The sequence below is a fragment of the Streptococcus uberis genome, from assembly GCF_900475595.1.
GTDB classification, from domain to species: Bacteria; Bacillota; Bacilli; order Lactobacillales; family Streptococcaceae; genus Streptococcus; species Streptococcus uberis.
Map to the genome: position 1 here is coordinate 1,881,162 of NZ_LS483397.1, position 94,440 is coordinate 1,975,601.

The 94,440-nt window shown below is 35.1% G+C and carries 86 protein-coding genes, 3 tRNA genes, 1 pseudogene and 1 other annotated feature (1 of these 91 cut by a window edge); of the genes and pseudogenes, 25 read left to right on the top strand and 65 right to left on the bottom strand.

Annotated features, from left to right (window positions below):
- The 5 genes from DQM95_RS09545 to treP all read right to left on the bottom strand — a co-directional run.
- A protein-coding gene (locus DQM95_RS09545) for a PTS ascorbate transporter subunit IIC (RefSeq protein ID WP_015912050.1) crosses the window boundary here: on the bottom strand, positions 1–1,124 show its 5' portion. 220 nt of this gene lie to the left of the window's left edge; 1,124 of the gene's 1,344 nt are visible here — the first part of the coding sequence; its start codon is at positions 1,122–1,124; the stop codon falls past the left edge of the window.
- A gap of 12 nt (positions 1,125–1,136) precedes the next feature.
- Complete coding sequence (locus tag DQM95_RS09550) at positions 1,137–1,421, bottom strand: PTS sugar transporter subunit IIB (RefSeq protein ID WP_015912051.1); 285 nt, start codon at positions 1,419–1,421, stop codon at positions 1,137–1,139.
- A 4-nt stretch (positions 1,422–1,425) separates the two neighbouring features.
- Positions 1,426–3,468 carry a BglG family transcription antiterminator gene (locus DQM95_RS09555; protein ID WP_111686017.1) on the bottom strand — a complete coding sequence of 681 codons (2,043 nt, stop codon included), beginning with the start codon at positions 3,466–3,468 and terminating at the stop codon, positions 1,426–1,428.
- A gap of 232 nt (positions 3,469–3,700) precedes the next feature.
- Complete coding sequence (gene treC, locus DQM95_RS09560; RefSeq protein WP_037593127.1) at positions 3,701–5,332, bottom strand: alpha,alpha-phosphotrehalase; 1,632 nt, start codon at positions 5,330–5,332, stop codon at positions 3,701–3,703.
- A gap of 67 nt (positions 5,333–5,399) precedes the next feature.
- Positions 5,400–7,385, bottom strand: coding sequence for a PTS system trehalose-specific EIIBC component (gene treP / locus DQM95_RS09565; RefSeq protein ID WP_037593126.1), 1,986 nt, complete (start codon positions 7,383–7,385; stop codon positions 5,400–5,402).
- 219 nt (positions 7,386–7,604) lie between these two features.
- On the opposite strand from treP, the gene treR reads away from it, so the two are divergent.
- Entirely contained in the window at positions 7,605–8,318 is a 714-nt protein-coding gene (gene treR / locus DQM95_RS09570; protein ID WP_037593125.1) for a trehalose operon repressor, read from the top strand.
- Between the two features lie 18 nt (positions 8,319–8,336).
- On the opposite strand, the gene DQM95_RS09575 is transcribed toward treR, so the two are convergent.
- A complete protein-coding gene (locus tag DQM95_RS09575; RefSeq protein ID WP_037593124.1) occupies positions 8,337–8,663 on the bottom strand; it encodes a winged helix-turn-helix transcriptional regulator in 327 nt (108 codons plus the stop codon).
- Between the two features lie 202 nt (positions 8,664–8,865).
- Between DQM95_RS09575 and DQM95_RS09580 the strand changes: the two genes are divergently transcribed.
- Positions 8,866–9,726, top strand: a complete 861-nt coding sequence (locus tag DQM95_RS09580; protein WP_037593123.1) for a VOC family protein — start codon at positions 8,866–8,868, stop codon at positions 9,724–9,726.
- Between the two features lie 52 nt (positions 9,727–9,778).
- Complete coding sequence (gene yaaA / locus DQM95_RS09585) at positions 9,779–10,510, top strand: peroxide stress protein YaaA (protein WP_015912058.1); 732 nt, start codon at positions 9,779–9,781, stop codon at positions 10,508–10,510.
- Between the two features lie 114 nt (positions 10,511–10,624).
- On the opposite strand, the gene nrdG is transcribed toward yaaA (DQM95_RS09585), so the two are convergent.
- The 16 genes from nrdG to mutL form a co-directional block, all read right to left on the bottom strand.
- Positions 10,625–11,239: an anaerobic ribonucleoside-triphosphate reductase activating protein gene (gene nrdG / locus DQM95_RS09590; RefSeq protein ID WP_037593122.1), complete on the bottom strand. Its 615-nt coding sequence runs from the start codon at positions 11,237–11,239 to the stop codon at positions 10,625–10,627.
- Positions 11,240–11,243: 4 nt separating this feature from the next.
- Entirely contained in the window at positions 11,244–11,747 is a 504-nt protein-coding gene (locus tag DQM95_RS09595) for a GNAT family N-acetyltransferase (protein WP_015912060.1), read from the bottom strand.
- Positions 11,716–12,696 (bottom strand): Gfo/Idh/MocA family protein, encoded by a 981-nt coding sequence (locus tag DQM95_RS09600; RefSeq protein WP_037593121.1) that lies wholly within the window; start codon positions 12,694–12,696, stop codon positions 11,716–11,718. The genes DQM95_RS09595 and DQM95_RS09600 overlap by 32 nt, the downstream gene beginning before the upstream one ends.
- A gap of 25 nt (positions 12,697–12,721) precedes the next feature.
- A complete protein-coding gene (locus DQM95_RS10070; protein ID WP_170123125.1) occupies positions 12,722–12,871 on the bottom strand; it encodes a hypothetical protein in 150 nt (49 codons plus the stop codon).
- A gap of 105 nt (positions 12,872–12,976) precedes the next feature.
- Positions 12,977–15,172, bottom strand: a complete 2,196-nt coding sequence (nrdD, locus tag DQM95_RS09605; RefSeq protein WP_037593120.1) for an anaerobic ribonucleoside-triphosphate reductase — start codon at positions 15,170–15,172, stop codon at positions 12,977–12,979.
- A 100-nt stretch (positions 15,173–15,272) separates the two neighbouring features.
- Complete coding sequence (locus DQM95_RS09610) at positions 15,273–16,835, bottom strand: membrane protein (RefSeq protein ID WP_037593119.1); 1,563 nt, start codon at positions 16,833–16,835, stop codon at positions 15,273–15,275.
- 155 nt (positions 16,836–16,990) lie between these two features.
- Positions 16,991–17,296 carry a DUF1292 domain-containing protein gene (locus tag DQM95_RS09615; RefSeq protein ID WP_015912065.1) on the bottom strand — a complete coding sequence of 102 codons (306 nt, stop codon included), beginning with the start codon at positions 17,294–17,296 and terminating at the stop codon, positions 16,991–16,993.
- 10 nt (positions 17,297–17,306) lie between these two features.
- Positions 17,307–17,726: a Holliday junction resolvase RuvX gene (gene ruvX, locus DQM95_RS09620; RefSeq protein ID WP_015912066.1), complete on the bottom strand. Its 420-nt coding sequence runs from the start codon at positions 17,724–17,726 to the stop codon at positions 17,307–17,309.
- Positions 17,723–17,992 carry an IreB family regulatory phosphoprotein gene (locus DQM95_RS09625; protein WP_003083367.1) on the bottom strand — a complete coding sequence of 90 codons (270 nt, stop codon included), beginning with the start codon at positions 17,990–17,992 and terminating at the stop codon, positions 17,723–17,725. Before DQM95_RS09625 ends, ruvX begins: the two co-directional genes overlap by 4 nt.
- Before the next feature lie 115 nt (positions 17,993–18,107).
- Positions 18,108–18,506, bottom strand: coding sequence for a transcriptional regulator Spx (gene spx / locus DQM95_RS09630; RefSeq protein WP_015912067.1), 399 nt, complete (start codon positions 18,504–18,506; stop codon positions 18,108–18,110).
- Between the two features lie 316 nt (positions 18,507–18,822).
- Positions 18,823–19,962, bottom strand: a complete 1,140-nt coding sequence (gene recA, locus DQM95_RS09635; RefSeq protein ID WP_015912068.1) for a recombinase RecA — start codon at positions 19,960–19,962, stop codon at positions 18,823–18,825.
- An 81-nt stretch (positions 19,963–20,043) separates the two neighbouring features.
- A complete protein-coding gene (locus DQM95_RS09640) occupies positions 20,044–21,315 on the bottom strand; it encodes a competence/damage-inducible protein A (protein WP_037593113.1) in 1,272 nt (423 codons plus the stop codon).
- A 90-nt stretch (positions 21,316–21,405) separates the two neighbouring features.
- Positions 21,406–21,960: a DNA-3-methyladenine glycosylase I gene (locus DQM95_RS09645; RefSeq protein WP_037593111.1), complete on the bottom strand. Its 555-nt coding sequence runs from the start codon at positions 21,958–21,960 to the stop codon at positions 21,406–21,408.
- 4 nt (positions 21,961–21,964) lie between these two features.
- A complete protein-coding gene (gene ruvA, locus DQM95_RS09650; protein ID WP_037593109.1) occupies positions 21,965–22,558 on the bottom strand; it encodes a Holliday junction branch migration protein RuvA in 594 nt (197 codons plus the stop codon).
- 1 nt (position 22,559) lies between these two features.
- Positions 22,560–23,783 (bottom strand): MDR family MFS transporter, encoded by a 1,224-nt coding sequence (locus DQM95_RS09655; RefSeq protein WP_111686018.1) that lies wholly within the window; start codon positions 23,781–23,783, stop codon positions 22,560–22,562.
- Between the two features lie 9 nt (positions 23,784–23,792).
- Positions 23,793–25,775: a DNA mismatch repair endonuclease MutL gene (gene mutL, locus DQM95_RS09660; protein ID WP_111686019.1), complete on the bottom strand. Its 1,983-nt coding sequence runs from the start codon at positions 25,773–25,775 to the stop codon at positions 23,793–23,795.
- Between the two features lie 217 nt (positions 25,776–25,992).
- Between mutL and DQM95_RS09665 the strand changes: the two genes are divergently transcribed.
- Positions 25,993–26,502, top strand: coding sequence for a hypothetical protein (locus tag DQM95_RS09665; RefSeq protein ID WP_037593107.1), 510 nt, complete (start codon positions 25,993–25,995; stop codon positions 26,500–26,502).
- A gap of 227 nt (positions 26,503–26,729) precedes the next feature.
- Positions 26,730–27,590: a staphylokinase domain-containing protein gene (locus DQM95_RS09670; protein WP_037593105.1), complete on the top strand. Its 861-nt coding sequence runs from the start codon at positions 26,730–26,732 to the stop codon at positions 27,588–27,590.
- Positions 27,591–27,679: 89 nt separating this feature from the next.
- Here the strand turns inward: DQM95_RS09670 and mutS are convergent, their stop codons facing one another.
- The 3 genes from mutS to argR are packed head-to-tail and all read right to left on the bottom strand — an operon-like array spanning position 27,680 to position 30,997.
- Positions 27,680–30,223: a DNA mismatch repair protein MutS gene (gene mutS, locus DQM95_RS09675; protein ID WP_015912076.1), complete on the bottom strand. Its 2,544-nt coding sequence runs from the start codon at positions 30,221–30,223 to the stop codon at positions 27,680–27,682.
- The gene (locus DQM95_RS09680) at positions 30,210–30,563 is read right to left on the bottom strand and encodes a YlbF family regulator (protein WP_037593101.1); all 354 of its coding nucleotides are present in this window, start codon (positions 30,561–30,563) and stop codon (positions 30,210–30,212) included. Before DQM95_RS09680 ends, mutS begins: the two co-directional genes overlap by 14 nt.
- Positions 30,560–30,997, bottom strand: coding sequence for an arginine repressor (argR, locus tag DQM95_RS09685; RefSeq protein ID WP_015912078.1), 438 nt, complete (start codon positions 30,995–30,997; stop codon positions 30,560–30,562). The genes DQM95_RS09680 and argR overlap by 4 nt, the downstream gene beginning before the upstream one ends.
- Positions 30,998–31,280: 283 nt before the next feature.
- Here argR and argS point away from each other — a divergent pair, with 283 nt between their 5' ends.
- Positions 31,281–32,969 (top strand): arginine--tRNA ligase, encoded by a 1,689-nt coding sequence (argS, locus tag DQM95_RS09690; RefSeq protein WP_046389743.1) that lies wholly within the window; start codon positions 31,281–31,283, stop codon positions 32,967–32,969.
- Positions 32,970–33,013: 44 nt separating this feature from the next.
- Here argS and DQM95_RS09695 read toward each other — a convergent pair whose 3' ends face one another.
- From DQM95_RS09695 to hisS, 5 genes are all read right to left on the bottom strand, one after another.
- Entirely contained in the window at positions 33,014–33,892 is an 879-nt protein-coding gene (locus DQM95_RS09695) for a YitT family protein (RefSeq protein ID WP_037593099.1), read from the bottom strand.
- Between the two features lie 46 nt (positions 33,893–33,938).
- Positions 33,939–34,823 carry a YitT family protein gene (locus DQM95_RS09700; protein WP_037593097.1) on the bottom strand — a complete coding sequence of 295 codons (885 nt, stop codon included), beginning with the start codon at positions 34,821–34,823 and terminating at the stop codon, positions 33,939–33,941.
- A 14-nt stretch (positions 34,824–34,837) separates the two neighbouring features.
- Complete coding sequence (locus tag DQM95_RS09705; RefSeq protein ID WP_015912082.1) at positions 34,838–35,779, bottom strand: YitT family protein; 942 nt, start codon at positions 35,777–35,779, stop codon at positions 34,838–34,840.
- The gene (aspS, locus tag DQM95_RS09710) at positions 35,772–37,520 is read right to left on the bottom strand and encodes an aspartate--tRNA ligase (protein ID WP_037593096.1); all 1,749 of its coding nucleotides are present in this window, start codon (positions 37,518–37,520) and stop codon (positions 35,772–35,774) included. Before aspS ends, DQM95_RS09705 begins: the two co-directional genes overlap by 8 nt.
- Positions 37,521–37,741: 221 nt before the next feature.
- A complete protein-coding gene (hisS, locus tag DQM95_RS09715) occupies positions 37,742–39,019 on the bottom strand; it encodes a histidine--tRNA ligase (RefSeq protein WP_037593093.1) in 1,278 nt (425 codons plus the stop codon).
- A 256-nt stretch (positions 39,020–39,275) separates the two neighbouring features.
- Here hisS and rpmF point away from each other — a divergent pair, with 256 nt between their 5' ends.
- The 3 genes from rpmF (at position 39,276) to DQM95_RS09735 (ending at position 40,416) form a co-directional block, all read left to right on the top strand.
- Entirely contained in the window at positions 39,276–39,458 is a 183-nt protein-coding gene (rpmF, locus tag DQM95_RS09720; protein ID WP_003085054.1) for a 50S ribosomal protein L32, read from the top strand.
- Positions 39,459–39,473: 15 nt separating this feature from the next.
- Positions 39,474–39,623 carry a 50S ribosomal protein L33 gene (rpmG, locus tag DQM95_RS09725; RefSeq protein WP_002982147.1) on the top strand — a complete coding sequence of 50 codons (150 nt, stop codon included), beginning with the start codon at positions 39,474–39,476 and terminating at the stop codon, positions 39,621–39,623.
- A 298-nt stretch (positions 39,624–39,921) separates the two neighbouring features.
- The gene (locus tag DQM95_RS09735; protein WP_015912085.1) at positions 39,922–40,416 is read left to right on the top strand and encodes an NAD(+) diphosphatase; all 495 of its coding nucleotides are present in this window, start codon (positions 39,922–39,924) and stop codon (positions 40,414–40,416) included.
- A gap of 30 nt (positions 40,417–40,446) precedes the next feature.
- Here DQM95_RS09735 and DQM95_RS09740 read toward each other — a convergent pair.
- A pseudogene (locus tag DQM95_RS09740) lies at positions 40,447–40,998 on the bottom strand (helix-turn-helix domain-containing protein); the annotation flags it as partial.
- Positions 40,999–41,211: 213 nt separating this feature from the next.
- On the opposite strand from DQM95_RS09740, the gene DQM95_RS09745 reads away from it, so the two are divergent.
- Complete coding sequence (locus DQM95_RS09745) at positions 41,212–42,054, top strand: DUF368 domain-containing protein (RefSeq protein ID WP_037593090.1); 843 nt, start codon at positions 41,212–41,214, stop codon at positions 42,052–42,054.
- Between the two features lie 29 nt (positions 42,055–42,083).
- Here DQM95_RS09745 and DQM95_RS09750 read toward each other — a convergent pair whose 3' ends face one another.
- The 11 genes from DQM95_RS09750 to DQM95_RS09800 all read right to left on the bottom strand — a co-directional run bounded on the left by DQM95_RS09750 (position 42,084) and on the right by DQM95_RS09800 (position 55,629).
- Positions 42,084–44,285 (bottom strand): helix-turn-helix domain-containing protein, encoded by a 2,202-nt coding sequence (locus tag DQM95_RS09750; RefSeq protein ID WP_046389748.1) that lies wholly within the window; start codon positions 44,283–44,285, stop codon positions 42,084–42,086.
- Positions 44,286–44,397: 112 nt separating this feature from the next.
- Positions 44,398–45,972: an acyl CoA:acetate/3-ketoacid CoA transferase gene (locus DQM95_RS09755; RefSeq protein ID WP_015912088.1), complete on the bottom strand. Its 1,575-nt coding sequence runs from the start codon at positions 45,970–45,972 to the stop codon at positions 44,398–44,400.
- 26 nt (positions 45,973–45,998) lie between these two features.
- Positions 45,999–47,537, bottom strand: a complete 1,539-nt coding sequence (gene fadD / locus DQM95_RS09760) for a long-chain-fatty-acid--CoA ligase FadD (RefSeq protein ID WP_037593087.1) — start codon at positions 47,535–47,537, stop codon at positions 45,999–46,001.
- A gap of 48 nt (positions 47,538–47,585) precedes the next feature.
- Positions 47,586–49,634, bottom strand: coding sequence for a 3-hydroxyacyl-CoA dehydrogenase/enoyl-CoA hydratase family protein (locus DQM95_RS09765; protein WP_037593085.1), 2,049 nt, complete (start codon positions 49,632–49,634; stop codon positions 47,586–47,588).
- A gap of 23 nt (positions 49,635–49,657) precedes the next feature.
- On the bottom strand, positions 49,658–50,908 hold the full coding sequence (locus DQM95_RS09770) for a thiolase family protein (protein WP_015912091.1): 1,251 nt from the start codon (positions 50,906–50,908) through the stop codon (positions 49,658–49,660).
- Positions 50,909–50,987: 79 nt separating this feature from the next.
- Positions 50,988–52,205: an acyl-CoA dehydrogenase family protein gene (locus DQM95_RS09775; protein WP_015912092.1), complete on the bottom strand. Its 1,218-nt coding sequence runs from the start codon at positions 52,203–52,205 to the stop codon at positions 50,988–50,990.
- 40 nt (positions 52,206–52,245) lie between these two features.
- A complete protein-coding gene (locus DQM95_RS09780; protein WP_015912093.1) occupies positions 52,246–53,109 on the bottom strand; it encodes a 3-hydroxyacyl-CoA dehydrogenase family protein in 864 nt (287 codons plus the stop codon).
- A gap of 149 nt (positions 53,110–53,258) precedes the next feature.
- Complete coding sequence (locus DQM95_RS09785) at positions 53,259–53,600, bottom strand: thioredoxin family protein (RefSeq protein WP_037593082.1); 342 nt, start codon at positions 53,598–53,600, stop codon at positions 53,259–53,261.
- 11 nt (positions 53,601–53,611) lie between these two features.
- Positions 53,612–54,607 carry a permease gene (locus DQM95_RS09790; protein ID WP_425532782.1) on the bottom strand — a complete coding sequence of 332 codons (996 nt, stop codon included), beginning with the start codon at positions 54,605–54,607 and terminating at the stop codon, positions 53,612–53,614.
- Between the two features lie 49 nt (positions 54,608–54,656).
- Positions 54,657–54,926 carry an ArsR/SmtB family transcription factor gene (locus tag DQM95_RS09795; protein WP_046388408.1) on the bottom strand — a complete coding sequence of 90 codons (270 nt, stop codon included), beginning with the start codon at positions 54,924–54,926 and terminating at the stop codon, positions 54,657–54,659.
- A gap of 91 nt (positions 54,927–55,017) precedes the next feature.
- A complete protein-coding gene (locus tag DQM95_RS09800; protein ID WP_037593166.1) occupies positions 55,018–55,629 on the bottom strand; it encodes an NUDIX hydrolase in 612 nt (203 codons plus the stop codon).
- Between the two features lie 196 nt (positions 55,630–55,825).
- Here DQM95_RS09800 and DQM95_RS09805 point away from each other — a divergent pair, with 196 nt between their 5' ends.
- The 3 genes from DQM95_RS09805 to DQM95_RS09815 are packed head-to-tail and all read left to right on the top strand — an operon-like array spanning position 55,826 to position 57,628.
- The gene (locus DQM95_RS09805) at positions 55,826–56,152 is read left to right on the top strand and encodes a PadR family transcriptional regulator (protein WP_015912097.1); all 327 of its coding nucleotides are present in this window, start codon (positions 55,826–55,828) and stop codon (positions 56,150–56,152) included.
- Positions 56,139–56,723 carry a DUF1700 domain-containing protein gene (locus tag DQM95_RS09810; protein WP_037593078.1) on the top strand — a complete coding sequence of 195 codons (585 nt, stop codon included), beginning with the start codon at positions 56,139–56,141 and terminating at the stop codon, positions 56,721–56,723. Before DQM95_RS09805 ends, DQM95_RS09810 begins: the two co-directional genes overlap by 14 nt.
- Positions 56,720–57,628, top strand: coding sequence for a DUF4097 family beta strand repeat-containing protein (locus tag DQM95_RS09815; protein WP_037593077.1), 909 nt, complete (start codon positions 56,720–56,722; stop codon positions 57,626–57,628). Before DQM95_RS09810 ends, DQM95_RS09815 begins: the two co-directional genes overlap by 4 nt.
- Positions 57,629–57,665: 37 nt before the next feature.
- Here the strand turns inward: DQM95_RS09815 and DQM95_RS09820 are convergent, their stop codons facing one another.
- Together DQM95_RS09820 and DQM95_RS09825 are read right to left on the bottom strand one after the other, a co-directional pair.
- Positions 57,666–58,022 (bottom strand): DUF1304 domain-containing protein, encoded by a 357-nt coding sequence (locus tag DQM95_RS09820; RefSeq protein ID WP_037593075.1) that lies wholly within the window; start codon positions 58,020–58,022, stop codon positions 57,666–57,668.
- Positions 58,023–58,030: 8 nt separating this feature from the next.
- Positions 58,031–60,310, bottom strand: coding sequence for a YhgE/Pip domain-containing protein (locus tag DQM95_RS09825; protein ID WP_111686021.1), 2,280 nt, complete (start codon positions 60,308–60,310; stop codon positions 58,031–58,033).
- 131 nt (positions 60,311–60,441) lie between these two features.
- Between DQM95_RS09825 and DQM95_RS09830 the strand changes: the two genes are divergently transcribed.
- Positions 60,442–60,981, top strand: a complete 540-nt coding sequence (locus tag DQM95_RS09830) for a TetR/AcrR family transcriptional regulator (RefSeq protein WP_015912102.1) — start codon at positions 60,442–60,444, stop codon at positions 60,979–60,981.
- Positions 60,982–61,333: 352 nt separating this feature from the next.
- Here DQM95_RS09830 and rpsD read toward each other — a convergent pair whose 3' ends face one another.
- The 7 genes from rpsD to mnmA all read right to left on the bottom strand — a co-directional run bounded on the left by rpsD (position 61,334) and on the right by mnmA (position 69,833).
- Positions 61,334–61,945: a 30S ribosomal protein S4 gene (gene rpsD / locus DQM95_RS09840; protein WP_015912126.1), complete on the bottom strand. Its 612-nt coding sequence runs from the start codon at positions 61,943–61,945 to the stop codon at positions 61,334–61,336.
- 320 nt (positions 61,946–62,265) lie between these two features.
- Complete coding sequence (locus DQM95_RS09845; RefSeq protein ID WP_015912127.1) at positions 62,266–62,538, bottom strand: Veg family protein; 273 nt, start codon at positions 62,536–62,538, stop codon at positions 62,266–62,268.
- Between the two features lie 11 nt (positions 62,539–62,549).
- Positions 62,550–63,911, bottom strand: a complete 1,362-nt coding sequence (gene dnaB, locus DQM95_RS09850; RefSeq protein WP_015912128.1) for a replicative DNA helicase — start codon at positions 63,909–63,911, stop codon at positions 62,550–62,552.
- A 34-nt stretch (positions 63,912–63,945) separates the two neighbouring features.
- On the bottom strand, positions 63,946–64,398 hold the full coding sequence (gene rplI / locus DQM95_RS09855) for a 50S ribosomal protein L9 (protein ID WP_037593065.1): 453 nt from the start codon (positions 64,396–64,398) through the stop codon (positions 63,946–63,948).
- Positions 64,398–66,368: a DHH family phosphoesterase gene (locus DQM95_RS09860; protein ID WP_015912130.1), complete on the bottom strand. Its 1,971-nt coding sequence runs from the start codon at positions 66,366–66,368 to the stop codon at positions 64,398–64,400. The genes rplI and DQM95_RS09860 overlap by 1 nt, the downstream gene beginning before the upstream one ends.
- Positions 66,369–66,455: 87 nt before the next feature.
- Positions 66,456–68,357, bottom strand: coding sequence for a tRNA uridine-5-carboxymethylaminomethyl(34) synthesis enzyme MnmG (mnmG, locus tag DQM95_RS09865; RefSeq protein WP_037593063.1), 1,902 nt, complete (start codon positions 68,355–68,357; stop codon positions 66,456–66,458).
- A 354-nt stretch (positions 68,358–68,711) separates the two neighbouring features.
- Positions 68,712–69,833: a tRNA 2-thiouridine(34) synthase MnmA gene (gene mnmA / locus DQM95_RS09870; protein WP_037593061.1), complete on the bottom strand. Its 1,122-nt coding sequence runs from the start codon at positions 69,831–69,833 to the stop codon at positions 68,712–68,714.
- A 206-nt stretch (positions 69,834–70,039) separates the two neighbouring features.
- On the opposite strand from mnmA, the gene sdaAB reads away from it, so the two are divergent.
- The 3 genes from sdaAB to DQM95_RS09885 are packed head-to-tail and all read left to right on the top strand — an operon-like array spanning position 70,040 to position 72,245.
- Positions 70,040–70,711 carry an L-serine ammonia-lyase, iron-sulfur-dependent subunit beta gene (gene sdaAB, locus DQM95_RS09875; protein ID WP_037593164.1) on the top strand — a complete coding sequence of 224 codons (672 nt, stop codon included), beginning with the start codon at positions 70,040–70,042 and terminating at the stop codon, positions 70,709–70,711.
- A gap of 11 nt (positions 70,712–70,722) precedes the next feature.
- Positions 70,723–71,595, top strand: coding sequence for an L-serine ammonia-lyase, iron-sulfur-dependent, subunit alpha (gene sdaAA / locus DQM95_RS09880; RefSeq protein WP_037593059.1), 873 nt, complete (start codon positions 70,723–70,725; stop codon positions 71,593–71,595).
- Positions 71,596–71,600: 5 nt separating this feature from the next.
- Positions 71,601–72,245 (top strand): HAD hydrolase-like protein, encoded by a 645-nt coding sequence (locus DQM95_RS09885; protein ID WP_037593058.1) that lies wholly within the window; start codon positions 71,601–71,603, stop codon positions 72,243–72,245.
- 12 nt (positions 72,246–72,257) lie between these two features.
- On the opposite strand, the gene DQM95_RS09890 is transcribed toward DQM95_RS09885, so the two are convergent.
- From DQM95_RS09890 to yfmF, 8 genes are all read right to left on the bottom strand, one after another.
- Positions 72,258–72,908: a transglycosylase SLT domain-containing protein gene (locus DQM95_RS09890; protein WP_015912136.1), complete on the bottom strand. Its 651-nt coding sequence runs from the start codon at positions 72,906–72,908 to the stop codon at positions 72,258–72,260.
- A gap of 144 nt (positions 72,909–73,052) precedes the next feature.
- A complete protein-coding gene (locus tag DQM95_RS09895) occupies positions 73,053–73,859 on the bottom strand; it encodes an energy-coupling factor transporter transmembrane component T family protein (RefSeq protein WP_015912137.1) in 807 nt (268 codons plus the stop codon).
- Entirely contained in the window at positions 73,852–74,694 is an 843-nt protein-coding gene (locus DQM95_RS09900) for an energy-coupling factor ABC transporter ATP-binding protein (RefSeq protein ID WP_015912138.1), read from the bottom strand. Before DQM95_RS09900 ends, DQM95_RS09895 begins: the two co-directional genes overlap by 8 nt.
- The gene (locus DQM95_RS09905) at positions 74,670–75,509 is read right to left on the bottom strand and encodes an energy-coupling factor ABC transporter ATP-binding protein (protein WP_015912139.1); all 840 of its coding nucleotides are present in this window, start codon (positions 75,507–75,509) and stop codon (positions 74,670–74,672) included. The genes DQM95_RS09900 and DQM95_RS09905 overlap by 25 nt, the downstream gene beginning before the upstream one ends.
- A 2-nt stretch (positions 75,510–75,511) precedes the next feature.
- Positions 75,512–76,054, bottom strand: coding sequence for a CDP-diacylglycerol--glycerol-3-phosphate 3-phosphatidyltransferase (gene pgsA, locus DQM95_RS09910; protein ID WP_015912140.1), 543 nt, complete (start codon positions 76,052–76,054; stop codon positions 75,512–75,514).
- Between the two features lie 9 nt (positions 76,055–76,063).
- Positions 76,064–77,107, bottom strand: coding sequence for a helix-turn-helix domain-containing protein (locus DQM95_RS09915; protein ID WP_037593056.1), 1,044 nt, complete (start codon positions 77,105–77,107; stop codon positions 76,064–76,066).
- 50 nt (positions 77,108–77,157) lie between these two features.
- Positions 77,158–78,441, bottom strand: a complete 1,284-nt coding sequence (gene yfmH, locus DQM95_RS09920) for an EF-P 5-aminopentanol modification-associated protein YfmH (protein WP_037593054.1) — start codon at positions 78,439–78,441, stop codon at positions 77,158–77,160.
- Positions 78,438–79,685 carry an EF-P 5-aminopentanol modification-associated protein YfmF gene (yfmF, locus tag DQM95_RS09925; protein WP_037593051.1) on the bottom strand — a complete coding sequence of 416 codons (1,248 nt, stop codon included), beginning with the start codon at positions 79,683–79,685 and terminating at the stop codon, positions 78,438–78,440. Before yfmF ends, yfmH begins: the two co-directional genes overlap by 4 nt.
- A 375-nt stretch (positions 79,686–80,060) precedes the next feature.
- On the opposite strand from yfmF, the gene yaaA (DQM95_RS09930) reads away from it, so the two are divergent.
- Entirely contained in the window at positions 80,061–80,450 is a 390-nt protein-coding gene (gene yaaA, locus DQM95_RS09930) for a S4 domain-containing protein YaaA (RefSeq protein WP_037593049.1), read from the top strand.
- A gap of 2 nt (positions 80,451–80,452) precedes the next feature.
- Positions 80,453–81,547, top strand: a complete 1,095-nt coding sequence (gene recF / locus DQM95_RS09935; protein WP_037593047.1) for a DNA replication/repair protein RecF — start codon at positions 80,453–80,455, stop codon at positions 81,545–81,547.
- 11 nt (positions 81,548–81,558) lie between these two features.
- Here the strand turns inward: recF and DQM95_RS09940 are convergent, their stop codons facing one another.
- From DQM95_RS09940 to trpS, 3 genes are all read right to left on the bottom strand, one after another.
- A complete protein-coding gene (locus tag DQM95_RS09940; RefSeq protein WP_015912146.1) occupies positions 81,559–82,422 on the bottom strand; it encodes a GRP family sugar transporter in 864 nt (287 codons plus the stop codon).
- Between the two features lie 187 nt (positions 82,423–82,609).
- Positions 82,610–84,091 (bottom strand): IMP dehydrogenase, encoded by a 1,482-nt coding sequence (guaB, locus tag DQM95_RS09945; RefSeq protein ID WP_015912147.1) that lies wholly within the window; start codon positions 84,089–84,091, stop codon positions 82,610–82,612.
- Between the two features lie 240 nt (positions 84,092–84,331).
- On the bottom strand, positions 84,332–85,354 hold the full coding sequence (gene trpS, locus DQM95_RS09950) for a tryptophan--tRNA ligase (RefSeq protein WP_037593046.1): 1,023 nt from the start codon (positions 85,352–85,354) through the stop codon (positions 84,332–84,334).
- Positions 85,355–85,395: 41 nt separating this feature from the next.
- Positions 85,396–85,626, bottom strand: a binding site (T-box leader).
- A 124-nt stretch (positions 85,627–85,750) separates the two neighbouring features.
- Here trpS and DQM95_RS09955 point away from each other — a divergent pair.
- From DQM95_RS09955 to DQM95_RS09965, 3 genes are all read left to right on the top strand, one after another.
- Entirely contained in the window at positions 85,751–86,623 is an 873-nt protein-coding gene (locus tag DQM95_RS09955; protein WP_046388416.1) for a YitT family protein, read from the top strand.
- Between the two features lie 78 nt (positions 86,624–86,701).
- Positions 86,702–88,321: an ATP-binding cassette domain-containing protein gene (locus DQM95_RS09960; protein ID WP_015912150.1), complete on the top strand. Its 1,620-nt coding sequence runs from the start codon at positions 86,702–86,704 to the stop codon at positions 88,319–88,321.
- Positions 88,322–88,379: 58 nt separating this feature from the next.
- The gene (locus tag DQM95_RS09965) at positions 88,380–90,950 is read left to right on the top strand and encodes a YfhO family protein (RefSeq protein WP_037593163.1); all 2,571 of its coding nucleotides are present in this window, start codon (positions 88,380–88,382) and stop codon (positions 90,948–90,950) included.
- A 27-nt stretch (positions 90,951–90,977) separates the two neighbouring features.
- On the opposite strand, the gene DQM95_RS09970 is transcribed toward DQM95_RS09965, so the two are convergent.
- Both DQM95_RS09970 and DQM95_RS09975 read right to left on the bottom strand, forming a co-directional pair.
- A tRNA-Asn gene (locus tag DQM95_RS09970) sits at positions 90,978–91,051 on the bottom strand.
- A gap of 36 nt (positions 91,052–91,087) precedes the next feature.
- A tRNA-Glu gene (locus DQM95_RS09975) sits at positions 91,088–91,159 on the bottom strand.
- 199 nt (positions 91,160–91,358) lie between these two features.
- Between DQM95_RS09975 and DQM95_RS09980 the strand changes: the two genes are divergently transcribed.
- Positions 91,359–91,432: transfer RNA gene (locus DQM95_RS09980), tRNA-Arg, on the top strand.
- Between the two features lie 52 nt (positions 91,433–91,484).
- On the opposite strand, the gene rlmH is transcribed toward DQM95_RS09980, so the two are convergent.
- Positions 91,485–91,964, bottom strand: a complete 480-nt coding sequence (gene rlmH, locus DQM95_RS09985) for a 23S rRNA (pseudouridine(1915)-N(3))-methyltransferase RlmH (protein ID WP_037593045.1) — start codon at positions 91,962–91,964, stop codon at positions 91,485–91,487.
- A 185-nt stretch (positions 91,965–92,149) separates the two neighbouring features.
- On the opposite strand from rlmH, the gene DQM95_RS09990 reads away from it, so the two are divergent.
- Both DQM95_RS09990 and DQM95_RS09995 read left to right on the top strand, forming a co-directional pair.
- On the top strand, positions 92,150–93,352 hold the full coding sequence (locus DQM95_RS09990; RefSeq protein WP_238989846.1) for a S1C family serine protease: 1,203 nt from the start codon (positions 92,150–92,152) through the stop codon (positions 93,350–93,352).
- Between the two features lie 77 nt (positions 93,353–93,429).
- Positions 93,430–94,206: a ParB/RepB/Spo0J family partition protein gene (locus tag DQM95_RS09995; RefSeq protein WP_015912154.1), complete on the top strand. Its 777-nt coding sequence runs from the start codon at positions 93,430–93,432 to the stop codon at positions 94,204–94,206.
- The last annotated feature ends 234 nt before the right edge of the window (positions 94,207–94,440 follow it).

Sequence of the window (94,440 nt, forward strand, 5' to 3'; positions counted from 1 at the left end):
ACACCTTGCATAAAGGCACCCACTGTAGCACCTTTAACGCCACCAGAAGCATTTCCGATAACACCAGCTGTAGCACCACAGAAGAAGTGAGGGACAACACCTGGAAGAATAACTGTTGTTCCCGTTAAGATCATAATAGCCATACTCACCAAGCCACCCGCAAAACTTGAAATGAAACCAATAAGAACAGCATTAGGGGCATATGGATAGACAATTGGACAATCCAAGGCTGGTTTTGAATTTGGAACCAATTTTTCAGAAATACCTTTGAAAGCAGGAACAATTTCACCTAAAATGAGACGAACACCTGCAAGAATAACGAATACACCAGCTGCAAATTGACCAGCTAATTGCAAAGCAAATACAAGTCCATCTGTTCCATTACTCAACTCCTTAGCAATCCAAGCAGGACCAGCAAAAATAGCTACGATCAAGTAGATAATTGTCATTGAAATCGTAATACTAACAGTACTATCTCTTAAGAACGCTAAACTCTTTGGAAAATGGATATCTTCTGTTGATTTAGATTTATCACCAACTAGATTACCAACAAAACCACTTAAAAAATAACCTAGAGAACTAAAATGTCCTAAGGCAACCTTATCATTGCCCGTTAATTGAATCATGTATTTTTGGACAAAAGCTGGGGATACACTCATAATAATCCCTAATGCTAACCCTCCAAAAATAATTAAGGAGATTGATGTGAAGCCTGACACTGTCATAATCACAGCAATCATACATGCCATATAAAGCGTATGATGACCTGTTAAGAAAATGTATTTAAATTTTGTGAAGCGTGCAATCAAAATATTGAAAATCATCCCTGCAAACATGATGAGAGCTGTCGCTGAACCATATTTCGTGAGTGCTACCGCTACAATTGCCTCATTATTTGGCACAACACCTGATAAATGAAAAGCATGTTCAAACATGGTTCCAAATGGGTTTAAAGAACTTTGAATAATACCAGCACCACCTGATACAACTAGGAAACCAACAAAGGTTTTAATACCACCTTTTACAATTTCTGGCAGAGCTTTTTTCTGTAAAAGCAGACCAATAATAGCAATAAGTGCTACTAAAATGGCTGGTGTACTAGCGATATCAACTAAAAATTTCATTCTTTTATCCTCCTAGATAAGCCCTTTTTCTTGGCAAATACTTGTTACTAAAGCCCTTAATTCATCCATATCAATAATGCTGTTCAAAATGCGAACATCACCAAGATGGCCAGCCGAATCCTCCAAGTCACGACCTACAATCCAAACATCTGCCGCAGATGGATCAGCCCCACCCAAATCATAATGTTCCACCTCAACGGAATCAACACCTAACTCTTTTAAAATGGATTCAATATTCATTTGAACCATGAAACTAGATCCTAAACCTGATCCACATGCTGTACCAATTCTTAACATATTCCTATGCCTCCTGTTTAATAATTTCTTTAATATCTTGATAAGAACGAGATGCAATTAATGCATTGACATTTTCCTTATCCCTTAAAATAGTCGTTAAATGAGATAAAGCTTTGAGATGGGTCTCATTGTCAATTGCCGCAATGCAAATGAGTAAGTAAATTTCTTGCTTGGGATCGTCAAGCAAATAAACTGGGTTTTCTAAAACCAACATGCTCATACCAACGGACTGAACACCATCCTCAGGCCTAGCGTGAGGAATGGCAATACCACTTCCTAGGTTTATAAAAGGTCCAAATTCTTCAACTTTAGAAATCATTGCTTCTGGATAAGTCGACAAAATTTGTTCGCTATCCAGCAAAGGCTGAGCAGATAACCGAATAGCATCTTTCCAATTCAACCTTTGCGAAGAAACCCGGTAGGTCTTTTCTGTAATAAATTCATGTAACAAGGGACGATTATCCTTTCTTTTTTGATTTTGTCTTAAAAATGATCGCAAAGCAAAGCGTAGTTCTTTTTCATTAGAAACCGTAGCATATTGTGAAATCACTTTAACCAGTTGTTCAATTTCCAAATCCTGGGACATTTCCGGAAAATCCTGATGAACCAGCTCCATCAATTGATAAGATTGGTCATCTGTCATCGTCATTGAGACAAGGTAAGACGGTTTTTTACTTGTCATAGCAACAGTGGAAAAAATCATATCATAACAACTATCCGACATGGTTTTTAATTGGTCAATCCTTGATATCCCTCTAAAGGTGATATTAGGAAATAAAAGACGTAAATTTTCCTTAATGATAAGCGAGGAACTAAGACCATTTGGACAGATAATCACAGCCGTGTAGGCTTTTTTCTGACTATCTGAACCCGCTTTTTTCAAATAACCACCAAAATGCAAAACAAAGTAAGCCACTTCACTATCTGGTAAGGCAAAGCCCAAAGTATCCGACAAGGGTTGCAAAGACTCTTTCACCAAAGCAAATAAATCACTATAATTTTTCTTGATACGTTCCGTATAGGTGTTGTCATTCGGTAATCCATACCTCAAACGGTAGTATGCCGGAATCAGATGCCTCTGCACATTTTCTGTTAACTCTTCCCTATTTTTAAACTGCAAAATTGAAATCTCTTGCATATTATCAATAATGGCCTCAGTTAAAGAATGGAAAAAAGCATTAGTGAACTCCCCTTCTCCCTCAAAGCAAGCCGCTAATAAAAGCGAAAAGTAGCCACAGTCCTGTGCACTTAAAGTAATTTTTTGACCCATTTGCTGTTCAATACTTGTCACCAAAAGTGTGGTCAAATCCATCAACTGTTCGGAAATTGCCAAAGGCTCTTCAAACACATGTTGAACATCTCTTTGATAACGACAGATAATGAAAATGATACTATAGAGACACTCGGCCAAACGATCAATAATTGGCGTCATGTGAAAGGTGTGATAATAATCCTTGGCGCGCTGAGCGATATCCTCATATGAAACAGGATATGACCATGCTGTTAGCACATAATCTAGTGCCCATAGACCAAACGAAGACTTTAATAAAGAACTGATAACGGCAATAGCCATTCTATGTTTTGACAGCTCATCTCCAACCAGACAATAACCTTTTGTCCTCGTATATCGTAGTTCGAGATTATAATCAGTCATCATATCCCGCAAGGCCTTAATATCAGCTAAAGTTGTATTTTTACTAACCTTTAAAAAGTCCTGATAATGATTATTTGAGACAAAATCTCTACGACAAAAGGTATAAAGATAAATCAAATGCACACGATCATTCTGAGGAAGGTAAACCTGGCTTTGATTTAAGATATCCACTATCTTCGATGTATCCCTCCGAACATCCAGAGGGATACGGTAACCACTATGTGACTTTATCAAAGCACCATAACCATTAGTTGTTAGAAAATGATTGATGGTTTCAATGCATTCTTTGATTTCCTTAAGTGAAAATTTTGTTTTTAGTGTTAATTCATATAATGATAAATCCGGATTTATCATTAAGGTCACTAAAACAACTACCGCTTTATTATCGACCATTCTATTTCCTTTCTATAAACCATTCTACCGAAAACGGTTACACGAAACTAGTCCTATTTGAGCACAATTTTATTGTCAATAATCACTTCTCACCTTGTGCTTATCTTTCAAAAAGCTAGTAAGGTTCTAAGTACTAACTCCTTTAGTCTATCAAAGTTTTTATAAGATGACTTTTGAATACAAAAAAAAGACTTTAGAAAATCTCTAAAGTCTTTAAGTTTTTAACAGCCCTCTACTTTACCAAAATAGCTAGAGTCTGATAGGCTTTTAAAACAACAGAATCCCCAATAATATCTTGATCAAGATCATAGTTACTGATTAACACCTCACCCTGACGATAGTCAATTGGGAGCTGGACACTTGCTTCTTGAGGGTAAAAATTATTCAAGACCAGTAATTTTTGCCCATTACGTGTTCTTTCAAAGGCATAAACACGTTTACTATCTTTTAGGGCAGCCTTATAGTCACCTTCAGCAATAATAGGAAGCTCTTTGCGCAACTGAATGAGTTTTTGATAGAATGGGAAAATCTTACCATTTTTTTCAGCTTCCACATTGATCTTAGAATAGGATTTTCCAACTTTCAACCATGGTGTTCCTTGCGTAAAACCAGCATGTTCACTTGCATCCCATTGCATTGGTGTACGGGAATTGTCCCGTGACTTAGCCTTAATAATGTTAAAGGCTTCTTCTGGCGATTTACCTTGATCCAATAACATGCGATAAGCATTCAAACTTTCGACATCCACATAGTCATCCATGCTATCATAATCTGGATCGATCATACCAATTTCTTCTCCCATGTAAATGTAAGGAGTTCCGCGTGAAAGATGAATAGAAGCCGCTAGCATAGTAGCTCCCTCATTTCGGAAGTTTTCAACATCCACAAATCGATTCAAAGCACGTGGTTGATCATGATTATTGTAGAAAAGAGCATTCCAACCATTTCCTTCACTCATACCTTCACCCCAGGAATGGAAGAGATCTCGTAAAGAAATAAAATCAAAATCCATGATGGTCCATTTTTGCCCATCTTGATAGTCAACTTTCAAATGATGGAAGTTAAAAGCCATTGATAGTTCTTCACGCTCTGGCGCAGTATAAAGAATACAATTTTCAATAGTCGTTGCTGACATTTCACCAACTGTCATGAAGGAATCATCCTGACCAAAGCTTGCTTGGTTCATCATTTTCAAATAGTCATGCGTAATTGGCTTATCTGTATAGGCAGGTTTGCCATCATTAATAGCACAATTTTCCAAAACCTCATCTTTCCCAATTAAATTGATAACATCAAAACGGAAACCTTTAACGCCTTTATCACGCCAGAAGTTAACCACCTTAAATAATTCTTCCCGGACATTAGGATTACGCCAGTTTAAATCGGCTTGGGTAACATCAAACAAATGCAAATAGTATTTACCAGTGTCACCAAATGGTGCCCAAGCATTCCCACCGAATTTTGAAACCCAGTCTGTAGGTTCATCTCTTAAAATAAAGAAATCTAGATAATATGGATCTCCAGCTAAAGCTTTTTGGAACCATTCATGCTCAGTTGAACAGTGATTTAAAACCATGTCCAACATGAAATCAATACCATTATCCTGCCCAACTTGAATCATTTCTTCAAAGTCTGCCATGGTCCCAAAATCAGGATTTACAGCAGTATAGTCAGAGACGTCATAACCATTATCTCTTTGAGGACTTGGATAAAATGGATTCAACCAAACCATATCAATACCAAGTTCTTTTAAATAAGGGATTTTTTCTATAATACCACGAAGATCTCCAACACCATTTCCAGTAGTATCTTTGTAAGATTTAGGATAAATCTGGTAAACTACTTTACGTTTATCAATAGTCATAACATTTCCTTCCTATAAATAGATTCAGGAACTGAAAGTCAGTTCCTGAAGTTACTATAACATCACATTATTTTTTACGGGCAACCATCATCTCTTGATTGCGCGTGATTGGACGAGGCAAGTCACCATTTATTTCAATGTCAAAGGCATCTTGGTTAGTTACAATAACCGGAGTCTCTGTTGGATAACCAGCTTCAGCAATAGCATCCATATCAAATGAGATTAATGTATCCCCAGCTTTTACATGATCACCTTGATTAACATGTGCAGTAAATCCTTTACCTTCAAGGTTAACAGTATCCATTCCAATGTGCATTAAGATTTCCACACCTTCAGCTGAAACCAGTCCAATAGCATGTTTCGTAGGGAATAAGACGGAAACTTGACCATCAATAGGTGATACTAACTCACCCTCAGTAGGTTGAATAAGGACACCTTGTCCCATAACACCTTGCGCAAAAACGGGATCAACAGCTTGACTTAAGGCTTTAACTTCTCCTGTTAAAGGACTTATCATAGCAACTGTTTGACCTTTTTCAGTTACTGCTTCTGAAGCAACCGCTGCTACTGGGGCAGCTGGACTTGTATCTGCTAAACGATCTGCTCTAGCTTCATCTTCAGCTTTAGTCATGATATTTGATTTACGGAAGAAGAAGGTCATAAACATTGGTACTGCAATAGCTACTGCCATACAGATAAAGAATGGAATCATTGATTTAACATTGATAGCCATGAATCCTGGTAAGCCACCAACACCAATTGAGTTAGCTTGTACATTCAAAGTTGTTGCTAAGAGTCCAGCAAGACCTGAACCAATCATACCTGCTACAAATGGATAAACATATTTTAAGTTAACCCCGAATAGAGCTGGTTCTGTTACCCCAAGGTATGCAGAAATGGTAGCTGCAACTGAAACTTCTGCTTCACGTTCATCGTGACGATTCATGAGGTAGTAGGCAAAAACAGCAGAACCTTGAGCAATATTAGAAAGGGCAATCATTGGCCACAAACCAGTTGTATGTGTTGCTGTATCAGCAATCAATTGCGTATCAATAGCATTTGTCATATGGTGTAAACCAGTAATAACAAGTGGCGCATATAGAGCACCAAAGATAGCACCAAACAACCATTTAACAGGACCAGTTAAACCAGCAAGTACAACGAAGGAAATGCCTTTACCAATAGTCCATCCTAAAGGACCTAAAACAGTATGAGCTAAAATAATAGCCGGAACTAAAGATAAAAAGGGAACAAAGATCATTGAAATCACTTCTGGAATACGTTTACGCCAGAAAATTTCTAAATAAGAAAGTGACAAACCAGCAAGTAAAGCAGGAATAACTTGGGCTTGATAACCAATCTTATTGATTGTAAATGAACCAAAATCCCAAACCCAGTTTTTGGCAATTTCAGATGCTGGAGTAGATGCTACTGCATAGGCATTTAACAACTGTGGAGATACCAAACAGATACCTAATACTATACCAAGAATCTGTGTTGTACCCATTTTACGAGTTACGGACCAAGTAATACCAACTGGTAAGAAGTGGAAAATAGCTTCACCTGGTAACCACAAGAAACCATCTACACCAGCCCAGAATTTAGATACTTCAACAACTGTCTTACCATCTAAAAAGCCCCATGGCACACTGTCAATCAAGTTACGGAAACCTAAAATAAGACCCCCGACAATAATTGCAGGAATGATTGGTGTGAAAATTTCTGCCAACATTGTCATTACACGTTGGAAAACATTTTGATTGCTTTTAGCAGCTGATTTAGCAGCTTCTTTTGAAACGCCTTCCACACCAGAAACAGCTGTAAAATCATTGTAAAAGATTGGTACATCATTTCCAATAATAACTTGGAATTGACCAGCGTTTGTAAAAGTACCTTTTACAGCTGAAATCTTTTCAATTTCTTTGACATTAGCTTTACTATTGTCGTTCAAAACAAAACGCATGCGTGTTGCACAGTGTGTAACAGCCTTAATGTTTTCTTTTCCACCAATAGCGGAAAGAAGAACTTTAGCATCATTTTCAAATTTTCCCATTTGAATTCCCCTAATTCCTTATTCCTCCAATTACTTTCATTCTAGGAAGTAATTAAAATTAATTTTTGCAAATTCTAAAAAAGAATTTAACTTACAAATTAATTGTAATCGATTCCAAATTTGTAGGCAAGTTGTTTGTCTCAAAATATAGATTTTTTTTCATTTTTATGCTATCTTGTATGTAGAAAAAAAGACAAGTTAGAAAGAGATTTTATTTGAATGAAGAAATATGAACAAATTTATAAAGATTTAGAATCTAAAATCGCCAAAGAAATCTACAAAATTGACGACTTCTTACCCACAGAAATGGCCTTAAGTGAAGAGTACCAGGCTAGTCGTGACACTATTCGAAAAGCCCTCACTCTCCTAACAAAATCCGGACTGGTCAAAAAACGACAAGGACGGGGTACACAAGTTATCAAGCATCATCAAATTCTTTTCCCAATTTCAGAACTGACCAGTTACCAAGAACTCGTTACTTTTTTTAATATGGATTCCAAAACGAACGTGATTGCCATCGATAAATTAATTGTGGATAATGATACCTCAAAATTAACAGGTTTTCAGGTTAATGACATTATTTGGAGGGTCACACGACAAAGAGTTGTCGATGGTGTCGCATCCGTCCTAGACATCGATTATCTCAGTAAAAAACTAATCCCTACAATAACTCGTGAAATTGCTGAACACTCCTTGTATCACTATCTCGAAAAAGATCTTCATCTAGACATTGACTTTGCACTGAAAGAAGTAACCATTGATCAAGTTAACGAGAAAGATAAAATACTTCTAGACTTAGGATCAGATAAACATGTTGTCTCTGTCAAATCCAAGGTTTATCTCTCAACTAATGAACAATTTCAATTTACTGAAAGTCGTCATAAACTGGAAAAATTCAAATTTGTAGATTTTGCACGAAGAAAACCAAAATAACCCTAACTGATGTCAGGGTTATTTTTTTAAATGTGTTTCTTGATAAGTTTGTCCCCAATCCAACATAGCATTGATAACTGGCTCAAGACTTAACCCAGTCTCTGTCAAAGAATATTCAACCCGGGGTGGAACTTCTGCATAAACTTGGCGGTTAACCAAACCATGAGCTTCCATATCACGGAGCTGGCTTGTTAAAACTTTTTGACTAACTTTCCCAATTGAAGCCTTTAACTGTCCAAACCTCATTGTGCCTTTTAAAAGATCTCTCAAAATTAAGATTTTCCATTTATCTCCTATTAATGATAAGGTTGTTTCAACAGGGCATTCTTCATGTGATGCTTTCATATCATATCACCTTCTTCTTAGTATCTTTTAGAAACTTACTAACTATTATATCTCAAACAAATTTTTCAAGCAAGGACTTCTAAAAACCCTATTACTTCACATTAGTTTCTTTTAAGTAACTAACTTACAAAATAGTGCCTACTTTTCAAAAAGAAACTAAGCGTATATGATATCTTTAAGACTTAATAATGAGGTATTTAAAATGACATATGCATATCATTCAAACATAAGACTAGGCTTGGTATCATTAATGGTCAATCAATTGGATAAAATGACAGATTTTTATACAAAGACGATTGGCTTTTCAATACTAAATCAAACAAATCACAAAACCGTACTGACTACAGATGGACAAACCGCATTTTTAGAACTCGTTCAAAGTCAATCACCACGTCAAATCACTTATGGACTCTATCACACAGCAATTTTAGTACCAAATCGATATGATTTGGGTTTAGCTTTACATCATCTCATAAGCAATGGTGTCCCATTAGAAGGAGCTGCTGATCATGGTTATAGTGAAGCCATTTACTTAAGTGACCCTGAAGGCAACGGTATTGAAATTTACCGTGATAAAGAGACAAGTTATTGGGATATTCGCGAAGATGGTCGCATCATTGGGGTGACAGAACCAATGGATGCTCAAAGTATGTTAGATAGCTTATCTGAGATTCCCGCTCATTTCAAACTTTCAGAAAAAACCATACTTGGTCATCTCCATCTCAGTGTCAAAGATGCTTTAAGCTCTTCACAACTTTATCAAAAAGTTTTCGATATGGGTGATAAAATGACTATACCAACAGCAAGCTGGATTGCATCTGGACAATATCATCATCATTTAGCTTTTAACCATTGGGCAGGACCAAACTTAAAAGCACATCCTGTTGGTATTCCTGGACTTAATTTCATAACCATTGAATTCTCCGATTCTATCTTATTTGCTGCTAGTTTAAAGAAAGCAATCCTATATGGTTTACCAATTGTAGAAAAATCTGAAAATCAGTTCACTCTCCAAGATAGTGATGGTATCGTAACAAAGGTAATTCTAGTCTCAAAAGCTTAATCCCTTAGGTCCTTCCTTGACAGAAGGACTTTTTCTTTATTACAATAAAACTATGTTAATCTATCTCATTCCGACAGCAAAAGAAATGTCGCAAAATCACACTAGATTTCCAGCTACTTTTCCAAAGAAAAGTTATCCTATTCTGGATGTTTTAGCCAACTTATCTGTGAAAGACCTATCAAAAGCCTATCGAATCTCCGAGGATGCCAGTCAGAAAGAATGGTTGCGAATTCAAGCTCTTTATAATCATACCGCTCCAACCTATCCTGCATATAAGCTCTTCAACGGTCTCATGTATCGATATCTAAAGCGTGATTCTTTATCTCCTAAAGAAGAAGATTACTTGAAAAACCACGTTTATATCACTTCAGCACTTTATGGTATCATTCCTGCTAGTTTTCCAATTGCTGAGCACCGCCTCGATTTTCAAACTAAAATAAAAATAGGTCAACAATCACTCAAGCATTTTTGGCGTGAAGACTACAATCAATTTATCGATGCGAATCAAACCTATGTTTCACTGCTATCCAGTGAATTTGAAGATGTCTTTTCCACAGACCAACGTCAAATGTGGATAAGTACCCAATTTTTGGAAGAAAAAAATGGTCTCTTGAAGTCTCATTCCACGATTTCTAAAAAGGCTCGTGGAGCCTTCTTAACAGCCTGTATAGCGAAACAATGTCAAAGTATATCTGACCTGAAAACCCTTGATTTTATTGGATTTTCCTTTAGTCCAGAATTATCTACCAATCACAAATTTGTCTATATCAAAAAAGAGGCCTAGAAGCCTCTTCTTTTTATTATACACAATAACTTTCACTTATCAACAACTTGTGGATAACTTTGAGGATAAGTCATTAAAATAGTGACTTATCCCTTTCTAATAAGTCAACAATAGTTAGAGAAGGTCCTCACGATTGACTTGTTCAAAAGTCTCATTTCCATCATTTAACTTTTCCCAAATCACAACTTGCTCCTCTTTTAAGGATTTTTGAACGTCAATAATACGCTGGTTGGAGGACCCCCGAAATTGCAACATGAGATTTTTTTTAGTGATATCAAACCGACCATCCACAAGAATATCAATCAGAGATAACATTTCCAATTTATCCTCAGTTTCTTGCATTAACTCCTCCCAGGTATAGCCTGTCCAAGACCAAATATCTTTATCCGGAAGCTCTCGGCGAATTTTTTTAATCAGTGGTAATAAAATACCAGTATTCAAAAATGGCTCTCCACCTAAAAGCGTTAACCCCTGAACATAAGGCTTAGCCAAATCAGACATGATTTGGTCTTCCAATTCTTGTGTATATGGCATGCCAGCTTTAAAGGACCAAGTTGCAGCATTATAACAGCCTTTACAATGGAACATACAACCTGAAACATAGAGTGAATTTCTCACGCCTTCGCCATCAACAAAATTGAAAGCTTTATAGTCAATTATTCTTCCCTGACTCAAGTCTTCAGACTTCCATTCCTTAGGTTTAGGTGTATTCCATGTTTCTAATGCCATGCACTCACTCCTTTATGTTAATCCAATAGCGTTCAATACCCTGACGGCAATCTTCAAAATGGCCACCATTTGCCAAAATAACAGACCGACTAGCACTATTTTCTTCCTTACACGTTACCAAAACTGGACAAATATTTTTATTTTTAGCATATTGAAGTCCTGTTGCCAACATCTGTTTCGCATAACCATTGCCCCTCTGACTCGGTCTCACAGAGTAGCCAATATGACCGCCAGACTCAAATAGCGCCTCGTTAAGCCTTAGCCTTAAACTAAGAAAGCCAAGGGCCTTATTCATATCATCAAAAAATACGTATTGAATAGATGGAACGAAATGGTCAGGGACTCCGATGCCAAGTTCAAAATTCTGATTCATTTCAATCCAACTGTCATAATCAAAGCTATCAGGATCCCAAAAACCACCATCATGAGCAGAGCCGGAGTTTTTGAATTCTGACATCATCTCCATGATGGTTTCTTTATCTTCTAAGGTCGGCCTTCTCAACTGCATCATTATTCTCCCAATAATTCTTTGGTAGACTGACCGACAAACTGCCAGACTCTTCATTTGAGGTATTGATTTGATGACAAATCCAGTGACTTAATAAACTTGATTCTGGATTGACAGGATTGACACCTGTCTTTACAGCATTCAAAAAAGCATCAATGATCGTTTCAAAACCTCGTTTGTATAGTGTTGTATCCCATGAACCAAAGTTCTGTTTTTCCTCATCAGTTCCCTTATAAATACGGACTTCATCAAGATTAATTACCTGTCTCGTCTCTTCACAAGATTGAACTTCCATAACTTCTCTACGGCTTCCAGACTGAAGATTCATTGAGGCTGTTATCAAAGTGTTCTCTGTTCTCAAATTGACAGAGACTTGACAAAGCTGTCCATCCTTCCTCTGATAAGCATAATTCCCTTCAATAAGTTCTTCATCTGTTAAATATAATGCTGTATCAAGGGGATGTATAAAGAAATCAAAGAGCTTGAAAGTAAAATCACCTGGTCTATTACTATCGTTTTTTTCAACATGAACTTTACGCTTGCTTGACAATCTTGACAACTCATTGACACGCGGAGCAAATCTTCTATTAAAACCTGCCATTAAAAATGTATCATGTTTTTTCGCCATTTTGTACAATTCAAGACTTGATTCAAAGTCCTCCGTTAAAGGCTTATCCATATAGACAGGAATTCCCCTTTGCAAGAAAAGTTTAGCTACTTCAAAATGGGCTACCGTAGCAACATGGATGAAAACACCATCTAAATCTTGTTTTGCTAAGCTGTCAATATCAGAATAGGTTTTTGAACAAGCAAATAGATTGTTTACTTGAATTAATCTCTTTTCATTTCTGGTCGAAAGGTGCCATTCGACATCAGCAATTTGACGCATATATGGTAAATAGGCTTTTTTTGAAATACCACCCAAACCAACAATTCCAATCTTTAACATAACTGATTTCCTTTCCACTGAAAATCTATTTTTGGCTTCCCTTACTTCCTTTTTCCAAAAATTGAGCTTTCAACTCTTTTACACGAGACTTCTTATCTGTTTTTTGTGTTGAATGCTTTTCGTGAAACTTTTCAACTTGTTGCATTCCTTTATAGTCTAATTGGTACTTTCCCATTATTACACTCCTTGTCTAATCTGATAAATGAAAAGATTGCCTTAGTCAAGCAACCTTCTCAATCATACCATAAAATAAGTTATCATTGAAAATTAATAATCCTGATTAATTTCCTGGGTACTTTATCGTAGAGCCGTTCATGTGTTTCACACGAGCACTGATTTCTTTATGGCGACCATTTACCATTGGACGGGCTTGAGGATTGCCTAGGTATCCACAAGTTCTTTTAACAACATCTACGGTTTTAGGATCATTGTTACCACAATTTGGACAAGTGAAACCACGTTCAGTTGGCGTAAAATCACCTTCAAATTGACATTGATAACATTTATCAATCGGTGTATTAGTCCCTAAGTAGCCAACGCGATCGTAGGCATAATCCCAAACAGCTTCCAATGCTTTTGGATTTTGTTGTAAAACTGGATATTCACAATAATGAATAAAGCCACCAGTAGCTCCAGCTTCTGGATATACTTTTTCAAAATCCAATTTTTCAAATGGTGTTGGATTTTTACGGACATCATAATGGAACGAATTCGTATAATACTCTTTGTCTGTTATGTTTTCTACAATTCCGAATTTCTCCGTATCTAATCGACAAAAACGATCTGTTAAACTTTCAGAAGGTGTTGAGTAAACAGAAAAATGATATCCATATTCATTTGACCATGTCTCACAAGCATCCTTTAAGGCCTTGACAATGGAAACAGTAAAATCTTTTGCCTCTTGATTGTCTTCCCAATCGCCACCATAGAAAACAGATGCCACTTCATATAATCCAATATAGCCTAATGAAATGGTTGCTCTACGATTTTTGAAGAGTTCATCAACATGATCAGACTTGGCCAATCTCTTACCAAAAGCACCATATTGATACAAGATTGGGGCGTTTGCTGGTGTTGCTTCTTTGACACGTTCAACACGATAAACTAAAGCATCTTTACCTATGGCAACTCTTTCATTAAACAATTCCCAGAATTTATCCATGTCACCATTTGATTCTAAAGCAATACGAGGTAAATTCAAGGTTACGACACCCAAATTCATTCGTCCAGAAGTGACATCTTGACCGTTCTCATCTTTCCATCCTTGGAGGAAGGAACGACATCCCATAGGCGCCTTAAATGAGCCTGTGAGGTCGACAATTTTATCATAGGATAACATGTCAGGGTACATCCGTTTTGTGGCGCACTCAAGAGCTAATTGCTTAATATCGTAATTAGGAGAGTCCTCTTCTAAGTTTAAACCACGTTTTAAGGTAAAGATTAATTTAGGAAAAATAGCTGTGCGGTGTTCACTGCCAAGTCCTTTAATACGAATTTCTAAAATGGCTTTTTGAATTTCTCTTTCAAACCAAGATTTCCCTAAACCAAATCCTAGAGAAGTAAATGGTGTTTGACCGTTTGAAGTGAAAAGCGTATTAATTTCATATTCTAAAGACTGCATGGCATCATAAATGTCTTTTTTAGTCTTTTCGTAAGCATACTCTTCACGTTTTTCTGGTAGAACCCACTTCTGAGCGTCAGCCATATGCTTGTTATAATTTAGTTCTGCATAAGGTGCTAAGAACTCATCAATCCTATCTGCTGTACATCCCCCATATTGACTAGAGGCAACATTTGCAATAATTTGAGAGATTTGAGCAGTCGCAGTCTGAATAGACTTAGGACTTTCTACTTCTGCATTACCAATTTTAAAGCCATTAGCTAACATCCCTTTAAAATCAATCAAACAACAATTGGTCATTGGAGTATAGGGACTATAATCTAGATCATGATAGTGAATATCTCCCTTTTGGTGAGCATTAGCAACATGGGGCGGCAACATTTTTAACCCAATTGATTTGCCAACGATACCTGCTGTTAAGTCACGTTGAGTATTAAAAACGTCACTATCCTTATTGGCATTTTCATTGACAACCGTTTCATCTTTTTTCAATAATTTGTCAATTGAGAAATTAATGTCCGTTGCTTGAGAGCGCGCAAAATCACGTTGAGTACGGTAATTAATATACTCCTTTGCTATAGCATATTCATTGGCAGCAAGTAATTCATGTTCTACAATATTTTGAATTTCATAAATCTTAACATTATTTGGAAAACGATCGATAATCTCAGCAACTACGCGTTCTGAAATGGCCTTCAATTTTGCTTCCATTAGGGGAGACATTTTTGTAACTTCTAAACTTGCCTTCAACAAGGCACTATATATTTTAGTCGTGTCAAAAGACACTAAACGCCCATCACGTTTAATAACTTTAATATCTGGTTGAGTGATTATTTTTTCATTTTCATATGTCATCGTTCCAAATCTCCTTATTGGACTATTATATCACTCAACGAAAAAAAATCAATATCTTGTGTCAAGTTTTTTGCTTAAACACAATATATTGATTTTCATTTTATTTTTGCTGATAAACTTGAAAACTTGTTTCACTTGCCTTGCGGACCAGTTTATAGTTCTTTTTAAGTGCCTTTTGAATGACTTTGGGCATAGCTATTTTTTGATTGACAACAATCAGTTGTGCTCTATTTTGTAAGAGTTCATCTGCAAGGATTTTCTGATGTTTTGGATTTTTAAAATTAACCCCTGGCGATGCAAACTGAGAAGCCGATTTACGAATACTTTGGGTATAGATTGCTGAACTATTATCCCAAACATATATTCTATCTGACGATTCTGTATGAGACTTGATATAAGAAACAATCTTAGAACGGCTATGACTTTGTTCAGCATCTTTAAAATAGTATGTCATACTTTGAAAAAGTGAGATTCCAACAATTAATAAAGGTAAATAAAAGGCTTTCGAAAAATATAAACCAATGACTTGTCTCATGCCATTTTGTTTTTTCTTACCTCTCCTATGACTGCTTATTGTCATCCGTTTTGAAAATTCTTCTGCCACAGGAAGTGAGATTAAAATCAAAGCAAATGGCAATAAGGGGAGAAAATGATATAAGGCAAAATCACTTGATAAAATGATCACCACAAACTGTACCAGTGAAACAAAAACCATAATCCATTTAATATAACGATGATTTGTCTCTTTAAAATGTTTAAGGTAAGCAATCACTCCATATGATATTCCTAAGCCAAATGCAAAGATAACTTGAACAAGTACTGAAAGTAAAACGGATAGAGTCCCTACTTTAAAGAAAGTAAACTGATAACGCACCGCTTGTGCAAGATAGGGACCTAATATTTGTAAATTTAAAATAAAGTAACCTGCAGTATAAAAAACAAGTAGCATACCCAAAATTGATGCTAATAATTGATAAAAACCGCGCGCTACGTGATGTTGTTTACTATTATAAACAATAATAACAATTGATGAAACAAGCCAAAAAATAAGTGCTCTTGGTTCCAGTAACATTGCCATTGCACCGGCTAAACCAAAAAGGATAAATGCCTCATCTTTGATTAATGCCGCAAAATATTTCGTCAAGAACCATAAGGATATTAAAACAAATGGTAGCGCAAACTGGATAGGATAAATACCACCAAACCCTAATGTGCACATCAAGAAGTAGAATAAGAAAGAAAAAGCCCATGCTACTTTTTGTATCCCTGTAAAGAAATTGATAAGCTTGTATAAATAAATCCCACTAACATAGAAGGCAATCATTTCAAACAAAACAAGCCACCAAGTCGATTTTAAAAGGTAACTGAAAGCAATCATAGCAAAATAAAGCATACCACCAGTTGAAAAAACCTCACTGTATGGAATTTGACCTTTTGTAAGCATCATGCCAATATAAAGATTCTGAGATTGCAAAGGGTTTGCTACATGTTCTAGCAAGGGATTTGCTACACTCAATATAGCTACTAAAAAACTGTAGAAAAAAAGATAGCATTTGTGTAGATTAGGTACCTTTGTTTCATATTTTGTCGTGTGTAAGGTAGGACCATCATCAATACGAATAGGCTCAAGTCTTGTTTCGTTTTCATCATTAAATTGACTCACTTAATTTCTCCTTGAAATGTCATAGATTAAGTATATCAAATTATGGGACAGAGTCAATTTGAGCTTTATGACTTACTCATCCAAAGTGAATATTTTGCATTTTATATCGAGACTTGACTGAAAAGAAAAAGACCCTTTAAAGGGGCCTCACTTAATTATTCTTCATCTAAAAAGCTATTGAAAACTTCTTCAATCATATCCCATTCAGCATCTGAATCTTCAGGAATTGGTTGCAAGTCTCCTTCAGTTCCATCTTCATTTTCAGTAAAAGAATAAGCTTGAATTTCAATTTCTCCAGCTTCATCTTCTTCAGAACCTGCTGGTACTAAAAGAACATAGTTCTTACCAAATTCTTCTTTACCATCAATTGTCAATAAAATTTCAAATAATGATTCGTTACCTTGTTCATCTACAAGTGTAATAACTTCATGTTCATGATCATGATCGTGATTATGTGCCATTTTTTTCTCCTTAAAAGGTTCTATCTAAATAATTTTGTAAAATTAATTGTGCAGCTAATTTATCTATAACTTTTTTACGTTTACCACGGCTGATATCAGCCTGTTCGATAAGCATTCTTTCTGCCTGGACTGTCGTTAAACGTTCATCTTGATACACAACAGGAATATGAAATAAATCCTCGATTTTTTTTCCATATGCTTGACTTGCTTCAACACGAGGACCGCTCGTATTATTCATGTTTTTTGGTAAACCAACTACAAATTTATCAACTTGGTACTGCTTTACAAGTTCAGAAAGTCTCTCAAAACCAAAACTGTTCTTTTCTTCATCAATTGGTATAATTTCAAGTCCTTGAGCCGTAAAACCCAGTGGGTCACTAATGGCAACACCTACTGTCTTAGAACCGACATCTAGTCCCATTATCCTCATTTAACGTCAATCCCATTTCCTTGAAGATAATAGCGAACCAATTCTTCAACAATTTCATCACGTTCATATTTACGAATCTGATTACGCGCATCATTATATCGAGGAACATAAGCAGGGTCTCCACTTAATACATAACCTACAATTTGATTGATAGGATTATAACCTTTTTCCTCTAAAGAATGATATACTGCAGTCAACGTTTCGCTGATTTCTTTTTTATCTCCATCATCCAATTTAAAGCGAACAGTTTCGTCTGTAAATCCCATACTTACACCTTCTTTCTAAACTAAGTGCTATGATTAATTATAGCTTATTTTTTGAGATTTAACAAGAAATCTAGTTATGAGCAATCAAAAAAAGCTCATATGAGCTTTTTTGAGTTTATAGAGCAGCACGCAATCGTGCTTCAGTATTTTCAATATTACGAATAGAACGTGGCAAGAAAGCTCTAATATCATCTTCCTTATAGCCCACTTGAAGACGTTTATCATCAATCAGAATTGGACTTTTTAGAATACGAGGATTTTCTTGAATAAGATCAACGACTTCACTAACACTTAGTTCATCAATATTGCAATTCAAAGCTTTAGCGTAACGATTTTTTGACGAAACAATGCTTTCAACGCCATTTTCAGTTTTTGATAAAATTGCTAATATTTCTTCTTTTGTAAGTGGTTCTTTTCCTAAGTTTTGTTCACTATAAGGGAGCTTATGACCATTCAACCATGTTTTGGCTTTTTTACAGCTCGTACAACTAGAAATTGTGTAAATCTTAATCATGTTGTTCTCACTTTCTATTACGTGATATGGTAATTGTAACATAGAAAAAAAACAAGGACATAGGTCTTCGGACCTATTTTTTTGATTTTTTTAATAAAACCTTGTGAAGTTTTTCCTTATTTAACCGCGATATGACAACATCTTTCTTGCAAGAACATCTGATTTGTTTTGCCATTCTTTGTTTTTATCTAATAAATTAAAAATACTTTTAATTTTTGGAATCCTCACTAATCTCCCCGTCAATAGAACTAATTCCACTAACAAGTCTGCTTTTTCTGTTCAAGAAATCAAAAAAGACCCGAGGGTCTTTTAGTGATTAATCTTCAATTTCAATGGCATCATCTAAGTCTAAGATAAACTCATCTGTTTCAGGTAGTTCAACTGTTTCTTGGTTATTATCAAGTACTTCATCTTCTAATAAACCAACTTTTACACGAACCTTATGATCAATTTCGTCAAAAATTTCAGGATGATCTGCTAAGAATTTCTTCGCATTCTCAGAACCTTGACCGATTTTCTCACCATTATAGGAGAACCATGCACCTGCTTTTTGGATTACGTCTAGGTCTGACGCGATTTTAATCAATTCACCTGTACGAGAGATACCTTCTCCATACATAATTTCAACTTCAGCAACTTTAAACGGTGGTGCAACTTTGTTTTTAACAACCTTAATTTTAGTCTCTTTACCAATACTGCTATCTTTTTGATCACCAGTTCCCTTAATTTGTGTATTTCCACGAACATCTAATCGAACGGAAGCATAGAATTTAAGAGCACGACCACCAGGTGTTGTTTCTGGATTTCCAAACATAACACCTACTTTTTCACGCAATTGATTGATAAAAATTGCAATTGTTTTCGTTTTATTGATGGACGCTGATAATTTACGCATCGCTTGACTCATCATTCGAGCCTGTAAGCCTACATGACTGTCACCAATATCACCATCTATTTCCGCACGAGGAACAAGAGCCGCAACAGAGTCGATAACCACTAAATCAACTGCGCCTGAGTCAATCAATTTCCCTGCAATCTCCAAACCTTGTTCTCCAGAATCTGGTTGAGATAAAAGCAATTCATCAATATTAACTCCTAATGCAGCTGCATAGGCTGGATCTAAAGCATGTTCCGCATCAATAAATGCTGCAATTCCACCCTCTTTTTGAGCCTGAGCAACAGCATGTAAAGCTACAGTTGTCTTACCAGAAGATTCTGGTCCATAAATCTCAATAATACGTCCCTTTGGATAACCACCTGCACCCAAAGCGATGTCTAGGGCCAAACTTCCAGAACTCATGACTTGAACTTTTTGTTCCGCACGCTCGCCTAGGCGCATAACAGCCCCTTTACCAAAGTCTTTCTCGATATTTTTTAAGGCATCGTCTAGGGCCTTGCGACGATCTTCACCAAATTTTTTTGAAATGTCATCTGTTTTTTTCACTTTTTTTGCCAATTTTTTCTCCTCTATCATGGTAGAAAAAAGTTAGTACCTTTTAGAACATGACAACTAACTTATTTTTCTACAGTTATTATATTATAGCAAATTCAAACCATTTAATAAAGTTTTTCGGACCAAATCAAAAGCGTGTAAACAAGCAATATACCGGATGTCTGAACGACTTCTTCCACCTATTGATACTTTATATGATTTTGCTCCTTTTAAGGTTGCAATTCCAATAAACACTGTTCCCACATTATGTCCTTCTAAAGCATCTGGTCCTGCCACACCTGTTAGTCCAACTCCAATATCACTTGCTGTTAAATGACGTGACTGCTCCGCCATTTTTTTAGCCGTAAACGCACTTACAACTCCATGGAGCTCTAAATCACTTAGCTGTAACTGTAACATTTTAGCCTTTTCCTCAATATGGTATGTCACAAAACCGCCACGAAATAGTTTAGAAGATCCTGGAAAGTCGGCAATTGTTGATTGAAAAAGCCCAGCGGTTAGACTCTCTGCAGCTGTTATTGTCATGCTTCTTTCCTTTAACATGTTTACGACTTCTGCACTGAGACTATTGGTTTCGCCATAACCATAATGATAGTCTGCTAATAATCCACCTTCAAAGCTAGGCGTTTGTAAAATCTTCTGTTCAAGACCATCTAGCTTTGCTTTTGCCTGCTCAGGTGTTTCTGCTTTTGTTGACAACCGCAATGTCACTTCACCAATTTTTGCATAGGGTGCAATTGTTGGGTCTGATTGCTTATGAATCATTTCTGATAAAATTGTGACAAGCTGACTTTCTCCAATGCCGAAAAAACGCAATACTCTTGAGTATAAGGCAGTATGATTACCTGATAGTACTGGTAGAAGGTATTGGTTGACCATCGGTTTTAATTCACTTGGTGGTCCTGGTAAAAGAACGTAGGTTACACCATCAACTTCCAAAATACCACCAACAGCCAGTCCTGTAATATTTGGGATGGGTGTTGACCCCTCAATAATTTGCGCTTGTCGCTCATTATTTGGAGTTCGGGAATAATGAGGTCGACTCGCAAAAAAGTGATCTAATTTTTGACTGGCGGATGGCTCAAAAACTAAAGACTTCCCTAAAAAGCTTGCAACAGTTTGTTTTGTTAAATCATCCTCTGTTGGACCTAAACCTCCACATAGAAGGATTAAATCACTTCTCTGGCTTGCAATGTCAAGTAAGTTTAGTAAGCGAGATTCATTATCACCCACAGCTGTTTGAAAAAAAACATCAACTCCAATCTCAGCCATTTTTTCAGATAAAAATTGCGCATTCGTATTTAAAACTTGTCCTGTTAACAATTCTGTTCCAACTGCTATTATTTCAGCTTTCATTTAACCACCCTACTTTATTATTCGAAATTTGTTTTCATTTTAACAAAAAAATCCTTAATTGACTTCAATTAAGGATACATCAAAATCTTATTATTTAAAGGAACACCCTTCCTCATGATCATTAATCATCCCTGAAGCTTGTAAAAATGAATAGACTGTTGTTGGACCTAAAAACTTAAAACCACGTTTCTTTAGGTCTTTAGCCAATTTTTTTGATAAATCATTTTGCGTTGGTACAGGATGCGCCTGATTAACTAGATTATGTATGGGCTTGCCTCCAATAAAATCCCAAAGATAAGCTGAAAAAGTTCCAAATTCTTTTTGTATGTTTAAAACTGCCTGTGCGTTGTTCACAGTAGCTGCTAACTTTTGTCTATGGCGGATGATGCTTGGATTCTGCATTGCGACAGCCATTTCTCTTTGACTAAATCTTGCTACCTTAGCAATGTCATAGTTATAAAATACTTCTTTAAATGCGGAGCGTTTTTTCAAAACAGTCAACCATGACAAACCTGATTGATAACTTTCTAGACAAAGCAACTCAAACAGGGCACGATCCTCATATAGTGGTTTCCCCCATTCCTCATCATGATAACGACAATAGAGTTCATTTTCACTTGGTACCCAACTACAGCGTTTTTTCATTTTGTTAGCCTTTCATAAGCATCTTAAGAGCCGATTTGATGTATTGCTCTGCGGTATCATCTGTTCCTTCAAAAAAGGCACGGATTTTTTTAAGCTCGGTTGCTTTATATCCTAATGCTAAAAGGGCTTCGATTGCCTCGTCAAGTTGTTGGTTACCCTTGACTTTTGGCGTTTGCTGAGCTTGTCCGCCTTCAGGAATGGTTACAAATTTACCTGATAAATCCAATATCATTTGTTGTGCGGTTTTCTTTCCAATTTTCGGAAATTTCATTAAATATTTGATATCGCTATTATCGATTGCTGCCACTAATCCTTCGTTGTCATCAACTGCAACAATTGCTAAGGCAGTCATTGGACCAATTCCTGAAACTGAAATCAACTTTAGAAAAACATCTTTTTCATTTTCTGTGTGAAACCCAAAAAGGAGATGTGCGTCTTCACGAATAACTTGATGAAGGTAGATTGTAAGCGTCTGATTGACACTATCCGAGAAACTATAGGGATTAGCGACATAAATAATATAGCCTAATCCGTTTGCTTCAACGACGATATATTTTGCTGTAATTTTTGTTAATTGACCTTTGATATAATCAAACATGTTAAACCTTTTCTTTCATTTTTGCTGATAACACAATTAAATAAATACCCGTTAGTGCTGTTAAGGTAAACAAACATTGAACGCCAAATGGACCTGTAAAGTGACTAACCGTTACAAAGAGGCCTGCTAAGATGGAGCCTAAGGGCTGGGCCATTGATATAAATCCTGTATATGAACCAATTTTACTTTGATCCATCATATCTGCCCTTAATACCTGATTAGCTGGGACATTAATCATTTCTCCAAAGGTAAACAGTAAAACGGAGAGCCAAATACCCCAAAAATTAGTAAAGGTAAAAGACAAAAGCATGCCTACCGTAAAAAGAAGTGATCCCAAAACTAATTGTGTCAACAAATTCCATTTTTCAGTGATTTTATTCATGAGCGTCATAAAAATCACAATCACTAATGTATTCGTAAAAACCATTAGTGATAACATTTTTGATCCCGTTATGGTCATCCCTAATAAACTGGTTTTTTGAAAATAGAGTTTTAAATGAACAGGGACGTAATTATCCATTTGCAACCAAATACAGGAAAATAAGATGGAACCTAATGTAAAGGTGACAAAAGCCCTGTCTTTTAAAACCTGTTTATAATTTTTCCAAGTATCGAAAATACCTGAATTGTGCGAAAATGCTATTTCCTTAGGCTTGGTTTCCTTAAAAACAAGACTAGCAATGACAAAACACATAATATTTGCCAGAAAAAGTGCTATCAGTAATTCTAAGAAATGCTTATCATAAAATAAACCTGATAATCCCGCTCCAAACATGACACCAATATTAATGAACCAGTAATTAATGGTATAAACAAATTTTCGATTAGAAAGGTCTGTTAAATCAATCAACATTGCCTCATATGCAGGAGCATAAAAACAAGAAGCCACATCCACCAATAAGATACCTAAAAAAGTTATCTGAGGATATATATGACCTGGAATATTAGCGAAAATCGTGAGTAACCAGCCAATACTTGTCCCAACAGAACCAATAGTAACGACTTTTTTCCGACCTAATGCGTCTGATAGATGTCCTCCATACAAAGTTCCTAAGAAACCTGACAGACTTGTAAACATCATTAAAAAGCCTGTCCAAAAAGTTCCGAAATAGGTTGTATAATACATAGCCATAAAAGGAAAAATACTACTAGCTAATGTTATTGTGATGAATCGTACCAATTGACGAATTTGAATTTGCCTTGATAAGGAAAGAAATTCTTGCATAAGACCCTTCTAATATTTACCTAAATCACGTAAACTAGTATGGTTTTCTTGAATCCTTCTGAACATTTTTTCCATGTCTGCTTTTGTAAAATGAACTAAGACAGGTCTTCCATGTGGACAATTATAAGGATTTTGACACTGTGCCAGTTGTTCCAATAGATGACGAGCCGAATAATCATCTAAGGCGTGATTAGCTTTAATAGATCGTTTACAGCTCATCATAATAGCCAATTCCGCCCGATAGGTTTTGATGGATACCTGATTGGTTAGCAAAAGCATATCACACATCTCATAAACACCCGATTCAATTTCACTTTCCTTCATCCAGATAGGATGCTCTCTTAAAATAAAGGTGTTCATTCCATAAGGTTCTAAAAAAATACCAACTTCATTTAAAAAAGACATTTTTTCTTGTAATTGAATAAAATCTGCACCGGAGAATTCAAAAAGATATGGCACTAAAAGCTGCTGTAAACTAGTGTCAACCTCCCCTATTTTATCACGATAATACTCATATTTAACGCGTTCTTGAGCAGCATGTTGATCAATAATAAAGAGGCCATCTTTTCCCTGTGCGAAAAGATAGGTTCCATGCATTTGACCAAAAAAATCCAATTCAGGAAAAGTTGAAGTTTTCTCGTTTTCCAACTTACTAATAAGTTGCTCCATCTTTTGTTTATTTGTAAAATCAAGATTAGGGTGTTCACTTAATTGGTTTTCTTCTTGGGATCTACTGGCGTGTTTTACACTTGCAGAAGCACTTTTTTGGTCAAGATTCCTATCTTCCTTTACACTATTGTCTAAATTTGTGTAAAGGGTAAAGTTTGGACTTTCTTCTGAAACTGTTAATTCTGTTGTTTTTTGGGGCTCTTTAATATAAAAATCATTTTTTTGAGGATCAAAATAAAGTTTACTCGACTGTAAAGGTAGCTTTGTTTGCTCATATTTGGTCGACGAACGGACAGTGGATTTGGCAAGATTTTCAAGTGCATCAGGAATCAAATCCTGGGATTTCAAACTCTCAGCAATTGCTGTGCTAATCAAAGCCATCAATTCTTTCTCTTTTGAAATGCGTACTTCTTGCTTGGTTGGATGAACATTAACATCCGCCAAATAAGGATCTATTTGAATGTCAATAACAACAATTGGAAAACGTCCAACCATCAATTTGGATCCATATCCATCCAAAATAGCTCTATTCAGTAAAAAATTTTTAATGTATCGTCCATTAATCAATATCGTAATATAATTCCGATTTGCCCGAGTCAACTCCGGTAGACTCACGTAACCACTAACTTCAAAATCCAAGTCAGCATTAGAAATTTCGATCATTTTTTTGGCTGTATTTAAGCCATAAATACCTGCAATAGCTTGTTTTAAATCACCCGTTCCACTAGTTTTGGTCATTTCTCGACCATCACAGATAAGAGTGAAGGAAACTTCGGGATGGCCTAAGCTAAGTCGATTAACAACATCGACAATATGTGCCAACTCCGATTGCAAACTTTTCATATATTTGAGTCTAGCAGGTGTATTATAAAATAGATTTTCAACCGTTATTTTTGTTCCGACTGGTGTTGATATAACTTCTTGACGCTCAATTTGACCCCCTTTTGCTACTAAAAGAGAGCCATAAGGGGAATCAGCTGTAGACGTTTCGATTCTTAATTCACTGATTGAAGCAATAGATGGTAAGGCTTCTCCTCTAAAACCAAGTGTTCGAATTCTAAACAAATCACTTTGGTTTTTTATTTTACTAGTAGCATGTCGCAGAATACTAAGAGGGAGATCTTCTTCTGACATGCCTTCACCGTTGTCAGTTATTTTTATGGATTTTAAGCCAGATTCCTCAATTTCAATGGTAATCTGACGACTATTTGCATCTATAGCATTCTCTACCAACTCTTTAACAACACTGGCTGGACGTTCAATAACTTCTCCAGCCGCAATCTGATTGGCGAGAATTTCTGGTAACTCTATAATCTTAGACATTTTATTCCTCGCATTCTTATGCCTATTATATCACAAATGAGTTCATTTTGAGGACCTGACAGTATAGTACTCTTCCTTGCAAGTATGATAAGTGCTAACTTAATACCTTAGAAACTATTTTTCAAATGAAAATTGGAATTTTCTGAATAATTGCTTTTCGATACTCTACATGGTATAATTCATACGTTTGAGTTTTTTAGGTGAAAAGGAGATTTTTATGAATACCAAAAAAATAATGCAATTTATACTTATGATAACCGTGACCCTCTTTGCATCTATAGGTATGAAAACGGTAGCTGAAAGTTTTTGGGCTGGGCATCATGATATTGAAATGATTAATCGAAACATAGACACTTTGTCTAATCGCATCAAAACAAAAAATCAGAAAATTTCAGATTTAAACGCAAACATTTCAACTTTAAAATCAGATATTGCTTCTCAAAACAGCCAAGTGAGCGCACTGCAACAACAATTAATCCAAGCTAATATTGATAAACAAAATGAGATCAATCAAAAAATTAATGAAATCAACGCTAAAATTGCAGAAGGTAATCAAAAGGTTGCCGAAAAACAACTTGAAGTGGATGCCGCCAATCAAAAAATAGCAGAATTGAATCAACAAGTATCCTCATTACAAGATAAATTGAATCAAAATGATTCTCAAGCATTAAGAGATGTTCAAAACACTCGTCAAAAATCTGATAAAGCTGTTTTAGAAACGGAATAAGCACATTACTGTAATCAGGAATGAACAAGTCCTCTCCAACAAAGAGGGCTTTTTTAAGATAAAATCAATAATTTTTACCATAAATGGTATTTTTTGTCTAGTTCTTTTTTATCGGAATCCGTTAAAAAATGACATTAATATCTACTTCAATTTGTTCTAAAATGAAATTATATTCACTGCTGTTACATAACTTTGTGATTATTTAGGATAAAATAAGGGAGATTTTTATGAAAAAATGGTTTTTAATATTAATGCTTTTGGGAATATTTGGTTGTGCTACTCAACCATCAAAGGTTGCAGCAATAACCGGTTATGATTCCGACTACTACGCTAGATATATTGATCCCGATGAAAATAAAATAACATTTGCCATAAATGTTGATGGTTTTGTCGAAGGTAGTAATCAAGAAATCCTTATTAGAGGAATTCATCATGTTTTAACAGATCAAAACCAAAAGATTGCTACAAAGGCCGAGTTGTTAGACGCTATTAGACATCAAATGGTTCTTCTACAATTGGATTATTCCTATGAACTAGTCGACTTTGCGCCTGATGCACAATTATTAACACGAGATCGACGGCTTTTATTTGCCAATCGAAATTTTGAGGAATCCGTATCACTTGAAGATACTATTCAAGAATACCTTTTAAAAGGGCATGTTATTCTCAGAAAACGGGTTGAAGAACCTATCACTCATCCTACTGAGACTGCTAATATTGAGTATAAAGTTCAATTCGCGACTAAAGATGGGGAATTCCACCCACTACCTATTTTTGTAGACTACGGAGAAAAACATATTGGAGAAAAATTAACCTCTGACGAGTTTCGAAAAATTGCAGAAGAAAAGCTTTTGCAACGCTACCCTGACTATATGATTGATCAAAAAGAATATACTATCATTAAACACAATTCTCTTGGTCAACTTCCAAGATATTATTCTTATCCAGATGATTTCAGCTACGAAATTCAAGATAGGCAACGTATCATGGCTAAGGACCCAAAGTCCGGAAAAGAACTCGGTGAAACTCAAAGTATTGATAATGTTTTTGAGAAATACCTTATTACCAAAAAAAGTTATAAACCTTAAATGAAGTATCCATTAAATTTTTCTGCATCACTAAAAAAACACGAGCATCACTTTCAAAGGGAAGGCCTTCGTTAGTAACGCTAGTGTTTTTATTTTATTTTTTTCTTTAAATCAAACAAAACAGTCATAGCTTCCATTGGAGTCATATTCATGACATCTACTTCTTTAAGTCTATTAATGATATCTTGAGAGGAAGTCTCCTCCGTCAATAAATTTAATGGCTCATTTTCTTCTGATTGTTGCGAATTATCTTTTATGATAAAATCCTTGGAATGGCTTTCCAACTGTTTTAAAATATTATCTGCTCGGCTCAGCAAAGAGCCTGGTAAGCCTGCAATTTTTGCCACATGGATACCATATGATTTATCGGCTGGGCCTTCCGCAATTTTATGAAGAAAGGTTACTTCACCATCTCTTTCTAAAATAGCTACATGAACATTCTTGAGGTGCCCAAGTTCTTCCGACAAGGAAGTCAACTCATGATAGTGGGTAGCAAAAAGAGTAATGGCTCCTATTCTGTTATGAATATGTTCGATGATGGACTGTGCCAGGGCCATACCATCATAAGTGGCTGTTCCACGTCCAAGTTCATCAAAGATGATGAGACTATCGTGACTAGCTCTTTGAATTGCTTGGTTAGCTTCCATCATTTCAACCATAAATGTTGATTGGCCAGATATTAAGTCATCTGCTGCTCCAATACGCGTAAAGATAGCATCAAAGATTGGCAATTTGGCGTAGTCAGCTGCTACATAAGATCCCATTTGAGCCATGATAACAGTTAAAGCCAATTGTCTCATATAAGTCGATTTCCCACTCATATTTGGGCCAGTTATCAATTGGATAGACGTATTTTGATTAAATTGGATAGTATTTGGAATGTACTCTTGAACTCCCATGACCTTTTCGACAACGGCATGTCTTCCATTTTGAATCGTAATGACTTTTTGAGAGGCAAATTCTGGTCTGACATAATGATTTTTCTCAGCAACATAGGCTAAACCTTGTAATACATCTACTGTAGCTATTGCTTTAGCTAAAGTCTGTAATCTGTCAATGTAGGTTTCCACTTTCTCTCTGATTCGCATGAAGATATCATATTCTAATTGAGCTGATTCTTCACGCGCTTCAAGCATCTGACCCTCTATTTTAGCTAATTCTGCTGTGCCATATCGTTCTGAATTTTTTAGCGTAGCTTTTCTAAAAAAATGGTCAGGGACTAAGGAAAGGTTGGAGTTTGTGACATGAAAGTAGTAACCATCTTTTTTATTGTAATCAATTTTAAGGTTATTGATGCCACTGGCTTGACGCTCTTTCATTTCAATATCAGCAATCCAACCCGTGCCTTCTTTCATCACTTTTCGGTAATGGTCCAAGCGCTGATCAAAACCAGTTTTAATAATACTGCCTTCACTAATGGTAGCTGGTGCGTCTGGGTCAATAGCTGAATGAATCAAACTTTCTAGTTCTGGTATCGGATCGATGGTTGCAATTACTTTAGATAAATGCGGACTGTTGATAGCTTCCAATACAGCTTTAATATAAGGTACTTGACTTAGAGTATGGCCTAGTTGTAAAAGATCTTTTGGATTAACTTTGCCAAAGGAAACTCGACTAGACAACCTTTCAATATCGTAGACACCTTTTAGACTGTCTGCTAAATCAGACCTTTCAATAAATGACTCTAAAAAAGTTTCTACAATGTTTTGACGCTCACTAATAGCTTGCTTTGAAATCAACGGTCTGTCAATCCATGTCTTTAACAGTCGCATCCCCATTGCTGTCTTTGTTTCGTCAAGTAGCCAATAGAGACTTCCATGTTTCTTCTTCGTTCTGGCATTCTCAATTAAATCAAGACTTGACTTAGTCGCATATGACATTTGTAAATAATCCTTGATATCATAGTGTATGAGTTCTTGAAGGTGGGATAACTCGCGCATTTGCGTCTGATGCACATACTGTAATAATTTTCCTGCAACATTCTTTTCCACTTGTGATAGATTAGGATTAATGAGAGTGTCATCTGTGTAAATTTCTTGTTCATAAGATAGCAATAAACGAAACTGTTTTTGTAATTGTTCTTCTTGTTCAGCAGTGATTTCAAAACCAATAACCACTTCTTTTGCTTTTAAATTCAAGATTTCACCGCAAACACTCATAAAATCACTCAAGGTAGTCGCAAAAAATTCTCCCGTTACCAAATCCATGTAGGATAATCCATAGTGACTGCCGTCAAAATCTATTGCAATCAAAAAATTATTGGAACTATTTGGCTTAGCTGAATCGACAACTGTACCAGGCGTGATTACTTGAACTACCTCACGCTTAACAACCCCAACAGCTTTCTTTGGATCTTCCATTTGTTCTGCAATAGCAACCTTATAGCCTAATTCAATGAGAATATCAATATATTGCTGAGCAGAGTGATGAGGGACACCTGCCATCGGTATTGGATTTTCCGCATTCTTATTGCGACTCGTTAAGCCAATTTCTAATAGTTGTGCAGCTTTTACAGCATCATCATAAAATAATTCATAAAAATCACCCATCCTAAAAAGCAAAAAAGCATCTGGATATTGAGCTTTTATATCCAGATACTGTTGCATTCCAGGAGAAATTTTAGAATCTGCCATTCTTTATCTCCTTATTAATCTTTTCTTCTATCGACTTTGTCACGTATTGGATTAAATCACTAGCATCTTGCATTTTTTCACGAAAATCTGCAACAATGGGTTGCTCATTTATCTGATTTTCAATTTCCTTAGCCAAACCACTTGTCTCAGAGGCAGCACGGGCTTTTCCAATTTTGTCAAAGAGAACTGCATCTTGTTGGTATTTTTTCATTTCAAAAGAAGATCGACTAAGTTGAGGAAGATCTTTCAATCTCTTTTCTGAGTCCTTATATGCTTTGACACTACTGTGATGCTCTATGGCAACAATCAAATGCGCAAGTGACCTGTTGTAGTCTGTCATAATACAAGAGCCAAATCCTTTTCAAAACGCATTGCAATGTCTTCATTACGACAAATCACTAGCAAGGTGTCTGCTCCTGCAACCGTACCAATAATATCATCAATATGATCATTATCAATTAGGTTGGCTAAAACATCTGCTTCACCTAAATTGGTATGTAAAACAAGCATAAAACCAGCTCTGTCAACTTTTAAAACATAATAACGAACGTCTGGGCTAAAAGGTGAAGCTACTGGCTCAGACAAGCTATAATATAATTTCCCTTGCTCATTTCGTAATTTTAATAAGCCAATCTCTCTCAAATCACGGGAAAGTGTCGCCTGAGTCACACTAATACCTTCGGCCTGAAGGAATTGTTTAATTTCTTCTTGTGTCCCAACATGTTCTGCTTGAATAATTCGTTTTATCCGATTTTGACGCTCGATTTTATTCATAAGATTTCACCCCAATTGTATAATTATCCTCTTAAATTATAACAAAAAACAGCATTAATTTCATCTTCTAATAGGACCTTTTTATACATTTTATCATTTTTTTCTCAATAAAACCTATAAAATGAGTCATTTCCCTACAAAATTGAAATACCCTCTCTTAATAAGGATTTTCTCATTAAGTTGCTTTCGTCTGACAATTGTAGTATAATTTCTCAAATGATGCCTCGTTTATTTACTAGAAATATGATAAAATGAGATGACAAACTATTTTAGGAGAAATAAGATGGATACTAAGACATTGATTGCAAATGACATTGCAAAAGTGGTTCCTGAATTGGACCAAGAAACAATTTATAATTTACTTGAAACCCCAAAAAATTCTGACATGGGAGATGTAGCTTTCCCTGCTTTTAGTCTTGCTAAAGTGCTACGCAAAGCTCCACAAATGATTGCAGGTGAGCTTGCTGAAAAAATAGACGCTGCACAATATGAAAAAGTAATGGCTGTAGGTCCTTATATTAATTTCTTCCTTGATAAATCATCTATTTCAAAAGAAGTGTTAGAAGCTGTTATTAAAGAAAAGGCTAATTATGGCCAACAACATATCGGAGATGGTCAAAATGTTACTCTTGATATGTCAAGCCCTAACATCGCTAAACCATTCTCAGTAGGACATTTACGCTCAACTGTTATTGCAGATGCTATCGGTCATATCTATTCCAAACTTGGTTATAACTCAATCCGTATCAATCATCTTGGTGACTGGGGTAAACAATTTGGGATGCTTATTGTCGCCTACAAACTTTGGGGGGATAGAGCAACCATTGAAGCAAATCCTATCGATGAACTACTAAAACTTTATGTTCGAATCAATGCTGAAGCTGAAGAAAATCCTGAATTAGATGAACAAGCACGTCAATGGTTTAAAAAATTAGAAGATGGCGACAAAGAAGCTTGGGATTTATGGCAATGGTTCCGTGATGAAAGCTTGGTTGAGTTCAACCGTATCTATGACAAACTTGATGTAAGCTTTGATCACTTCCACGGTGAAGCTTTCTACAACGATAAAATGGATGAAGGCATTCAAATCTTAGAAGATAAAAATCTCTTAAAAGAATCTAAAGGTGCTCAAATCGTTGACCTTGAAAAGTACAATCTTCCACCAGCATTAATTAAAAAGTCTGACGGTGCAACACTTTATATCACGCGTGATATGGCTACTGCAATGTACCGTCAACGTACCTTCAATTTTGTTAAAAACATTTATGTCGTTGGTCAAGAACAATCTCATCACTTTAAACAACTTAAAGCTGTTTTAAAAGAAATGGGATTCGACTGGTCTGATGATATGATTCACGTTTCTTTCGGATTGGTAACCAAAAACAAGAAAAAATTGTCAACCCGTAAAGGTAACATTATTCGTCTTGAGCCAACTTTGGATGAAGCCGTTTCAAGAGCACTTACTCAAATCGAAGCCAAAAATCCTGATTTGGAAAATAAAGAAGACGTTGCACATGCTGTTGGTGTCGGCGCTGTTAAATTCTATGATTTAAAAACCGACCGTGATAACGGTTATGACTTTGACTTAGAGGCAATGGTTTCATTTGAAGGTGAAACCGGTCCATACGTTCAATATACATATGCACGTATCCAATCTATCTTGCGTAAAGCTGACTTCACTCCGAATGAGGAAACTCCTTATTCACTAAACGATGCTGAAAGTTGGGAAATCATTAAGCTTCTTCAAGGATTTGCCGCAAACATTGAACGAGCTGCTGAAAAATACGATCCATCTATTATCGCAAAATTTGCCATCCAATTAGCACAGTCTTTCAATAGATATTATGCACATACACGAATCCTGGATGAATCAGAAGAACGTGATAGCCGCTTGGCATTGTGTTATGCAACAGCCGTTGTCTTAAAAGAATCACTTAGACTTTTAGGTGTTCAAGCTCCTGAAAAAATGTAATAAAAGATAGAAAAAGCTATTTTCAATTGAAAATAGCTTTTTTCCTATACCGGCTTATCATAATTTTTACGGCGGATTTTGAAATCTGAGCTAACAACTTCATCAACATCAACAATAGAGATAAAGGCGTCTGGGTCTAATTCTGCTAAAATCCTTTTCACTTCTCTAACCTCATTTGGACTTAAGGTGACATACATGACGTTATATTCATTTCCTGAATAAGCACCTTCTCCTTTTAAGTAGGTCACACCTCGATTAATTTCAGTTTGAATGGCTTGAGCTGCAGCCTTGGAATGTTTAGTGATAATAATCATTCCCCGAATGGTGTAACCACCATTTTGGACAATCGTCAAGACTTGGCTAAATACGAAACTTGCCACTAAAGTATATAACATATGTTTCAAATCAATATATGTCAAAGAAGCCGTCAAGATAATCGCATCAACAAACAAAAGTGTCTGTCCTAACTTTATCCCAAATTTTTCTTCAGCAATACGTCCAATAATATCAGTTCCACCAGTGGTTGCTCCATATCGGAAAACTAATCCACTACCCACACCTGAAAAAAGACCAGCAACAACTGAAACCAACATCATATCATTTTCAAGTCCCATTTCAATGGGAGATTTTTGCCATAACCAAATAAAGAAAGACATTGAGACGGTACCATAAATGGTTAGTGCTAATGATTTTCGTCCAAAAATACGAGCACCTAGAATAAAGAGCGGTACATTTAATAATAAGGTGGTATAAGCAGGATTGATGCCAAGTAAGGCGTGAATCATCAGAGTAATACCTGCAACACCACCTTCAGCCAATTTATTGGCCATGTTAAAATTAACAAAACCAAAGGCATAAATGGCAACACCAATGGTAATTAAGAGTAGTTTTCTAAGTTTTTCGAGCCATTCATTAACCTTCATCAAATCTCCTTCTACTTCTGCAAAAAACTAGCTGCTTCTTTAGAAGTTAACTAGTTTTTCTTTTTTTCTTACTTTTCTTCTTAGGGACAAAGAAATCCGGACTATTAATTTCATCCATATCAAAGATGGAAACAAAAGCTCTCGGATCAATATCATTAATGACTGCTTTTAAATCTCTAACATCTGTACGACTAAGTGCAGCATAGATCACTTTTTTCTCACGAGCCGAATATGCCCCTTCACCATTTAAATAAGTAACTCCACGCCCAAGTTCTTCCATGATAAAGGTAGAAATTTCCGCCGAGGCATCCGAGACAATAATCGTACCTCGAACCGAATACCCTCCATTTTGAACTAAGTGAACCATCTTACCGTACATAAAACTCGCAATGAGGGCATACATCATATCTGGAAGTGAAATATAGGTAAGTGATAGTATCATCACAAAAATATCGATTCCCAATAAGGCCTGATTGAAGGGGAGGTCTAACTTTGTTTCAATCAGTTTACCGATAATATCAGCACCTCCAATGGTCCCTCCACTTCGGAAAACAACACCTCCACCTATTCCACCAATGATACCAGCCATTAGCGAGGTAACGAGCTTATCATGTTCTAAATCAATTAAAAAAGGGAATTGTTGGAAAATCCAAACAAATAAATATAAAGAGATGACACCAATAACCGTATAAACTGTTGCTCTTTTACCAAAAAAACGGATACCAATAAAAACTAAGGGCAAATTAATAAGATAGCCTGAAATAATGGGATCAATATTTAGAACAGCTTTCCCTACAAGAGTGAGTCCAGCCATACCATTTGCTGCAATTTTATGAGCCATGTAAAAATAAACGAAAGCAAAAGCGTAAATGGCTGAACCTATAAGGATTAAGGCAATTTTTTTGAATTCGAGTTTACGATCTATTGGCATATTTACCTCCATCTCTAATCATCTTCAACAAAACGTCCTATAATTCTAACATTTTCTGCTACTGATATAAATGCCGTCGGGTCTGTTTTCAACATGAGCATTTTGAAGTCATTATACTCTTCCTGTGTCAGGATTGTAATTAAAACTGCCTTGTGCACATGCTTATAAGTTCCTTCGGCATTGTTTATACAAGTTACACCACGGTGAAGTTTTTTATGAATTGTTTTGATGACTTTATCAGGGTACTCTGTCACAATCATTGCTTGCATTTTTTTCTGTTTCGTGTAAATGGCATCTGTAACTCGAGTACATACAAATATGGAAATCATAGAGTACAAAGCATATTGCCAGCCAAACAAGACACCAGCAAATACCATGATAACAGCATTAACAACAAGGGCTATTTTACCGACATCTTTCCCAGTTTTTTTACGGATGGTTAAACTGACAATATCCGTTCCACCACTAGAAATACGTGACTTCAGTCCCAATCCGACACCTAGTCCTAAGATAAGACCACCAAAAATGGCATTTATCAATGGATCATGTGTTAAGGTCACCTGAGGCATAATCTGAATAAAGAGAGAACTCATTGTAACCGTAATAAAAGTAAAGATGGTAAACTTATGGCCAATCTTATTCCAAGCTAATATTAAGAGTGGAATATTAATCAGATAAAAAGCTACCGAGATTGGAATAGTCATTCCAAAAAGTCGATTGCTAATGGCCGAAATTACCTGGGCTAAACCTGTCGCTCCACTGGAATAAACATGTCCTGGTTGGAAAAAAAAGTTAACAGCAATACTAGATAGTATCCCATAAAGAATAGATGCTGAAATTTTTTCAGCATACTTTTCTCTTGAGATACTATTTAATGCATTCACTAAGCCAACTTTTTTGGCTCCACGACTAATGACATACTTAATCTTTTTTTTAAAAGTTGTTTTTCTAATCATGACTTTCTATTTGAAGACTTAACTCTTCTAATTGCTTTTCAGATACAAGACTTGGTGCCTGTGTCATTGGATCACTTGCTTTGTTGTTTTTAGGGAATGCAATGACTTCTCGAATATTATCTTTACCAGCCAACAACATCACAAAGCGGTCAAGACCAATAGCTAATCCACCATGAGGAGGGAAACCATAATCCATTGCTTCTAGTAAGAAGCCAAACTGTTCCTTAGCTTCTTCTTCTGTGAAGCCAAGTGCTTTAAACATACGTTCTTGTAAGTCACGTTGATTGATACGAAGACTTCCTCCACCAAGCTCATAGCCGTTCAAAACAATATCATATGCAATTGCTCGAACATTGGCTAAATCACCCTCCAATTCATGCGCTGACGCTTCTGTAGGAAGCGTAAATGGATGGTGTGCTGACATGTATCGACCTTCTTCCTCTGACCATTCAAACATTGGCCAGTCAATAACCCAAAGGAAATTGAATGCTGACTCATCAATAAGTTGCAATTCTTTAGCAATGCGATTTCTCAATGCACCTAATGTTGCATTGGCTATATCTAATTCATCAGCGACAAATAAGACTAAATCATTGTCAACCAACTGTAAAGCATCTGTCAACAACGGTTCAATTTCAGTCAAGAATTTTGAAACAGGACCTGTTAGCTTGCCATCATCGACTTTAATCCAGGCTAAGCCTTTTGCCCCGAATTGCTTAGCAAATTCTGTCATTTTATCGATATCTTTACGAGAATAGCGATCTGCATTACCTTTAACAACAATGGCTTTAACAACAGGTGCTTGAGAGAAAACTTTAAAATCAATTCCTTTGACAAGTTCTGAGACATCTTGAAGAAGCATGTCAAAACGCGTATCAGGCTTGTCAGAACCATATTGATTCATAGCAAGGTCATATGACATACGAGGGAATGGAAGACTCACATCGATTCCTTTGGTTTCTTTCATAACCTTAGCAATCATGCCTTCAACAATATCTTGAATCTCTTGTTCTGAAAGGAATGATGTTTCTAAGTCAACTTGTGTAAACTCAGGTTGACGATCACCACGCAAGTCCTCATCACGGAAACATTTTACAATTTGGTAATAGCGATCGAATCCAGCATTCATCAAAAGTTGTTTGGTAATCTGAGGGCTTTGTGGTAAAGCATAAAAGTGTCCCTCACTAATACGACTTGGAACCAAATAATCGCGTGCCCCTTCTGGGGTCGATTTTGTCAACATAGGTGTTTCAACATCAATAAAGTTTAAGTCATCCAAATAATTGCGGATAGAATGAGTGACCTTAGCACGCAATTTGAAGTTTTCTAACATTTCTGGACGACGTAAATCAAGATAGCGATAGCGTAATCTTGTTTCGTCACTAACTTCAACACCATCCTTGATTTCAAATGGGGTCGTTTTTGAGGTGTTTAAGACTGTGATTTGTTCAACTTTTAGCTCAACTGCCCCTGTTGCTATTTGATTGTTAGCTTGTTGGCGCTCCTCTACAATACCTGTTACCTCAATAACATATTCACTTCGGAGACTTTCAGCTATTTCCATGACATCTTTAGCGACATCTTCTGGATTGATAACAAGTTGCATGATACCTTCACGATCGCGCAAGTCAATAAAAATAAGGCCGCCCAAGTCTCTTCGACGTCCAACCCAACCTTTTAAAGTCAATTCTTGCCCAATGTGTTCTGATCTAACGTGACCAGCATACATGCTACGTTTCATATTTACATATCTCCATTACATTTTATTGTCTTCCCTATTATAACAAAAACATGATAAAAACCCCACCCATTTGGGGTGAGATTATGAAATTATTCATTTAGAAGCATTTTTTTTTGCATTCTATTAAACTGAAACAGATTCTGACATACAACCTTATTTGTCACTTATAGTGAGTAAAAGTCGCAGATAAAAAAGAGGGCAAGGCCCCCTCCTTTATTCTATTAAACGAGTTTTTCCATAATAGTAGCAAAGTTGGAAGTGATTTCTTCAAGTGAAACTTCCATTTCTTCACGTGTTTGATTATTTTTGATGATGACTTTTCCAGTTTCTACTTCACTTTCACCGAGTGTGATAATCGTTTTAGCATTGAAACTATCTGCAGATTTAAATTGTGCTTTAATCTTGCGTCCAAGATAGTCACGTTCTGCAGTGAAGCCTTGTTTGCGGATTGCTTGTACTAATGCTAAAGCTTTGCTGTTGGCAGCTTCTCCCAGTACAGCCAAGTATACGTCCATTGGCTCTTCAATAGGCAGTGTGATGCCCTGCTTTTCCAAAATTAATAACAAGCGTTCTAAGCCTAATCCAAATCCAAATCCAGGGGTTTCTGGTCCGTCAAAATAGCTTACCAAACCATCATAACGACCTCCAGCACAAATCGTTAAATCTGAACCTTCAACTTTTGCCATAAACTCAAAAATCGTATGATTGTAGTAGTCAAGACCTCTGACCATATTGGTATCAATGACAAATGGAATATTTAAAGTTGTCAACATCTCTTGTACAGCTTCAAAATGAGCTTTGCTTTCTTCATCTAAATAATCCAAAATAGAAGGGGCATTTTCAACGGCTACCTTATCTTCTACTTCTTTAGAGTCAAGGACACGTAAGGGATTTTCATCTAAACGACGTTTACTATCTTTTGACAATTGCTCACGCATAGGCGTCAAGTAATCAATGAGCGCCTGACGATATGCGGCACGACTAGATGGATTCCCAAGACTATTTAGATGAAGCGTCATATCCTTAATGCCTAATGTTTCAAATAAATGACTTGCCATCGCAATCGTCTCAACATCACTAGCAGGATTGGCTGAACCGAAGCACTCTACACCAATTTGGTGAAATTCACGTAAACGTCCTGCTTGAGGTCTTTCATATCGGAACATGGATCCAATATAATACAATTTAACCGGTTTTTGGACTTCTGGAGCAAAAAGCTTGTTCTCAACAAAGGAACGAACGACAGGGGCTGTCCCTTCCGGGCGAAGCGTAATGTGACGGTCACCTTTGTCGTGAAAATCATACATTTCTTTAGTTACAATATCAGTGGTGTCCCCAACTGATCGGCTAATAACTTCATAATGTTCAAACATAGGCGTTCTAATTTCGCCATAATGGTATTTTTTAAATGTTTCACGTGCAACATTTTCGAGATATTGCCACTTAGCAGCTTCTCCAGGCAAAATATCCTGAGTTCCTTTAGGTTTTTGAAGTTTCATAATTAAGATACAAAGAGTGCACCATAGACACTCCTACCCTTTCTTTCACAATAATCTACTCTATTTTAGCATTTTTCTAAGCTTTTTGGGAATAGCTGAGCTTTTAAAAAACTTTTTTGTCAAGTAACTTTACTTTACAAAAAAGTTATGTTACTATATTAAAGTTGGCGAAAGCCATAGACACAAACATTATTTTTGGCCAGTAGCTACTAAGCTTATCATAAAGGCCCAATATTTTAACCGGAGGATAGAAAAAATGGCAGTTCCTGCACGTCATACGTCAAAAGCTAAAAAGAACAAACGTCGTACACATTATAAATTGACAGCTCCATCTGTACAATTCGACGAAACTACTGGGGATTTCTCACGTTCTCACCGTGTATCACTTAAAGGATACTACAAAGGACGTAAAATCGCTAAAGCTAACGAAGCTAAATAATAGAAGGGAGATACCATGCGCGTAAATATTACACTTGAACACAAAGAATCTGGTGAACGCTTGTACCTTACTTCAAAAAACAAACGTAACACTCCAGACCGTCTTCAATTGAAAAAATACTCACCAAAATTACGTAAACACGTAACTTTTACTGAAGTTAAATAATTGAAACAGGTAAAGCCCTTGAAAGAATCTTTCAAGGGCTTTTTTCTATCTCTCATGCTACAATTAAAGGAATAAAATCATAGAACGTCACGGCAATTGCTGAAAAATTGGGGTTTGTCTATGAATGTCGCCGGTCCAAATTTGCCTTTGAAGATGGTCAGTGGGTCGACAGGGACATTTACAGTAAGAATTTACATGACCAGTCCTTAAATTAATTTCTTAAGTAGTCCATTGGGCTTCTTTTTTTACAGTCATGCTATAATAGTCAGAGATATTATAATATATAAGGAAGATACTCATGCAAAAACATTGTCAAGAATGTGGCACAAAACTCATTGCCAAAGAATTGGTAAACGAAGGACAAATCCCTTTTTGTGAGACCTGTGACCAATTTCGTTTCCCAAGTTTCAATACTGCTGTCAGCTTAATTGTTGTCAACCAAAGCAACGATAAGATTCTGCTCATCCAACAATATGGTCGTCCTCGAAAAATTTTAGTGGCCGGATATGTTGGCAAAGGTGAAAACCTTGAAGAAACTGCCCTACGTGAATTAAAGGAAGAAACCGGTTTGACAGGCTTGTCAATCTCTTTTAACAAAAGCCAGTTCTTTGAGCCGTCCAACACGCTTATGTGTAACTTTACAGTCTTTGTAAAAGATGATAGCGACTTTAAAGCCAATCACGAGATTGATGCCTACTACTGGTACAGCCCTGAAGAAGCCCGTCAAAACATATTCCCAAATAGTTTAGCAGCGGCTTTTTTAAATCATTATTTAGATCAGAAAAAGAGTTAAAAAAAGGTGCCTAAAGGCACCTTTTTCTATTTAGAAAAAACTATTAATGATAAAAGTTGACAGTCCCATAATTAGACAAAAGACAAGGGTGTAAGCAACTACTATCAGTGGTTTCTGATAGGGATATTTGGCTTTTTCTTCAATACTTTCAACCTTATCAAGAGTTTCTCCTTTAGATATGGCTAAAATTTCTTTATAAGTTTGGACCTTATTCTCTTTTTTGAATTTTTCTAACCTTAAAGCAAAGTACATGAGGACAAGCCATTCTACAACAAGAACCAAAAAGCCAGATTTCCCCCAAAAATGAACTAAGGGATAGGCAGTAATAGCCATCAAAAGAGAACCTATGGTCATGACCCAGCCATCTCGGTTAAATTGTTTTAAATCGTCACTTTGAACAAGTTTTTTCATTTCGTCAATATCTCCTTCTACTAATTGATCTAAACTTAGCTGGAAGAGGTTCGCCAAAACAATCAAACTGTGAATGTCCGGATAGGATTTGTCATTTTCCCAATTTGAAATGGTTTGACGTGAAACATATATTTTTTCTGCTAAGTCTTCTTGAGAGAGCTCAGTTTCTTTCCAAGTTCCATTTTTTCTCCTTTCAGCTTAAGTTTATCTTAGTGGAGGTTTCTTAACTATCAAATGTCTTTGACATTGGCTTGATTCAGACCTTATTTCTTGTCTAATTGCTTTTACTTTACACCATCGTCAACTAATTGACAAGCCTAGTCCAGAATGTATTTAATAAAAACAATATGTTACAATAAATAGACTATCATCTAGGAGGAAATAATGGTTTCATTTTTAGGTCGTCTTCTTAAAGGTATGATTATTGCCTTAGGTTTTATATTACCCGGTGTTTCTGGTGGTGTTCTGGCAGCTGTTTTAGGCATTTATGAACGCTTAATTCGCTTTATTGCCCATATCCGTGATAATTTTTGGGAGAATCTTATCTTCTTTTTTCCCGTTGGTATCGGCGGTATCTTGGGAATTGCTCTCTTTTCATTTCCAGTAGAATACTTGCTTAGCCATTACCAAGTTCCAGTTTTATGGGGCTTTGCGGGGGCTATTATTGGAACCCTACCAAGTTTATTTGAAGAATCAACACAAAAATCAAAAAGAGATAAGGTCGATATCATCTTTTTAGTGGCAACTTTTGTCATTTCTGGACTTTTTCTCTATTTCCTCAACGACTTGACTGGAACAATTCCAGCCAATTTTATGACCTTCATATTAGCAGGAGCTTTGATTGCTCTTGGGGTCCTCGTTCCAGGTTTAAGTCCTTCTAATCTTTTGTTGATTATGGGACTATACACTCCTATGCTCAAAGGCTTTAAAGGGCTTGATTTAACTGGAACCTTCTTACCTATCGCCATTGGTGGGCTATTAGCTATGGCTGCCTTCTCAAAAGTCATGGATTACGCCCTTGACCACTACCACTCCCGTGTTTATCACTTGATTATCGGGATTATCTTATCGAGCACCCTCTTGATTCTGATTCCCGTTCCTAATAGTCCTGAGGCTATTGATTATAGCGGAGCAGGATTATTGACTTGGGGACTGGCTTTGCTTCTATTTGGCCTAGGCATCTGGTTGGGACTTTGGATGAGTCAATTAGAGAGCAAGTACAAATAAAAAGTTGGAATAATTTCCAACTTTTTTCTTTAGTCGAAGATGCTTGGGCCATACAAATCGAACAAATGATAGGCTAGCAAGAGGTTAAAGTGAGAATGTTCCTCATTAATATCAAAACCAAGGATGTCTTTAATTTTTTCTAAGCGGTAAAGTAAGGTTGAACGGTGTATATAAAGTTTGTCTGAGCTGGCTTTAATCTGACATTGATTCTCCAAATAAACACGTAATGTTTGGAACAAATCTAATGATTGGTCTTTTGAGAATGACCAGATGTCGCCTATTTGTGACTTAACAAAAAGTTTTGAATCATTACTTTGGGTTAAGGTGTTAAGTAGGGAATATGATCCAAGTTCACTAAATGAGGCCACCTGTTTACCATATGCCGTATTTTGCATAACATTTAAGACATGTTGGGCTTTTTTATAACTGTCTCGATAATCAACAATATGTTTGACACTGCTACCAACAGCTAACCAAAGATTCACTTGTTCTGGTTGATGTTTTTGCAGATAATCGTAGAGCTTTTCCCAGTAATTGTTATCTGAGAGGCTTTCTTGCGGTTTGAAAAGGAGAAGTTTTCCTTTAAATATGGCTGAAATCAGTTGTTTATCATAACTATTCAAATGATACACCATTTCATTAAAGAGTTTATTACGCTGAATCCGTTGATTAATGAGGTCTTGGTGATTAACTTCTTGACTATGGACATCAACGATAGCAACGGTATGATATTGATTGATATCAAAATTGAAATAAGAGGCATAGTCAATAATTTGATCCATCTCATCACGCGCCTTACTTGACAAGAGTGCTCCGACAAATGAATTTTTCAATTGGTTTAGGGCATCTCGCTCAATCTTATATTTCATAAAGAAGGTCGCATAGATACTTATGGCCATAGAAATGGCTAAGCTAAAGTTTTCTTGATTGCTTGGTCGATTTCTTTGACTATAAACCAGGTATCCTAATACTTCTCTGTCACCTTCAATTTTATTAAAAACCAATTCTTCTTCTTCGACAATGAGTGTAAACCTTGCTGGTTTGTGTTGATAGCTTGCCTTTTCTGTTTGAATCTTTTCAACAATTGATGCTAGTGGTAATGTGCTTTCTGGCAACTGATTGAAAGCTGATAGATTAAAAAATGGATCAAAAACCAGTACATCATTCATGATAAATTCTGACAGTACTTGGTTCATATCATCGATGTCAACTTGGTCAATCGATTTTTTGATAAGATTCGTTTGCAGCGTCAGCAATTCTTCTAAAGCCTTACGACGTTCAAATTCACTCCGCCTTAAAGATAAGTTTTCATACATGGCGCTAAAGTAATTTGTGTAGGTTTGAAGGAGTTCAAAATCCTTAGCCGAGAAGATGTTATCTCTTGCTTTTTGACAAAGCATAGCGCCAACAAGGTGGTTATTGATGGTAATCGGAAGTGTTATCTGTGAAAAACCTATTTGTTCAACATGAGGAAAGTAATCTCTAAGGGCATTTCCTCTGCTAAGCCGTATGTAGTCATCGTCTGGTACATAGCCAAATGTAGGTTTTTGTAAGAGTAATGCTTCGCGTGTCTCATCTAACAAATAGATGCCTGTATAATGTGTTTTAGCTTCTCGTCCTGATAAATTAACAACTTGATCCAATAAGTCTTCAATGGAATTCTGCATCATTAGTTGATGAGCGGAATGGGTAATCAGACGAAGATCTTTCTGACTATTTTCATTTTTTTGGATCATGTCCATTGCTATAGCAACGTATTCCCCTAATTCTTTGAAAACTGTCCGCATTTCATCAATAAAGGGTCTATCATCAAAATATCCAACGATAATCAATCCCTGATTGGAATTATTTTCCGTGATTGGAATGGTAAACCAAGAAGCAATATTATGATCTTCAAAGTATTTAACTAAAATGGAATTTTCTTTTAAAAGATTATCATCTGATTTTATGCTCTGTTGGTATAATATTTGATTAACCTTATCAGTTGGGTAGGGAAAAATAGATCGAATAGATTCAACCCCACTCAAATAGTGCAAACGGAGATAACCTTTGACATTCAAGCCAATACAAACAAAATCTGCTGCTAAAATTTCTCTAAAACTTTCACCAACAATTGTTAAAATCTCGTCTCTTGAATTACGATTTAACAATTGGCGCGATGTCATCTTTAGATGACTTTCAATGTTTTCAATAAATTTTTCACGGCTTTTACTTGTTATCATTTTTTTCATTTTTTAAAGCCACCTTCTTCCTCATTCCCTTCTATTGTAAACAATGAAAGCCGTTTCAACAACTTATTTGCATAAAAAAGAATCCCTTTTAACAAAGAGATTCTTTTTGTGTTTAATGACTTTCTTTAGCGTCAATAATTGAAGCTAGTTTGCCCCAATTTTCACTGAAGATTCCTGAATCCATCACTTTTAAATCTTCCGAAATTGCTGGTTCAAACTCCATTTGATCCAAAATATCAGTTTGTAAGTCAACACCTGGTGCTATTTCAATAAGTCGCACTTGACCTTTATGAAGATCAAATACAGCACGTTCAGTGACATACAACACTTCTTGACCTGATTCTGTTGCATACTCACCAGAGAAACTTACTTGTTCAACATTTTTGATGAATTTTGGTCCACGACCTTGATCATCAATAACTAATTTACCATTTTCACAGTGTACTTTACCACCTACTGTAAAGGTACCAATAAAGACAATCCTCTTGGTGTTTTGTGAAATATTAATGAAACCACCTGGTCCCGGTACTTTAGGTCCAAACTTAGTCACATTGTTATTTCCATATTGGTCAATTTCACCAATCCCTAGGACTGTTAAGTCCAATCCATTACCATCATAGTAATCAAACTGATTTGTCATTGGAATAGAAGCTTCATGGTTCAATGCCGAACCGAAGTCTAAACCAACTGCAGGGATTCCTCCCCAAAGACCCATTTCAAGAGTGGCATGATAACGGTCACTAACACCCTCTTCGGCAGCCACTTGGGCCACCATATCTGGTGAACCAAAACCTAAATTAATGGTATCCCCAGGACGTAATTCCATGGCTGCACGACGTGCAGTAATTTTACGTGTTGTTAATGGTGCAGGAACAACTTTATCTTGGTTAACTGGTACTTTAACGTCACCACATAGAGCTGGGTCATAGATTGTTCCCATGGTTTGCTTATGGTACTCATCTTCACCAATAACCACATAGTCTACTAAACCAAATGGAATTTGAACATCTTTCGGATGAATTTGACCATTTTGAACCACTTTTTTAACTTGGCAGACAACAATTCCACCAGAATTTTTAGTAGCCATTGCCAATTCCAATTGTTCTAATTTACACGTTTCATCTTTTAGTGAAATATTTCCATTTTCATCAGAATATGTTCCACGGATAAAGGCAACATCAATTTTTAGGTTAGGATAATGTAACCATTCTTCACCATTAAATTCGACCAATTTGATTAATTCTTCTTTAGTAATAGTTGTTGATTTTGAGCCTTCAAGACGAGGGTCAACAAAGGTTTTTAAGCCAACTTTGGAAAGATATGGTTTACGACCTGCAATAGCTCGATAAAGTTGTGTGATAACACCTTGAGGCCATAAGTAAACTTCGTATTCGTTGTTAACAATTTTTTCAACCATACCTGGCGAAGAGCCTACATGTCCAGCAATAATACGTTTTACCATACCCGGTGCTGTCATATGGTCTGCTCCACGTCCATACTGGTTGTTACCAATGCCACAAGACCACATAAATGTAATATCTTTAGGATGTTGTTCCTCAGCATAACGCTCTTCAACACCAATAAGCAACTGCTCAGGTAAACCACCCAAACCAAAAGTTAGAGTCGCAAGCAAGGCTCCATCTTTAACAAGATTAGCTGCTTCTCTGTAACTAATCAATTTTTCCATATCGTTTCCTCTTACAAATTTTTCTATTACATGATAATTTGTTGTACTTTTTCACGACTAGCGTGCTTAGCTTCTTCATCTTTAGCCATTTCAAGTAAGGCTTTCTTGTCAATTTTTCCAATTGGAGTTTTTGGAAATTCCTTTAATATGTAGTATCGTTTTGGTGTTTTGTAACCAGCAAGATAATCCTGGACAAATGTTTTGATATTATCTAAAGAAGTCAATCGATCATCTTTTAAGATAATAGCAGCAACAACACTCTCACCCCACTGAGCAACAGGTATTCCAAATACGACAGAATCCATTATTTCGGGATGTTTATTCAGGATATTTTCCACTTCAGAGGGATAAACGTTTTCTCCACCAGTAATGATCATCTCCTTACTGCGTCCAACAATAAAGTAATCACCATCCTCATCCTTTTTAGCTAAATCACCTGTATAAACATATCCATCTTTAAGGGTTTTAGCAGTTTCTTCTGGTTTATTCCAATAACCTGAGAAACGCGACTCATTACTAATAATTAATTCACCAACTTCTCCATCAGGAACATCTTGCCCAAGAGAATCAACAAGTCTTACATTGTTAAAAAGAATTGGTTTACCAACAGTTGTTGGTTTCCTTCTTTGTTTTACAGGATCAATGGCAAAATTATTTGGTCCAATTTCTGTTAACCCATAAGAATTGACTAATGGCAACCCTTGATCTGCAAACAAACGATAGACTTTTTCAGATAGCGGAGCTCCTCCTGAGATAATAAATTCAAGAGAGTTAAAATTTTCTCTTTGGAAAAGGGGCGAGTCAGCTAACATATAACACATTGTTGGTACAAAAAAGGCTTTTGTTGGTTTAAAATCTCTAATAATTTCAATCGTTTCATCAGTATAAAAGAAACGTTGTATAATAATTTGTCCCCCAGCCATTAAGATTGGAACAGTGAAACAAAACAGGCCTGCTGTATGAAACATAGGAGTCGTTGTCATACCGCGATCTTTTGAAGAGATATTCCAACTTGGAATACTATTTAAAGCATTCATAATGATAGCCTTGTGGCTAATCATTGCTCCTTTAGGTAATCCCGTTGTACCACTTGTATAGATTAGTACAGCAGTGTCTTCACGTTTAAATTCCTTCAGTGGGATGGTTTTTGTCTGATTAGGATCAACGAGCTCATTGTAGACTTCTGAATCAATATCAATATCTAATAAGTTCTCTTCTATCAAGTTTAGACGTGTCTTATGAATTCTTGAATAAAAGATTAACTTAGGATCAGAGTCTTTGATAATTTGATGAATTTCAGTATCCCTTAATCGCCAATTCAACGGAACAAAGATTGCTCCTATTTTGGTACAAGCAAACAAGAGATCAAAATGAGCAATATCATTGGAAGAAAACAAGGCTATACGATCACCTGGTAGAACTCCACGTGACAGTAAATAAGAAGCAAGATTTATAGCACGTTGATTCATTTGTTCAAAAGTCCAAGTATGGCCTTTCTCAGCTTCAATAATAGCGACTTTTGAGCCACTCAAACGTGCACGTTCAGAAAACCAATCATTTGTCACATCTTTGCTCCTTTACATTTTTTTGGGAAAAGGAAGCATTCTTGCTTCTTATTTCAAACTGCTATAATCAGGACGTTTACCAGCTAATGAAGCTTCTAGTCCAATCAGAGCTTCTTCTTTTGCAAATGTCTCATTTAAGAGAGATAATTCATAGGCGATACCTTCATCTATTGACAATTCTGCTTGTTGGTCAATCATTTCAGGAATTAATTTCACAATACCAGGACCTTTGTAAGAAATTGTTTTCGCCATTTTTTCAGCAAATTCTGAGCTTACACCATCTGCAGCTATCCCTTTTAGCGTATTTTCAAAGTTGGCGTCAGAAAAAGCTGTGCGGATTTCATTATATTTTTCTGGGAAAGAACGATCACGATATTTATCCGGACGTCCTTCTGAAACTAATTCTTCAATACCCTCATTAATGTTACCAGAATCCACTAATTTGGTAACAATCCCTAATTCAGCAGCATCCTTAGCGGAAATTCCTCGTCCAGTTAGAACATAATATTTAGTCAATTCTTTACCGATTTGATGGTTTGTACGAAGCATTCCACCTAAACCTGGGTAAATACCAAGCCCACTTTCTGGGAATCCCATAGAGCCTTTTTCAGTAGCGATGATTGCTTGACAAGCAAGTGCTAATTCAGAACCACCACCTAATGATAAGCCATCAAGTAAAGCAATCGTATATTTCTTGCTTAATTCAATGCGACGAAGTAATTTATGTCCACCTGAAGTGAAAGCATAGTTTTTATCAAGTGAATTTGTCTTAATAGCATCAACGAAGAATTTCAAGTCTGCTCCAGCGACAAAGGCTTTACCAGCTCCTGAGAAAACAATAGCGCGAACAGCATCGTCTGCTTCAGCTTTATTAAATGCTTCTTCAATTTGACCAACAACTGTTGGATTCAAAGCATTCATTGCTTCTGGACGATTAATACGAATTTTTGCAATACCATTAACAACGGAATAATCAACAAAACTAAAGTCAAACGCTTTACCTGATTCAGCTTGTTTTTTCAAGGTTTGACTAATTTCAAAACCAGGGCGTTTTTTAGCTAATTCTTCTACCATTTGGTAAGCTTTTTGAATTCCAATTTGGTTAGCTAATTGGAATGGTCCAACTTTCCAACGAAGACCAACAACAGCTCCACGATTGACATCTTCAATAGAGGCAACACCTTCATCTACTAATTTACCTGCAACACTAATAACAGTGGCTAGTAAATGGTCTTGAATAGCTTGGAATTTGCTTTCATCAACTGGGCCATCTTCTAAATCCCAGAGTTGGCGTGACTCTGTTTGCTCTTTTAAGAGTGGTGATGGGTAGTATGAGTCACTGATTTCACGACCAAGGGTATTTGCTGAATGGTAAGCTACTGGAATACCTGTAGCATTCATCAATGCAAATGGTCCCATCCCAATTTTAAAAGCTGCACGCGCTGCTGCATCGATTGTTGCTTTATTAGCAAGACCTTCTTCAAAAAGTTTAACAGCCTCAGTTAACCAAGGAACAAAGAAACGGTTAACGGCAAAACCTGGAGCATCTTTTACAGTAATAGCTGTTTTACCATGCATATCAGAGAATTTATTAGCAATAGCAACCGTTTCTGGACTTGTTCCTTCATGCGAAATAATTTCTAAAAGACGATTCTTTGCTGGATGGAAGAAGTAGTGCATTCCAATAAAACGATTTGGACGGTTAGTAGCTTTTGCCAAATTTTTGATATAGAAACTTGAAGTATTTGAACTTAAAATTGTTTTTTCATCACAAATCTGATCAAGTTTGCTCAAAACATCTGCTTTAACTTTTTCATCTTCAAAGACAGCTTCAATCACAAAATCAACTGATTTCACATCTTCGTAGTTTGTGGTTGGAATTAGGTTTGCTAAAGTCGCTTCAACAAAAGCTTCCGTGAAAACCTTACGTTCTTTCCCTTGATCCAACATTTTTTTGATGATCCCCATACCACGATCAACAGCTTCTTGAGAAACATCAACTAAATAACATTTAATACCTTCTTGAGCGATTTTTTGGGCAATTCCTGAGCCCATTGTTCCTGCGCCAATGACGGCAACTGTAAATTCTTGTGTCATAAAACCTCTCCCTTGTCTAAATCTTATTTACCAGTGTAATAGCCATTTTCTAGAAGTAAAGCAATTCCTTGTCCACCACCGATACATGCTGAGGCAATGGCATAGCGTTTATCAGGGTTATTCTTGAATTCGTATAATAGTGACGTAATAATACGTGCACCAGACATACCAAGTGGGTGTCCTAGAGCAACTGCGCCACCATGTGGATTAAATTTATGTTTGTAGAAGTCAGTATCCATATCAATACCAAGTTCCATTAAACATCCTATTGTTTGACCAGCAAAGGCTTCATTAATTTCAAGAACATCAATATCTTTTACTAAGTCAAGCCCTTGACGTTCTAATAAGTCGTTGATTGCATATACTGGTCCAAGTCCCATGGTTTCAGGAGCACAGCCAGAAATTTGATAATCCACTACTTTGGCCATTATTTCAAGGCCTTTTTCTTTAGCTAATGATTCTGTTGTGAAAATTTCAAATGCAGCACCATCATTTAGGCCTGAGGCATTTCCTGCTGTTACAGTGCCATCTTTTTCAAAGGCTGGACGAAGTTTAGCAAGACTTTCCATTGTCGTATCAGGACGAGGATGTCCATCTTTTTCAACAATAGTTACTTGCCCTTTACGTCCTGGAACTTCAACTGGAACAATTTCTTGAGCGAAACGACCATTTGATATAGCTTCAGCTGCTTTTTGTTGTGATTCAAAAGCAAATTGATCTTGTTTTTCACGAGAAATATTGTATTTACGAACAACATTTTCTGCTGTATTTCCCATATGAGCAATTCCTGAATTACGTCCTGATGCTGAACGGTGCCCTTCTAAGTTGGCATCAATCATTTGGACATCTCCCATACGAAAAGCTTGGTAACGAGCGCTATCAGGCAATTGATAAGGAGCGCGTGATAATGATTCTGCACCACCCGCAGCAATAATCTTCTTGTTAGAGTGAAGAAGTTCTAATGATGCTGATACTGCTGATTGAATACCTGAACCACAAATGCGGTTAACAGTCATCCCTGTCGATGTATCTTTCAATCCACTATTAATGGCAATAATATTACCCAAGTTGTTTGTTGTTTGTGATCCAGTAACATGTCCAACGATAACCTCATCAATATCCTCAACTGATAAGTTAGCACGGTTAACAGCTTCTTTTAAAGCAACTTCACCTAATACTTCAACCGGAACTGTTTTCAAATCACCAAGATATGCTCCAACAGGAGTTCTTGCGGCACCAACGATAACGATTTCTTCTTGTTTTGTAGTTAACATATCTTTCCTCTTCTCTTAATCTTCACATGACAAGATTGGTCGAGCTTTTCAAACCCGACACAATCTGACTGCTTTCTTTTTAAATAAAGGCTGAAATTCCTGTGTAATGACGACCAATGATTAATGAATTCACTTCGTGAGTTCCTTCGTAAGTGTACATTCCCTCGATATCAGCAAAGAATCTTGGAATATCATATTTCAATAAAATTCCATTTCCGCCACCAACTTCACGTGCTAAAGCTGCTGTTTCACGTGCTCTAAATCCGTTATGGAGTTTAGCCATAGATGAAGCTTCTTCACGGTAAATTCCCTGTTCTTGTTGTTCAGCAAGACGTACTGCAATAGCTAAAGTAGCTTGAGCGTTCATTGCCATACGCGCTAATTTTTCTTGAATTAATTGGAAGTTAGCAATCGGTTTACCGAATTGTTCACGTTCACGAGTATATTTTAATGCTGCTTCAAATGCACCTGCAGTAGCACCTGCTAATAACCACGCAACGTCTGAACGTGTATTACGTAAAATGTTAGCACAATCTTTCCAAGAGTTAACATTTTGTGCACGTTGTGATTCAGGAACTTTAACATCACGGTAGATGATTTCAGCATTTGGCATCATACGGAAGAATGCTTTTTGAGGAGTTACAAAAGTTTCTACCCCTTCAGTTTCGCGTTCTACATAGAATAATTTAACTTGATTGTCATCAACATCACGGGCAAAGAATGCATGCCATTTAGCAATTGCACCAGCACCGATCCATTTTTTGTGACCATTTAATATCCAATGGTCGCCTTCACGTTTAGCAGTAGCAGCCATACCGCCTGCAATATCAGAACCATGATCAGGTTCAGTCATTGCTAATACTCCTAAACCTTCCCAAGAATAAACACCTGGCATTAATTGAGCGACTTGCTCTTCGCTTCCACCCACGCGAACACATTCATGGAAAAGTCCACCATTTGCTGTATAGAATGTTCCTAATACTGGGTCAGTTTTAGCTAATGTATAAGCACGGAATCCACGGAATAATTCTGAGATACGTCCATTTTCACGTCCTTCTAATAATCGAGGATCATCCATTAAACGTAAGTCAATGACTTTTTGGAAAGCTTCTAATGGGAAAGTAGCATTATGCCAATTTTCAGCTAATAAAGGTTTTAAGTCTTTTTCTAAAACTTCTTCTAACTCTTTTAATACTGCTTTTTCACCATCTGTTAATGCATCAGCATAGTTATATAAATCTGAATAAAACATTTCACCGCTTGCAAATAACTTATCAGCTCTTGATTCTTTAACCATTACGTTGGCCTCCATAAATTTTATTAGTTAATTTTTGTCATTATTTTTTATCGTAATCGTAGAAACCTTTACCAGATTTCTTACCGTTACGACCCGCACGAATCATATTTTTCAATAATGTTGGTGGTGTCCAACGATTATCACCAAATTCTTTAGCAAAATAGTTCATTACATGGTAACCAATATCAACACCTGCGTAATCTTGCAATTCGAATGCTCCCATTGGGTGATTCAATCCGTAACGCATAGCTTTATCAATATCTTCTTTCGAAGCAATTCCTTCTTCCAAAACTTTGATAGCCTCGATAAATTGAGGAATCATAATACGGTTTACAATAAATCCTGGAACGTCTTTCTTAACAATAACGACTTCTTTACGGATACTTTCAGCTAATTCTTTAACGATTGAAATTGTTTCATCACTTGTTTCAAAACCATAGATAATTTCACATAATTTCATGACTTGAGCTGGATTAAAGAAATGCATTCCTGCAAAACGAGCTGGATTTTCTAATACATTAGCAATCTCAGTAATGGATAGAGATGAAGTATTTGTGGATAAAATAACATCATCACGTACAATGCCTTCTAATTCTTTAAAAACAGACTGTTTGATTTCCATTTTTTCGATGACAGCTTCTACAACAAAGTCAACATCTTTAAAATCTTTAAGATCAGTTGTTGTTGTAATACGAGCCAAAGTTTCATCCATTTGTTCTTGAGTTAACTTTCCTCGTTTAACACTACCTTCCATGAATTTGGTAATTCTAGCCATACCAGCATCAATAAAACGTTGCTCTACATCACGTAAAACGACTTGGTAACCATTTTGAGCAAATAAGTTAGCAATTCCTCCACCCATTGCTCCAGCACCAACAACACCAATTGTCTTAATGTTAGTCATTTTGTCATCTCCTTTTTGACTTGTTTTATTTTATGATTTTATTATACTTTCTGACAAAGTAAGTTTCATCATCACTTTTGAGGAAAGGGAATATATTTTTACTACAAAATGAATCAAAAAGACTTCCTTAAGTGGAAGTCTTACTTTTCTTAACAATTTTCAATTATTATCGCTTTAATGTCCTCTTCAGATAAAACTTTCCCCGTTGAGACAACATCTTCATCTAAGACCAAACCCGGTGTACTCATAACGCCATATGCAGCAATTTGACTAAAATCAGTAACATGCTCGATATTGACCCTTTTTCCCATACTCTCACAGGCCCGAATCACGTTTTCTTCAAGCGTGTTACATTTTTTACAGCCGGATCCTAAAATTTTAAAGGTATGTTCTGCATCATCAAGGTGCTGATCCGCCTTGTCTTTATGACAATTGCCTTGACACTGACAGCCACAAGTTTTCTCTTCTTCTTTTTTTCCAAATAAAGCCATAATCTTTCTCCTTAAAATAAGATAGTTTGTAACATATTAAATAGATAACCAATTAAAATAATACCGAAGCTACAAATCACAATAAAAACACTCAGCAATTTTGGTTTAAGTGCCTTTTTCAACATTATCATTGAGGGTAGACTAAGCGTTGTAACAGACATCATAAAAGATAAAACCGTTCCTAGTTGGGCCCCTTTTGATAGCAAAGCCTCTGCAACAGGAATAGTACCGAAAATATCAGCATAAATCGGCACACCAATCACGGTTGCTAGTACCACTCCAAATGGATTTTGACTGCCAAGAACTTTTTCAATCCAAAGCTGGGGGAGCCAGTTGTGAATTAATGCGCCAATGGCAACGCCGACTAGAATATAAGGGAATACTTTTTTAAAAGTATCGACCACTTGATCTTTTGCAAAAACAAGTCTTTCTCTACTACTTAACTCTTGTCCATCTAATTGAACAGCTTTAGCCTGGCGAATAAAATCTGCAACAGAATCCTCTAAATGCATTTTCTCAATAATCGTACCACCGATAACAGCTAAGAACAAGCCAAAAATAACATAAAATAAAGCGATTTTGAGGCCAAAGATACTTGTCAGTAACACCAAACTGCCTAAATCAACCATGGGGGAAGAAATCAGAAAGGCAAAGGTAACTCCTAAGGGTAAACCAGCACTTGTAAAGCCCATAAATAAGGGGATAGAAGAACATGAGCAAAACGGTGTCACTGTCCCCAACAAAGCAGACATGACACGCGCCCAAACACCATTAAAACGCCCTAGAATTTTTTTACTTTTTTCCGGTGGAAAAAAGGATTGGATATAGGAAACCAAAAAAATCAAACTACAAAGAAGAATTCCAATTTTAATCACATCATAGATAAAAAATTGCAAACTGGCAACAAGGCGACTAGAGGTATCAAATCCAACAGCCTTGAGAGCAGCACCAATCAATTGATTTAGCCATTGCATCCCTAAAAGTTGATTTTGTATAAATAAGCCAATCTCTTTCATAACAACCCCACTATCTCCCTAACTTGGAAACTGACCAGACCTATAAATAAGACAATAAACCTCTGTAAATCTCTTTTTCGAAATCAGGATTAAGGCTATAGTGTTTCCATTTCCCTTTTTGTTGACTATTTACTAAGCCAGTCTGACAAAGTATTTTCATATGGTAGGAGAGTGCTGGCTGAGCCAAGTCTAACTTCTCTCCCAAAGCACAAGCACAAAGACTACCATTTTGTAATTCCCTGAGAACTGCTAACCGATTAACATCACTCAAAGCTTTGAATAAAAAAGCATGTTTTTCTATATTAGACATCATATCACCTGTGACACATCAAAATTTTTTTATATGTTTAGCATATTATCTTAGAAAAGAATTGTCAAAGAAAAAAATAAAAATGAGGCAATTAGTTTGACTCATTTTTTAAAATACGGCTAAAACAATCAGTGAATTGAGCTGTTAGTCCCCAAATGGTCTCTTCAAACCCTTCATAAAAAGGAATCTTAGACGATTGATGATGAAAGGCATATTTTTCACCGTTACGAATGCGTTCAAAAGGAAAATTAGATCCTTCTTTAATACCATGTGGCAATTCATAATAAATAGGTTCCTTATTAAGAATTTCTATCAAAGGAACTGTAAAAAGATGATCCACTTCCTCATTGTATTGCAATACTTGCCAGTTATCACAATGCAGTTGTCCCACAAAACAATGAATGGTACGCTTTGCTTGAACGATATAGTCAATTTCACCCCAAATGTCAATTTGTTCTGGAGAGACCCTTAACTCTTCAGTGCATTCACGTACTGCTGCCTCTGCAAAAGTCTCCCCTGGCTCTAAACGGCCACCCGGAAAAGAAACTTCTCCTGGTTGTGAAATATTCTGTCCTCTTACTTCAAATAAAATATGCCATTCTTTATTTTGCCACACTAAAGGTAAAAAGACTGCATATTCTTTTTGTTGTCCCAAAGGTTTTGACCTATAATTAGCCATCAGTTCCTTGATTCTTTTTTCCATTGTAAAACCTTTCCCAATCATCTTTATCCAAGATTACAAGAAATACTGTCTCCGGTCAAGAAATTGCAATTTTGTAGCTATTTTTAAATATATAATATTTTTACATATAATCTCTTGACTTATTATTTCTTTCATCATATACTTAATGTGTAAAATATTTATATATAAAATTTATATATATTAAGGAGGTAACGATATGTATTTTCCCGTATCAGCTACCTTGATTGAATTTCTCATCTTGTCTATTTTAAAAGACCAGGATTCTTATGGGTACGATATCAGCCAAACCATTAAACTAGTAGCTAATATTAAAGAATCAACACTTTATCCAATCCTCAAAAAATTAGAAAAGTCGGGTTACCTAAAAACATATAGCCAAGAACATCAAGGAAGACAACGTAAGTACTATCAATTAACACAAGAGGGACACTCACATCTTGCTTTTCTTGCTGGAGAATGGCAAAGCTACAAAGAAAATTTAGACGCAATCATTGAAGGGAGTCTACGACATGACAAGAACTGAGTACTTAGCAGAGCTTCAGAATCAGCTCCGAAAACTACCACAGGACGATTTTAAAGAAGCAATGGATTACTTTACCGAATACTTTGATGAAGCCGGACCTGAACATGAAAATCAAGTCATTGCAGATCTTGGCAGTCCAAAAGAAGCAGCAAGTGAAATATTAGGAAGATTACTTGAAGATAACATTGAGATTGAAGATAAAAAGGCGAAACACTATGCTAAAATCATCTGGTTGACAATCCTGTCAATCTTGGCAGCACCCGTCGCCTTACCAATTTTATTTTCCATAATAGCACTTATTCTAGCACTAATAATTGCCATTGCTGCCATCCTATTTTCATTAATCCTCTTAGGGGTTTCATTCTTGGTCAATGGTTGCTATGTCCTTTTCGACAGCTTTACATATCTAGCAACCTCTATCAATTCAACGATACTTAGCTTTGGTATGGGTCTCATCATGATTGGTGGCTCACTATTGGCTATCTTTCTGGGTGTTGAATCTTGCGCTGCCCTTATCCGTGGTGGAGCAGTCTTTATTCAAAAATTGTTAAAGAGAGGTCAGACAGCATGAAAACGTGGAAAAAAACGATTCTTATAACATCACTTTGCTTATTGATTTCAGGTGCTGCCTTAGCAGGTTTTGGCTTTATCAGAGGTGGCTGGTCAGCATTGTCACATTCAAAAGAAGAACCAAAGCATCATACCTATAAAACTCAAGAGCTAAAAAGTTTCGAAAATATCTCCCTCAATTGTAATGTTTCAGATATTACAATTAAAACAGGTAATCAAGATAAAGGCACTATTTCATATTTTGTTGATAAAAGCTATCCGATTAAAATCAATCAGAAGGATAAAACACTTTCAATCACAGAAACATCCAAACTCCTTCAAAACAAAACAACGATTAGGTTTCTAACCTTGCGTAATCTTATAAACATTGATAAAATCGGCAATTTTGGCCTAGATTCAGGATATTCAATTCAAATTACTCTCCCTAAAGGAAGCAAGATTCAAAGTCTTAACGGTAAATTAAAAGTTGGTGAATTACAGATAGAAAAGAGCCATATCCAAACGGCTGATTTTCAATTATCAGCAGGAAATCTTTCAGTCAGTTCTTCTGAACTAATGGATAGTCACCTAATCCTTCAGGCTGGTGATATGAACTTTATTGATAGTCATATTAGTAAGAGTAAATTAAAAGTGAACGCTGGAAATGTTGAAGTTGGATCCTCAAAAATTTCAGATTCACAAGTAAACTTGAGTGCTGGTGATTTTACCGCCTCAGATGTAGCATTTGTAAACAAAAACAGATTGAGCTTAAGCATGGGTGACGCTGACATTCAGTTAAAAGATCATAACTTAGCGATTAAAACAAATAAGGAGATAGGAGACTCCGATATCACTTCAAACTTAAAAACCGATTCTCAGAATCAATTAGAACTCACTAGTAAACTTGGTGATATTACAATAGAATAAACAAAAAAGAGACCTAAGTCTCTTTTTTGTCTCTCTCTTAGAAGAACATACTACTAAGCGCTAAAATAGCTAATCCGCCTTGTTTCAAAAAAATCTTTTTGTCAACAGTCATAGCTCCATAACCAGCAACAACAATGATATAGATTAAAAATAATGCTACAATCTCACTATTTTGAGAAATAAAGAGACCATATAAAAGAAAGATGGCAATCAAACCATTGTATACTCCTTGGTTTTTAAAGAGATTAGCAATCGTTTTATCTCTTAATGATTCTTCACTTAGATGGAATGCCTTTTGAGTGCTAACAGATGATGTCTTAAATGTTTCCAAATACATGATGTATAACTGCTCCAAAGCAGCTAAAGTTGCTACAATTATTAAAATAAGAGACATGTTCTACCTTATCCTTGTTTATTAGGTCTGTAAATTAGTAATCCTAGAATACCAAACCCTACTAAAAATCCTAACAAAATCTTTACTTCATATCCAAAATTGCCACCTAATGAAATGGTTTCACGTAACCCAGAAACAACATAAGACATAGGTAGGTATGGATGGAGGGTTTGGAAGAATTTTCCGGATAATTCAATTGGATAAGAACCTCCAGATGACCCAACTTGTAGCAGAAGCACCAAGAGTGAGGCAAATGCTCCATAGCGATCGTCCCAACCTACAAGGGCAGTAACAAGTGCCATCAAGGCCCAACCACTTAATATAATGAAGGTCAAGGTTTTCAATTCGAAATTGGCTTCAAAACCTAATAATTGAATCGCGCCATATAAAATAAGTGACCCTAAAGTAGAAATAAACCCATTGATAACAAGTTTCTGTTTTGCCCATTCCCATCTATTAGTAACTGTTTTACCAGAAAGTGAATTTGCAAAAATAACATTTGTTGACAAGGCAACTACCATTAAAGAAACAGCAATCATATATGGTGCCATTGCGATACCATTTGTTTTGACACTATCATTATCTTTTTCGGATAATGCCAGAGGTGAAACTAAGGCTTTAGCATTGTCTTCTTTGACACTCACCAAATCAAGTTTCTTAGAGGCTTGCGCTAACGAAACTTGTAAAGTTGACAACCCTGTTGACATATCCGTCAATCCACTTGTCAACTGATTGCTACCGCTTGATAATTTTCCAGCACCACTTGATAATTCACCAGTTTTATCTGATAATTGTTGACTTCCTTCAACCAAAGCAGTAGAATTGGCGTTGAGTTTTGAAGAACCAGTCGAAATTTTAGATAAGCCATCAGAGATAGCCTGATTATTACCAGAAAGTGTTGCTAATCCATTGCTCATTTTACGACTACCTGGCAAGAGTTGGTCATTGACAGCTGAATGAACTGTTGACAAGCCGCTTGCTAATTGTGTCAATGCTACACTTGCACCTGGTAAAGCTTGATTAGACTGCCTTGCAATTTCACTAACACTTGATTGTAATTGACTTAGTTGATCACCATTTGATTGTGTCGACAAGGTTGACAAGGTTGTTTGTAAAGAGCCGACAGTTGTTAAAATGGACTGTGCACTGATACTAGCAGGTGACGACGTATTTGAAAGAGCATTAGTAAGCTCAGCTTGCTGTTCCGGTGTCAAGCTTTTGTATGTCGCAGTAGCTTGTAATGTAGCAAGTTGGCTATTAGAAGCACTTGTTTCAGCAGTTATTATACTTTGAGCAGATGCGGCAATGCTTTGTAAATCCGTTTTGATAGCAGCAAAACTAGTACTGGTTGACGATGACGAACCTAATTGACTGACAGCAGTATTTAAAGATTGGATGGCTGTATTTAATTGTGGTAAGCCTGTTTCTAAAGCCTCAATATTTTGGCTATCACTTGTAGACAAACTTGTTGATGAAGACAGTTGGCTAAGTCCAGAAGTTAATTGATTTGCTCCAGTTGACAACTGAGTAACTGCATCTAAATAGGTTGGTAGCTGCCCTGAAAAGCTCAAAATACCACTATTTAATTGACCAACTCCTCCAGTATAGGCTTGTAAACCCGAATTCAGCTGGCTGGCACCTTGATTAAGTAACTGACTTCCATTACTTAAGGTTAACAGATTAGACGAAAGTTCCTGACTTCCTGATTGAGCACTTTTTGCTCCTTGAGCTAACTGAGCACTTCCACTTGAAGCTTGATTAAGACCATCCTGCAAATGTCTCATACTATTAAAAACAGACGTCGTATAAGTTTGACTGATATTTTTTGAAACAGAACTCTTTAATTTAGTCATTGCTGATTCGCTCATTTTTGAAGCTACCATGCCATGACCTTTACTTGTTTCATAGTTGATAACCATTTTTTCAGGTCTCTCTTCTAAAATGGTTGTTGCTTTTTTTGAAAGGTTTTTAGGTAAGGTAATGACCATATAGTAGTCACCATTCTCTAGACCTTTTTCCGCTTTTTTCGCTGAGACAAAGTGGTAGTCCAATTCTTTATTTTTGGACATGTTGTCTACCATATCTTGACCAATATGAAGTGCATCTTGATTCACATATGCTGTCTCATCATGGTTGACAACCGCAACTGGTAAATCTTTTACTTGACCATATGGATCCCACATTGAACCTAGAAATGATAAATTATATAAGGCAGGAACCAAGGCAACACCAATCATTGTGATGATTAGTTTAGGATTCCTTATCAATGATTTTAATTCCTCTAGCATTTATTTCCCCTTAAATGGACATTCTTTATAAAAAATATGATAGAATATATTATACTCATTACTCAGTAAAACTCAAGAATAAGATCATCATTTTTAGACACATTGTCTAATTGTGTACAATTGGAGAAAATATGAAAGATTGTCGAAAAGAAAATACAAAAAAAGCCATTTTAAATGCCATGGTTCATCTACTAGAAACAGAAAGTTTTGATGATATTACAACAAAAGAATTAGCAGAAACAGCAGGCATCAGTCGATCGAGCTTCTATACTCATTATCGAGACAAATATGAAATGATTGATTCTTATCAACAAATGCTTTTCCATAAGTTGGAGTATATCTTTGATAAAGATTACAAAGACGGTCAACAGACATTTTTAGAAGTTTTTACCTTCCTATCACGTGAAAAACTGCTATCATCTCTCATATCATCCAATGGTACAAAAGAACTACAAAATTTTATCATCAATAAGGTTAGAATTCTCATCTCATCCGAATTGACCGATAAAGTTGCTCTGGAAGGCATGTCACAAACCGAACTTAATTATCAAAGTGTTTATCTTGCATTTGCATTCTTTGGTACCTGTCAATCTTGGATAGCCCGTGGTAAAAAAGAGTCCCCAAAAGAAATGACAGATTTTGTTTTAAAAATGTTGAATCGATCGAAATAAATAAAATAGCTTGAAGACATTTCAAAAAGGCAGTGCATATAGCACCGCCTTTTTGATTTATCTCAATCATTCTTCTTAATCAAACTGGGTTTTCCAATTTGGATCACCATATGCAGCAAAACACATGTTAATTTGTTCTGCTGTATTTGTTCTGTTGCAAGTTGAGGGAGTTGATTCTCACTGAAATATGCTGACTCACTAGTCTCAGAATCGTTTTCAAAGTAGCCACTTAGAATTCTCTTGCATATCACACCTCCAAATCATTCATACCCTTAGTCTAACAAAAGACATACAAAAAGAATACAATCAAAAAAGCCTATTAAATAGGCTTTTAAAGTGTTTAATGTAAGAATTAAAGCATTTTGTTGTAGAACTCAACGACAAGTGCTTCGTTGATTTCTGGGTTGATTTCATCGCGTTCTGGTAAGCGAGTTAATGAACCTTCAAGTTTTTCAGCATCAAATGATACGAATGCTGGACGTCCAAGAGTTGCTTCAACAGCTTCAAGGATTGCAGGAACTTTCATTGATTTTTCGCGAACTGAGATAACTTGGCCTGGCTCAACGCGATATGAAGGAATATCAACACGTTTTCCGTCAACTAAGATGTGACCATGGTTTACAAATTGACGAGCTTGACGACGAGTTGTTGCAAGACCTAAACGGTAAACAACATTATCAAGACGACGTTCTAAAAGGATCATAAAATTGAAACCAAGAGTGCCTTCTTTGATTTTTGTAGCTTGAACGAACAAGTTACGGAATTGTTTTTCACCTAAACCATAAGAAAAACGTAATTTTTGTTTTTCAGCAAGTTGTAAACCATATTCAGAAAGTTTGCTACGGTTGTTAGGACCGTGTTGACCTGGTACGTAGTTACGACGTGCCAATTCTTTACCTGTGCCTGTAAGCGATAAACCTAAACGGCGTGATTGTTTCCATGATGGACCAGTATAACGTGACATAATAAATGTCCTCCTCTAATTATTTTGAGGAAATAACGATTTGAAAAATCCTGATTCGTGCAGGGGGTTTTCGCCTAAACAGCAAAGGTTACTTGATTAGATAACCACCTGTTGACGAGCTTCATATTTTTCTGCTGTTATTTCGCACAAAGTATATTATAACATCTTTAGAAACTTCTGTAAATCATTATCTTAATTTTTCTTCTCTATCAAAGATTGTCTTTTTAACACTTATATTTGATTAATTAGCAAAAGACAGCCCAGAAGGCTGCCATTTGATTTCTTAGCTCAACGAGTAATGAACACAGTGAGCTCTTTATTTAATCTAGATATCTAATTAATGTTTTTTCAGTTAAGATATCAGAATAGGTGTATGACTCGACATAAGTATTATTGTAACCACCTGGTTGATCTACATTATCATTGTATTCAATAATGAATAATGAGCTATAAACTTCAATTAATCGGCCAATTTTGTTCTTTTCTCTTTTACGACCATTTTCCAAAGTAAGTTCAACTAATTGACCTTCGTGGGCCTTAATATCTTCTTTGATTTTCTTCATTTTGGCAACATCTGCAAATGCATCACTCATTTTTATCTCCTCTATCTCTCTTCAAATTGTGCTATGCTTGAAAACTTATTATATTCTTTCTGGAACATTAATTTCACTGTACCACGAGCTCCAGATCTATTTTTCTCAAGTATAACTTCAATAGTATTATCCTCAATGACATCTTCAGGATTTTCACCCTCTTTACGATAGTAATCATCCCTATATAAAAATGCAACAATGTCCGCATCTTGTTCAATTGATCCTGACTCACGGATATCTGATAAAACTGGACGTTTATCTTGCCGTTGCTCAACACCACGGGAAAGCTGGCTAAGTGCTATGACAGGAACTTTCAGTTCTTTTGCTAAAATTTTTAATTGACGAGAGATATCAGAAACTTCTTGTTGCCTATTTTCAGGCTTGGTTCCAGTAATAAGCTGCAAATAGTCAATGACAATAAGTCCCAAGCCACCGTCTACTTCTTGTGATAGTTTTCTTGCACGTGCTCTGATTTCGGTTATCTTAATACCAGGTGTATCATCGATATAAATTGGTGCTTCTGCCAAAGCACCTTGTGCAATTGTAACATTGTTCCAATCTTGATCTGTTAATTGCCCAGTTCTTAAACTATGGGAATCGACCATACCTTCTGCTGCTAGCATACGGTCCACTAGACTTTCAGCTCCCATCTCAAGCGAGAAAATAGCCACAGCTTTTTTTTGTTTAGTTCCGACATTTTGAGCAATATTCAATACAAATGCTGTTTTTCCGACAGCTGGCCTTGCAGCGAGAATGATAAGTTGGTCAGGGTGTAAACCTGTTGTAATCTTATCCAAATCGCGAAAACCAGTCGGTAAACCAGTTACATCTGTAGTTTGTTTAGAACGTATTTCTAGGTTTTCATAATTAATTTTAAGGACATCTGATATTTTCCGAAAACCACTTCTATTGCTGTGTTCATTGATTTCTATTAATGCTTTTTCGGCTCCAGCTATAATTTCTTCCGAATCTGAAGATCCCTCATAAGCTAGGTTTACAGTTTCTGTCAACCTAGAAATGATATCACGAAGCATGGCTTTTTCAGCAACTATTTTTGCATAATATTCGGCATTTGCACTAGTTGGAACACTATTGACTAACTCAACAATATAAGACAAGCCTCCAATATTTTGGAGATCACCTTGATCGTCAAGAATCGTTCGAACAGTCGTAGCATCAATAGCATCATTTCGATCACTGAGTGTAATCATTGCACGAAATATTATTTTATGAGAGTACTTGTAAAAATCATCTGGACTAATAAATTCTCTAACAGTAATTAATTTATCAGGTGAGATGAAAATTGATCCTAATACAGATTGTTCGGCCAATAAATCTTGGGGTTGAACTCTTAACTCTGGGATTTCGGGCAATGGTAACACCTCCTCATCATGCCATCAGACTTTCTTAAGCCTGATCAACCCTCAATTTTATTTCAGCTTTAACTTCCTTGTGTAATTTAACAGGGACTTCTATAAGTCCAATTGCTCTAATAGGATGATCTAGCTCAATGTGTCTTTTGTCTACTGTGATATCAAATTGTTTTTTTAATTCTTCGGATATCTTTTTAGCTGTTATGGAACCAAAGGTGCGTCCATCAGGTCCTACTTTTTCAGAAAAGGAAACTACAGTCTTTTCATCTTCCAAAGCTTTTTTTGTCTCTTTTGCTTCCGCTAAAATTTCAGCCTGAGCTTTTTCTTCAGCTTTTTGCTTTCCTTTTAATTCACCAATAGTTTGACTTGTTGCCTCTTTGGCAAGGTTCTTTTTAATCAGAAAATTTTGAGCATAACCCGTAGGAACCTCTTTAATTTCTCCTTTTTTCCCTTTACCTTTTACATCCTCTAAAAAAATGACTTTCATTATTCTACCTCGTGTGTTTCTTTCATTGTATTTTCAATTGTTTCAATTAATAACTGTCTAACACTGTCAAAATCTTCATTTTCAATTTGGCAAGCTGCTAAATTGAAGTGACCACCACCACCAAGTTTTTCCATAATTCGTTGAACATTAATTTTACTTCGACTCCTTGCCGAAATAACAATTCTATTTTTTTCAGTTCTAACCATCGCAAAACTTGCTTCGATTCCTGCCATTGACAACATCGTATCAGCAGCTTTACTTGCAATAACATTGGAGTAAACTTTATTGTAAATCCCCGTAGCAACCATTATATTATCCAGGATAGTCTCACCTCGTAAAATAATTTCATTAACTTGACGGTATTCATTAAAGTCTGTGGCAGAAATTTGTTGAATCTCAACACTATCACTACCTCTATTACGTAAATAACTTGCCACATCAAATGTTCTGCTTGTAACTCGAGTTGAAAAGTTTTTAGTATCAAGCATTATACCAGCCATCAGAATGCTAGCTTGTATTTTACTAAGTCGTTTTTTATCATTTTGGAATTGAATAAGCTCAGTAACCAATTCCGAGGCACTGCTAGCTCCACTTTCGATAAATGTCAGACTTGCATTTTCTGGAAAATCATCATCTCTCCTATGATGGTCAACAACGATAACATCTTCAAACATTTGGTAGAAGTTTTGTGACAAGGTTAAAGAAACTTTTGAATGGTCAACCATCACTAATAACGAATTTTCAGTGACTAAACGCATTGCCTGATTGACACTTATTAAGCGCGTTTTTCCATCGGCCTGCAAGCGTTCAATAGCACGTTCTATATCGTGTCCCATGTCGTCAGCATCATAAACTGCAAAACTGTTGTCTATGATATTACTAGCAAAGAACTGCATCCCTACAGCGGATCCTAAAGCATCCATATCCAATTTTTTATGACCTACAATAAAAATATTATCAACAGTTTTAATTTTATCTGAAATTGCAGTCATCATGGCTCTTGTTCTGGTTCTAGAGCGTTTGACCGTAGAAACTGACCCTCCTCCGAAATAAATTGGATTTTTTCCATCCTCATTTTCACGGATAACAATTTGATCGCCACCACGAACCAAGGCAATATTCAAATTATCTAAAGCTACTTGACCAATTTGGTTATGATTTTTTTGACCGTATGAAATTCCCATACTTAACGTTAACCTTAATTGTTTCTCAAGAGCCTCTTTTCGAAAGACTTCCAAAATAGCAAATTTATCATCCATTAATTCTTTCAAATTTTGATAATCTGTAAAGAAATAATAGCGGTCCATATTAACACGTCGGTAAAAAATGTGGCGTGTTTCCATAAATTCTGCAATAAAGTTTGCGACAAAGCTATTGATTTTTGAAATATCTGCATCTGTTAAGTTATCGGTAAGCTCATCATAGTTATCTAATGAAATGACACCAATAACTGGCCTTAACATACTAGAATCAATTGTTTGACGGTTACCAATAAAAGCATCAAAAAAGTAAAAGATTCCCGCATTTTCATCAACGTATGATGTGTATCGATTTCCTGAAACTTTAAAGGTTTGTGAAATATCACCTTTACGTTTCTCAGACAAAACAGCCTGGATGACATCTTCTTGGAAAAAACCGTCTTCGTTAGTAAAAATTAATTCTGCGTAGGGATTATACCATTCAATTGCATTATCCTGATCAAACTGAATAACACCTACTGGCATTTTATCCAACAAGGTTTTTAAATTTTCTTCTGTCTGTTCATTCAAAATCTCAATATGATCTTGATCAGATAGTTCATAAATTTTCTTTTGATACCATAATAAGGCCACAACAAATAAAAGCACCAGAAAAATAGCCAAAATAATAAGCATTTTTGACTGCATAATTCTGACACACAGGGCCAATAAACCAAATAATATTAAACCCATCATAACTAAATGTATGGTTTCAAAACGAAATTTTTTCATCCTATAACCTCTTAAGCATAAATTATACCATAAAACAGCCCTGAAATACAGAGCTGTATTTGTGATATATCGTTACATTTTTATGACTTAAGATAACTTTCTTCTAGCTTTGCCATTCCCCTCAATATAGACCATGAGAATGGAGATATCCGCTGGGTTTACACCTGAAATACGACTAGCTTGTCCAATCGTTTCAGGATTAATTTTTTTGAATTTTTGACGGGCTTCTGTAGCAATGGAATCAATAGCATCCCAATCAATATTTTTTGGAATTTTCTTTTCTTCCATACGCTTCATTTTTGCTACTTGATCTAAAGCTTTATTGATATAACCTTCGTATTTGATTTCTGTTTCTAATAGTTCAATGATTTTTGGATCTAAAGTTTCAGCAGCCTGTCCAATAAAGGTCACTACTGTTGCATAATCAATTTCAGGTCGTCTCATAAATTCTTTTGCTGTCATTGCATCAGTAAGTGGTTTAAAACCTAGAGCTTGTACTCGCTCATTGGTTTCCTTAATTGGCTTTAACTTGATACTTTCTAAGCGTCTCATTTCGGTATCAAATTGATTTTTCTTGATTTGGAAAGTCTCCCATCGTTGATCATCTACAAGCCCAACTGTTCTACCAATTTCCGTTAATCTCATGTCAGCATTATCATGACGTAAAATTAAGCGGTATTCAGCCCTCGATGTTAGTAAACGATAAGGCTCAAGTGTTCCCTTAGTCACTAAATCATCAATCATAACTCCGATGTAAGCATCACTTCTTTTGAGAATGAGTTCCGGTTTACCTTGTACTTTCAGAGCAGCATTTATTCCAGCAATTATTCCTTGTCCCGCAGCTTCTTCATAACCAGATGTCCCGTTAGTCTGACCAGCTGTAAAAAGCCCAGAAATAACTTTGGTCTCAAGCGTTGCGCGTAATTGATGTGGAAGGACGATATCATACTCAATAGCATATCCTGTACGCATCATTTCTGCATTTTCCAAACCTTTAATGGAATGTAGAAGTTCTTTTTGAACATCTTCTGGTAAGCTAGTTGAAAGTCCCTGAACATAAACTTCTTCAGTATCTCGGCCTTCTGGTTCTAAAAATAACTGATGACGTTCCTTGTCAGCAAATCGCACAATTTTATCTTCAATTGAAGGACAATAACGCGGACCTACACCCTTAACAATTCCAGAAAACATAGGAGCCCTATAAAGATTTTTAGTGATGATATCATGACTTGTTTGATTAGTATAAGTTAACCAACAAGGGATTTGTTCTTGTAAATAGTCCTCGTCTTTAGATAAAAATGAAAAATGGTTAGGTTTAGAATCCCCAGGTTGTATCTCCGTCTCATCATAATTGATTGAAGAAGCTTTTACGCGAGGTGGGGTTCCAGTTTTAAAGCGACCAATTTCAAGCCCAAGTTTTTTTAAGTTATCTGCCAAAGTTACAGAAGCTAAACTATTGTTAGGACCTGAGGAATATTTTAATTCACCCAGAATAATTTCACCCCTCAAAGCCGTACCAGTTGTAACAACTACAGCTCTTGCAGAAAATTTTTGACCTGTTGCTGTTAATACCCCAACAACTTTACCATCTTCAACTAAGATATCGTCAATTATAGATTGACGGAGAGTCAAATTCTCTTGTTTTTCAACAGTATGCTTCATTTCTCGTGCATAGAGATTTTTATCAGCCTGTGCACGTAAAGCTCTCACAGCAGGGCCTTTTCCTATATTCAACATTTTCATTTGAATATAGGTTTTATCAATATTTTTCCCCATTTCTCCGCCTAATGCATCAATCTCACGTACAACAATCCCTTTTGCAGATCCACCAATGGAAGGGTTACAAGGCATAAAAGCAAGCATGTCTATATTAATTGTTGCCAGTAGGGTCTTACATCCCATACGTGCAGCGGCTAAACTAGCCTCAACCCCAGCATGCCCAGCACCGATGACAACGACATCATAATCTTCTGTAAACTCATGTACCATTCTAACTAACTCTTTCCTTTTCAGATTAACTTTGCCAAATCACAAATGGCAATTAACAAGATAGTTTCACATGAAACAATCTCACGTTAAATTTTAATAATTGCTGATTTTGTAAAAAATTTCCTTAATACCAGAAAATCTTATCTATGCCATATAAAACAAAAATAGCCAAAACCCTCGAAAATTGTACGCCAAAAGACCTACAATTCCCATGAGCTTTGACCATCATCGAAATATGCTACTAATATTTTATCAAACTAGATTTTATTGTCAATGGGAATTTTTTTGAAAGTTGTCAACCTTATTTACATCATTGTAAATAAGATGTAAATATCCTTTTCCTCAAATCTGATTTTATATATATTGACAAGCACCCCCATCTTTAAAAGCCATGTCAATAATACCTCCACCTAAACATTCTTCTGCGTCATAAAAGACAACTGCTTGTCCCGGTGTGATTGCTCTTTGAGGCTCATCGAATACGACTTCCGCGTGCTCACCTTTTACATAGACTGTAACTTTAGAATCTGGTTGACGATATCTAAACTTTGCTGTACATTCTAAGGTAAACTCGCTAGGCATATCTCTTGTAAAGTGAATAACAGAAGCCTGTAAACTTGTTGACATTAGAGATTCATGGTAAAATCCTTGACCTACATATAAAATATTTTTTGATAAATCTTTGCCTACAACAAACCAGGGTTGGTTATCTCCACCATGTTGACCACCGATTCCGAGCCCTCCCCGTTGTCCAATAGTGTAATACATAAGTCCTGCATGTTCACCCATATCACGACCATCGACTGTCATCATTCTACCCTTTTGAGCTGGCAAATACTGGCTTAAAAACTGTTTGAAGTTTTTCTCTCCAATAAAACAAATCCCCGTTGAATCCTTCTTTTTAGCTGTTGCAAGTCCTGCCCGCTCAGCAATTTCACGAACCTCAGATTTTTGTAAATGTCCCAAAGGAAACATCGTTTTTTGTAATTGTTCTTGAGATAGTTGACTTAAAAAGTATGTTTGGTCTTTTCCATTATCAACTCCTCTGAGCATGTGTACAATGCCATCCTCATCACGTCTCACTTGAGCGTAATGACCCGTAGCAACATAATCCGCACCTAGAGTCATGGCATAATCCAAAAAGGCTTTAAATTTAATCTCTTTATTGCACATAACATCCGGATTTGGCGTACGCCCAGCTTTGTATTCCGATAAAAAATATTCAAAGACTCGGTCCCAATATTCTTTTTCAAAGTTCACTGAATAATACGGAATACCAATTTGATCAGCAACTGCCGCCACATCTTTATAATCCTCAGTAGCAGTACAGACACCAAATTCATCTGTATCATCCCAATTTTTCATGAAGACGCCAATGACATCATAACCTTGTTCTTTTAATAAAAGAGCTGTTACTGATGAGTCAACACCGCCACTCATTCCTACAACAACACGAATTTTCGAGTTATCTGACATATAATTCTCCCATCTTTTCGTTTAACGTACGATTTGAAGGTCGTCGTTTTCAAAAGTCGATTTGAAGGTCGATTTTGAAGCGTCTTTTGACGCAAGAACTATTATAACAATTAATCCAATGATTTCCAATATTTACTATTTCTAATAATTCCATTTCTTCATCATTTTGATATAATGAGATGAAGATACTAAACATGGGAGCTTTTATGAAAACACTAAAATTTCAATCTGTTTTTGACATCATTGGTCCAGTAATGATTGGACCGTCAAGCAGCCATACTGCTGGCGCTGTTAGAATTGGAAAGGTCGTCCATTCCATTTTTGGACAGATTCCAGATGAGGTGACTTTTCATCTCTACAATTCATTTGCGAAAACTTATCAAGGTCATGGTACTGATAAAGCACTTGTAGCTGGTATCATGGGCTTTGATACAGATAATCCTGATATCAAAAATTCCTTAGAAATTGCACATCAAAAAGGAATAAAAATTTACTGGGATATTTTAAAAGATAGTAATGCACCCCATCCTAATACTGTAAAAATTACAGTTAAAAAAGGTGATAAATCGATGAGTATTACAGGCATTTCCATTGGTGGTGGAAATATTCAAGTAACTGAGCTAAATGGATTCTCTGTCTCATTATCAATGAATACACCAACATTAATTATAGTACACCAAGATATTCCGGGAATGATTGCGAAAGTAACTGACATACTTTCCGCAAATGATATCAATATTGCTCAAATGAACGTTACACGTGAAAGTGCTGGCGAAAAGGCCATTATGATTATAGAAGTTGATTCACGCAACTGTCAAGATGCTGTAAATCAAATAGAGCGTATTCCTAATTTACACAATGTCAATTTCTTTGACTAGAAGGATGAAAAATGTTTTATACAATTGAAGAACTTGTCAATCAAGCTGTTGAAAAACACAATGGCAGTATTGCTGATTTGATGGTTGCCACAGAGATGGAAACTTCTGGAAGAAGTCGTGAAGATATCCGAGAAATTATGTCACGTAATTTACAAGTTATGAAAGAATCTGTTGTCAACGGATTGACAGCAGATAAATCCATCAGTGGCTTAACTGGTGGTGATGCACTAAAAATGGATACCTATCTAAAATCAGGTAATACCTTATCAGATACAACAATCCTTTCAGCTGTAAGAAATGCAATGGCTGTCAATGAATTGAATGCCAAAATGGGACTTGTTTGTGCAACTCCAACAGCTGGAAGTGCTGGTTGTTTACCAGCAGTTTTATCTACAGCTATAGATAAATTACAGTTAAATAATGATCAACAACTTGACTTCCTCTTTACAGCAGGAGCTTTTGGACTAGTTATTGGAAATAATGCATCAATTTCAGGAGCTGAAGGCGGATGTCAAGCTGAAGTAGGTTCTGCTTCTGCTATGAGCGCTGCCGCACTAGTTATGGCTGCTGGTGGAACTGCTTTTCAAGCAAGTCAAGCTGTAGCTTTTGTTATCAAAAATATGCTAGGACTTATATGTGATCCTGTTGCTGGATTAGTTGAAGTGCCATGTGTCAAAAGAAATGCTCTTGGATCAAGTTTTGCAATGGTTGCTGCAGATATGGCTCTTGCTGGAATCGAATCACAGATTCCCGTTGATGAAGTCATTGATGCCATGTATCAAGTGGGATCTGCTTTACCTACAGCCTTTAGAGAAACAGCTGAAGGCGGTTTAGCAACAACTCCAACCGGAAAACGATTTAGTAAAGAAATTTTCGGAGAGTAACCTATATGAAAGCTATATTTTTTGATTTAGATGGTACATTAGTTGATTCCAGTCAGGGAATATTAAATGCTTTTAAATTCTCATTTGACCAATTAAATCATGATTGTCCCAGTATAGAGGTATTATCTAACTATATCGGACCTCCTTTAGAAACAACATTTTCCAATTTTTTCTCTGACAAATTGAAAGTTGAAAAAGCCATTTCCTACTTTAGAGAGTACTATAAAGACCAAGGCGTTTATCAAGTTCAACTATACCAGGATATTGAATCGGTATTACACACTTTGAATCAAAATAGTCTTCAGTTATTTGTTACCACTAGTAAATATGAACCAATGGCAAAACAAATGCTAAAAAATTTAAAAGTTGATCATTATTTTAAAGGTATTTATGGGTCTACAGCAGACCGTTTTTTGAAAGCAGAAGTTATCAAAACTTGTATTGAAGAAAATAATCTGGATACAATGTATTGCACAATTATTGGTGATACTAAATATGACATGATAGGGGGAAAGTTAACTTCTATCAACACATTAGGTGTTACCTGGGGATTTGGTTCTAAAAATGACTTAATTGATTGTAAGCCTAATTTTATAGCAAATAAACCATTTGATTTACTAGATATTTTAATAAAAAAAAGCATATCTTAAGATATGCTTTTTTTAATAACCCCAAGCTGATAAGCCTTGTGCATTATATGCTGAAATAGCAGAATTGATTTGATCTTGTACAGTTGCAGTTGAACCCCATCCTGGCATTGTTTGAAACAAACCAGAGGCACCAGATGCATTACTTACATATGGGTTACCGTTTGATTCGCGAGCAATAATAGCTTCCCAAGTTGATTGAGGAACACCTGTTGCTGCAGCCATTTGAGCAGCAGCCTGACTACCAATAGCTCCGGCAGTATTTCCATTTGATTGATAATAAGTTACTGGAGTTGCAGCATATTGAGTTGTTGGAACACTAGGCTGAGCTGGTACAACCTGTTGTGCAACCTCAGTTGAAGGTGTCGGTGTTGGTTGAGCAACCTGTTCTACAGGTACTGATTGAGTAGCCACTGAAGTATCAGGTGTAGCTTGTTCTTGACTTGAAGAACTTTGTTCTGTTGATGCTTCAACTTTTTGAGTTGAAGATGATGTTGATTGTGATTTTGTTACATTTTTAACAACTTTAGATTCTGATTTTTTAGCATATGATTCTGTATCTACTTTCTTACTTGAAAAAGCAAAAACAAGAGCTAACAATGCCACTGCAAATCCCAAAATTCCAAAGCTAATATAACGTTTTTTAAAATTTTCTTTTCTAATCATAAATATACCTCTTTTTTCTCCAGATACCATAATAACTAAAATATGTTACTTGAAGATAGAAGTTGTATTAAAAATATTACAGGTAGATTTATTTTATAAGAAATTCTGAACATTTTTTGAAATTAAAACGTTTACCCACTACATTTAGTTTGAAATTGGGCTTTTTAATAAAAATAGTACAACACCTAATATCAGAACAAGATTTACTGCAATTGTATCTTTAAGACGCCAATCCAAAATACGATACTTTGTACGTCCTTCTCCACCTTGATAACCCCTAGCTTCCATAGCTATAGCTAGCGAATCGGCACGCTTAAAACTAGAGGCAAATAAGGGAATTAATATAGGAATTATTGATTTTACTTTTTGAACCAAGTTCCCCTCACCAAAATCAACTCCCCTAGCCTTTTGAGCATTCATAATACGTGTCGTATCATCCATTAAGGTAGGTACAAAACGGAGGCTCAATGAAAGCATTAATCCAATTTCATGAGCAGGAACTTTAAAAATAACTAAGGGCTTCAATAGTGACTCCACAGCATCTGATAGACTTAGCGGTGTTGTCGTCAAAGTCAGTAACGTAGAGAAAAAAATTATTAAAACAAATCTCATAAAGATTAACAAGGCTTGGCTTAATCCCACATTTGTAACTTTAAGAATCCAAAATTGAAATAAGGTATTTCCTTCACTGTTAAAAAACATTTGAAAAAGGGTTGTGAATAAAATAATTCCAATCATTGGCTTTAAACCATTTAAAAAGAAAGAAAGTTTTATATGTGATAAAAAGACAATTATCATTGTAAATACTAACATGATAAGATTTGTTACCAAGTTATTAGCCCAAAAAATAATGATAATATAAATAATCATTGCAAGAAGCTTACTTCTTGGATCCAACCTATGGATAAGGGAATCACCAGGAATGTAACGTCCCAAAATTAATTTATCCATGCTTTATATCCTCTCTCAGCTCACTTAGAGTAATTGGTAAGCGGGAAAAATGTAATCCTTTTTTGGCAAGGCTCTGAGCAAATTTTGTAATTTTTGGGACACCTAATTGTTTTTCTTCCAACAAATCAACCTCTTGAAAGACATCACTTGGCTTTCCTGATAAAACAAGAGAGCCTGCCTCTAAAACATAAACATAATCAGCATAATTAGCCACATCATCCATTAAATGTGTAACTAATACGATAGTCATTCCGTCATGATGTAGTTGTTTAAACAAAGTCATCAATTCACGTCTTCCTTTTGGATCTAAACCAGCAGTTGGTTCATCTAAAACAAGCACTTTAGGTTCCATAGCCAAAATACCTGCAATGGCTACTCTCCTCATTTGTCCACCAGAAAGCTCAAAGGGATTCTTTTCAAATAACTCTTCCGCTATACCTACCAAATTCAATTTTTCACGCGCAATTTTTTCAGCCTTTTCTTTAGAAACACCAAAATTTTGAGGTCCAAATGCAACATCTTTTAAGACTGTTTCTTCAAAAAGTTGACTTTCTGGGAATTGAAAAACGAGCCCTACTGTTTTTCGAATTGATTTAATATCTTTATTTTTGGACTGATTTGTGATGCTTTGCCCATCAACAATGACTTCTCCAGAAGTTGGTATTAAAAGACCATTTAAGAGTTGCATAATTGTTGATTTACCAGAACCAGTATGTCCAATAAAAGCAGTATATGAACCATCTTCAATATCTAATGTCACATCAAAAAGGGCACGTCCTTCAAAGGGTGTCCCTGCTTGATAAGTATAGCTCACTTTTTGGAAATGAATTGCCATAACTGATTCTCTAATTCCTTTTCTGTTAAATAATCTTCCTCCAGATTAAAACCGTCTTCTCTGAATGCATTAATCAAGGATGTTGTAAATGGGATATCTAATCCTAATTGTAAGATTTCATTTCCTCTTGCGAAAAGTTCTCTGGGAGTCGAACTTGACTCAACTTGACCATTTTTCATTACAAGAACACGATCACTTAGTGCGACTTCATCCAAATCATGAGTAATAGATATAACTGTTAATTGATAGTCTTCTCGAATTGACCTTATTGTATTAATCAACTCTAATCTACCTTTTGGATCTAGCATACTAGTGGCTTCATCAAGAACTATAATCATTGGACGCAAAGCAACTGCACCTGCGATTGCAACTCTTTGTTTTTGTCCCCCAGACAATCGAGCTGGTTCACGCGTTTTAAATGCAGACATACCAACTAAATTAAGAGCCTCGTCTACACGCTCTTTCATCTGACTATGTTCAACACCTTTATTTTCTAATCCAAAAGCAACATCGTCTTCAACAGTAGCTCCAACAAATTGGTTATCTGGATTTTGAAATACCATTCCAATTTTTTGTCTGATATCCCAAACATTTTTTTCAGTTAATAGTTCACCATCAACTATAATATTTCCAGATTCCGGAACCAGTAATCCATTTAATAATCTGACTGAAGTCGATTTTCCTGAGCCATTATGACCAATGATTGATAACCACTCTCCTTGTTTCACGTGAAACGTGACATCTTTTAAAGTATAATTATCTTGATCTGTATGATATTTAAAACTAACGTTTTTGACCTCAATAATATTTGCCATTGTTATTTAAAGGTATCTTTAAAAAGAAAACCTGCTCCTTTGAAGTAATCATATCCTGAATAAATGGTGAAGAATAAAGCAATATAAAGGAAAATATTACCTATCAAAGTCAAATGACAAAAAAGAAAAATAATTGAAAACATTTGTGAAACTGTTTTTATTTTCCCTGGCATTGCTGCTGCTAAAATCTCCCCACCTGATTCAACTAGAAGCAGTCTCAAGCCAGTAACAGCTAACTCACGACAAATAATAATAGCTGCTATCCAAGCAGGCACTAAATCCGCTCCAACTAACATGATAAAAGCACTCATAACCAGCATTTTATCAGCTAATGGATCCGCGAATTTTCCAAAATTAGTAACGACACGCCATTTTCTTGCTAAATAACCATCTAAGTAATCTGTAAAACTAGCAACAGCAAAAATAATGGCAGCCACAATATGCCAATGTAATTCTTGAGAAATAGATGTAATTAACAAAAATATTGGAATCATAATAATTCGAATCAGTGTTAAGAGGTTTGGGATATTTTCTTTCTTTGTCATTTTTCTTTCCTATTGTTGAATGCTTAAAGTGATGTAACTAATATCAGAACTTGTTAATGGGGTCAAATCAAGTGGTTGATTGTCAATTTTAATTTCAACACCATGAGGCATTCCTAAAGTTATAATTGACTCTGCTACATCAGCAGATAGTGTAGTTGTATAAGTAGGATTCTCTTTAGTTAAAGTCATTCCAGCTTCACCAATATCAGAATTGGTTAATGAGAACCATAAACTTTCCGCGTCAGTTAAGGTAACAGTTACTTCAACAGTATCTTTTGCTTTTGTAACCGTTGCATTTAAATAGTTATCCTGACCTTGACTAGTTATAATAGTTTGTTTCTCACTAGAACTTGTTTGGGTTGTTTCAGTCGGAACAGTGTCTTTAGCTTTTGACGTATTCGAACTCTTTTTCGTAAAAATACTAGTGATATTATTAATTTTATGTTCTGTCGAAAATTGTTTCCAAACGGCAAAAAAGATAAAAGTAAATACTGCTAGTGCTAGTAAACTTAAGAGTAGTACAGATAGAATGGATTTAGATTTTTTTTCTTCCAGTTGATAGCGGCTTAATCTTGAGATTTCTCTTTTGTCTCTGTCATTTACAACTAAACTCTCAAGTTCTTGTTTTTCTTCAATTTTTATTTGTGAAGAGCTAATTTCAGGAATCGGTGTGACATCCTCAGAAGAATCTATCTGATAGTTTGGCATAGTATCATGAGTTTTTGAAGGAAGTACAAACGATTGATTGTTTTGTCGTCTTTGATATAGTTTCTCTTCAACTTGTTTTGTAACACTATTAATATTTGTGGAATTATTTGAGTTAACTTGTTCCTCATATCTATTTTTTAATAATCCATAATCTAAGCCTACAAATTCTGCATATTGTTTTAAAATATTTTCGAAATTATTTTCAGGAATAATCTTAAATTGATCTAATTCCAATGCTAATAAATAATGTGAGGAGATGCCGGTTTGACTCTCAATATCATCTAAAGTAATTTTTCGTTGAACACGTGTTTCTCTTAGGAATTCACCTAACGTTTGTTCTCTCATACAGGTACCTCTATACTAAAAATATTATGTTCATTATATCAAAATAATGTTTATTTGGGAAAGACAGTAAAATCAGACACTTCAGCAGTATTAAAAAAATCAAATCCAATAGCTAGAATATCTTCCAGACTAAGTCTATTTAAAATATCAGGAATATCAAAATAATTCACATCATCATTTAAAAATAAATGAAATTGATGAATTAATTGGTCAACTGAGTCTAGACTTTGTATAAAATCGCCATAGATTTCCTTTTTCAAAAGGACTAAGTGATTCTCATTAAGGTCTTTTGATTTTTGAAACCTTTCCATTTTTTTTCTGATTTTACTAGACATTGCAATTGGTGCATTAGTTTCTAATGAAATAAGAACAAAAGAAAAATCATGTTGAATTTCAATTTCAATGTCGAAAGAATCATCAATTTTTCCGTCATTGTACCAATCTTGGTAATTTTTTGACGTCCATCCAAATAACATTGCCAAAAATAATTTTAACCCAATTTTGTACTCCAAAATTGGAAAGTTTTGGTTTAATTTTTTTCCTCTGTATCCAACAACTAATTTTGGAGTAATGACGTCCATATCAATCGAATTGGTTTTCACAATTGGATTATATGGTAACTGAGCAATTTTTGCTTGTGGTGGGCGTCTTCTCTTTAATGTTTCTTGACTTGCAAGAATATCTTGAAAAGTCTCTTCAATATTAATGTCACCCATAACGATTAAGGTCATATTGGAAGCATGATAAAACTGGTTATAATTTCGTCTCAAAATTTCTAAACTTATCTCGGTAATGGAGGACTTTGTCCCAGCAATATCATTTGCTAAATCAGAATTTGGAAATAAGTTTTGCAAAATACCGATGTAAGATTGATAATCAGGATCATCTAAATACATATCAATCTCTTGAGCAATGATTTTTTTCTCCTTATCAATTGACTCAGCTGTAAAATGTGCTGAAACTACAAATTCTTGCAGTAGTTTTAGAGCTTCCTTGAAATTATCAGATGCTGAAAAATAGTAAGCTGTTTTTTCAAAAGTTGTAAAGGCATTTACATCTGCACCTAATTTTGTAAAGGCTAAGGAAACATCCTTTCCCTCATTATCTTCAAATACCTTATGTTCAAGAAAATGGGCAAGTCCTTTTGGATTAGAATAGTCTTTACATCTTACTGTAAATAAACTGTCAATAGATCCGTAATCCACTGTCAACATTGCTGACTTTTCAGAATAACCTGGCTTATTAATAAGATATACTTGAAAATCATTTTTTAATTTAGAATAATAAATATCTTCACCAATTGATGGGTAACTAATTTTTCTAAGTTTGCTCAATTATTTCCCTCCAAAAAGTATACGCTTTGTAATTTGATGTGATTAGCAGCCTTGACAATATCCGTTTTTTTCACATGGTTCAATTGTTTCAAAAATTTTTCTGGTGAAAATTCATTATTAATATGACTTGTTGTGTAAAAATTGTCAACTATTGCTTTACAGTAATCTTCCGACTGCTTTATATTGTTCACTAACATCAGTCTAGTTTTTTCAATAAGTTGACTTGAAAATCTTCCCATCTTTAAGTCATTCATTTCCTTTGTTATCAACTGTAAAGCTTTTGTTTTGTCATTCTTATCAATACCAGCAAAAACTTCCATCATTCCTGAGTAAGAATTCATCCGACTTCCAATCGAATAAGCTATCCCTTCCGTTTCTCTTATTTTTGTAAATAATTTCGAGTGCGAAAAAGAGCCAAGCAAACCATTAAGTAAGACCATTGAATGATAATTTTCTTTCATGTAATCAATTGGAATGAAATAAGCAAGTTCTAATATTGATTGATTCAGTTCTTTACTTTCAATTTTTTCTCTAACAACATTGTTATAATCTTGGTGGTAGTAAAAATCTAATTTCTTTTGACGGGGTTCAAAAGGAAACTGATGAAATAACTGCACAACTTTATAGTCATCGAAATCACCTAGAATATAGATATCAATTTGATCTTCTAACAACATACGATGATATTCCTGATAACTTGTGTAGGCTGTTTCCTTTTCAACAAGTTCCTTAGTACCAAATTTAGATAATTTCATATCATCATCATCGTAAAAAAGATCTTTTAACTGTAAAGAACTATAATAGAACGAGTCTTCTTTATCAGTTTCAAGATAATTCATTAGATTATTTTTTTCAATTTCAAAGACCTTAGGTTGATACTGGGCAACAGAAATTAAAGGAGAAAAAATAATACCATTAAGAAAATCAATGACCTCTTCTAACAATTTTTCTCCTTGAAAAGTGTATTGATCTTGAATAAAAGTAATATCAATATCAACAATATGAGTTTTACCTTTTACACTAACATTTGTACTTAAATTTGCTCCATATAGTTGAGCCAATTTTTCTCTAAATTGTTTTGAGGTTGGATATAACTCATTTGCTGTTGATAACATTTGTGCTACTAAAATACGTTTCGCAACTAATTTTTGATTAAAATCTCCTGAGAACCTGAACGTAATATGATTAGTTTTAAATTTTTTAGTCTTTATAAGATGTAATTGGACACCATCAACGAGTTTCATAATATTTCCTTAATATATAAGTCTGATTCTTTAAATTATACCATTTTTATTAATGATGATTAAGACATAGGTACATTTTTACAATCTTGTAAAAATGTAAACATACCATATCAACTATTTTCTAATCTTTTAGATAAATCAAAACATGCTAACAAGATTTTAGTCTAAAAAAAGCCTGAAAAGAGTAATAGAAAAAACTCGAATTCAGGACTTTTATTCTTAAAAATACTGAAAATATTATAACATAAAATATTTCCTTTGGAAACAAATTGATTAGAAGAAGTCCAATACTAACATTTTTATCCCATTTCTTAATACTAATTACTTTCAATTTATGCTATAATGACTTGAATTAGTGCAAATGGAGACAATAAAATGGAATATAAATTATTTACAGAGTTTATTACCTTACAAGCTCTTTTAAAAGAATTAGGAATTATTCAAAGTGGTGGTGCAATCAAAAGTTTTCTCAATGGAACAACTGTTTTAGTTAATGGTACGGATGAAAAAAGGCGTGGCAAAAAATTGAGAATTGGTGATGTAATAAGGATACCCTCACAAAATATTGAAATCATCATCGTAGAACCCTCTGATGACGAAATGAAAAAGCGCATAGAAGATCAAAAAGAAAAAGAGCGTGTATCAAAATTAGTTAAAGAATTAAACCAGAATAAAAAAAGTAAAGTTAATCAAACCATTAATACAACTACTAAAACAAAATCAGATGCAAAAAATCGTAAACCTGTCCGTTTCCCTGGTACTTAACAATGTGGATTAAAGAACTTCAACTTAGAAATTTTCGCAATTATGGTACAGTTGATACTGAATTTTCTCCAGGATTAAATGTTTTCATTGGAAATAACGCCCAAGGGAAAACCAATTTTCTTGAGGCTATCTATTTTTTAGCACTTACACGAAGTCACAGAACAAGAACTGATAAAGAACTAATTCAATTTTCCAAAAATAATTTACAGTTAATTGGCAAATTGAACCGAATCAGTGGAGCCTTAAGTTTAGAATTACAATTATCTGACAAAGGTCGTATAACAAAAATAAATGCCTTAAAACAAGCTCGACTTTCTGATTATATTGGAACGATGATGGTTGTCCTCTTTGCACCAGAAGATTTACAACTTGTCAAAGGTGCTCCTAGTCTAAGACGAAAGTTTATTGATATAGATTTAGGTCAAATAAAACCCATTTATTTATCAGATTTATCCAACTATAACTATGTTTTAAAGCAACGTAATACTTATTTAAAAACAATCTCAACTATCAATTCTGACTTTTTATCTGTATTGGATGAACAATTAGCCGACTATGGAAGCAAAGTTATTAAACATCGAATAGATTTTATTGGAGAGCTCACCCGTGAAGCTAATAAACATCATGAAGCAATCTCAAATGGACTTGAATCTTTAATAATCACTTATGAATCTTCAGTCACTCAACAAGATCATCAAACCATTAAAGAAGCCTTTCTACTGAATCTTCAAAAAAATAGACAAAGAGATATATTTAAAAAGAACACTAGTATTGGACCTCATCGTGATGATATTCACTTTTTTATCAATGACATGAATGCCAATTTTGCTAGTCAAGGCCAACATAGAAGTCTTATTCTTTCATTAAAAATGGCTGAAGTTAGTTTGATGAAAGAAATGACTGGAGATAATCCTATATTATTGCTTGATGATGTTATGAGTGAACTAGATAATACCAGACAAATAAAATTACTTGAAACTGTCATAAATGAAAATGTTCAAACCTTTATTACGACAACAAGTTTAGATCACCTTCTTCATCTGCCAGATAAAATTAAAACTTTTCACGTCAATCAGGGCACATTAAAAGCAGACTAAATAGTCTGCTTTTAAGCTTTTACAATGCCTAATAAAACGGCACCTATTACAAAGAAAATAATACCTGTAATTACCCAACGCATTTCATTTTTAGTCTTTTCCTCACCTAAAAATAAAATACCACCAATAATAGAAATAATCGCTCCTAACTGAGAAAAACTAAATGCAATCGCAAGACCAGCTTTTGAAGCAGCCAATAGCATGAAAATATTTCCAATTCCCCAAAGAATACCTACAAGAGAATTTTTTAAAACAATCTGATCAAAGCTGAGATTAAATTTCATAAATAGGCTAGCACCTAAAACCATACCAATAGCCATTGGTAATAAAACAGATATTAAATCAAATTTCATGATGTTATTAAATAATACAACATAAGAAACATACCCTAAAGTGGAATAGGTAAGTGATCTAAATCCTTTGGTATAGTCACGAATAACTTTTTTTTCACTGTAAATTGAATCTTGCTTACTTGAAAAATAGAATCCTATTACTAACAGCAAAAGCGCAATACTACCTAAGATAAACTGAAAAGAGCTAGTCCATTCTCCAAATGCAATAACACCAATTAAACTTCCCAATACAAGTTGGGAGCCACTAGATAAAGGATTTGCAACAGAAACACCCATATATTTCATCGCGTGGAATTGACCATTCTGTCCAACTGACCATAATAAACCACCTAATATTCCAAAAATCCACAAATTGGTAGACATTTCTGGCTTTGCAATTAGCCAAACGAGACTGGCAAATAAAAAGGCACCTAAGGTCATTCCAAAAGTTTGTTGACTAGGTTTACCACCAATCTTATTACTAACAAAACCAATACTTCCCCATGCAAACATTGGTACTAATGCAAAAAGTATTCCTTCCATGATTCTCCCTTTACAATAAACTTTACTAAAAATTGACAAGATTTACAATAAAATTGACATTATCGTCAACCTTAAATAGTTGTCTTGAAAGCTTATTATAACTAAAATTGTATTATTAAGCAAGATAAGATAATTAAAAAAAGCTAGTCATGTGAAAAGAACTAGCTTTACATATTTAATCTACGTTTTAGTGTACGGAATAATTAGGAGCTTCATTTGTAATTTGAACATCATGAGGATGACTTTCAATTAAGCCTGCTCCTGACATCTCAATAAATTGAGCATTTTCATGTAAGTCCTTAATTGTTGCAGCACCAACATATCCCATACCTGAACGAATGCCACCTAACATTTGGAAAACAATATCTGAAGCGGCACCCTTATACGCTACACGTCCTTCAATTCCCTCAGGAACTAGTTTATTTGCTTCATTAACAGAGCCCTGGAAGTAACGATCACTAGAGCCTTTTTTCATAGCTGCAATTGATCCCATGCCACGATAAGTTTTAAACTTACGACCTTGATAGATTTCTGTCTCACCTGGTGCTTCATCAGTACCCGCAAACATTGAACCTAGCATAACGGCATCTCCACCAGCTGCAAGTGCTTTAACAATGTCTCCTGAATATTTGATACCACCGTCAGCGATTATAGTTTTACCATATTCGCGCGCAACAGCCGCAGCATCATAAATTGCAGTAATTTGAGGTACACCAACTCCGGCAACAACACGAGTTGTACAAATTGATCCAGGTCCAATACCAACCTTAACAACATCAACTCCTGCATCATAAAGAGCACGCGCTCCTTCAGCTGTAGCAATATTTCCTGCAATAAGAGTCTTGTCAGGGAAATGGGCACGAATTTCAGCAATTTTTCGAAGAACACCTGCAGAATGACCATGGGCTGTATCAATAACAATAGCATCTGCACCTGCTTCAAATAGTGCTTCCGCTCTTTCAAAGGTATCCGAAGTGACACCAACTGCTGCAGCAACCAATAGTCTTCCAAATTCATCTTTGGCAGCATTTGGAAATTCAATAACTTTTTCGATATCCTTAATTGTAATCAAACCAGAAAGTCTACCATTATCATCAACTAAAGGTAATTTTTCGATACGGTGTTCATGAAGGATTCGTTCAGCTGTTTCTAAATCAGTACCTACTTCTGCTGTTACAAGTTGCTCGCTAGTCATATGTTCAGAAATAGGAGCATCATAATCACTGATAAAGCGCATATCTCTATTGGTGATAATACCAACTAACTTACGATTTGCTAACGTTTCAACAATTGGGACACCACTGATTCTGTATCGTTGCATCAATTCTTCAGCTTCTGCAACCTTATGATTTGGTGTTAGAAAGAATGGATCGATAATAACACCATTTTCTGAACGTTTTACCTTTCGAACTTCTTCTGCTTGTTCAGAAATAGACATATTTTTATGGATAACACCTAATCCTCCTGCACGAGCAATAGCAATTGCCATCTTACTATCAGTAACAGTGTCCATTGCAGCTGTAATTATAGGAATATTTAATGTTAAATTTTTAGCTAATTTAGTTTTCATATTAACTTCATTAGGAAGAACATGACTTTCAGCTGGAATAAGCAAGACGTCATCAAAGGTGAAACCTTTTTTTAAAAATTTAGTGTCCCAATTTGACATTAAAAAAATCCTCTTTTCATTAAATCTAGGAGCAAATAGCCCAGTCTATTTTTTTATTGTAACTATCATAACACGCTAATTTAATTTGTCAATAAATAGTTGTTATTCTTTTAAAACTCACCTTAAATCAGTAATTATTATTCGGGATTATGGTTGTTTTTATAAAAAAAATGATTTTATAATATATAATGTTCGGAAATAGAAAAGAGTTCTAAATATTTTTATCTAGAACTCTAAATTTTAAAAGTAATTAATTCCCATTGCTGCCTTAACTTCTGATAATGTTTGAGAAGCAACTTCACGCGCAGAACAGCTACCTTTTTTCAACATATTAAAAACTTCGCCCATATCTTTAGCATACTCTAAACGACGTTTCCTTATTGGTGATAGCTCTCGTTCCAGAACTTCCAAAAGGTATTTTTTAGTTTTTACATCTCCTAAACCACCGCTTTGATATTGCTCTTTCATTAATTGGATAGTTTCTAAATCTTCATCTTTACCAAAAATATCTAAATAATAGAAAACCATATTCCCTTCGATTTGTCCAGGGTCCTCTACACGAATATGATTAGGGTCAGTATACATACTCATAACTTTTTTTCTGACGGTATCGAAATCATCAGATAAATATATTCCATTTCCTAACGATTTAGACATTTTAGCATTGCCATCCAAACCAGGTAAGCGACCGGCTCTCTCATTTTCTGGATAAATACCTTCTGGTTCAATTAAACATGATGTCTTATAGGTGTTGTTAAAACTTCTAACTATTTCTCTTGTTTGTTCAATCATAGGTTTCTGATCGTTACCAACTGGTACAAAATTTGCTTTAAAAGCAGTAATATCTGCGGCTTGAGAAATTGGATATACTAAAAAACCACTTGGAATACTTTCACCAAAACCTTTTTGAGCAATTTCTGTTTTGACAGTAGGATTCCGTTCAAGACGTGCGAGCGAAACTAAATTCATGTAGTACATGGTTAATTCAGCTAGTTCTGGAATTTGGCTTTGAATAAAGATAGTTGATTTAGAAGGATCCAAACCTACAGATAAATAATCCAATGCTACATTTCCAATGGATTCCTGGATTTTTTCAGATTCTTTTGCATGATCTGTTAAAGCTTGTTGATCAGCTAAAAAAACAAACATTTTATACTTTTCTTCATTTTGCAAGATAACACGATTTTTTAAACTTCCAACATAATGACCAAGATGTAATTTACCAGTTGGTCTATCTCCTGTTAAAATAACGGGTTTTGACATTTCATACTCCTTTTACAAAAAAAAACTCACGCAAAAAACTGCGTGAGGGCGTTATTACTCAATGACGCGGTGCCACCTCAAATTAATATCATACTAGATATTATCTCATCTTCTCTAACAAGAAGTTGTACGATAAGGTGCACAAAACCTGAGAGTTATTGGTTCCTCTCACGAAACATTAGCCCATTTCACTTTTTCTACTGCTAATTTTCAGCAACCATTAGCTCTCTAAAAATAGTTAAAAAGTTACTCATCTAATTCAAAATTATTTTATGAAAATTCAAGGAATTTGTCAACTTTGATTTTTTTTATGAAATTACCTTGACTCCTTTGGTTACTTTAAGAGATAATAAATGTCGGCTATACTATTATCAATTTAAAAAGGAGAATAAAGAGATGAAAAATAGGATAATTGATATCCTATATGTGACACTGGGATCTTTTATCACAGCAATTGGATTTAATACAATGTTTGTACATAATAATATTGCCTCTGGTGGTATGGTAGGAATTTCAGTCGTTGTAAAAGAATTATTTGGCATTAGTCCATCCCTCTTTTTAATGGTTAGCAACATTCCGTTATTAATTTTATGTTATTTCTTTTTAGGTAAACCAACTTTCATAAAAACGCTTTATGGTTCATGGATTTATCCCATAGCAATTAGATTAACAAATTTTTTACCAACTTTAACACATAATCAATTACTTGCTTCTATTTTCGGAGGAATTATTGTTGGAATAGGAATTGGTCTAGTGTTCTGGGGAAATTCTTCTACGGGTGGAACAGGTATTTTAACTCAAATTTTACATAAATATTCGCCATTGACACTAGGAGTTTCTATGACAATAATTGATGGTATTAGTGTTCTAATGGGCTTTATGGCACTATCAGCCGATGATGTTATGTACTCTACTATTGGTTTGTTTGTTGTGGGTTATGTCATAACAATCATGGAAAATGGTTTTGATTCCTCTAAGAATGTCATGATAATCTCAAAAGAATTCCAAATTATTAAAGATTATATTACTAAGGAAATGGACAGAGGGGTAACAAAAATTCCAATTCGAGGTGGGTATACAACTTCGGATAAAATTATGTTAATGGCCGTAGTTTCAACTTATGAACTTCCTAGCCTACAAGAAAAAATACTTGAAATAGATGATACCGCATTTGTTGTAGTCATGCCTGCTTCTCAAGTCGTTGGTCGTGGGTTCAGCGTTACAAAACACTATAAACGTGAAGATGAAGATGTCCTATTGCCTATGTAGTTCTTAGCCCCTTTCTGATTGATAATTGGGGCTTTTTTAGGTACAATGAAGTTTAGATAAATATTAAGAGGTGAAAAATTGCTTACAGTTTCTGATGTGTCACTACGTTTTAGTGATCGTAAACTTTTCGATGAAGTCAATATCAAATTTACTTCAGGAAATACTTATGGATTAATAGGAGCAAATGGTGCCGGAAAATCCACTTTTTTAAAAATATTAGCTGGAGACATTGAACCCACAACGGGGCATATTTCTCTAGGTCAAGATGAGCGGCTTTCCGTTCTTCGTCAAAATCATTTTGATTACGAAGATGAACGAGCTATTGATGTTGTTATTATGGGAAATGAACAACTCTATAACATTATGAAAGAAAAAGATGCCATCTATATGAAAGAAGATTTTTCAGAAGAAGATGGTGTCCGAGCCGCCGAATTAGAAGGACAATTTGCAGAACTTGGCGGTTGGGAAGCTGAAAGTGAAGCGGCTCAGCTCTTACAAAATTTAAATATTTCTGAGGATCTCCATTATCAAACCATGAGCGAACTAGCAAATGGTGACAAGGTTAAGGTATTACTTGCAAAAGCTTTGTTTGGTAAACCTGATGTTTTATTATTAGACGAACCTACCAATGGACTTGATATTCAATCAATTGCATGGTTAGAAGAATTTTTAATTGATTTTGAAAATACAGTAATTGTTGTATCCCATGACCGACATTTTTTAAATAAAGTTTGTACACACATGGCTGACTTAGATTTTGGTAAAATCAAATTATTTGTTGGCAATTACGATTTTTGGAAACAATCATCTGAATTGGCTGCACGGTTACAAGCTGATCGTAATGCAAAAGCTGAAGAAAAAATTAAAGAACTTCAAGAATTTGTTGCTCGTTTCTCAGCCAATGCCTCTAAATCAAAACAAGCAACGTCTCGTAAAAAAATGCTTGATAAGATTGAATTAGAAGAAATTGTGCCATCTAGTCGTAAATACCCATTTATCAATTTTAAAGCTGAACGTGAAATGGGTAATGATTTTCTAACAGTTGAAAACCTATCTGTTACCATTGATGGTGAAAAAATTCTAGATAACATCAGTTTCATTCTAAGACCGGGTGATAAAGCGGCACTTATTGGACAAAATGATATTCAAACGACTGCATTAATGAGAGCATTAATGGATGATATTGAATATGAAGGGACGATAAAATGGGGTGTCACAACTAGTCGATCCTATCTTCCAAAAGACAATTCACGCGATTTTTCTACGGGCGAAACCATATTAGAATGGTTACGTCAATTTGCCGCAAAAGGTGAGGATGATGATACATTCTTACGTGGTTTCTTAGGAAGAATGCTTTTCTCAGGTGATGAAGTTAACAAATCTGTCAACGTTCTTTCTGGTGGAGAAAAAGTTCGCGTCATGTTATCCAAATTAATGTTATTAAAATCAAATGTTTTAATTTTGGATGATCCGACAAACCACTTAGACCTAGAATCAATCTCAAGTCTGAACGATGGAATAAAAGATTTTAAAGAATCTGTTATTTTTGCTAGTCATGATCATGAGTTTATTCAAACTATTGCTAACCACATCATTGTTATTTCAAAAAATGGTGTCATCGATCGCATTGACGAAACTTATGATGAATTCCTTGAAAATGAAGAAGTTCAAGCAAAAGTTGCTGAACTTTGGAAATAAAAAGAATAAGGCTAATAGGCCTTATTCTTTTTTAAAATACAATTTGAAAGATTTCAATATGATAACAAAATTTAAAGGTCTATATTATTACCTAATAAGTTTTCTACTTCCTTCTACTATTATGTTTTTGGTTCTACTCTCAAAAGGAATATTTTGGAATAGTAGTAAAACAATTTTAGCCAGTGATGGTTTTCATCAATATGTTATTTTTGCTCAAAATTTAAGAAATATTTTACACGGATCAGACAGTATTTTCTATACTTTTACAAGTGGTCTTGGTTTAAATTTTTATGCTTTGATGAGTTATTATCTTGGTAGCTTTCTTTCGCCTTTTTATTTCTTTTTTAATTTAAAATCAATGCCCGATGCCATCTATGTTTTTACCATAATTAAATTTGGCCTGATAGGACTGTCTACGTTCTTTTCTTTACAAGGAATTTACTCAGCTGTAAAGAAACATTATTTGATTATCTTATCATCATCATTTGCATTAATGAGTTTTTTGACCAGTCAACTTGAAATAAATACTTGGTTAGATGTTTTTATTATTATTCCAATTGTCATTTTGGGTTTACATCATCTTTTTAATAATCAATTTATTTTATACTATGTTTCGTTAACTGTACTTTTTATTCAAAATTATTATTTTGGATACATGTTCTCAATTTTCTTAGTTCTTTATGTACTAGTAGTACTCGTAAAAGAAAATGATTGGAAAAATAGAATCAAAATATTTATACATTTTTCTGTACTATCTTTCCTAGCAGCCATGTCAAGTGCTATCATGTTGTTTCCAACTCTCTTAGACTTAAAAACACATGGTGAAAAGTTGACAAAAGTGTCAACTTTAATAACTGAAAACACCTGGTTTTTTGATTTGCTATCTAAGAGTAGTATTGGGGCCTATGATACTACAAAATTTAATGCCATACCAATGATTTACGTTGGTTTATTTCCTCTCTTATTAACTTGTCTTTACTTTACTATCAAGTCAATTAATTGGAAAATAAAAATAGCATATGTCACTTTAATACTTTTTATTGTTATAAGTTATTACATTCAACCACTTGATTTATTTTGGCAGGGCATGCATTCTCCAAATATGTTTTTACATCGTTATGCATGGACAGTTCCTTTAATTCTTATCATTTTATCTTGTGAAACACTTAATCACCTAAAAGAATTAACAGTAACAAATGTATTAATAGTCTTCGTTTTCCTAAGTGCATTTATTGCAATACCGTACTTTTTTACAGAACGCTATCATTTTTTACAGTTTGATCTATTTCTACTTAGTTTATGTTTTTTAACTGCCTACGCTATTATCTTAGTTAGTTTAATTGAATTTCATTTTCCATTATCTATCCTGATAGTCTTTACAGTCATTTTTACCATTTTAGAGATAAGTTTAAATAGTTTCTACATGATTAGCGGAGTTGATAACGAATGGGTATTTCCAACTAGAAAAGGCTATTCTGAAAACTTAGAAGCTATTTCAACCTTAGTAGATGATCAAAAGAAAAAAGATAGTTCATTTTATAGAACAGAGCGAATTCTTGGACAAACTGGTAATGATAGCATGAAATATAACTATTATGGTATTTCACAATTTTCATCAATCCGAAATCGCAATTCAAGTCAAATACTTGATCGCCTTGGCTTTAAATCAGAAGGAACTAATCTCAATTTGAGATATCAAAACAATACACTCATTGCTGATAGCCTATTTGGAATAAAATATAATATAAGTGAAAATAATCTATCAAAATATGGTTTCACTAAAATAAACCAAAAAAATAACACACGACTTTATTATAATCAGTATGCAAGTCAATTAGCAATTTTGACTGATAGTATTTACAAGGATTGTCAATTTACTGTAAATACATTAGATAATCAGACTCAGTTTATTAATCAAATAGCAGGGACACATTTCCAGTATTATCAAGAAGAAATATCACACTTATTATCTGGTGCAACGAGCATTAATAATCGCGTTAACAGCCATGTCAACGATTCTTCGAAGGATACACTGATTAGTTATCAATTGGAAGTGTCTGAAAACAAACAGTTGTATTTAAGTTTACCTCAGCTTACTGTTGAAAATCCTGATGAAAAAAGTGTTATTATTCGTGTCAATGGGAAAATCCATCACTATACAACCGACAACAGTTTTAGTTTTTTTGATTTGGGTTATTTTGAAAATTCTCAACTTCTTAAAATTGATATTATTTTTCCTAAACAAAAAACAGTATCTTTTGATTTACCACATTTTTACAGTTTGGATATTCAAAATTATCAAAAAGTTTTTCAAAAAATCACTAAAAAGAATAGTCACGTCAAACAGTCGAAAAATAATTTATCCATTTCATATTCAACACCTAACGATGCTTCTTTGCTTATAACATTACCATATGATAAAGGATGGAAAGCAGAGCAAAATGGGAAAAAATTGCCTATTTTAAAAGCACAAAAAGGATTTATGAAAATTGATGTTAAAAAAGGAAGTGGAACCATCAATATGGTATTTGTTCCTAATGGTTTTAAATTAGGCGTATTAACATCTCTATTGGGATTTTGTTTATTTTTAGGGTTTAATAAAATAATTACTGGTAAAAAGAAAAAATAGTTTCCAAAAGGAAACTATTTTTTCTGACTCCGGCAGTAGGACTCGAACCTACGACATCATGATTAACAGTCATGCGCTACTACCAACTGAGCTATGCCGGAAAATTATTATAAAAAAAATTGCCTCTCAGCAATTAATAGTCCGTACGGGATTCGAACCCGTGTTACCGCCGTGAAAAGGCGGTGTCTTAACCCCTTGACCAACGGACCAGAAGTTGTTTGAGATTGAACATCTCTTCAACACTCTTATTATTATATCAGAACATTTCCATTTGTCTATATTTTTTTGAAAAAAATTTAAAAATTTATTGAGTTATTTGAGATGTCGTCTAAAAATAGTATAAAAGCTTCAGGATTTAAATTGACCATTGACAGAGATAAAGTATTTCTGTTAAAATAAGGAAGTTAAGGTCTCATAGCTCAGCTGGATAGAGCATTCGCCTTCTAAGCGAACGGTCGCAGGTTCGAATCCTGCTGGGATCAAATTAAAAGCCAAATCAAATTGATTTGGCTTTTTTGTTTCATGTGAAACTTTTTATTTATGATATGGACTACCTTCTTGAATCATAAATGCTCTGTAAATCTGTTCAGTTAGTACTAATCTCATTAATTGATGGGGTAAGGTTAGACGTCCAAAACTAATTAAAGCATGTGCTTTTTGTTTTATTTTTGAATGTAATCCTAAACTGCCACCAATAATAAATGTAATGTCAGAAAAACCTTGAATGGTAATATCGGTTACAAATTGACTAAATTCTTCCGAAGAATATTGCTTTCCTTCAATAGCAAGTGCAATAACATAATCTCTATTTCCTATTTTGCTTAAAATGCGATTAGCTTCTTTCTCCATAATTTTTTCATTCTCAGCCTGACTTGCCTTTTCAGGTGTTTTTTCGTCAGCCAATTCAATGATTTCAAATTGAGTAAAACGTGATAATCGTTTTTGATATTCAGCTATTCCATCTTTTAAATACTTTTCTTTTATTTTTCCAACACAAATTATTTTAATTTTCATAAGACTATTATATCACAAATAAGATTCTCAATAAGAAGTTATACACATAAAAAAATTGAATAAGCATTTTGACTTATCAAGAATTCATCAAAGTTTTCCACAAGTTGTGGATTTCTTTTCTTTTTATTTTTTTTAAGGTATAATTAAGCAGAATTTCATATTATGATGAAAAAAATCTGGAGGTAATGCCTGTGTCTAAGTTTAAACATTTTTTCAAATACATAATGATAGTCGGATTAGGCTTCATTGGTGGTGCTTTAGCATTCTTTGTGATGAATCTGTTACCACATCCATCATCCACAACAAATCTTAATAACCCAACGACGACAAGTAAAGTAACCTATAAAAATACTACTAATACGACTAAAGCTGTTAAAGTGATTCAAGATGCAGTTGTTTCTGTAGTTAACTATCAAAAAAATGATTCTTTAAACTCAGCCATGGATATTTTTAGTCAAGGTGATTCATCAACTAAAGAGAATGATGGACTTTCTATTTATAGTGAAGGATCAGGTGTTATATACAAAAAAGATGGTGATTCTGCATATCTGGTAACCAACAACCACGTAATAGACAAAGCTGAAAGAATTGAAATTGTTTTAGCTGATGGTTCAAAAGTTGTTGGGAAATTAATTGGTGCTGACACTTATTCTGACTTGGCTGTTGTAAAAATTTCTTCAGACAAAATTAAGACTGTAGCTCAGTTTGCAGATTCTTCCAAAATAAACATAGGTGAAGTTGCAATTGCAATTGGTAGTCCTCTTGGAACAGAATATGCTAATTCCGTAACTGAAGGAATTGTTTCAAGTTTAAGTAGAACAGTAACTTTAAAAAATGAAGAAGGACAAACTGTTTCAACTAATGCCATTCAAACAGATGCTGCTATTAACCCTGGAAACTCTGGCGGACCTTTAATTAATATTGAAGGACAAATTATTGGAATAAACTCTAGCAAAATCTCACAGTCTAAATCATCTGGAAATGCAGTCGAAGGAATGGGATTTGCAATTCCAGCTAATGACGTTATTAAAATTATTAACCAACTTGAAAGCAAAGGCGAAGTAGTTCGACCTGCATTAGGTATTTCAATGGTTAATCTAAGTGATTTATCAACAAATGCCCTTGATCAGCTCAAAGTTCCAAAAAATGTTACTAGTGGTATCGTAGTTGCTAAAGTCGTAGACAATATGCCTGCCTCAGGAAAACTTGAACAATATGATATTATCACTGAAATTGATGGGGAAGAAGTGAGCAGTACAAGTGATTTACAAAGTATTCTGTATGGGCATGACATTAATGATACCGTAAAAGTCACTTTTTATAGAGGTAATGATAAGAAATCTACTACTATTGAATTAACTAAAACTACCAAAGATTTAGAAAAATAACTATAAACTTTAGTTGACAAGATATTAAAAATACCTTTACAATAGTGTAAAGGTATTTTACTATTTGGAAGGTATTTATGTCAGAAAATTTCAAAATAATAAAGATTGAGGATATTGTAGCTAATCCCTACCAACCTCGGATTCATTTTAATGAAAAAGATCTAGAAGAATTAGCTAACTCAATCAAAGTCAATGGACTTATTCAACCCATTATTGTGCGTCAATCAGAGGTCTTTGGTTATGAATTAATTGCTGGAGAAAGAAGATTGAAGGCTTCCAAATTAGCAGGTTTAAATGAGATTCCAGCAGTCATTAAAAAAATTTCAAATAGCGAAAGTATGCATCAGGCAATTGTTGAAAATCTGCAACGATCTGACTTAAATCCAATTGAAGAAGCAAGAGCTTTTCAAAATATTATTGAAAAAAATAACATTACTCACGAGCATTTGGCTAAGTATATGGGAAAATCTAGACCGTATATTTCAAATAGCATACGTTTGCTTCAATTACCAGAAATTATTCTAAAGGCTATTGAAGAAAATAAAATTAGTTCAGGACATGCACGCGCCTTACTTGCTCTAGATGATTCCCACTTGCAAGAAAAATATTTTAAACAAATCATAAAACAACATCTCAATGTTAGACAGACAGAATCCTTAATCAAATCAAGCAAAAAAGGTCATACATTAAAAAGAGAAGAAAAGAATATCTTTATAAAAGCTATTGAAGAAGAACTTGCAAAAACACTAGGAATTACTGTTCAATTATCTCAAAAAAAAGATGGAAGTGGTACACTTCAATTTCATTATCAAAATACCGAAGAACTCAACAGAGTTATCAACAAACTCAAATAGCTTGTTGATAAACTCTTTTTTTATTTCAAATTTTTCCACAAGTTTTTTTAGCCTCAAATCCTATTAAATAATAGTATTTCGATTTTTCCACAGCTTGTGGGTAACTCTTAATAACAATGTTCATAGCTTTTCCACAGCTTGTGGGTAACTCTTAATTATTCCTCTTAACATTGTGGAAAACTATTGCTTTTTATGTTAGAATAGTCCTAGTATTATCCATAGAAGGAACAAAAC

What these genes read in the sequence shown, in the direction of transcription:
- rpsD (WP_015912126.1), bottom strand. Translation starts at nt 61,945, where the DNA reads ATGTCACGTTATACTGGTCCATCATGGAAACAATCACGCCGTTTAGGT.
- yaaA (WP_037593049.1), top strand. Translation starts at nt 80,061, where the DNA reads ATGGAATATAAATTATTTACAGAGTTTATTACCTTACAAGCTCTTTTA.
- rplI (WP_037593065.1), bottom strand. Translation starts at nt 64,398, where the DNA reads ATGAAAGTCATTTTTTTAGAGGATGTAAAAGGTAAAGGGAAAAAAGGA.
- DQM95_RS09795 (WP_046388408.1), bottom strand. Translation starts at nt 54,926, where the DNA reads ATGTCTAATATAGAAAAACATGCTTTTTTATTCAAAGCTTTGAGTGAT.
- DQM95_RS09800 (WP_037593166.1), bottom strand. Translation starts at nt 55,629, where the DNA reads ATGGAAAAAAGAATCAAGGAACTGATGGCTAATTATAGGTCAAAACCT.
- DQM95_RS09745 (WP_037593090.1), top strand. Translation starts at nt 41,212, where the DNA reads ATGGTTTCATTTTTAGGTCGTCTTCTTAAAGGTATGATTATTGCCTTA.
- nrdG (WP_037593122.1), bottom strand. Translation starts at nt 11,239, where the DNA reads ATGGCATTAGAAACATGGAATACACCTAAACCTAAGGAATGGAAGTCT.
- yfmF (WP_037593051.1), bottom strand. Translation starts at nt 79,685, where the DNA reads ATGAAACTCGTTGATGGTGTCCAATTACATCTTATAAAGACTAAAAAA.
- DQM95_RS09990 (WP_238989846.1), top strand. Translation starts at nt 92,150, where the DNA reads ATGCCTGTGTCTAAGTTTAAACATTTTTTCAAATACATAATGATAGTC.
- treP (WP_037593126.1), bottom strand. Translation starts at nt 7,385, where the DNA reads ATGGGAAAATTTGAAAATGATGCTAAAGTTCTTCTTTCCGCTATTGGT.
- DQM95_RS09750 (WP_046389748.1), bottom strand. Translation starts at nt 44,285, where the DNA reads ATGAAAAAAATGATAACAAGTAAAAGCCGTGAAAAATTTATTGAAAAC.
- rpmG (WP_002982147.1), top strand. Translation starts at nt 39,474, where the DNA reads ATGCGCGTAAATATTACACTTGAACACAAAGAATCTGGTGAACGCTTG.
- guaB (WP_015912147.1), bottom strand. Translation starts at nt 84,091, where the DNA reads ATGTCAAATTGGGACACTAAATTTTTAAAAAAAGGTTTCACCTTTGAT.
- DQM95_RS09890 (WP_015912136.1), bottom strand. Translation starts at nt 72,908, where the DNA reads ATGATTAGAAAAGAAAATTTTAAAAAACGTTATATTAGCTTTGGAATT.
- DQM95_RS09665 (WP_037593107.1), top strand. Translation starts at nt 25,993, where the DNA reads ATGAATACCAAAAAAATAATGCAATTTATACTTATGATAACCGTGACC.
- DQM95_RS09550 (WP_015912051.1), bottom strand. Translation starts at nt 1,421, where the DNA reads ATGTTAAGAATTGGTACAGCATGTGGATCAGGTTTAGGATCTAGTTTC.
- DQM95_RS09575 (WP_037593124.1), bottom strand. Translation starts at nt 8,663, where the DNA reads ATGAAAGCATCACATGAAGAATGCCCTGTTGAAACAACCTTATCATTA.
- argS (WP_046389743.1), top strand. Translation starts at nt 31,281, where the DNA reads ATGGATACTAAGACATTGATTGCAAATGACATTGCAAAAGTGGTTCCT.
- sdaAA (WP_037593059.1), top strand. Translation starts at nt 70,723, where the DNA reads ATGTTTTATACAATTGAAGAACTTGTCAATCAAGCTGTTGAAAAACAC.
- sdaAB (WP_037593164.1), top strand. Translation starts at nt 70,040, where the DNA reads ATGAAAACACTAAAATTTCAATCTGTTTTTGACATCATTGGTCCAGTA.
- DQM95_RS09845 (WP_015912127.1), bottom strand. Translation starts at nt 62,538, where the DNA reads ATGAGTGATGCATTTGCAGATGTTGCCAAAATGAAGAAAATCAAAGAA.
- DQM95_RS09655 (WP_111686018.1), bottom strand. Translation starts at nt 23,783, where the DNA reads ATGCAAGAATTTCTTTCCTTATCAAGGCAAATTCAAATTCGTCAATTG.
- ruvX (WP_015912066.1), bottom strand. Translation starts at nt 17,726, where the DNA reads ATGAGGATAATGGGACTAGATGTCGGTTCTAAGACAGTAGGTGTTGCC.
- DQM95_RS09705 (WP_015912082.1), bottom strand. Translation starts at nt 35,779, where the DNA reads ATGATTAGAAAAACAACTTTTAAAAAAAAGATTAAGTATGTCATTAGT.
- DQM95_RS09815 (WP_037593077.1), top strand. Translation starts at nt 56,720, where the DNA reads ATGAAAACGTGGAAAAAAACGATTCTTATAACATCACTTTGCTTATTG.
- nrdD (WP_037593120.1), bottom strand. Translation starts at nt 15,172, where the DNA reads ATGACATATGAAAATGAAAAAATAATCACTCAACCAGATATTAAAGTT.
- DQM95_RS09995 (WP_015912154.1), top strand. Translation starts at nt 93,430, where the DNA reads ATGTCAGAAAATTTCAAAATAATAAAGATTGAGGATATTGTAGCTAAT.
- DQM95_RS09830 (WP_015912102.1), top strand. Translation starts at nt 60,442, where the DNA reads ATGAAAGATTGTCGAAAAGAAAATACAAAAAAAGCCATTTTAAATGCC.
- treR (WP_037593125.1), top strand. Translation starts at nt 7,605, where the DNA reads ATGAAGAAATATGAACAAATTTATAAAGATTTAGAATCTAAAATCGCC.
- DQM95_RS09955 (WP_046388416.1), top strand. Translation starts at nt 85,751, where the DNA reads ATGAAAAATAGGATAATTGATATCCTATATGTGACACTGGGATCTTTT.
- DQM95_RS09775 (WP_015912092.1), bottom strand. Translation starts at nt 52,205, where the DNA reads ATGGTTAAAGAATCAAGAGCTGATAAGTTATTTGCAAGCGGTGAAATG.
- DQM95_RS09595 (WP_015912060.1), bottom strand. Translation starts at nt 11,747, where the DNA reads ATGCAGTTGAGAAGGCCGACCTTAGAAGATAAAGAAACCATCATGGAG.
- argR (WP_015912078.1), bottom strand. Translation starts at nt 30,997, where the DNA reads ATGAATAAAATCGAGCGTCAAAATCGGATAAAACGAATTATTCAAGCA.
- ruvA (WP_037593109.1), bottom strand. Translation starts at nt 22,558, where the DNA reads ATGTTTGATTATATCAAAGGTCAATTAACAAAAATTACAGCAAAATAT.
- DQM95_RS09615 (WP_015912065.1), bottom strand. Translation starts at nt 17,296, where the DNA reads ATGGCACATAATCACGATCATGATCATGAACATGAAGTTATTACACTT.
- DQM95_RS09700 (WP_037593097.1), bottom strand. Translation starts at nt 34,823, where the DNA reads ATGCCAATAGATCGTAAACTCGAATTCAAAAAAATTGCCTTAATCCTT.
- hisS (WP_037593093.1), bottom strand. Translation starts at nt 39,019, where the DNA reads ATGAAACTTCAAAAACCTAAAGGAACTCAGGATATTTTGCCTGGAGAA.
- DQM95_RS09735 (WP_015912085.1), top strand. Translation starts at nt 39,922, where the DNA reads ATGCAAAAACATTGTCAAGAATGTGGCACAAAACTCATTGCCAAAGAA.
- treC (WP_037593127.1), bottom strand. Translation starts at nt 5,332, where the DNA reads ATGACTATTGATAAACGTAAAGTAGTTTACCAGATTTATCCTAAATCT.
- DQM95_RS09895 (WP_015912137.1), bottom strand. Translation starts at nt 73,859, where the DNA reads ATGGATAAATTAATTTTGGGACGTTACATTCCTGGTGATTCCCTTATC.
- DQM95_RS09860 (WP_015912130.1), bottom strand. Translation starts at nt 66,368, where the DNA reads ATGAAAAAATTTCGTTTTGAAACCATACATTTAGTTATGATGGGTTTA.
- spx (WP_015912067.1), bottom strand. Translation starts at nt 18,506, where the DNA reads ATGATTAAGATTTACACAATTTCTAGTTGTACGAGCTGTAAAAAAGCC.
- DQM95_RS09770 (WP_015912091.1), bottom strand. Translation starts at nt 50,908, where the DNA reads ATGTTAACTACAAAACAAGAAGAAATCGTTATCGTTGGTGCCGCAAGA.
- DQM95_RS09785 (WP_037593082.1), bottom strand. Translation starts at nt 53,600, where the DNA reads ATGGCTTTATTTGGAAAAAAAGAAGAAGAGAAAACTTGTGGCTGTCAG.
- mutL (WP_111686019.1), bottom strand. Translation starts at nt 25,775, where the DNA reads ATGTCTAAGATTATAGAGTTACCAGAAATTCTCGCCAATCAGATTGCG.
- DQM95_RS09885 (WP_037593058.1), top strand. Translation starts at nt 71,601, where the DNA reads ATGAAAGCTATATTTTTTGATTTAGATGGTACATTAGTTGATTCCAGT.
- DQM95_RS09600 (WP_037593121.1), bottom strand. Translation starts at nt 12,696, where the DNA reads ATGTTAAAGATTGGAATTGTTGGTTTGGGTGGTATTTCAAAAAAAGCC.
- DQM95_RS09645 (WP_037593111.1), bottom strand. Translation starts at nt 21,960, where the DNA reads ATGAAAAAACGCTGTAGTTGGGTACCAAGTGAAAATGAACTCTATTGT.
- DQM95_RS09555 (WP_111686017.1), bottom strand. Translation starts at nt 3,468, where the DNA reads ATGGTCGATAATAAAGCGGTAGTTGTTTTAGTGACCTTAATGATAAAT.
- DQM95_RS09965 (WP_037593163.1), top strand. Translation starts at nt 88,380, where the DNA reads ATGATAACAAAATTTAAAGGTCTATATTATTACCTAATAAGTTTTCTA.
- DQM95_RS09810 (WP_037593078.1), top strand. Translation starts at nt 56,139, where the DNA reads ATGACAAGAACTGAGTACTTAGCAGAGCTTCAGAATCAGCTCCGAAAA.
- DQM95_RS09820 (WP_037593075.1), bottom strand. Translation starts at nt 58,022, where the DNA reads ATGTCTCTTATTTTAATAATTGTAGCAACTTTAGCTGCTTTGGAGCAG.
- DQM95_RS09765 (WP_037593085.1), bottom strand. Translation starts at nt 49,634, where the DNA reads ATGACACAAGAATTTACAGTTGCCGTCATTGGCGCAGGAACAATGGGC.
- DQM95_RS09940 (WP_015912146.1), bottom strand. Translation starts at nt 82,422, where the DNA reads ATGGAAGGAATACTTTTTGCATTAGTACCAATGTTTGCATGGGGAAGT.
- DQM95_RS09695 (WP_037593099.1), bottom strand. Translation starts at nt 33,892, where the DNA reads ATGAAGGTTAATGAATGGCTCGAAAAACTTAGAAAACTACTCTTAATT.
- DQM95_RS09905 (WP_015912139.1), bottom strand. Translation starts at nt 75,509, where the DNA reads ATGGCAAATATTATTGAGGTCAAAAACGTTAGTTTTAAATATCATACA.
- aspS (WP_037593096.1), bottom strand. Translation starts at nt 37,520, where the DNA reads ATGAAACGTAGCATGTATGCTGGTCACGTTAGATCAGAACACATTGGG.
- recF (WP_037593047.1), top strand. Translation starts at nt 80,453, where the DNA reads ATGTGGATTAAAGAACTTCAACTTAGAAATTTTCGCAATTATGGTACA.
- yaaA (WP_015912058.1), top strand. Translation starts at nt 9,779, where the DNA reads ATGTTAATCTATCTCATTCCGACAGCAAAAGAAATGTCGCAAAATCAC.
- mnmA (WP_037593061.1), bottom strand. Translation starts at nt 69,833, where the DNA reads ATGTCAGATAACTCGAAAATTCGTGTTGTTGTAGGAATGAGTGGCGGT.
- DQM95_RS09825 (WP_111686021.1), bottom strand. Translation starts at nt 60,310, where the DNA reads ATGCTAGAGGAATTAAAATCATTGATAAGGAATCCTAAACTAATCATC.
- DQM95_RS09755 (WP_015912088.1), bottom strand. Translation starts at nt 45,972, where the DNA reads ATGGAAAAATTGATTAGTTACAGAGAAGCAGCTAATCTTGTTAAAGAT.
- rpmF (WP_003085054.1), top strand. Translation starts at nt 39,276, where the DNA reads ATGGCAGTTCCTGCACGTCATACGTCAAAAGCTAAAAAGAACAAACGT.
- rlmH (WP_037593045.1), bottom strand. Translation starts at nt 91,964, where the DNA reads ATGAAAATTAAAATAATTTGTGTTGGAAAAATAAAAGAAAAGTATTTA.
- DQM95_RS09900 (WP_015912138.1), bottom strand. Translation starts at nt 74,694, where the DNA reads ATGGCAATTCATTTCCAAAAAGTGAGCTATACTTATCAAGCAGGGACA.
- mutS (WP_015912076.1), bottom strand. Translation starts at nt 30,223, where the DNA reads ATGGCAGATTCTAAAATTTCTCCTGGAATGCAACAGTATCTGGATATA.
- DQM95_RS09680 (WP_037593101.1), bottom strand. Translation starts at nt 30,563, where the DNA reads ATGACAGACTACAACAGGTCACTTGCGCATTTGATTGTTGCCATAGAG.
- DQM95_RS09580 (WP_037593123.1), top strand. Translation starts at nt 8,866, where the DNA reads ATGACATATGCATATCATTCAAACATAAGACTAGGCTTGGTATCATTA.
- DQM95_RS09625 (WP_003083367.1), bottom strand. Translation starts at nt 17,992, where the DNA reads ATGGGATTTACAGACGAAACTGTTCGCTTTAAATTGGATGATGGAGAT.
- pgsA (WP_015912140.1), bottom strand. Translation starts at nt 76,054, where the DNA reads ATGACAAAGAAAGAAAATATCCCAAACCTCTTAACACTGATTCGAATT.
- DQM95_RS09805 (WP_015912097.1), top strand. Translation starts at nt 55,826, where the DNA reads ATGTATTTTCCCGTATCAGCTACCTTGATTGAATTTCTCATCTTGTCT.
- trpS (WP_037593046.1), bottom strand. Translation starts at nt 85,354, where the DNA reads ATGTCAAAACCCGTTATTTTAACAGGAGATAGACCAACTGGTAAATTA.
- DQM95_RS10070 (WP_170123125.1), bottom strand. Translation starts at nt 12,871, where the DNA reads ATGGGAAAGTACCAATTAGACTATAAAGGAATGCAACAAGTTGAAAAG.
- mnmG (WP_037593063.1), bottom strand. Translation starts at nt 68,357, where the DNA reads ATGGTACATGAGTTTACAGAAGATTATGATGTCGTTGTCATCGGTGCT.
- DQM95_RS09640 (WP_037593113.1), bottom strand. Translation starts at nt 21,315, where the DNA reads ATGAAAGCTGAAATAATAGCAGTTGGAACAGAATTGTTAACAGGACAA.
- DQM95_RS09670 (WP_037593105.1), top strand. Translation starts at nt 26,730, where the DNA reads ATGAAAAAATGGTTTTTAATATTAATGCTTTTGGGAATATTTGGTTGT.
- DQM95_RS09915 (WP_037593056.1), bottom strand. Translation starts at nt 77,107, where the DNA reads ATGAGAGAACAAACGTTAGGTGAATTCCTAAGAGAAACACGTGTTCAA.
- DQM95_RS09780 (WP_015912093.1), bottom strand. Translation starts at nt 53,109, where the DNA reads ATGACTAACATTAAGACAATTGGTGTTGTTGGTGCTGGAGCAATGGGT.